This is a genomic window from Jejuibacter sp. L23, assembly GCF_050815825.1.
Lineage (GTDB): Bacteria > Pseudomonadota > Gammaproteobacteria > Enterobacterales > Enterobacteriaceae > Jejubacter > Jejubacter calystegiae.
The window spans coordinates 3,150,426-3,258,320 of record NZ_CP138199.1 but is presented as its reverse complement, the minus strand read 5'-3'; the positions used below and the strand labels follow the sequence as shown (position 1 = coordinate 3,258,320).

Sequence of the window (107,895 nt, the reverse complement as noted above, 5' to 3'; positions counted from 1 at the left end):
AAATGACGGTGGCGGAAAACATCAGCCTGGGGCAACTGCCCCAGCGCGGGGGGCTGGTGAACAACCGGCGTCTGAACGATGAGGCCAGACGCCAGTTAACCCGGCTGGGGATGGATATCGATCCCCGTACCCCGCTGAAATACCTGTCGCTGGGCCAGTGGCAAATGGTGGAAATAGCCCGGGCGCTGGCGCGAGATGCCCGGATTATCGCCTTCGATGAACCCACCAGTTCGCTGTCGGCCAGGGAGATCGAACAGCTGTTCCGGGTTATCCGTGAGCTGCGTGACGAAGGGCGGGTGATTATTTACGTCTCACACCGCATGGAGGAGATCTTCGCCCTGAGCGATGCCATCACGGTGTTTAAGGATGGCCGCTATATACGTACCTTTACCGATATGCAGGAGGTCGATCACGACCGACTGGTACAGGCCATGGTGGGGCGCGAGATTGCCGATATCTACGGCTGGCATCCGCGCGACCACGGCGACGAACGGCTGCGGCTGGAAGGTATCAAGGCACCCGGCGTGCGCGGGCCGGTGAGTCTGTCGGTGCGGGGCGGTGAAATCGTCGGCCTGTTCGGGCTGGTGGGGGCCGGGCGCAGCGAACTGATGAAGGGGCTGTTTGGCGCCACCCGCCTCCAGGAAGGACAAATCTGGATCGATGGCGAGCCGGTTAACCTGCGCGATCCCGGCGCCGCGATTCGCGCTGGCATGATGCTGTGCCCGGAAGACCGCAAGGCCGACGGCATTATCGCGGTGCACTCGGTACAGGAGAATATCAATATCAGCGCCCGTCGGCGTCATATCAACGCGGGCTGCCTTATCGATAACCGCTGGGAAGCGCAGAACGCCCGGCATCATATTCAGTCGCTCAATATTCGCACGCCGGGGGCGCATCAACTGGTGATGAACCTGTCAGGCGGCAACCAGCAGAAAGCGATACTGGGCCGCTGGCTGTCGGAAAGTATGAAGGTGATCCTGCTGGATGAGCCGACCCGCGGCATTGACGTTGGAGCGAAGCATGAGATCTACAACGTCATCTACGCGCTGGCGGAGCAGGGGGTGGCGGTGCTGTTCGCCTCCAGCGATCTGCCGGAAGTGCTGGGGCTGGCCGATCGCATTGTGGTGATGTGCGAAGGGCAGGTTACCGGGGAGTGTTTACATGGTCAGGCCGACGAGCAGCAGGTGCTGGCTCTGGCGATGCCGAAATCTGGCCGCGCCGCGTAAAGGGGGAAATTCGATGTCACTATTAACCACATCTGGCGCTTCCGGGTCGTCATTTTCACCGGGCCGTATCTGGGAACAGTACGGCATGCTGGTGGTCTTTGCGCTGCTGTTTCTGGCCTGCGCTATCTTTGTGCCCAACTTCGCCACCTTCGTGAATATGAAAGGGCTGGGGCTTGCGGTATCTCTTTCCGGGATGGTGGCCTGCGGCATGCTGTTCTGCCTGGCTTCCGGCGATTTCGATCTGTCGGTAGCGTCGGTGATCGCCTGTGCCGGGGTCACGACCGCCGTGGTCATCAATATGACCGAAAGTCTGTGGATTGGGGTGCTGGCCGGGCTGGCACTGGGAGCGGTGAGCGGGTTGATTAATGGCCTGGTGATCGCCTGGCTTAAGATCAACGCGCTTATCGCCACCCTTGCCATGATGCAGATCGTGCGCGGGCTGGCCTATATCATTTCCGACGGTAAAGCGGTGGGCGTTGAGGACGAGCGCTTCTTTACCCTGGGCTATGCCAACTGGCTGGGGCTGCCTGCGCCTATCTGGCTGACCGCAGGCTGTATGGTCATCTTTGGTTTTCTGCTTAACAAGACCACCTTTGGCCGTAATACCCTGGCGATTGGCGGTAATGAAGAGGCGGCGCGGCTTTCCGGAGTACCGGTGGTGCGTACCCGAATCATTATCTTTGTGCTTTCTGGTCTGGTCTCGGCGGCGGCGGGCATTATTCTTGCTTCGCGTATGACCAGCGGCCAGCCGATGACCTCCATTGGCTTCGAGCTGATTGTCATCTCCGCCTGCGTGCTGGGCGGGGTGTCGCTGAAAGGGGGCGTGGGCAAGATCTCCTGGGTGATCGCCGGGGTGCTGATTCTGGGCACCGTGGAAAACGCCATGAACCTGCTGAACATTTCGCCGTTTTCGCAGTACGTGGTGCGCGGTCTGATTCTGCTGCTGGCGGTGATCTTCGACCGCTATAAGCAGAAGCTCAGAAGTCAGGCCTGATCGTTCAATCTGGCGCCAGTGTTACCGTCAACACTGGCGCTAAAAGCTGCTACTATGGGTGAATCTTTCCCCTGCGGGCAGTCACTGAATGACCGGAAAAGCGCCGAAAGCGGCCACCATCAAAGATATCGCCAGGCTGGCTGGCGTCACCAACATTACCGTGTCACGCACCTTTACCGCCCCGGAGAAGGTGCGCCCGGAAACCCGGGAGCGCATTCTGGCGGCGGCGCGTCAGCTCAACTACGTGCCCAACGCTTTTGCCCGCAGCATTAAGTCCAGCCGCAGCCGGATTATCGGTGTGGTCACCGACGATACCTTCAACATGGTCTATGCCCATATCATCAAGGCGTTGTGTCGGCTGGCGGATGCCCGCGGCTATTCGGTGATGATCTTTACCACCAACGGCAACCGCCAGACCGAAGCCCGGGCGCTGAGTACTCTGGTCAGCTACAAGGCGGCGGGGATTGTGCTGTCGGTGGTGGAGGATTCCGAGCGCTACGACACCAGTCATATCGACGTGGTACTCAATTCGGGTACCCCGCTGATTCAGTTGGATCGCCAGTTCGACAGTCGGCTCCCGGCGGTGTTTCTGAACAACAGCCGTGCCGGCGAGCTGGTGGCCGAGGCGGTGAATCGCAAGGGGTATCGCAATATTCTGGTGGTGGGCGGCAATGAGCATTCGCACATTACCCAGCACCGCATTGCCGGGATCCGCAGCGGTCTGGGTCCGGAGGTGAACGTCCGCTACTTCTACAGCGACTACCGCTACGAAAACGCCAAAGCGATGCTGCAATCCTGGTTTTCCACGGTCAACGAGCACTACGACTGCATCGTCGGGCTGAATGGTATGATCACCCTGGCGGCGGTGCACGTGGCGCTGCGCTGGGATTTTCAGGACCTGGGATTTATCTCGATCGACGAAGTGCCCTGCGCCGAGGACTACCGGGTACTGATTCCCCATATCTGGCACGACAATAACCAGTGGGCGAAGCTGGTTTCCGAAAATATGTTTGCCGCTATTGAACGTCAGCCGTTCGAGGCCCGGGTCATGATTAATGGCTTTCTGAAAAACGTCTGAAAAATCAACTTATTGTTCCCTTTCTCTCTTAGCGCGTCACAGCGCGTGTTAATAAATTGTGACGCACTTCAGGGTTTCATGTTTTCGTGCATTCGAGATGTTGACGTTATCATCGGCTGTGCTTAACTTTTGATCGATATACAGACAGGCAGTAATAACAGAGCGGCAGATAGCCATTCAATGTGCTGTTAACGATCTCATTTTAAATGTTGACGTTAACATTTTTGGCGTGCGCCTCTCATAACAACGATAGACCCTACAATACCGGGAGCACCCTATGACTCACATCATGCAACGCATCGGCGCGCTTTGTGCCGCAGCGGCCCTGTTTTGCTTTTCCACTGTAGCCATGGCAAAGCCGCTGACCATCGGCATGTCGTTTCAGGAGATGAACAACGCCTACTTTGTCACCATGAAAGAAGCGCTGGACCAGGCGGCGGGGGAGATTAACGCCCAGGTGATTACCGCCGATGCCCGCCACGATGTCTCCAAACAGATCAACGACATCGAAGATATGCTGCAAAAGAAAATCGACATTTTGCTGATCAACCCCGCAGATTCCGTGGGCGTGGAATCGGCCGTTAATGAAGCGAAGAAGGCTGGAGTGGTGGTGATCGCCATCGACGCTCAGGCTCAGGGGCCCATCGACGCCTTTGTCGGTTCCAAAAACTACGATGCAGGCTTTAAATCCGGGGAATATCTGGCTAAAGCGCTGGGCGGTAAGGGCAAAGTCGCCATTCTCGACGGGATTCCGGTAGTGCCGATTCTTGAGCGGGTAAAAGGTTTTGAAGCGGCGATGAAGAAGTATCCCGATATTGAGATCGTGACCAAACAGAACGGGCGTCAGGAACGCGACACCGCGATGACCGTGACTGAAAACATGCTGCAGGGCAATCCGGATCTCGCCGGTCTGTTCAGCGTCAACGACGTCGGCGCCCTTGGCGCGCTGTCTGCCATCCAGGCTAACGGCGCCAGCATCAAACTGGTGAGCGTGGACGGTCATCCGGAAGCCATCAAGGAGATTATGAAACCCAACTCGCCGTTTATCGCCACGTCGGCGCAGTACCCGCGCGATATGGTGCGGCTGGGTATCGGCGTGGCGCTGGCGAAGCACTGGGGCAGCCAGGTACCGAAAACCGTGCCGCTGGACGTGAAATTAATCACCAAAGATAACGGCAAAGATTTTAGCTGGTAAAGCGGCGGGAGAGTGCTGATGGAACCGTTACTGCAACTGACCGGCATCCATAAATCCTTCCCCGGAGTGCGGGCGCTGGATGATATTCACTTCACCCTGAAAGCAGGGGAGATCCACGCCCTGCTGGGAGAGAACGGCGCCGGGAAATCAACCCTGATGAAGGTGCTGTGCGGCATCTACCAGCCCGACGGCGGCGAGATCCGCATCGATGGCCGGGTCCAGCGCTTTCGCAGCTACCGCGATGCCATCGATGCCGGGGTCGGCATTATCTTTCAGGAGTTTTCGCTGATTCCCGAGCTGAACGCGGTGGAGAATATCTTCCTGAATCGCGAACTGCGCACCCCACTGGGGCTTCTGGACCGGCGGGCGATGCGAACCCGTACCGCCGCCATCTTTAAGAGGTTGGGTATCGCTATCGATCCCGGCGTGCCGGTCGAAAGTCTGAGCGTAGCCCAGCAGCAGTTCGTCGAAATCGCCAAGGCGCTGGCGCTGGAGGCGCGTATTCTGGTGCTGGACGAACCCACCGCCACACTGACCCCCGGCGAGGCGGAACACCTGTTTAGCGTGATGCGCGATCTGCAACTGATGGGAGTGGGAATGGTGTTTATTTCCCACCATCTGGAGGAGATTTTCAGCGTTTGTGACGCGGTCACGGTACTGCGGGACGGCGGTTATATCGGCACGGTGACCACTCCGGAGACTGACAGCGCCCGGCTGGTGGAGATGATGGTCGGGCGGCGCGTGGAGCAGACCTTTCCGCCGAAGGATCATCCGGTAGATACCGCGACCACGCTGCTGGAAGCCTCGCTCCAGCCCGGTCGCGGAGCCCGGCCCATCGAATTTCAGCTACATCCTGGCGAAATTCTCGGCTTTGCCGGTCTGGTGGGCTCCGGGCGCACAGAAACTGTCGAAGCACTCATTGGCGCGCGCCCCTGCTGGCGTAAAACGGTGCGGCTTAACGGCCGGGAGATTCGGCTGCGCAGCCCGGCTGACGCGCTGGCCCAGGGCATAGGTCTGCTGCCGGAAAGCCGTAAAACCGGCGGACTGGTGCTGTCATTCAGCGTGGCGCGCAATATCACCCTGAACAAAAACGCCCGCTGGCTGCGCTGGTTTGTACACGGCGCAGAGGACCGCTCGCAGGTGGCAAAACTGATTGAGCGGGTCGGGGTGCGCACGCCGGATGCCGATACCGAAGTGAATACCCTGAGCGGCGGCAATCAGCAGAAGGTGGTGATCGCCCGCTGGCTGAATCACGACTGTCGGGTGCTGATTTTCGATGAGCCGACCCGCGGAATCGACGTGGGGGCCAAGGCTGAAATCTACCAGCTGATGCGTCAGCTTACCCGCAAGGGGATCGCCATCATCATGATCTCATCGGAACTGCCGGAGGTGATTGGGGTATGCGATCGGGTACTGGTATTTCGCGGCGGTGAAGTCGCCGCAGAGCTGAGCGGGCCGGAGATCGATGCCGGCACCATTATGTTACAGGCTACGGGGAATGCATCATGAGTACGCTTCCACAGTCTCAGGGCGTTCAGGGAACGCGGCCTGCGACGCGCAGTCGGCTGGACCGCTGCCTTCATCATCCGGCATTTCTGCCGTTCATCGGCTTTATTGTGCTGTTTGTGCTGATGATCTTTATTAACGATAACTTTCTGACCGCCAATAACCTGACCAACGTGGCGCGCCAGGTGTCGATCAACGCCATTATCGCCGTGGGGATGACCTGCGCCATTCTGAGCGGCGGTATCGATCTGTCGGTGGGGCCGGTGATGGCGCTTTCCGGCACCGTTGCCGCCGGGCTGATGGTGGCTGGCGTGCCGGTGCCGCTGGCGATGCTGGCCGGTCTGGCGGTGGGCGCCGCTTTTGGCGCCATTAACGGCAGCTGTATCGCCTGGCTGCGGATGCCGCCGATTATCGTCACCCTGGCGACCATGGGCATCGCCCGCGGCCTGGGGCTGATCTACACCGGCGGCTACCCGATTTCTGGTCTGCCGGACGCCTTCTCCTGGCTGGGGCGCGGCACGCTGTTTGGGATCCAGGTACCGATTCTGGTGATGCTGCTGGTCTATCTGCTGGCCTGGTTAGTCCTTAACCATATGCCCTTTGGTCGCCATCTCTATTCGGTGGGCGGTAACGTCGAAGCGGCGCGCCTGAGCGGTATTCGGGTACCGCGAGTGCGGCTGCTGGTTTACGTGATTAGCGGTTTTACTGCGGCGCTGGCCGGACTGGTGCTCAGTTCGCGCCTTATGAGCGGACAACCCAATGCCGGTGAAGGTTTCGAACTGGACGCCATCGCCGCCGTGGTTCTGGGCGGCGCCGCCATCGCCGGGGGCAGGGGAGCGATTATCGGCACCCTGGTCGGGGCGATGATGCTGGGGGTACTCAATAACGGCCTCAATCTGATGGGAGTCTCCCCCTACGTTCAGAATGTGATTAAAGGTGCCATCATCCTTGCCGCTATCTGGATGAGCTCGATGAAGCGACGCTAAATAACCGGGGCGTGCGCGCCCCTACTTTTTATCGATAAATGTTAACGTTAACATTCCCGGAGAGAGCAACCATGCAAAACTTACCCAAAGAGATTAAACGTCTGGTGAATCATGGCCCGAAAGATTATCGCCTGGAGCGGGCGCCGCTGCCGGAGCCGGGTTCCAACGAACTGTTGGTTAAGGTGGGCGCCTGCGGCATCTGCGCGTCCGATGTGCACTGCCACCACGGCGCGCCCATGTACTGGGGCAGCGACAGCCAGCCCGCCTGGGTCAAAACGCCGGTGGTGGTGGGACATGAATTCTATGGCACCGTGGTGGGTTACGGTCCCGGAGCGCTGGAACACTTTAACGTCAAGGTGGGGGAGCGGGTGATCGCCGAGCAGATCGTGCCCTGCAACAAGTGCCGCTTCTGTCAGGATGGCAAATACTGGATGTGCGAAAAGCACGACATCTACGGCTTCCAGCGCGAAGACGCCGATGGCGGTATGGCGGATTATATGATCTTTAAGCCTAACAGCCGGGTGCACCGTATCCCCGACAGCCTGACCCACGAGGAGTGCGCGCTGATCGAACCTTTCGCCTGCGCGGTGCATGCGGTAAACCGCGCCACCATCGAATTTAATGATGTGGTGGTGCTGGCCGGTGCCGGGCCGCTGGGGCTGGGGATGATTCAGGCAACGCGCCTGAAAAACCCTAAACTGTTTATCGTACTGGATACGGTACCGGCACGGCTGGAGCTGGCGCGTAAGCTGGGGGCCGATCTGGTGATTAACCCGCTGGAAGAGGATGCCATCAGTAAAGTGAAACAGCTGACCGACGGCTACGGCTGCGATGTGTATATCGAAGCGACCGGTAACCCGGCAGGGGTAAAGCAGGGGCTGCAGATGATCCGCAAGCTCGGGCGCTATGTGGAATTCAGCGTTTTTGGCGAAGAGACCACGGTGGACTGGTCGATCATCGGGGATCGTAAAGAGCTGGAAGTGCGCGGTTCGCACCTTGGTCCCCACTGCTATGAAACGGTGATCAACTTTTTTGCCCGCAAGCTGTTTACGGCCGAAGGGGTGGTCACCCATACCCTGCCGCTGGAACAGTGGGAGCAGGGATTTGCCATGGCGGCCAGCGGCGAATCCATCAAAGTACTGCTGGTGCCTTAAACGGAGTCAATGATGGAATATGGGGCCGGACGTGACGCCGCGCCCGGCAGCCCTGCGCGACGCAGGGACTGAACCATAGCGAAAAGTTATCAATCCCTGGCCCTTCCCGGCGGGGATTTTCTTTTATTTGAAAGCGTAACGTCAGACACACCGCGCCCTGAGGCTATAATCAATTATGGCGAGCTTTGCCATGCTGTCTATACTTACATGGTTGAATGATAATCAAAGGTAACGCCTGGCTTATCATCCATATCACATAAGGAGGAGACAGAAGGTGACTGACGATTCATCTGTACCGCCCCTCATTCCTGGCCATTTCGGCTTTTTCTTCGATTTAGACGGTACCCTGGCAGAGATTCAGCCGCGCCCGGAGCAGGTCTTTATTCCGGAGCCAGTTCGCCAGCTGTTGGGGCAGTTGGCAGAATTGACACAGGGGGCTGTGGCATTGATTTCAGGGCGCTCCATAGTCGAGCTGGATGAGCTGGCTGCTCCGCTGCGTTTACCGCTGGCGGGCGTGCATGGCGCAGAACGCCGTGATATCCATGGTAAGACCCACCGTTTCGAACTCGCACCCGCACTGGTCGCGAGACTACAGGAAAGCCTGACCCACGGGCTTTCCCCCCTTGAGGATACCTGGCTTGAAAACAAAGGCGCGGCTTTTGCGCTGCACTATCGCCAGGCGCCTCAGCATGCCGCAGCCGTGATGGCGCTGGCTCAGGGGGTAGTGGCTCAGCATCCGGCGCTGGTGCTTCAGCCCGGCAAGTGTGTGGTAGAGATTAAGGCGCAGGCGGTCAATAAAGGCGCGGCTATCGAGGACTTTATGAGCGAATCGCCGTTTAACGGCCGCAGACCGCTGTTTGTTGGCGATGATTTAACCGATGAAAGCGGGTTCGATGTCGTCAACCGGCTGCATGGGATAAGTATTAAAGTCGGGGAGGGAGAAACCCGGGCGCAGCTTCGTCTGTCCGGCGTGGGCGAGGTGCATCGCTGGCTGGCGCAGGTTGTCAGCCAGAACGGGCAGCAAAACGATAATTTCACCATGAGGAGGTCAGGTCATGAGTCGTTTAGTCGTAGTCTCTAACCGTATCGCAACGCCGGATGACAGAAAGTGCAGCGCTGGCGGGCTGGCTGTAGGCATTCTCGGTGCGTTGAAATCATCGGGAGGTCTCTGGTTTGGCTGGAGTGGTGAAACCGGCGATGAAGAAGCGCCGCTACAGCAGGAGACCAGCGGTAATATTACCTGGGCCTCGTTTCATCTGAGCGAGCAGCATTACGAACAGTATTACTGTCAGTTTTCCAATGCAGTACTGTGGCCCGCATTCCACTACCGGCTCGATCTGGTCAAGTTTCAGCGTGAGGCCTGGCAGGGCTACCTGGAGGTTAACGGCATCCTGGCGGAAAAGCTGCGTCCGCTGGTGGAGCCCGACGATACCCTGTGGGTGCATGACTACCATCTGCTGCCTTTCGCCAGCGAACTGCGCCAGCGCGGCGTGGACAATCGCATCGGCTTCTTCTTGCATATACCTTTCCCGACGCCGGAGATCTTTAACGCGCTGCCGCCCCATACCGAACTGCTACAGCGTATGTGTGATTACGATCTGCTGGGCTTTCAGACCGAAGGGGACCGGCTGGCGTTCCTTGAAAGCGTCGCCAGCCAGACCCGGCTGACTCATGTTGGCTCGCATCAGCACAGCGCCTGGGGCCGCTCGTTCCGTACTGCGGTTTATCCCATCGGCATTGAACCGGATGAGATCGCCGAACAGGCGGCGGAGCCGCTGCCGCCCAGGCTGGTGGAGCTTAAGCAGGAGCTGGGTAACATCCGCAATATCTTTTCGGTAGAGCGTCTGGACTACTCCAAAGGGTTGCCGGAACGCTTCCAGGCCTTTGAGGCGCTGCTGGAAAACTACCCGCAGCACCGGGGCAATATCCGCTATACCCAGATAGCGCCCACCTCGCGCGGCGATGTTCAGGCCTATCAGGATATTCGTCACCAACTGGAGACCGAGGCTGGGCGGATTAACGGCAAGTACGGACAACTGGGCTGGACGCCGCTCTATTACCTGAACCAGCACTTTGAACGACGTCTGTTGATGAAGGTGTTCCGCCACGCCGATGTGGGGCTGGTGACGCCGCTGCGCGACGGTATGAACCTGGTGGCTAAGGAGTACGTCGCGGCGCAGGATCCGGAAAACCCCGGGGTGCTGGTGCTCTCTGAGTTTGCCGGTGCCGCTCAGGAGTTAACCTCGGCGCTAATCGTCAATCCTTACGACAGGGACGATGTCGCCAGCGCGATGCACCGGGCGCTGACCATGCCGCTGGCCGAACGCCTGGCGCGCCACGGTGAGATGCTGGAAGTGGTGAAGTCTAATGATATCAACCACTGGCAGCGTAGTTTTGTGCGGGACCTAAAGGCGGTCATTCCCCGTAGTCAGCTACGGATACGGCGACCGGACGCCATCACGGCGATGGCGGGGGTTAAACGCTAGTTCAGCGCGACCAGCAGCACATCCACGCAGCTGGTCGCCACCACCGAACGGGCCGAACAGAGCGCCTTGCCGAAGAGATTCTGATTATGGTTGCCGTAGATAATAAGATCGATATCGCTGTGCTGACACAGATGGCGCAGATATTCGCTGAGTTCGCCGCTGGCGATAAGCGTCTTCGCAATGGGATACCCCGCTCGTTGGCATAATCCATCCAGAAACATCTGGCTCTCTTCGCGCAGCAGTTCCCGCAGGCTACCGAGCATTGGCGCCGCCATCTGATTATAGAGTTCCGGATCCGCCGTGACCGTTAACAGCGTAATCTGCGCCCCCGACGGGCGCGCCAGTTCGACCGCTTTTTCCACCAGTCGATCGCTTTCCGGGGTCGCCGCCACGGCGACCAGAAGATGACGCCAGCTCATAATGCCTCCTGCCTTACGCTTCGCTTCACTCCTTAAAGTCTGGTCTATTTTCGGCGGAATAACAGGGGGAACGGGCTATCTGGCATAAAATGTTCACCGTTATTTAATCCCCAGCCGCTTAGCTAACCGGTGCAGGTTGGCGACATTGACATCGAGCTCTCTGGCTGCGGCTGCCCAGTTGCCGTGGCTGTGCGTCAGGGCCTGGCGCACGGCGCGACGCTGGAAGTCGTCGGTGGCATCGCGCAGCGACAGCCCCAGGGGCGCAGGCTCTGGGATGCTGACAACCGGTGCCAGAGAAGTCGGGGAATGAGACGGGTCGTTAAGCGCGAAATGGCCGGGCTCCAGCACCACCTCGCTGCCGGAGCCGGTGGCTCTGGCCAGTACGATGGCGCGATAAATCGCATGTTCCAGTTCGCGGATATTGCCAGGCCAGCCGTAGTGCAGCAGGCGCTGAAGCGCTCCCTGGCTCAGCACTACCTGGGTCAGACCCAGACGCTGGCGGCTCTGCTCGCAGAAAAAACCAGCCAGCAGGGCGATATCGTCGCCGCGCTCGCGCAGCGCCGGGACCGACACCGGGAATACACTCAGGCGGTGGAACAGATCGGAGCGGAAGTTGCCGTCCAACACCTCCTGCTTAAGGTCGCGATTGGTGGCGGCCAGTACCCGTACATCGACCCGCAGGCTGCGATCGTCTCCCACCCGCTGGATATCGCCGTACTGCAGCACCCGCAGCAGTTTGGCCTGCAATGGTAAAGAAAGCTCGCCGATCTCATCCAGAAACAGCGTGCCCTCGTGGGCCATTTCGAATTTACCGCTGCGATTGCTGATAGCGCCGGTGAAGGCGCCTTTCACGTGGCCGAACAGTTCGCTTTCCGCCACGCTTTCCGGCAGCGCGGCGCAGTTCAGATAGACCAGCGGCTTTTCCGCACGCGTCGAAGCCCGGTGGATGGCGCGGGCCACCAGTTCCTTCCCGGTACCGGTTTCGCCGCTAATCAGTACGTTGAGATCGGAAGGGGCGACAATCTCAATCTCTTTCTTAAGCTGCATCATGCCCGGTGACAGGCCGATCATCTCGCTATCCGGGGCTTTGCTTCCCTGATGGGGCACGGGCAGAACATCGTGGTTTTCCAGCTGTTCAATCAACAGGGCGTTATTCAGGGCGCCGGCTGCCAGTACGGCGATAAGCCGCAGCTCCTCATCGCTAAAGGTGTCGAACTGGGTCGGGTTCATGCCGTCCATGGTCAGGGCGCCGATCAGCGTCTGGCTGGCGAACAGCGGCAACCCCACGCAGGCGTGCACTTTCAGTACCTCCTGGTCCGGGATCAGTCCGTCGTAAGGATCGGGCAGTGTGCTATCCGCCGGGAAGCGCACCACATCCCCGGCGCGGGCGATAGCCTCCAGGCGTGGATGTGCTTCCAGGGCAAAGCGTCTCCCCAATACGTCGGGAGAGAGGCCGTCGATGGCCAGTGGCCGGAACTGTTGCTGCTCGTAGCGCAGCAGGGCGCAGGCGTCGCAGTCCAGTACTTCACGCAGGGTGCTAATCAGCCGCTGGAAGCGGTTTTCCTGACTGATGCCGTTCTGGAGCTCAATAGCGATTTTCGCCAGTAGATTAACGGAGAGGCTCATCGGTTGTCCCTTGTCGTCATTATGACTGTATTGGATGTCAATATGACAATTATAGGTATAGTCACTATGACAATCAAAAAATTGTCTAAAAATAAATTATCTTCATAAATCAATAAATTAAAAAGTTGGCACGGATCCTGATATATGACAGACAACACACTTATTTGTCAGTACATCATTGATCGAGGTTAACAATGGCTATTCACGTTAAGAACAACATCCACTGGGTCGGGCAGCGTGACTGGGAAGTGCGTGATTTTCACGGCACCGAATACAAAACCCTGAAAGGCAGCAGCTACAACAGCTACCTGATCCGCGAAGAAAAAAACGTCCTTATCGACACCGTTGACCACAAATTTAGCCGTGAATTCGTGCAGAACCTGCGCGCGGAAATCGACCTTGAGAAGATCGATTATATCATTATTAACCACGCCGAAGAGGATCACGCGGGTGCGCTCTCTGAGCTGATGGCCGCTATCCCCAATACGCCGATCTACTGTACCGCCAACGGCGTGGACTCCATTACCGGCCATCATCATCACCCGGAGTGGAACTTCAATGTAGTGAAAACCGGCGATACTCTGGATATCGGTAATGGCAAACAGCTAATCTTCGTTGAAACCCCGATGCTGCACTGGCCGGACAGCATGATGACCTACATGACCGGCGATGCAGTGCTGTTCAGCAACGACGCCTTCGGTCAGCACTACTGTGACGAACACCTGTTCAACGACGAAGTAGACCAGGCTGAGCTGTTTGAGCAGTGCCAGCGCTACTACGCCAACATCCTGACGCCGTTCAGCCGTCTGGTGACGCCGAAAATTACTGAAATCCTCGGCTTTAACCTGCCGGTCGATATGATTGCCACCTCTCACGGCGTGGTATGGCGCGATAATCCGACCCAGATCGTTGAGTTGTATCTGAAGTGGGCGGCGGACTACCAGGAAGATCGCATCACCATCTTCTACGACACTATGTCCAACAATACCCGCATGATGGCCGACGCTATCGCACAGGGAATTAACGAAGTGGATCCACGCGTGGCGGTAAAAATCTTCAACGTGGCGCGTCACGACAAAAACGAAATTTTGACCAATGTCTTCCGCTCTAAAGGGGTACTGGCGGGCACCTCGACCATGAACAACGTGATGATGCCGAAAATCGCGGGTCTGGTAGAAGAGATGACCGGTCTTCGTTTCCGTAACAAACGCGCCAGCGCCTTTGGTTCACACGGCTGGAGCGGCGGTGCGGTGGACCGGCTCTCTACCCGTTTGCAGGATGCCGGTTTTGAAATGTCCCTGAGCCTGAAGGCCAAATGGCGCCCGGACGTCGATGCGCTGGCGCTGTGCCGCGAGCACGGCCGGGAAATCGCCCGCCAGTGGGCCTTGTCTCCGCTGCCTCAGACCGCCAGCGTCCCGACGGCGGAAAGCGCCAGCAGCGAGCCGGAGCAGTCGGCAAGTGTCGGTTGCGCCGACCTGGGGCCGCGTATGCAGTGCAGCGTCTGCCAGTGGATCTACGATCCCGAGCAGGGCGAACCGATGCAGGGCGTTGAGCCGGGCACGCCCTGGAGCGAGGTGCCGGATAACTTCCTGTGCCCCGAATGTTCGCTGGGTAAAGATGTTTTCGATGTACTGGCTTCGGAGGCAAAATGAGTCAGGGTATCGTCATTATCGGGTCGGGCTTCGCGGCCCGACAACTGGTCAAAAGTATCCGTAAGCTCGATGCCGGGGTGCCGCTGACCCTGATTGCCGCTGACAGCATCGATGAGTACAACAAGCCCGATCTCAGCCATGTGATGAGTCAGGGGCAGCGGGCGGACGAAATGACCCGTCAGCGCGCAGGAGAATTCGCCGAACAGTTTAACCTGCGGCTGGTGCCGGACACCTGGGTTACGGATATCGATGCCGATAACCGGGTGGTTAAAGGCAACGGTCAGCAGTGGCACTACGACAGCCTGGTGCTGGCCACCGGCTCGTCGGCGCGTCTGCCGCCAGTCGAGGGGCGGGAGCTGTTGCTGACCCTAAACAGCCAGCAGGAGTACCGCGCCTGTGAGTCGCGGCTGATAGATGCCCGTCGGGTCATGATTCTTGGTGGTGGTTTGATTGGCTGTGAACTGGCGATGGATTTCTGCCGCGCCGGTAAGCAGGTGACCGTGGTTGATAACAGCCCCAGCCTGCTGGCTTCGCTACTGCCGCCGGAAGTGAGCGGGCGTCTGCAGCATAAGCTCAGCGCCATGGGGATTGAGATTCTTACCGGTCAGCAACTATTGATGCTTGAGCGCGGCGCAACCGGGCTGGAAGTTCGCCTGGCCAGCGGCAGGGTACTGGAAGTGGATGAAGCTATTTCCGCTATTGGTCTGCATGCCAACAGCGATCTGGCGCGACGCGCCGGTCTGACGGTGAATCAGGGGATTGTGGTGGACGACGGGCTGCGTACCTCCCGGGAGCATATCTATGCGCTGGGTGACTGTGCCGAAATCAATGGCCGCCTGATGCCATTTCTGCAACCAATACTGCTGGGCGCCATGACCCTGGCGAAAAATCTACTCGGTCAGAATGCCAGCCTGAAGCTGCCAGCGATGCTGGTGAAAATCAAAACCCCGGAACTGCCCTTACAGCTGGCGGGGGAAACACGGCGAAACGACCTTAACTGGCAGATTTCTACAGGGCCGGAAGGGCTGATCGCCAAAGGTTTCGACCAGGCCCAGAAGCTGTGTGCTTTTGTGGTCAGTGAAGGGCAGGTACCTCAGGCCTTCGCACTGCTCAGAGAGCTGTAATAACCTTAACCTCTCCCGCGCAGGATGCGCGGTATGCCTTTAGCCGGAGCCTTTCCGGTACGTTAGTCCGTTTGCCCCGCTGGTCGGGGCTTTTTTACATCAGGGCACAGCAGGTTGCGATATGCCTTCCACAACGCGGTTTTAATCCAGGATAGCGATTGACGATTTTATCGCCGCCTGGATAGGATTTCGCAGGCAACGCGTGGCGGTAATGGATTATCAGGGAAGGAGAAAAAAGCATGGTGGTACATCAGGAAATAACGGTGTTTGAGAAGGTGGGATTGCCTGAAGGCTGTACTCAGGAGCAATACCAGTTACTGGTCGATATTGTTTTCAGGGTGGCCAGAGAATATTCGGCCCAGACTGGCGTCGCTGAAATTTGTAGAGCTTATAACCAATGCTATATTGCTGAAGTGTTCAATAAACCTCCTGGTGCAATAACAGAGATGAACTTTTCTCTGGCTGAGGCTGTTTGCGATGAACCTGGATTAGATGGCTGCGAGCTGATAGCCCGCTTCTCTTCGCCAGCAGGCAAGCATCCGGAGGGATGTTATGTCGATAACCAGTTGTGACTTCCTCAATGCCGCTCGGCGGTTTTGTGTGCAGAATGACGAAGCATCATTAAGAAGCGTGATATCCAGGGCGTACTATGCGATGTTTCATGAAGCGATGCAAAGCCTGACCTGCGTTCCTGAATATGCAGGGAACCATCACGGTAACCTTATCGGCTATATGATTACGCCTGCTGAGTGCAAAGGTGAACCTTTCCGGGAACGCGATTTACAAGGGCTGGGGTATAGCCTTAAACAGATGCGCGATGCCAGGAATGTCGCTGATTATCGTATTATGGATGCGACAGTATCACGCGATATGGCTGAACAAGGTATTAGTACCGCGGAGCGTTATTTCACTCAATGGGCGAATTTAAAATCGGCCCGGGCGTGATAGCGCTTTTCACTTCGGCAGGGCTTTTTCTGGTTCGCCCATCCGTTTGCCCCATTACCCGGGGCTTTTTTACGTCTGCAGTATAGCGTGATGTTCCCCCGGTTTTTGTCTGATTTTTCCCGCCATTCCCTGGCCTTTCTCCCATTTCAAAACACTGCTTTTGATAAAAGCAAACCACTGTTTTATAAATCAGTGAAGCCGATGGTGGCACTCTTTGCATTTTTGCCAGCGTGGCTGCGCGGCTGGCAAAAACAGAAAGGTTTGATCGCGGAAATCGCCGGTACTTTAGCAGGGTAAGGGATTCCCTCATGTCGGTTGACGACAAAAAACAGTGAAGGGTGATGGCAATGAAAACAAGAAAGATTGGACTGGTTAACTACCTCGCCTACGGTTCTGGTGACTTCCTCGGTGCCGGAACCACCGCACTCACCGCTGCATGGCTACTCTATTTCTATACCACCTTCTGTGGTTTGTCGCCGATAGAGGCGACCTTTATATTCGCCATGGCGCGCGTGCTGGACGCGGTGGTCAGCCCATTGATGGGCTTTCTGACCGATAACTTTGGCTCCACCTGGTTGGGTAAGCGTTTTGGGCGCCGCAAATTCTTTATTCTGCTCGGTATTCCCTGCGTCTTTAGCTACAGCCTGATGTGGGTCGGGGAGATGAACTACTGGTATTATCTGCTGACCTACCTGGTGTTCGATGTGGTCTACACCATGATCCTGGTGCCCTATGAAACCCTGGTGCCAGAGATGACCGATGACTTCAAACAGAAGACCAAATTTTCCGGTGCCCGTATTGCCCTGGCCCAGCTGTCGGCCATTCTTGCCGCCTTCCTGCCGGGCGTACTGCTGAGTCTGTTTGGCAAGGACAATGCCGTCTCCTTCTTCTATGCAAGCCTGGTTTTCTCTACCATTTGCGCCATTGTCCTGACGCTGGTCTGGTTCTATACCTGGGAACGACCCAGGGAAGAGTGGACAGAGGCGCAGTTGCGCGCCGAGGAAGAGAAAAAAGGGCTGACGCTGCGCCAGACCCTGAAGCGCCTGACTACCGAACTGAGTTCCACGTTACGTATCCGCATTTTTCGCCAGCATCTGGGGATGTATCTCGGTGGTTATATCGCCCAGGACGTGTTTAACGCGGTCTTCACCTACTATGTGGTCTTCGTACTGATGCAGAGCGCCACCGTGGCCTCTAATCTGCTGGGCACCATGGCTATCATGCAGTTTGTGTCGGTTATCGCCATGATCCCACTCTGTATCCGCTTCGGACCGGCTCCCTCGTATCGCATGGTGGTGGTGCTGTTTGGTCTGAGTTCGCTCTCTTATGCGGTGCTGTGGTATGCCGGTATGAGCGATATCTTCTCGCTGCTGGTACTGGTTTCCGCGCTGGCGGGCCTGGGCCGCGGCGGCATCAACTATGTACCCTGGAACACCTATACCTATATCGCCGACGTGGATGAGGTTATCACCGGTCAACGTCGCGAAGGGATCTTCGCCGGCATTATGACCCTGACCCGTAAAGCCTCCCAGGCCGGTGCCGTGATGCTGGTAGGCATTGTGATGCAGCTTTCTGGTTTTGTTTCCGGTCAAAGTACCCAGCCGCCAGCGGTGAGCCATACCATCCTGATGGTTCTGAGTGTGGGCACCATTGCGGTACTGGCGATAGGCTTCCTGATCTCCCTGCGCTTTAAGCTCGACCTGAAAACCCACAGCATCCTGCGTGAAGAGACTGAGAAAATGCGCATCGCGGGCCGTACCACACCGGAAAATGTTACACCGCAAGCGCGCGCTACCGTCGAAATGCTGGCGGGGCTCCCCTACGACGCTCTGTGGGGCAATAACAATATTGGTTACCTGAACCGCAATAAACCTGCGGCACCGAAGCTGAATAACGCAGCGGCGACGCCCATAAATTCGACGTTAAACAGAGGTTAAGTTGATGATTGTTTATCCTGTAAAACACAGTCCGCTGCTGCGCCAGCCGACCCGTTTTATCGCTCGCGACGAGCTGAAAAGCCTGATCCATAAGGTGACGGACAATCTGGTGAATATTCACGACGAAACCGGGGAGTTCCTGCTGCGTCTGGATGATGGTCGGGTGATCGATACCAAAGGCTGGGCCGGTTGGGAGTGGACTCACGGCGTAGGGCTGTACGGCATCTGGCAGTATTATCACCAGACCGGCGATGCCAAAATGCGCGATATCGTGGACCGATGGTTCGCCGACCGCTTCGCTGAGGGAGCCACCACCAAAAACGTCAATACCATGGCGCCGTTTCTGACCCTGGCGTACCGCTATGAAGAGACTGGCGATCAGACGCTGCTTCCCTGGCTGGATAGCTGGGCTGAGTGGGCGATGTCTGAGATGCCGCGCACCGAACACGGCGGTATGCAGCATATTACGCTGGCGGAAGAGAACCACCAGCAGATGTGGGACGACACCCTGATGATGACGGTACTGCCGCTGGTTAAGATCGGCAAGTTGCTCAATCGCCCGGAGTATGTGGAGGAAGCGACCTATCAGTTCCTGATGCACGTTCAGTATCTGATGGACAGGGAAACGGGGCTCTGGTTCCACGGCTGGAGTTTTGAAGGTAACCACAACTTTGCGCGCGCGCGCTGGGCCCGCGGCAACAGCTGGTTGACCATGGTGATCCCGGATTTTCTGGAGCTGGTGGATCTGCCAGAAAATAACGCGGTGCGCCGCTATCTGATTCAGGTGCTGGAAAGCCAGGTGGCGGCGCTGGCGCAGTGTCAGGATAAGAGCGGTCTGTGGCACACGCTGCTGGACGATCCCAACTCCTACCTTGAGGCTTCCGCCACTGCGGGCTTTGCCTACGGCATTCTGAAGGCGGTGCGTAAGCGCTATATCGATAAGGCGTATGCCCCGGTGGCGGAAAAGGCGATTCAGGGTGTGATCGCCAATATTTCGCCGGATGGCGAGCTGCTGCAGGTCTCGTTTGGCACCGGCATGGGCAGCAGTCTCGACTTCTATCGCAATATCCCGCTGACCTCCATGCCCTATGGCCAGGCGATGGCGATCCTCTGTCTGTCGGAGTTTCTGCGAACTTATTTGTAAAAGGGATGATGCGCGGCCCCAAAGAGATTTGGGGTCGCGTAGCAGGAATCAGGAGAGGGCGCCAAAGGCGTGGGGAATCACATCTGCATTTAACCCGATGATGGCTTTGGCCGTCATTTTGCTATCCGGGGTCACCACGGGTGTTGCGGCAATGCGATGCAGCGGGCAGATATCCGACACGCTGTTAAGCCCGCCATCCGCCAGGCAGAGGCCGTTAGTCGAGTATAACGGTGACGAAAAAACATAACCCGCCATGGTCAGGATGACGGCAACGGCGGCCATAACGATAGCGGTGTTTTGTACGTATTTCATCTTGTGTGATTATCCTCAACGGAGAAGTTAACGGAGTAACGTCTTAGCGGGATGCACAATAACGCCGAAGCCGACTGGACAATATCTGACGAGTACGAAAAAGCCCCGGCCATGGTATGACCGGGGCTTACTGTTATCCGCGCGACCTGTTATCAGGCGCCGGCCGGTACCGCGTGGGCGGTATTATTCAGTATCGGTCCCTGATATTTTTCGATCTCCAGTTGGGCCATCTGGCCACAGTTGCCCTGAGCCAGGCTGCTCGATCCGATATCGAAGGTCAGGCAGTTGACGTTGCCGTTCTTACACAGTGACCCCTCCTGGCGCGGATCCGCCGGATCGAACCAGGCCCCCTCGCTGATACGCACCACGCCCGGGCGTACCCGTTCGGTCACCACGGCGCCTACCAGAATCTGACCGCGATCGTTAAAGGCCCGCACCAGTTCGCCATCGCCGATGCCGCGCGCTTTGGCATCCTGCGGGTGGATCCAGACGGCTTCGCGATCCGCCACCGCATATTTTTTACGCAGCGGCGTATTGTCGAGCTGCGAGTGCAGGCGGTTGATTGGGTGCGCGGTGTTAAGCGATAGCGGATACTTGCTCGCTTCCGGCCCCTGATACCATTCATGAGGAGGCAGCCAGCCCGGCAGGCCGGGGCAGTCGGTATAGCCCATTTTGGCGACTGCTTCGGAGTAGATTTCAATCTTACCGGAAGGGGTGCCCAGCGGGTTAAGCAGTGGATTTTCCCGGAAGTCGGCAAAGCGTACCCACTTTTTGTTCTCTTCCGGGACCGGGAAGCGGATGTAGTTGTTCGATGCCCAGAACATGTCGAACGGCGGCAGCGCCACCCGGGCATTACGGGCCTGGGCTTTCATATCGTCGTACATCCCCTTGAGCCACTGCATTTCGTCTTTGCCTTCGGTAAAGGCTTCCTGCACGCCCAGTTTGGCCGCCAGCCCGGCGAAGATATCGAAATCGTTGCGCGACTCATGCTGCGGCGGTACGCACTGGTGCATCGGGAAGACATAGAGCTGCGAATAGTCGCCGCCCATCTCCAGATCGTTACGCTCATAGCTGGTGGTGGCCGGAAGCACGATATCGGCGTACTTCGCGGTCGCGGTCCAGTAAGGTTCGTTCACCACGATGGTTTCCGGGTGCTGCCAGGCTTTGATCAGCGCGTTGGTGTCCTGGTGCTGATGGAAGGTGTTGCCCCCGGCTACATAGACCATCTTCACATCAGGGTAGGTGACTTTAGCGCCGTTAAAGTCGATGGTTTTGCCCGGATTAGCCAGACATTCGGCGATGCGCGCTACCGGAATGGGCGTCGGGCTATTTTTAGGCGCGTCTCCAGCCGAGATCCCGGCGAGTATTCCGCCGCGCGCCGTCGGACTGCCGCCGGAAGAGTAGTGGTAGCTGAAGCCGAAACCGCCGCCGGGCAGGCCAACCTGCCCCAGCATGGCCGCCACGGTCACCAGCAGCCAGTGCGGCTGTTCGCCGTGGTGCTGACGCTGAATGCCCCAGCCGCCCATGATCATGGTGCGGCTCTTTGCCATATCCCGGGCAAGCTGGCGCAAAGCATCGGCTTCCACGCCGCAGATGGCGGCGGCCCAGTCGGCATCTTTCACCACGCCGTCCTGTTCGCCGTTCAGGTAGGCGGCAAACTTATCGAAGCCAACGGTGTAGGTCTTCAGAAAATCGGGGTTGTGCAGCTTTTCGGCCATCAGGGTATGGGCGATCCCCACCAGCATGGCGCTGTCGGTGTAGGGGCGCGGAGCGACCCATTCGGCGTTCAGATAGTCGGTGCTGTCGCTCTTCACCGGATCGATACTGATCACCCGCACGCCTTTTTTCTTCAGCGCTTCAAAGCCCGCTGGCCCCACGTGATCCGGGATGTTCCAGCTGTTCTTAAGCGTAATCATCGGATTACAGCCCCAGAGTACCACCAGCTGGCAGTTTTCCAGCAGATCCGGCCAGGCGGTTTGCTGTTCGTAGACCTCCATGGAGCCTACCACGTGGGACATGATCACCTGAGCGGCGCCAGTGGAGTAGTCCCCCGCGTAGCCCAGAAAGCCACCCGCCAGATTCATCAGGCGCTGCAGCAGAGTACGACTGTTGTGCAGCATCCCGACGCTTTTCCAGCCGTAGGATCCGGCGTGGATCGACTGTGGACCGTGCTCCTGCTGCAGGCGGCGAATTTCGTTGCTGACCAGGGTCAGCGCCTTATCCCAGCTCACCCGCACCCACTCGTCGCAGCCGCGAAGTTCCGGGCGACAGTTCTGGGCGCCGCCTTCAAGCCAGCTTTTACGCACCATCGGGTATTTTACCCGGTTGGGGGCATGGACCTGGTGGGGGGCCATGCTAATCAGCTCGTTAGGGAAGGGATCGTCCTGTACCGGGCGGGTTTCCACCATTTTGCCATCCCGAACGATGGCCTCAAAAGCGCCCCAGTGGGCGCCGGTCAGAATGCCTTTCTGCGCCTGACGCAACGCCACAAACTGCGGCAGCGCCTGGCTGATGGCTTCGGCCAGCGCCGATCGCGGCCACAGGCTACCCAGCAGTGAAACGCCCCCCAGGGCAGCGGCGCCGGTCAGAAAGCGACGACGGGTTATCTGCATAGCTTCAGGTTGAGTTTTCATTATTGAGCCTCCTTGACTTCGCCCTGAGCGGTTGACGGCATATCACTGGCATGTTGCTGAACGTAGCGGGTCAGCACCCGCAGCTGCTCCTGATTCAGGGAGGTACGCGGCGCCATCCCTTTGATCACCCCAATCCACTGGTTGGCGTTAAAGCGATCGAGGGCGGTCAGACCGTGACAGCCGGTGCAGTTAGCGGACATCATGGATGCAGCGTAATCCCAGATCTTCTGCTGGTTATCAATCAGCTGGCTGGCGGGCAGCCAGACCTCAAGTGCGGTGCGATGCCACAACAGATGAGTTTCCGGATCGGTCATTTCGCTCAGGCGTTTCACTTTGGTGCGGGCCTCTTCACCCAGCAGCACGCTCAGAATGCGTTTACCGGCGGCTTCGTAGAATACTTCGTTAACGCCATCCTGCTGCCAGCCGCTCACTTCGGCCAGGATCATCGCATTTTCACGCTTGATCACTTTAATTTTGGTTCCCGGCATCAGGTTCCCGGCATTGTGCTGTTTGCTGTCGGCGCTCAACCAGAAGGGCTGGGTGGCGATGGACCACAGCTCGCGAGCGTTATCCGGCGTTTTGGCAGCGGCGGCGGAAAGTTCGCTGGCGCCGGCGGCGGAAAGCTGGCTCATATCCGGCAGAATATGGGCGACGCCCTTATGGCAGTCGATGCAGGTTTCGCCTTTCTTAATGGCGACCGGATGTTCCTGACGCGCTTCAGGGCGCTGGGCCAGCACGTCCATAGCCTCATAGCTGTGGCACGAACGGCAGGTGGCGGAGTCGTTTTTCTTCAGGGTATCCCACACGCTCTGGGCCATCGCCAGTTTGTGGGATTCGTATTTCTCTGGCGTATCGATCTTGCCGGTCATCTCGCCCCAGACGTCCTTCAGGGCCATCACTTTGGTAGTCAGATAGTCCATCGGTTTGTGAGGCACGTGGCAGTCGGCACATTCGGCACGAATGCCTTTCGGGTTCTGGAAGTGAACGCTGCCCTGATACTCGGCCAGCGGCTGCTGCATTGAGTGGCAGGAGACGCAGAATTCGGTGTCGCTGGTTTTATGCATAACCGTGGCGCCACCGGCCAGCAGGACTGCGCCCAGCACTACGCCGACCAGCACTAACCAGAGCCAGGCCAGGCGCCGCCGGGAGCGGGGGGATGATTTGCTCATAGAAGATCCCTTAAAAGAATAAAAGAAATAACAAGGTAAAATTTCACTTTTTATCAATGGCGATAGTATTACCGCATGAATTATAAGTAATTCCTGAGCTATTAACCCGAAGGGAGTAAAATAATTGCTACTTCGTTGATATCGCGCAAAAGTGGCGGGGGGCAGACAGAACGTTTTGATGCCGTTTACGGGGCGAGGGCGTGGCGTCAGGGAGGTTACAGGCCGCCGAAGCCGTGGGCCCGCAGGCAGGTTTGCCCTTCGGCACTCAGTATGACCTGCAACAGCGCGCGGGCATCCGGATGCCCGCTGAGCAGGCCGCAGCCATAGCGGGCGGTTACAGTCAGCGCCGGGGGCAGCATTCTGACCGCTAAATTCGTGAAGGCAGAGAGTGCCGCGACGTGGCTGGCGTAGCCAGGAAAGAGATCTGCCAGCCCTTCATTCAGCAGATACTCTGCCGCCATACGGCCCGGCGGTAGCGGCTGACAGCGGGCGCCGCCCACCAGTGCCCGGGCGCGTTGAGCCAGCGCAGCGCCCTTGCCGGGGCGCTGCTGCTCTACCCGGTCAAATAGTTGCAGGGCATAATCGCCGCCGGGATCGTCGCCTGGGGTGGACGTGGCTACCCGCCAGCGGGGATCGCACAGCACCTCCAGCAGCGGCGGTTCGGTCAGTTCCGGAGTATTGCGCACCGTGACGCACAGCCGGTTGGTGGCGAAGGGATAGACTTCCCGGACCAGGCCCACATTCTGGAGATAACGAGGGTGATCAAGGTTGGCAGAGGCGAACAGCGCAGGGCGTTCCCCCAGCTCGATGCGGCGACGCAGCAGACCGGCCGGGCCGAACTCGACCTTAACGGCACAGCCAGTCGCACGACGGGCCAGTGGCAGTAGGGCATTAAAGGCGTGGCGCAGGCTACCGGCGGCGTAAATAGTCAGTTCAGTCATGTTCTTTTCGCTGGCGGTGGTAGAGGGGAACCAGGGTACTGTGCCGCTGGCCGTTTATCTCCAGGTTGATCCTTTCTATAGGTAGCTGAAACAGCGCAGACAGGCGCCCGGAGGTTAATACCTCGTCGCAGGCCCCCAGCCGGTGTTGCCCTTCGTGACCCAGCAATAACGTGTTGTCGGCCACCGCGCAGGCGTGCGCCGGTTGATGGGTGGAGAACATCACTGCCATATTGCGTTGCTCCGCCAGCCGACGGATTAGGGTCAGAACCCGATCCTGATGGTGCAGATCCAGTGCGGATGTCGGTTCATCCAGAATAATGATGTCACTGGCGCTGGCCAGAGCCCGGGCGATCAGCACCCGCTGGCGCTGGCCGCCGGAAAGGGTGCCGAAGGTGCGTGCGGCGAGATCCTGGATCTCCAGCGCCGTCATGGCTTCCTCTGCCAGCTGCTGGTCGCGGCGCGACGGCGCGCGGAACAGACTGATATGGCGCGCCCGGCCCATCAGCACAATATCACGAGCCTGGTAGTCGAAGGGGGGAGTGAAGGTCTGGGGCACAAAGCCTGTTTCAGCGTGCCGCTCCACTGTACCCTGCTGTAGCCCCAGGGTACCTAGCAATAGCCGCATCAGGGTACTTTTACCGCAGCCGTTAGGGCCGAGCAGCGCCAGCACTTCGCCGCGTTTCAGTTGCAGATTGAGCGCCTGAAATAGCGGCGCCTGTCCCGGCCAGCGGTAACTTAACCCCCGGGCCAGCAGTAAAGATTCAGCCATGCCAGCCCCTTAGCTGCGCACGGCGCAACAGTATGGCGAACAGCGGGGCGCCGATAAGGGCGGTCAGAATCCCCAGTGGGATTTCACTGGCGCTGAGGGTGCGAGCCAGCGTGTCAATGCCGATCATATAGAGCGCGCCCAGGGTGGCGGAGGCGGGAAGCAGTCTACGGTGGTTCGGACCCACCAGCAGGCGGGCAATATGGGGGATCACCAGTCCGACCCAGCCGATGCTGCCGCTGACCGCCACCTGGGCCGCGACAATCAGCGCGCACAGGGTCAACACCCACCAGCGGGTGGCTTCGACGTTAATCCCCAGGGAGGCGGCGTCTTCCTCGCCCAGCGACAGCAGATTAATGCGCCAGCGCAGGGCCAGCAGCGTCGAGCCTGCCAGCAACAGCGGCACCAGCAGAGTCCATAGCTTCTGGCTGTCCGCCGTGGCAAAGCTGCCCATCAGCCAGAAGATAATGTCGGGCAGCTTCTCTTCGGTATCGGCCAGATACTGCAGCAGGCTGATGCAGGCCGAAAAGAAGCCGCTCAGGATCACCCCCGCCAGCACCAGCGACAGGACATTGCGTCTGGCGATGGTGCTGGTCAGCATAAAGATCAGCAGCAGCGCCAGCATGCCGAACAGAAATGAGGAGAGCAGAAGGCCGACTACCGGCAGGCTAAGCAGAATCGCCAGGGTGCCGCCAAAGGCCGCGCCGGAAGAAACGCCGATAATATGGGGATCGACCAGTGGGTTGCGAAAAACCCCCTGAAGCGCCGCGCCGCATAGCGCCAGGGAGGCCCCCGCGCCCATGGCCAGTAGAATACGTGGCACTCTTACCACCATTATCACCTGACGTTCCGGAACGCTGATAGCCGGGTGGTACCCGGTCAGGGGCTCCAGCAGGATCAGCAGGCAATGTTCAGGCGACACCGGATATCGGCCGATGCCGAGCGAGAGCAGGGCGCACACGGCCAGAATGAGGATGAGCGCGCCCTGTTTCACTCGGCTTCCTGCGACCAGGCGGTACGATAGTAGCGGTGATACCAGGCGTCGACCCGCTGATTGATGTCGATATCCTTAAAGCGCTGAGGGTAGAGCTTGCTCGCCATCCACAGCTCGCCCAGCGCCATTGCTTCCGGCATCGGGTAGCCCCAGGCTTTGGCGTATTCGGGCATCAGCCAGACACGGTGCTGTTTTACCGCATCGATGGACTGCCACTGAGGAGAGTGCAGGATCTGCGCCACGACCTGCGGGTAGCGCTCCTGAACGAAGATGACCTGAGGATTCCAGCGCATTACATCCTCAATGGAGACCTGCCGATAGCCGGTGACCTCCCGGGCGGCCACGTTAACGGCACCGGCGTGTTGAATCATCAGGCCGGTATATTTTCCGGCGCCGTAGGTAGTCAGATTAGGGGTGGCGATATAGACTCGCTGGCGCTCGCTTTGCGGCAGGTCGCGCAGCCGTGTGGCCACCAGCGCGCGCTGGTCAAAAGTGTCGTGAATCAGGCTTTCCGCCCCGGCCTGGCGGTTCATCACTTTACCGATCAGGCGAATCCCTTCTTGCAGCCCCAGGTTGTAGGCGCGTTCTTCATCCTTTAATTGCGGATTTATCTTCCCGGCCTGGGCGGCATCCTCGTGGCGTAACGAGACGGCGACCACCGGAATACCGGCACGCTCAATCTGGCTAATCATGGCGGGCGGCGCGTAGTTGGCGACAAATACCACCTGAGGCCGTAGGGCGAGCAGGCTTTCGATATTGACCGAGGTCAGATCGCCGGGCATTGGCATCTTTGCCAGTTGCGGCGCCAGCCGCAGATAACGGGGGCCGAGTTGTTTCTGCCAGCTGCTGAGCACGCCCACCACCTGGGGCAGGGCGTTAAGCTGCACCAGCAAATTCAGGGTCTGATGTTGCAGCACCACGGCGCGATCGATGCGGTCCGGCAGAGTGACGGTTCGGTTAAGCTGATCGATAACCTGGCGTTGGGCCAGCGCCGGGCCGGAAATAAAAAGCAAAGCCAGCAGCAGGCTGGAGAGTCGTTTGAACATGGGAGATCCGAAAAAAATTCGCTATATATAAAATGATATAACGATGACTGACAAGAAACCATTATTCAGATCAAGGAGGGGGAAGAAAGGAATCAGGGGGCATTGCGCCCCCTGACGGGATTACATGCGTTCGACGGTTTCGATGCCCAGGGTGTCCAGACCCAGTTTCAGCACTCTGGAGGTCAACAGCGCCAGTTTCAGGCGGCTCTGACGCAGGCTGTCGCTTTCGGCGCTGAGAATTGGGCAGTGCTCATAGAAGCCAGAGAACAGGCCTGCTACGTCATAGAGGTATGCGCACATCACGTGCGGCGTGCCGTCGCGGGCCACCACGGCCAGGGTCTCTTCGAACTGCAGCAGACGCGCGGCCAGCGCGGCTTCACGCGGATCGGTGATGCTCACCGGCGTGGCGGCCAGGCTGCTTTCATCCACGTTGCCCTTGCGGAATACCGACAGCACGCGGGTATACGCATACTGCATGTAAGGCGCGGTGTTACCTTCGAAGGCCAGCATATTGTCCCAGTCGAAGATGTAGTCGGTGGTGCGGCTCTTGGAAAGGTCGGCATATTTTACAGCGCCGATACCCACCGCATTGGCCAGTTTTTCCAGCTCGTCCGCTGGCATATCCGGGTTCTTTTCCGCTACCAGGCGACGGGCGCGTTCCAGCGCTTCGTCCAGCAGATCGGAAAGTTTAATGGTGCCGCCGGTACGGGTTTTGAACGGCTTGCCGTCTTTGCCCAGCATCATGCCGAACATATGGTGCTCCAGCGGCACGGATTCCGGCACGTAGCCTGCTTTGCGTACGATGGTCCAGGCCTGCATCAGGTGCTGGTGCTGGCGCGAATCAATATAGTAGAGCACGCGATCGGCGTGCAGCGTCTCGTAGCGGTATTTAGCGCAGGCGATATCGGTAGTGGTGTAGAGATAGCCGCCATCCTTCTTCTGGATGATGACCCCCATCGGTTCGCCTTCTTTATTCTTGTACTCATCCAGGAAGACCACGGTAGCGCCTTCGCTTTCTACCGCCAGCCCTTTGGCTTTCAGATCCGCCACAATGCCGGACAGCATTGGGTTGTAAAGACTTTCGCCCATAACGTCGTCCCGGGTCAGAGTCACGTTCAGACGTTGGTAGGTTTTCTGGTTCTGGGTCATAGTGATATCGACCAGCTTGCGCCACATCTGGCGGCAGTACTCGTCGCCGCCCTGCAGTTTCACTACATAGCTGCGGGCGCGTTCGGCGAAGGCTTCATCTTCGTCGTAGGTTTTTTTGGCTTCGCGATAGAAAGCTTCCAGATCTGCAAGCGCCATATCGGCGTTGGCTTCATTCTGCTTTTTCTCAAGGAAGGCGATCAGCATCCCGAACTGGGTGCCCCAGTCGCCGACGTGGTTGGCGCGAATCACTTTATGGCCCAGGAATTCCAGGGTGCGTACTGAAGCGTCGCCGATGATGGTGGAACGTACGTGGCCCACGTGCATCTCTTTGGCCACGTTCGGGGCGGAATAGTCCACCACGATGGTCTGGGGCTGTTCCACCTGCGCTACGCCTGCGCGCGGGCTGGCAACGGCGCTGTCGATCTGAGTCGCCAGAAAAGCGGGGTCGAGGAAGATATTGATAAAGCCGGGACCGGCGATCTCAACCTTTGCAGCAATACCGGAAAGATCCAGATGATTCACCACCAGCTCAGCTAACTGTCGCGGGGCCATGCCCAGTTTTTTAGCGATCGCCATAACGCCATTGGCCTGATAGTCGCCGAACTGGGCTTTAGCGGATTGACGAACCTGCGGTTCGCACGCTGCGTCCGCGCCTGCGGCAATCAGAGCCTGACTGACTTTATCTGAGAGAAGTGCCTGAATATTCACCGGGTTACCTTAAATTTTAGCGCCGACCGGTCGGGGCGGGGCGGCGCATGAAGCATGGATAAAATAAGGGGGCAAGTATACTGCATTTCGCAGCGGGCGTCAGTACCCGCGCGGCTTGCGGCGCGCTGGTCTGTAGACACGAAAACGGGTAGATTAGCGGCTTTTCTATCACGGGCAGGAGGATCCGGATGAACTGGCAACAGGTTGAAGCATTACAGGATATCGTGGCCGATCTGCCGCGTTTTGAACAGGCGATAATGGCGCTGGCGCAGCGGATGGGGCTCGAACTGGCGCCATTGGATGCCGACCATATCTCACTGCGTTGCCATCAGAATACCACCGCGGAACGCTGGCGGGCAGGGCTTGAGCAGTGCGGAACCCTGTTTAGCGAAAAGCATATTAAAGGGCGGCCCATCTGTCTGTTCCGGCTGGCGGAGCCGCTGTGCGTGGGCCACTGGCGTTTTACGATTATCGAACTGCCCTGGCCCGGCGAGAAGCGCTATCCGCACGAAGGGTGGGAACATATTGAAATTGTGCTGCCGGGCTCTCCCGACACTCTCAACGCCCGGGCGCTGGCTCTGATGTCCGACGACGGCCTCAGCCAGCCGGACATTTCGCTGAAGACCAGCGCGCCAACTGGCGACGGTGAACGCCTGCCGAATCCTACCCTGGCGGTGACCGACGGCCAGGTGACGCTAAAATTCCATCCCTGGCCGTTGGAAACCGTGGTCGCCAGCGAACAGGGCTAGCGTTCTTTCAGTGCCTGGTTGAGTCGGTTAATGGCTTCATCCAGGGTGGCGCGGGTACAGCCGAAGTTGATGCGTACAAACGCAGGATTGCCAAAGTCGGCGCCGGGCGAAAAGCCCAGTCCGGCACGGCGAAAGAAGTTGACCGGGGATTCTTCACCTAACGCACTGGCGTCTACCCAGGCCAGATAGGTGGCTTCCGGCGGCGTCACGCTAAGGCCAGGCAGGGCGTTGATGGCCCGGCAAAGAGCATCGCGATTGGCTCTTAGCACGTTCAGCAATTCCGCGCGCCAGGGTTCACCGTCGCGCCAGGCCGCTTCGGCGGCCGTCAGCGCCAGTACGTCCACCGACGGGACTATGCCTTCCCGGGTGGCGCAGAAGCGGCGCCGCAGTTCGGGGTTGGGGATAATCGCCAGCGAAGCGCCCAGTCCGGCGATGTTGTAGGTCTTGGAAGGCGAAACCAGGGTGATGCTGCGCTGGGCGGCGTCTTCGCCGAGCGTCGCGAAAGGGATATGACGCGCGCCGGGCTCCAGCAGTAATTCGCAGTGGATTTCATCGGAGCAGACAATCATATCGTGGCGTTGCGCGAAGGCCAGGTGCTGTTCCAGCTCTTCCCTGCGCCATACCGTGCCGCCCGGATTCTGGGGATTGCATAGCATCAGCAGTTTTTCGCGCCCGGTGAGCTGGGGTTCCAGCGATGCCAGGTCAAGATAAGGGCGCCCATCGCGCTGGATGACAGGCGCATTAAGCTGTGAACAACCGGCAAGCATGGCCGCCTTGCGAAACGGCGGATAGATGGGGTCCGGCGCCAGGGAGCCGCCCCCAGCGAAACTGCGCACGCACAGATTCAGCCCACTGACGATGCCGGGCAGAAACACCAGCCACTCTTTTTCCACCCGCCAGCCGTAGCTGCGCCAGAAATGGTCGATGGCAGTATCCGCAAGGGCGTGGGGCCAGTCGCCGTAGCCAAAGACGCCATGGGCCACACGGCGCTGTAGCGCTTCGGTGATGCAGGGCGGGGAGCGAAAGTCAGTATCTGCGACCCACATGGGAAGGATGTTCTGGTCGTATTTATTCCACTTCAGGCTGTCGCTGTGACGCCGGTCGATCACTTCGTCGAAATTGAATGTCATGATAAATTTCCGTGCCCTGAACATGAAGCTTCAGACTAGCGTAACAGAAGGAATCATTGAATGGCTGTGCTTGAGATATGTTGCTACGGAATGGACTGCGCCGTGACCGCCGAACAGGCGGGGGCCGACCGCATTGAGCTGTGCGCGGCGCCGGCAGAGGGGGGGCTGACGCCCTCTGCCGGAACCCTGCTTGGGGTGCGCCAGCGGGTTTCCATTCCGGTGCATCCGATAATCCGGCCGCGGGGTGGCGATTTCTGCTACAGCGCCGGGGAGTTCAGTACCATGCTGGACGATATCGCATATCTGCGGGAGCTGGGCTACCCGGGGCTGGTTGTCGGCATATTGAATGAGGATGGCGAAGTGGACCGGCCGCGAATGGAAAAGGTGATGGCGCAGGCTCGGGGTATGGCGGTCACCTTTCACCGCGCTTTTGATATGTGCCGCGACCCCTGGATCGCGCAGGATCAACTGCGTGATTTGGGGGTGGCGCGGATTCTGACTTCGGGACAGAAGCAGAGCGCATTAGAAGGACTTTCATTAATCAGGGAACTAAAAGACCGATCCGGTGCTCCAATCATTATGGCCGGTTCCGGCGTGCGTCTGAGCAACCTCCCGCACTTTGTATCCGCGGGGATTGAAGAGGTGCATAGTTCGGCAGGTTGTCGGGGGGCTTCCCCGATGCGTTATCGCAAAGAGGGCGTTTCGATGTCTTCCGATGCAACGGCCGATGAGTACAGTCGCTACTGCGTGGATGCCGATGCGGTGGCGGCAATGAAAGCAGCGCTTTGCGCGGTGGAGTAGCACGCCGCCCATAGCGCACAACCGGTTTTTACCGCGCATCATGTCGCCCAATGTGATGTTTGCATGTACCACGCCCCGGCCTTTTCCCGGGGCTTTTTTTCTTTATGGGGTCAGGTTTCGCTTGTCTGCCGCCACAGGGTAACCATAGTCTGTTTTGTAACCTTCGTCACATTCTGGCCTGTCTGCAGTGCGCAGCCTGATGGGAGGATGCTGGGTTGACGATGTTGCCCGGCACTATACCGTTCGCAAAAGGGGATATTCTGGCCACAGGGAGTTATTGCTATCGGAATGTTAACGCCTGCTATTTAATTACTCACTGATACCGGCGTTACGCCAGTCTATAGAAATGGTAAACCCGTTATTACGTTGTTCAAGGATAATCTCGTATCCGGCTGCTTCGAACTCTTTTTGTAATGTCGAAATATGTTCGGGATAAGCACCTCTGCCCAACAAAGGGTATTCTGCAACATCAAAGAATTGCGAAAAGGTTCCCTGCTTGTGGGTTTGGGGGTTGCGCAAAGTATTGGTCAGTACGCCTCTGACCAGAATGGCCTCGTTGTGGGCCTGTTTCTCAACGCTTGCTTTGTTTCTCAGCCAGGACTGTTGTAAAAATTTAGCCTTGGGTATATTCATTCTGCCCCGGTTGCCGGTAATCAGTCAGTGGCAGGATGTTATATTTTTCGTGCTGAACAGGTCAACCAGAAAAAGAGGTGATATTTGGCGCTAATTCTCCCGGCTTGTTCATTGCATGAGGTTTTTCTTATATTTATTTTTTGGCTGGGGGATATTTCAGACAGACGCCACGCAATATTGCGTGACGCCAGGATGAACACCAGGTTAGACCGCGACAGGCTGTTGGGTGTTGAACGTTTTTTGACCCAGCCGATGCGCATCCTGCAGCATCACATTGGTGTCCGGGTATTCGGGCGACAGCAGCAGAGATGAGCTCATCACCGGGGCACCGCAGTAGTTAAAGATCCCTTCTTCTATCTGCACTTTCATGGCCTCCTGGTAGCGGTGTTTTTCCCAGGTTTTCATATTGGCGGCGCCAATCGCCACAAGGTGAACCGGCAGGTGCCTGAGTTTTTTAATCAACCGGCCATCTGCTGTCTCCTCATAAGCCCATCCGGCGGAAAAAACGCGATCGATCCAACCTTTCATCAGCGCAGGCATCGACCACCAGTAAACCGGAAAGACCAGGACCAGGGCGTCTGCGCTGTCAATTCTGGTCTGCTCCGCCCGTACGTCCTCCGGCAGTGCGCCAGCGGCGTTAAATGCGGCAAAATCTTCCCGGGTGAATTCAGGGCGAAAGCCTTCCTGAGCCAGATTGGCGATCTCCGCTCGGTGGGGGCCGGATTCGGTGATGCCCCGGGCTACCCCGGCTGCTATGCTGTGGGTCAATGAGTCCGGATGCGGGTGTGCGGTAACAATCAGTGCGTGCATTTTAAGCCTCCTGGAGAGAGGGAAGTTGTCGGGATGGAGCTAACTTACCATTAGTAACTTACTTTTAGTATATAAGGGCGTCAAGCACTGGTATGAATAAAAAAAAGCGTCTGACCCGGGAGGCCCGCTTCCAGCAACTGATGGAAGAGGCGTGGCGTCTGATTCGGGAAGAGGGGACGGAGGCATTAACTCTGGGAAGGCTGGCGGAGCGGGCAGGCGTAACCAAACCGGTGGTCTACGACCATTTCGGTTCGCGTACCGGTCTGCTGGCGGAATTATATAAGGCCTTTGATGAGCGTCAGACCGCGCTGATGGATAAGGCGATCGCTGAATGCGAACAGGCGCTGGAGCCCATCAGCCGGGCGATTGCCGACTGTTATATCGATTGCGTCGATACCCAGGGGCGCGAAATCCCTGATGTGATCGCGGCACTAGCCGGTTCGCCGGAGCTGGAGCAGCTACGCCGCCAGTATGTCAGGATTTTTATCGATAAATGCCGGCGCCTGCTGGCGCCCTTTATCGGCAGTGGAACCCTGCCCGATGCCGCCATGTGGGCGCTGGTCGGCGTCGCCGATGCAGTGTCATATGCGGCCACAGGAGAAGAGATAACGGCCGCTGACGCCAAAGCCGAGCTGGCCACCCTGATACGGTCCCAGGTTGAACGATTTCGGAAATAGCCCGCTCAGGGCGCCAGGGTGGAGGCGATAAATGCCCCGATTAAACCGTGATGGGCAAAGATTCGCTGTTCCAGCGCGGCCTGGCCGGGCGTGACGGCGCGGGCGGCGGAGCAGCGGGTTTCCTGGCTCAGCCAGTGAAGAATATCGCCGTTATCGGGCAGCGGCGCCAGGCCGTTGCGGCAGGTATCCCCTTCCGGGCTGGGCCCGTCGCAGGGTTCGAAGGTCTGGATCAGTTCATCGCGCAGGGCCAGGGCCGGCGTCCGTTCAGGGTCAGAGACGCACAGCCAGGCAACCCGGGCCTGGGGGTCTTCAGTACACCAGAGCACCCCATCCCGGGCCGCCTGGGTCAACAAGCGGGCATGAGCGTGCAGGATCTCCCCTTCGGCTGTAGGGGCGTCGCCGCTGAATCCGCTGGCCGGATCGAAACCGTGGCGATTGGACTTCACCCCGGTACGCAAGCCGTAAAGATTCACCAGTGGCATAAAAGAGAGTCGGACCTTGTCCAGCAGTAGCGGCGAGTTGTGTTGCAGAAAGTTAAGAATGGCCCAACTACCTGCGGGGGCATCGCCGTGCAGCCCGGCCATAATCAGCAGATGCGGCAGGTGGCTGTCGGCGGCGATGGATTGCCAGAGGACGATCATGCCGTCTCCCACGCTGCCGAGCTCTCGCTCTTCCATGCCCCAGCGCTGATATTGCACCGCCAGCAGGCTTTCCAACCGGTCGATATCGTTGCTATAGCCATGAATGGCCGCCAGTGGCCAGCGGTAACAGATGCTTTCCATCTTCCCCCCCAATTCCAGATCACGCCTGAATGCAAGCGTAGCCTGGAATGGGGAACGGGGTTGAGCGAATCAGGGCTTACGGGCGATAAGCAGGGCACGCATCGGCGCCGGATAGCCTTCGCGGGTTCTGGTGGAGTCCTGAGGATCGAGGAAATCGGCCAGCGATTCAGTACGCATCCAGTCGGTTGCGCGCTGCTCTTCGGTGGTGGTGATGCTTTGATCGGCGATGCGCACATCCACAAATCCGCATTTTTCCAGCCACAGTTTGACCGCCCGCGCTGACGGAATAAACCAGACGTTACGCATGGCGGCATAGCGTTCGCCGGGCACCAGTACCTGATTTTCGTCGCCTTCCACCACCAGGGTTTCCAGCACCAGTTCGCCTTCGCTGACCAGCTGATTTTTCAACTGCCACAGATGGTCGAGGGGAGAACGACGGTGGTAGAGCACGCCCATGGAGAATACGGTATCGAAGGCGTTGAGGGTCGGCATCTGCTCAATGCCCAGAGGCAGCAGGTGAGCGCGTTGGTCGTTACCCAGCAGTTTACGCACCGCTTCGAACTGACACAGAAACAGTTGGGTGGGATCGATGCCCACCGCCAGGTGCGCCCCGGCGCCGATCATACGCCACAGGTGGTAGCCGCTACCGCAGCCCACGTCGAGCACGGTACGGCCGCTGAGATCGCTCAGGTGGGGCAAAACCCGCTGCCACTTCCAGTCGGAACGCCATTCGGTATCGATATCGACGCCGTACAGCGAGAAGGGACCTTTACGCCAGGGCATCAGGTTGCGCAGCAGGCGCTCAATGCCCAACTTCTGGCCGTCGCTAAGCGGCTGTGCGCTTCGGGCGGTGACGCTGTGCAGCAGATCCAGACGATCGGGGCGCAGGGCGGGAAGCCCGTCCACCGCTTTCAGCCACTGGCTGAACTGGCCATGCAGCGATTCGCGCTGCCAGGCACCGATTTGGGCGGGCAAAGTTTCCAGCCATGGGGCCAGCGGGCCGCTGGCTATCTGGCTGTAAAAGGGGCCGAAGTCGATCACGCGGCCTCCTGGGATTTTAGCGCCACCAGCGAGCCGAAGTTAAAGCACTGGAACCAGAGTTCGGCGTGTTCGAAGCCAGCGCGCTTCAGGCGGGCTTTGTGCGCCTCTACCGAATCGGTCAGCATTACATTTTCCAGCATGCTGCGCTTCTGGCTGATCTCCAGCTCGCTGTAGCCGTTGGCGCGCTTAAAATCGTGGTGCATGTTGAACAGCAGTTCGCCGACGCTGGCGTCTTCAAAACTGAACTTTTCCGACAGCACCAGCGCGCCGCCAGGGCGCAGTCCGCGCCAGATTTTAGCCAGCAGGCTCTCCCTGTCTTCCGGGTTGAGAAACTGCAGGGTAAAGTTGAGTACCACCAGCGAGGCATTTGAGATGTCGATAGCGCGGATGTCCGCTTCCCTGACCTCCACCGGCGTGCTGGCGCGGAAGGCATCGATATGGCGGCGACAGCGTTCCACCATGGCTGGAGAGTTATCCACGGCGATGATTTCACAGCCGTCGTGCTGGATATTGCGGCGTATCGACAGGGTGGCAGCGCCCAGCGAACAGCCCAGGTCGTAGACGCGGGTGCCGGGCTGAACGAAACGCTCCGCCAGCATGCCAATCATCGAAATAATATTGGAATAACCGGGAACGGAACGCTGAATCATATCGGGGAATACTTCAGCGACGCGTTCATCAAAAGTCCAGTCCCCGAGCTTGTCGATGGGGGCGGAAAACAGCGTATCGCGGTCAGGCATAGTTTAAATCCGGGAAAAACAAAGGCGTATTGTGCGTTAACGCACGCTGAAAACCAACTCCCACGGCATATACCAGAGGTTGGCGGCCACCATCAGCAGCAGGGCGCACCAGGTGGCGCCCATACCGGAACGACGCCAGCGCACCAGGCGGTGGTGAAAACCATAATAGTGCATCAGACGTCCGGCTATGGTCATCAGACCGCAGATATGGATCATCCAGACCTCGGCGCCGTTCATCTCCATAAACAGCAGCAGTAGCAGGGCAACAGGAATGTACTCCACTGCGTTGCCGTGAATGCGGATGGCGCTTTGTAATTCGGTAAATCCGCCGTCGCCGTAGGAGACATGGTACAGGCCACGCAGTCGCACGACGTCGAAGGAAAATTTAATTAGCAGCAATGCACCCAGCACGGCATAGAGCGCGCATACCATAAAAACTCCCTGAAAGGCTTAATCGATGGCGCCGGCTATCATACCGACCGAGAGCTGAGGCCGCCAGCATCAGAATAGCGATTCCTGTTGCGGGATGGCCGGGGCTTCGCCAATGGCCGGAAAACGCTGGCGTAGCAAGGGCCACAACCGGTGCGCCAGTTCCGGCGCCAGGGCGATATCCGGCGTATGCAGAAACAGGAATGGCGTACTCTCCTGCTGCCAGTGGGCCAGCTTATCCAACCAGGGCTGAAACAGTTGCTGGTTTTGCTCCAGATTGTCGCCGCCGATAAAGCGCACCAGCGGTTTGTCAGCGGTTCTCAGGGCATGGACCGGCACCCGCGGCTTTTTACGCTGGGCTTCACGCACCGCTTCGCTGTGGGGCATGGCGGCGTGTACCGGACGACTGTCGAGGATCGCCCGATTAACGCCACGCTGGTGAAGCCCGCGATTCAACGCCTGCTCCTGTGAACCTTTGGCGAAAAATTGCGGATGACGCACCTCCACCCCATAACTGAAACCCTGCGGCAGGGCATCCAGAAATTGCCACAGGGTCTCCAGATTATCCGGGCCAAAAACGGCGGGAAGCTGGAGCCAGTACTGGCCGATACGCGCTTCCAGCGGCGCCATGCGGTTGAAAAATTCACTGACCAGGGCGTCGCACTGACGTAGCCCCGCCTGGTGTGAAATGGTGGCCGGAAATTTAAAACAGAAGCGGAAATCATCGCCGGTCATCGCCCGCCAGCGCGCCACAATCTCCGCCCCGGGCAGGGCGTAGAGCGTGGTGTTACCCTCCACGCAGTTAAAGTGGCGGGCATAATCCTCAAGATTTTGGATGCCAAGCCGCACCCATTTAGGGTGCGACCACTGGGGCAGACCGATGTAGATCATAAGCTATGACTACAGCGCCGCCAGGATATCCGCAGTGCGGCGTACCCGGCCGATACGCGGGAAGATATGGCTAAAGCTGCCTTCATGCTGTTCCTGGCTTGCCGCGCTGCAGGCGTCTTCGACCAGAATCAGATTAAAGCCCAGCTCCCAGGCATTGCGGGCGGTGGATTCCACGCCAATATTGGTGGATATGCCGCACAGTACAATGGTATCGATACCGCGCCGACGCAACTGCAGTTCGAGGTCGGTGCCGTAGAAGGCGCCCCACTGGCGCTTGGTCACCTCAATATCGCCGTCGGCCTTGCCGAGAGCCGGGGCATAGTCCCACCAGTTATCCGGTAACGGCCCGGCGCCTGCGGGCATATCGACCGGCTGCTTCAGTGCTTCGGCTCCGTCCGCTGACCAGCCGACGCGGACCAGCACCACCGGTGCTCCCTTGGCGCGGAAGGCCTGGGCCATGCGCCCGGCGCGACTGACCACCTCATCGGCACTCCATGGGCCCCCGGCGAAAGGCAGGATCCCCTGCTGAAGATCGATGACGACCAGGGCGGTCGTTTGCGGATTGAATTCGGACATAGTCACTCCGGTTAACTGATTGATAGCGTTGCTTACCATAGCGATAACCCGGGCTCTGGTCTTATACTAATTTTGTTAATTTTTGTGAGAATGACGGGGCGGGCGCACAGCAAACGCTCGCCCGGACGGTATCGGGCTTATCTCGGCGCGCAATATCCAGTATAATAGCCGCCTTTTTCATTCAGTTGTGACAGTCGACAAGCGCCGCACCGTGATGTCTGCCCGGCAGGCAATCAGCCCCTGCGGCGAAGTTAAAGGAAATCTCATGCGTACAGAATATTGTGGACAGCTGCGGTTGTCCCATGTGGGGCAGCAGGTAACGCTCTGTGGTTGGGTTAACCGCCGTCGCGATCTCGGTAGTCTGATTTTTATTGACATGCGCGACCGTGAAGGCATCGTACAGGTCTTCTTCGATCCGGATCGCGATGAAGCGTTCAAGCTGGCTTCCGAACTGCGTAATGAGTTCTGCATCCAGATTACCGGCACCGTACGTGCCCGCGACGAGAAAAACCTCAATCGCGATATGGCGACCGGCGAAGTCGAAGTGTTTGCGACCGAACTGACCATTATCAACCGCTCCGAGCCGCTGCCGCTGGACTCTAATCAGGCCAACACGGAAGAGGCGCGTCTGAAGTATCGCTACCTCGATCTGCGCCGTCCGGAGATGGCCCAGCGCCTGAAGACCCGCGCTCGTATAACCAGCTTCGTGCGTCGCTTTATGGACGATAACGGCTTCCTGGATATCGAAACCCCGATGCTGACCAAGGCCACGCCGGAAGGGGCCCGTGACTACCTGGTACCGAGCCGCGTGCATAAAGGTAAATTTTATGCGCTGCCGCAGTCCCCTCAGCTGTTCAAGCAGTTGCTGATGATGTCCGGCTTCGATCGCTACTACCAGATCGTTAAGTGCTTCCGTGATGAAGACCTGCGCGCCGATCGTCAGCCGGAATTTACCCAGATCGATGTCGAAACCTCTTTCCTGACCGCGCCTCAGGTGCGTGAGCTGATGGAAAAGATGATCCGCCAGCTGTGGCTGGAGGTGAAAGGCGTGGATCTGGGCCAGTTCCCGATCATGACCTTTGCCGAAGCGGATCGCCGCTACGGATCCGATAAGCCCGATCTGCGTAACCCGATGGAGCTGGTGGACGTGGCCGATCTGATGACTTCGGTTGAATTTAAAGTTTTCTCAGGCCCGGCCAACGATCCGAAAGGGCGCGTTGCTGCGCTGCGGGTGCCAGGCGGGGCGCAGCTCAGCCGTAAGCAGATTGATGAATACGCGAAATTCGTTGAGATCTACGGCGCCAAAGGGCTGGCCTGGATGAAAGTCAACGAACGCAGCCAGGGCCTGGAAGGGGTGACCAGCCCGGTAGCCAAGTTCCTGAGTGCAGAGATCGTTGAAGCGATTCTTGAGCGCACCGGCGCTCGTGATGGCGACATCATCTTCTTCGGTGCCGATAAGTCTCGCGTTGTGGCCGACGCCATGGGCGCACTGCGTCTGAAGACCGGTAAAGATCTGAAACTGACCGACGAAAACGCCTGGGCGCCGCTGTGGGTTATCGACTTCCCGATGTTCGAAGAAGATGGGGAAGGCGGTCTGGCGGCGATGCACCATCCGTTCACCTCACCGCGCGACGTGACGCCGGAACAGCTGGAAGCTCAGCCGGAAGGGACCATCGCTAACGCTTACGACATGGTAATCAACGGCTATGAAGTGGGCGGCGGCTCTGTGCGTATTCACAGCGGCGCCATGCAGCAGACGGTATTCCGCATTCTGGGTATTGACGAAACCGAGCAGCGCGCCAAGTTCGGCTTCCTGCTGGACGCCCTGAAATTCGGTACGCCGCCGCACGCCGGTCTGGCCTTCGGCCTCGATCGCCTGGTGATGCTGCTGACCGGCACCGATAATATTCGTGATGTCATCGCCTTTCCGAAAACGACTGCGGCGGCCTGTCTGATGACCGAAGCGCCGAGCTTCGCTAATCCGGCGTCGCTGGAAGAGTTGGGCATTCTGGTTGCGAAAAAGGCAGAGAGCGACTGAGATGACCTGGAAGCGTCCCGTATCGGTACTGGTAGTGATTTACGCGCAGGACACCGGGCGGGTGCTGATGTTGCAGCGTCGCGATAATCCCGCCTTCTGGCAGTCGGTGACCGGCAGCCTGGAGGCGGATGAGAGCGCGCGGCAGGCCGCGCTGCGTGAAGTCCAGGAAGAAGTCGCCATCGATATCGAAGGCGAGCGCCTGAACCTGGTCGACCATCAGCGCCGGGTGGAATTTGAAATTTTTGAGTATTTACGTCATCGCTATGCGCCGGGAACCCTGCGTAACACCGAGTCCTGGTTTTCGCTGGCGCTGCCCCATGAACGGGACGTGGTTATCAGCGAACACCTGGACTATCAATGGGTGGACGCCAGAGAAGCCGCGGCACTGACCCGCTCCTGGAGTAACCGGCAGGCGATTGAAGAGTTTGTGATTAATTGCGCCTGAACAGGCGAATCTGGAGATAGATATGGCAGGTCATAGTAAATGGGCCAACACGAAGCATCGTAAAGCGGCGCAGGATGCCAAGCGCGGCAAGATTTTCACTAAAATTATTCGCGAGCTGGTCACTGCGGCACGTCTGGGCGGCGGCGATCCGGCTTCTAACCCGCGTCTGCGTGCGGCCATTGATAAAGCGCTCTCCAACAACATGACGCGCGACACCCTGAATCGCGCCATCCAGCGCGGCGTGGGCGGCGATGACGACGCTAACATGGAAACCATCATCTATGAAGGCTACGGCCCCGGCGGTACCGCCGTGATGGTCGAGTGTCTGAGCGACAACCGTAACCGCACCGTTTCCGAAGTGCGTCACGCCTTCAGTAAGAGCGGCGGCAACCTGGGCACCGATGGCTCCGTGGCCTATCTGTTCAGCAAGAAAGGGGTGATTTCGTTTGACGCCGAAGCGGCCATGGACGAAGACACCGTGATGGAAGCGGCTCTGGAAGCCGGTGCGGAAGACGTGGTGAGCTATGACGATGGCGCCATCGACGTGTACACCGCCTGGGAAGAGCTGGGTGCCGTTCGTGACGCGCTGGAAGCCGCTGGCCTGAAGCCGTCTGCTGCCGAAGTGTCGATGATTCCGTCCACCAAAGCGGATATGGATGCCGAAACCGCGCCCAAACTGTTGCGTCTGATCGATATGCTGGAAGATTGCGACGACGTTCAGGAGGTTTACCACAACGGTGAAATCTCCGACGAAGTTGCGGCAACGCTGTAATGTTTAGGGCTGCCGCCAGGCAGCCCGAACTTCTTATGCTTTAACCAGAGAGGCGTGATGGCCATCATTCTCGGCATCGATCCGGGGTCGCGCATCACCGGCTATGGCGTGATTCGCCAGACCGGCCGTCAGCTCAGCTATCTGGGCAGCGGTTGTATCCGCACCCGGGTGGAGGATCTGCCCTCGCGTCTGAAGCTGATCTATGCGGGCGTCAGCGAGCTGATTACCCAGTTTCAGCCCGATTTCTTCGCCATTGAGCAGGTCTTTATGGCGAAAAATGCTGACTCGGCCCTTAAGCTGGGTCAGGCGCGCGGCGTGGCTATTGTGGCGGCGGTGAATCAGGATCTGCCGGTGTTCGAATATGCGGCCCGTCAGGTTAAGCAGACCGTGGTGGGTAACGGCGGCGCGGAAAAGAGTCAGGTTCAGCACATGGTGCGTAATCTGCTGCGGCTGCCGGCTAATCCTCAGGCGGATGCCGCGGATGCGCTGGCGATTGCCATTACTCACTGCCATATGAGCCAGAACGTGCAGCAGATCGGCAATTCGCGCCTGACCCTGGCGCGGGGCAGGCTGCGTTAGCGCATGCAAGCACAGATAAGGCTGGATACCTATCCAGCCTTTTTTATATGATAGACCCCACTGTAACGGCCCTTAACGCAGGAGCGAAATGTGATAGGTAGACTCAGAGGCATTGTCCTGGAGAAACAGCCACCGCTGGTATTACTGGAAGCGGGCGGCGTGGGTTATGAAGTGCATATGCCGATGACCTGCTTCTATGAACTGCCGGAGGCGGGCAAAGAAGCGGTGGTGTTTACCCACTTTGTGGTGCGTGAAGACGCCCAGTTGCTGTTCGGTTTTAATAATAAGCAGGAGCGCACGCTGTTTCGGGAACTGATTAAGGTGAACGGCGTGGGGCCCAAGCTGGCGCTGGCGATCCTTTCCGGTATGTCGGCCCAGCAGTTCGTCAATGCGGTGGAGCGTGAAGAGCCCGCTTCGCTGGTGAAACTGCCGGGTATCGGCAAAAAGACCGCCGAACGTCTGGTGGTCGAGATGAAGGACCGCTTCAAGGGACTGCATGGCGATCTCTTTACGCCAGCGGCCGATCTGGAACTGACGGCGCCTGCGGGACCGGTAACGGACGACTATGAGGCGGAAGCCGTTGCCGCGCTGGTGGCACTGGGCTATAAGCCTCAGGAAGCGAGCCGGATGGTGAGCAAAGTAGCCGCCAGCGGCACCGATACTGAAACGCTAATTCGCGAAGCGCTACGCGCGGCGCTGTGAGGTAGAGGATGATTGAAGCAGACCGCCTGGTATCGCCGGGCCCATTGCCGGTGGAAGAGGTTGCCGCCGATCGGGCGATTCGCCCGAAAATGCTGGCCGAATATGTGGGGCAACCCCAGGTCAGTTCCCAGATGGAGATCTTCATCCAGGCGGCGAAGCTCCGCGGCGACGCGCTCGATCATCTGCTGATTTTTGGGCCGCCGGGACTGGGTAAAACGACGCTTGCGAATATCGTCGCCAACGAGATGGGCGTGAATCTGCGCACCACCTCTGGCCCGGTGCTGGAAAAGGCCGGTGACCTGGCGGCGATGCTGACCAATCTTGAGCCCCATGATGTGCTGTTTATCGACGAGATCCACCGCTTGTCGCCGGTGGTTGAGGAAGTGCTCTATCCGGCGATGGAGGATTACCAGCTCGATATTATGATCGGCGAAGGCCCTGCGGCACGCTCAATCAAAATCGATTTGCCGCCCTTTACTCTGGTGGGGGCCACCACTCGTGCAGGGTCACTGACGTCGCCGCTGCGCGATCGCTTCGGCATTGTGCAGCGTCTGGAATTCTACCAGGTGGCGGATCTGCAAAACATTGTGGCGCGCAGCGCCGAATGCCTGGGGCTGGAGCTGAGCGAAGAAGGGGCGCTGGAGGTGGCCAGACGCTCGCGCGGTACGCCGCGAATTGCCAACCGGCTGCTGCGCCGGGTGCGTGATTTCGCCGAGGTGCGCCATAACGGCACCATTAATGGTGAGGTGGCCAATCAGGCGCTGGATATGCTGAACGTTGATGCCGAAGGGTTCGACTACATGGATCGCAAGCTGCTGCTGGCGCTGCTGGATAAGTTTCTTGGCGGGCCGGTGGGGCTGGATAACCTGGCGGCGGCCATTGGTGAAGAGCGGGAAACCATTGAAGATGTGCTGGAGCCATTCCTGATTCAGCAGGGTTTTTTACAGCGTACGCCGCGTGGCCGTATGGCCACACCCCGCGCCTGGAATCACTTCGGCATTGCGCCGCCATCCTCAGATTAACCCCCTCCCGGCTCGGGAGAGGGGGACAGGGATTCAGACGGGCTGGCGGCGCAGCATGCTGAGAATAAACAGCGCCGCCGCAGCCAGCACCACTGACGGCCCCGCTGGCGTGTCATAGCTGGCGGAGAAGGCCATTCCCATGGTGACTGCCAGCATACCGACGCCGACCGCCACCCCCGCCATTTGCTCCGGCGTGCGAGCAAAGCGGCGTGCCGTGGCGGCGGGGATAATCAGCAGTGAGGTGATGATCAGCGCGCCGACAAACTTCATCGCCACTCCGATGGTCAGCGCGGTGACCAGCATCAACAGCAGTTTCACGCGCTGCAGCTTCACGCCATCCACAAAAGCCAGCTCCTGGCTGATGGTCATCGATAGCAGATTGCGCCACTGCCAGCACAGCACCGCGACCACCACCGCCACGCCAATGGCGATGGCGACCAGATCCTGAGGTGTTACCGCCAGCAGATCCCCAAACAGATAGGCCATCAGATCCACCCGCACGTTGGACATCAGGCTGACCACCACCAGGCCAAGCGACAGCGCACTGTGAGCCATAATGCCGAGTAGCGTGTCCACCGCCAGTTGGGGACGCTTTTCAAGCCACACCAGCCCCAGGGCCAGCAGAAGCGTTACGGCAATCACCGCATAAAACGGATTCACATTGAGCAGCAGCCCAAAGGCCACCCCTAACAGTGAGGCGTGGGCGAGGGTATCCCCGAAGTAAGACATTCGGCGCCATACTACAAAGGATCCGAGCGGACCGGCGGCACAGGCCAGCAGAATCCCGGCCAGCCAGCCGGGCAATAACAGTTCTATCATGAGCGATCGTTGCCTTTGCGCAGGATAATGTGCCCACGGAGGTCGTGGCGATGGTTGTGATGGTGGCGGTAGATGCCAATCTGCTCGGCGCCGCGCGGCCCGAACATCGAGATAAACTCCGGATGGGTTGATACCACCTCTGGCGTGCCGGAACAGCAGATATGGTGATTCAGGCACAGTACCTCGTCGGTTTTGGCCATCACCAGATGCAGGTCGTGAGAGACCATAAGTACGCCGCAATCCAGCTCGTGGCGAATCTGGTCAATCAGATCGTAGAGTGCCAGTTGGCCGTTGACATCCACCCCCTGGGTGGGTTCATCCAGCACCAGTAACTGGGGCTCATTGAGCAGGGCGCGGGCCAGCAGAACGCGTTGGGTTTCGCCGCCGGAGAGCTTTTGCATCGGCGCATCTGCCAGGTGGGCGGCGTTGACGCGCATCAGTGCAGGCAGGATATCGCGTTTTTTCACGCCGGGACGCAGCCGCATAAAACGCCCGACGGTCAGGGGGAGGGTAGCGTCCAGGTGTAATTTTTGCGGGACATAGCCAATACGCAGCGTCGGGCTGCGCTTGATAGTACCCTCATCTGCTGCTATCAGGCCGAGTACGATACGCACCAGAGTCGATTTCCCAGCGCCGTTTGGGCCAAGCAGCGTCAAAATGCGCCCGGGGCGCAGATCGAGTGAAATCCCCGCCAGCACCTGACGGGCGCCGAAGGAGACGGAGACGTTTTCCAGTGAAACAAGATTAGTCATGACAATTCAGCTATTGCAGAAGTTCGCGAATGTTATAATATCACATCTCCTGCGCTATCAAAGATGAGAATTCGTATTATGTTACATAAAAAGACGCTTCTTTGCGCCAGCGGCGCGCTGGCGCTGTGGTTCGGTGCGGTCAACGTGGCGAAAGCCGATGTCGTGACCTCCATAAAACCCCTCGGGTTTATCGCTTCAGCTATTGCTGATGGCGTCACCGATACCCAGGTTCTACTGCCTGATGGCGCCTCCGAACACGATTACGCACTGCGGCCATCCGATGTAAAACGTATACAAGACGCGGACTTAGTGGTATGGGTCGGCCCGGAAATGGAAGCCTTTATGCAGAAGCCTGTGGCGCGTAGGACGGAACAAAATCGCCTGGCACTCTCTCAGCTTTCTGAAGTGAAACCGTTACTCATGAAGGGCGAGCACGACCACGATCATGACCATGGCAGTGATGACCACCACGCGGAAAAACGTGACGGAGATCACCATCATGGTGAGAACAATCTGCATATCTGGTTATCCCCAGAGATAGCGCGGCTTTCAGCGGTTGCAATCCATAAAAAATTAGTGGAACTTATGCCGGAAAAACGCGACAAACTTGATGCCAACCTGCAGCGTTTTGAGGCAAATTTAGCCCGGACAGATAAGCAGGTAGCAAACGAGCTGTCACCAGTTAAAGGTAAGGGATATTACGTTTTTCATGATGCCTGGGGCTACTTCGAAAAACATTATGGGTTAACGCCGCTTGGGCATTTTACCGTCAATCCTGAAATCCAACCTGGTGCGCAGCGTTTACATCAAATCAGAACACAGTTGGTTGAGCACAAGGCGGAATGCGTCTTTGCTGAGCCACAATTCAGGCCGGCGGTCATAGAAGCCGTTGCCAGAGGAACGCGGGTGCGCATGGGTACGCTTGATCCTCTCGGCACTGCCGTACAACTCGGTAAGGAGAGCTATATGCAGTTTCTTACCGGGCTTGCGGGTCAGTACACCGCCTGCCTGAAAGGGGATTAACGAGGAAGTGAATACGTGCAACAGATAGCCCGCGCTGTCGCCCTGGCATTTAACAATCTACCGCGACCTCACCGCGTGATGCTGGGGTCGCTGACAGTCGTCACATTAGCGGTCGCCGTATGGCGACCCTATGTTTACCACCAGGAGTCCTCCTCGCCGATAGTCAGAAGCATCGAGCTGGGTAAGGATGACATCCGTTCTCTGCTTCCGGAAGCCAGTGAACCTATCGATACCGCTACGCCACAAGAGGAAGAAGCGATTCCTCAGGATGAGCTGGACGATAAGGTTGCCTCCGATCAGGGACTCCATGAATATGTTGTCTCCACCGGTGATACCCTCAGCAGCATTCTGAACCAGTACGGCATCGATATGGGCGAGATTAGTCGCCTGGCCCAGGTGGATCGGGATCTGCGTGGTCTGAAAATTGGTCAACAGCTCTCCTGGACTCTGACCGCCGACGGTAATCTCCAGAGTCTGACCTGGGAAGTCTCGCGGCGCGAAACCCGAACCTATGAGCGCAGCGGCAATGGTTTCAAAATGTCGCGCGAAACCCAGAAAGGGGATTGGGTCAATAACGTGATGAAGGGTACCGTGGGCGGTAGTTTCGTCTCCAGCGCCCGCTCCGCCGGTCTTACCAGCAGTGAGATCAATGCGGTTATCAAATCGATGCAGTGGCAGATTGACTTCCGTAAACTCAAGAAAGGTGATGAGTTTGCCGTGCTGATGTCTCGTGAAATGTTCGACGGCAAGCGCGAGCAGAGCCAACTGGTGGGCGTACGCCTGCGCAGCGGCGGCAAGGATTACTACAGCATTCGCGCTGAGGACGGTAAATTCTATGATCGTAACGGCTCCGGGCTGGCAAAGGGCTTCCTGCGCTTCCCGACCACGCGTCAGTTCCGCGTCTCCTCAAACTTTAATCCGCGTCGTGTGAATCCGGTTACCGGGCGGATCGCGCCGCACCGCGGGGTGGATTTCGCCATGCCGCAGGGTACGCCGGTAATGGCCGTTGGCGACGGTGAAGTGGTGGTAGCCAAGCGCAGCGGCGCGGCTGGCTATTATGCCGCTCTGCGTCATGGTCGCTCTTACACCACCCGCTATATGCATCTTAAGAAACTGCTGGTGAAGCCGGGCCAGAAGGTGAAGCGTGGCGATCGTATCGCTCTGTCCGGGAATACCGGGCGCTCTACCGGGCCGCACCTGCACTACGAAGTGTGGATCAACAACCAGGCCGTTAACCCGCTTACGGCGAAACTGCCGCGTACCGAAGGGCTGGTGGGTAAAGATCGCAGCACCTTTATGGCGCAGGTCAAAGAGGTCACGCCGCAGTTGCGCTTCGACTGATTTATCCTGTTTATCCGAAAGCCGGTCTTCATGACCGGCTTTTTATTTTGTCTGTTGGCCATCCGCCGCTAAAATAGCGGGCAACGATGATGATTAGTCGAATCGGCCACGGCCGGGAAGCGAATGGAAAAAGAACAAAAAGCAGAAAAGAGATCGAACATTGAGTTTATTCCTCAGTTCCAGAAGGCGTTTTTGCATCCGCGCTACTGGGGCTCGTGGCTGGGCGTGGTGGCTTTTGCGGGACTGGCCTGGACGCCGCCGCGTCTGCGCGATCCGCTGCTGGGGAATATTGGCCGTATTGCCGGACGCTTTGCGAAAAGCGCCCGGCGCCGGGCGCGCATCAATCTGCTTTACTGTTTTCCGGAGCTACCGGAAGAGCAACGGGAAGCCATGATCGACGGCATGTTTACGACCGCGCCTCAGGCGATGGCCATGATGGCGGAGCTGGGGTTACGGGATCCACAAAAGATTCTGGCTCGTGTCGACTGGCATGGTAAAGAGATTATTGATGAGCTGCAGGCCAATAACGAGAAGGTGATTTTTCTGGTCCCTCACGGCTGGGCGGTGGATATACCGGCGATGCTGATGGCGGCAAGCGGCCAGTTGATGGCGGCGATGTTCCATAACCAGGGCAATCAGCTGTTCGATTATCTGTGGAACCGGATACGCCGCCGTTTTGGTGGCCGTATGCACGCCCGTAACGATGGCATCAAGCCTTTTATCAGCTCGGTGCGTCAGGGGTACTGGGGCTACTATCTTCCGGACCAGGATCACGGCCGTGAACACAGCGAATTCGTGGATTTCTTCGCGACCTATAAGGCGACGCTGCCGGCGATTGGCCGCCTGATGAAAGTGTGTCGGGCACGGGTTGTGCCGCTGTTTCCGGTTTATAACGGCGACACTCATCGGCTGGATATCTATATCCGTCCGCCGATGGACGATCTGCGCGAGGCGGACGATCACACCATCGCCCGGCGTATGAATGAAGAGGTGGAGATCTTTGTGGGGCCTCATCCCGAGCAGTACACCTGGATTCTGAAGCTGTTGAAGACCCGTAAGGAAGGGGAGATTCAGCCCTATAAGCGCAAGGATCTGTGGCCGAAGGACAGGAAGAAGCCCTGATCATTTAGTCATAAAAAAGGTTCATCGCATATTAGCGTGAAACTGGAGTTACAGGTGGTCAGGCCATTTTGTGGATGAATATGCCAGGCAGGAGAAGGTTCCGTTCACCTTAAGGTTATTTTTTCATATGTCAGTTCGGGAGCCGGTGAACGTGTCAGGGGGACTTCAAACGCCAGTCCCCCTGACGACCCCCGGCTCCCGGCAATGGAAATCGCCGCTGACGCGGTCCCCTGCGCTAATTCCCGTCCGCCGGACGGGTCGGGCGTGACGGCACGTCCCTGTGCCGCACGCCCTTAGCCAGACATCCCTGTCTGGATGACCCTGGCGGCCGTGAACGCTCCGGCGATTTCCAGGCCGGAGCGTGTCACCGCCTTTAATCTTCAGCCTGAATTAATCAGAAAAGCACAGTCGCAGGTATGATTTGAAAAAACAGACTGAAGCGATGAGGGTGTTATGTCCCGGCTTAAAAAACGCCGAAGCGTTCACGACGGGTCAGGGGGGCCGACAGGGATGTCGGCCCAGGGCGTGGCCGGCAGGGACGCCGGCTCACGCCCGTCCCGGTAAAACCCGTCGGGAATTAGCGCAGGGGACCCGCAGGGCGTTCTTTACCGCCGGGGAGCCCGGGTTGCCAGGGCGGCGGCGATTGAGCCCCCTGGCCCGTTCACCGGCTGTGAAGCAACAGAGAAGCAGTGACTCAACGTGAACGGAACAGCCCACCACATCATCATATTCTGCCGGTTTTCAGCTTTCGCGTTCGAACACTTCACGATAATCCGCGATGAACCATAAAAAAGCCCACAGCGTCGTCTGTGGGCTTTTTCATTTCCGAAGGCCGATTATTCGACGGTCAGAATACGCACGGTATTGGTGGTGCCTACGGTGCCCATCACGTCACCCTGGGTGACGATAACCCGATCGCCAGGGACCAGATAGCCCTTATCGCGTAGCAGGTTCACCGCATCGTGGGCGGCGGCTACGCCGTCGGTATGGGTGTCGCAGTGTACCGGCGTTACGCCGCGGTACAGGGAGGTCAGATCCAGGGTGCGCTCATGGCGCGACATCGCGAAGATTGGCAGGCCAGAGCTGATGCGCGAGGTCATGCGTGCAGTGCGGCCGGATTCGGTCATGGCGATGATCGCGGTCACACCGGTGGTGTGGTTAGCCGCGTACATGGCCGACATAGCGATAGCCTCTTCCACATTTTCGAACTGCACGTCCAGGCGGTGTTTGGATACATTGACGCTGGGGATTTTTTCGGCGCCAATACAGACCCGGGCCATGGCTGCGACCGTCTCTGCCGGGTATTGACCCGCAGCGGTCTCTGCCGAGAGCATGACAGCGTCGGTGCCGTCCAGCACGGCGTTCGCCACGTCCATGACCTCGGCGCGAGTTGGCATCGGGTTGGTGATCATCGACTCCATCATCTGGGTCGCGGTAATGACGGCACGATTCAGCCGACGGGCACGGCGAATCAGGGTTTTTTGGATGCCGACCAGCTCCGGATCGCCGATCTCCACGCCAAGATCGCCGCGCGCGACCATCACAGCGTCGGAGGCGCGAATAATATCGTCCATTGCCTCTTCGCTGGCTACGGCCTCCGCACGTTCGACCTTAGCGACAATGTGGGCGTCGCAGCCAGCATCACGCGCCAGACGGCGGGCATAGTTCAGATCCTCGCCGCAGCGCGGAAAGGAGACCGCCAGATAATCCACCCCAATTTTCGCTGCGGTCAGGATATCGGCTTTGTCTTTTTCGGTCAGCGCTTCGGCCGACAGGCCGCCGCCCAGCTTGTTGATGCCTTTGTTATTGGAGAGCGGTCCACCGACGGTGACTTCGGTAAACACTTTCATCCCCTGAACTTCCAGCACCTTCAGCTGCACGCGACCGTCGTCGAGCAGCAGGATATCGCCAGGCACCACATCCGCGGGCAGCCCTTTATAGTCGATGCCGACTTTTTCCCGATCGCCTTCGCCTTTGCCCAGGCCGGCATCGAGCAGAAATTTGTCACCGATGTTGAGGAAGACTTTGCCCTCTTTAAAGGTGGAAACACGGATTTTCGGCCCCTGGAGATCGCCCAGGATGGCGACATGACGTCCCAGCCGCGCCGCGATTTCGCGGACCTTATTGGCGCGCAGCAGGTGATCTTCCGCGCTGCCGTGTGAAAAGTTCATGCGCACCACATTGGCGCCAGCGGCGATAACCTTCTCCAGGTTATTGTCGCGGTCAGTGGCCGGGCCTAAGGTGGTTACGATTTTGGTTCTGCGTAGCCGTCTGGACATGTATTACTCCGTTGACTGAAACAACTCGGTGTTGCTTGAATAGAATTCGGTTGTTCGGACTTTCTACTCTTAACCTAACCGAACAGCCTGCTAAGTTACATCTTTGTTATAAAAAATTAACAAATTACTCTGTGTTATCCGGCAGAAACAGTCCCTTATCAAAGCGCGATTCGCGCAGGGCTTCCTTGACCCGCTTCAAGTTCTCTCTGAATTTCGCGCCGCGGCGCAGGGTAAAGCCGGTGGCCAGCGCATCGAGCAGCGTGAGCTGCGCCAGACGAGATACCATGGGGATATAGATATCGGTATCTTCCGGTACCTCCAGCAGTAGGCTAAGACCGGCTTCCTCTGCCAGCGGCGAGTCGGGGCTGGTAATGGCTATCACCATCATATCGTTGTCGCGCGCCAGACTGGCCAGTTCGACCATCTGCCGGGTCCGACCGGTGTGGGAGATCAACACCAGTACGTCGCCACTGCCGCCGTTGATGCAGTTCATACGCTGCACCACGATATCGTCGGAATAGAAAACCGGCACATTGAAGCGCAGGAACTTGTTCATGGCATCGTGAGCCACGACGGCGGAGGCGCCAAGCCCGAAGAAGGTGATGCGTCGCGCCTGGCTTAGCCAGTCTACGGCGCGGTTGATGGTCTGCATATCCAGAGTCTGGCGCACCTGATCCAGACTGGCCATTGCTGACTCAAAAATTTTATTGGTGTAGGACTCGACGCTATCATTTTCATCTACGCTGCGGCTGACCCAGGGAGTACCGCTGGCCAGGCTCTGGGCCAGATGGAGTTTGAAATCGGGGAAGCCCCGGGTTTCCATACGGCGGCAGAAGCGGTTGACGGTGGGTTCGCTCACCCCGGCGCAGGCGGCAAGCGCCGCGATACTCGAATGGATGGCGCGCTGCGGCGCCTGTAAAATGGCGTCGGCGACTTTGCGTTCGGACTTACTCAGCTTGTCCCGCTGAATCCGGATAGTTTCCAGCATATTCATAATGAATGAGGCACTCACAGCTCGTTGCGATGCCACTTCGGGCGTCATCGTCAGTTACTCCGCCCAGAATACCCTTTTCGGGGGCATCTGCGGGTATCGAAAAGACCAAAGCTGTTGTTTTTTTTCATTACTTGATCGTAGTCGGGTTTTGGTCCTCTGCTGGCAACAGGCCGGATAGCGCTTTACGATAGCGACAGCTGGCGATTTCTATGGCAAATGGCACTGGGTGTATTCGCCTCACTAACAAAATGAAGTACAGTGCATTGTAATAAAATTACAAGCGGTCTGGCATAAGCCGGGCCAGCCGAAACGAGGAGAAAGACATGGCGGTAACGCAAACAGCCCAGGCATGCGACCTGGTCATTTTCGGCGCAAAAGGCGATCTTGCGCGCCGTAAACTGCTGCCTTCCCTGTATCAGTTGGAAAAGGCGGGCCAGATTCATCCCGATACGCGTATTCTGGGGGTGGGGCGCGCGGACTGGGATAAAGAGTTCTATACCGGCGTGGTTCGTGAAGCGCTCGAAACCTTTATGAAAGAGCCGATTGATGAGGCGCTGTGGCAGACCCTGAGCGGTCGCCTGGACTTCTGTAATCTGGATGTCAACGACCAGAAAGGTTTCACCCGACTGGGGAAAATGCTCGATCAGAAGAATCGGGTCACCATTAACTATTTCGCCATGCCGCCCAGCACTTTCGGCGCCATCTGTCAGGGGCTGGGCGCCGCGAAGCTGAACGCCAAACCGGCTCGCGTGGTGATGGAAAAGCCGCTCGGCACTTCACTGGCGACTTCCCGTGAAATTAATGACCAGGTGGGTGAGTTCTTCGAAGAGTGTCAGGTGTACCGCATCGACCACTATCTGGGTAAAGAGACGGTGCTCAACCTGCTGGCGCTGCGTTTCGCCAACTCCCTGTTCGTCAATAACTGGGATAATCGCACCATCGATCACGTGGAGATTACCGTAGCCGAAGAGGTGGGCATCGAAGGTCGCTGGGGCTACTTTGATCAGGCGGGCCAGATGCGCGATATGGTGCAGAACCACCTGCTGCAGATTCTGTGCATGATCGCCATGTCGCCGCCCGCCGATCTGACCGCCGACCATATCCGTAACGAGAAGGTGAAGGTTCTGCAGTCCCTGCGTCGCATCGATCGCACCAACGTTCGCGATAAAACGGTACGCGGCCAGTACACCTCGGGCTTTGCTCAGGGTAAAAAAGTGCCGGGGTATCTGGACGAAGAGGGGGCGAATAAGAGCAGCAATACCGAAACCTTCGTCGCCATTCGGGTAGATATTGATAACTGGCGCTGGTCCGGCGTGCCGTTCTATCTGCGTACCGGTAAGCGTCTGCCGACCAAGTGTTCGGAAGTGGTGGTCTACTTCAAGAACCCGGCCCTGAACCTGTTTAAGGAGTCCTGGCAGGAACTGCCTCAGAATAAGCTGACCATTCGCCTGCAACCGGATGAAGGGGTGGATATCCAGGTTCTGAATAAGGTGCCGGGGCTGGATCATAAGCACAATCTTCAGACCACCAAGCTGGATCTGAGCTATTCCGAAACCTTCAACCAGACCCATCTGGCGGATGCCTATGAAAGGCTGCTGCTGGAGACCATGCGCGGCATTCAGGCGCTGTTCGTACGTCGCGATGAAGTGGAAGAGGCATGGAAATGGGTGGATTCCATTACCGAAGCCTGGGCGGCGGACAACGATGCGCCCAAACCGTATCAGGCGGGCACATGGGGGCCAGTGGCCTCGGTGGCGATGATCACCCGCGATGGCCGCTCCTGGAATGAGTTCGAGTCCTGATTATCACGATCGTGTCATAGGGTTATTTTACCGGTAACATGATCTGACTCAGCAGAGTTGAAAATTTTTTTGTTTTAAAGCCCCGTCCGGATTCACCGACGGGGCTTTTTTCATTACACTAGCTGAAGCGATTTTGCCACTGGTGGTGCGGGAGAGAAGAGATAAGTAAGCGTCACCACTGTTTCTTATACTCCGTACCAGCCGCCTGACGGCGACACAGATAATGAGGACCCTTTATGAACCCGACAATGTTACGCGTAACAAATCGCATCATCGAGCGTTCGCGCCCGACCCGGGAAGCCTACCTGGCCCGCATTGAACAAGCGAAGAGCAACACCGTCCGTCGCTCCCAGCTAGCCTGCGGTAACCTGGCACATGGTTTCGCGGCTTGCCAGCCGGGGGATAAAGCTTCTCTGAAAAGCATGCTGCACAACGATATCGCCATTATCACCGCCTACAACGACATGCTGTCCGCACATCAGCCCTATGAGAACTACCCGAATAAAATTCGTCAGGCGCTGCATGAAGTGGGTGCGGTAGGGCAGGTGGCCGGTGGCGTTCCGGCAATGTGCGATGGCGTGACTCAGGGGCAGGACGGCATGGAGCTGTCGCTGCTGAGCCGTGAAGTGATCGCCATGTCCGCGGCCGTTGGGCTGTCCCACAATATGTTCGATGGCGCGCTGTTCCTGGGAGTCTGCGATAAAATCGTCCCCGGTCTGACCATGGCCGCGCTCTCCTTCGGTCATCTGCCGTCGGTATTCATCCCCTCCGGCCCTATGGCCAGTGGTTTGCCAAATAAAGAGAAGGTCCGTATCCGTCAGCTGTATGCCGAAGGTAAAGCAGATCGTGCAGCGCTGCTGGATGCCGAGGCCGCCTCCTATCACGCGCCTGGCACCTGTACCTTCTACGGCACCGCCAACACCAACCAGATGGTGGTGGAGTTTATGGGGATGCAACTGCCGGGCTCTTCCTTTATTCAGCCGGACGCGCCGCTGCGCGACGCGCTGACCGCAGCGGCGGCTCAGCAGGTGACGCGTATGACCGGCAACGGCAACGACTGGATGCCGCTGGGTAAAATGATTGATGAAAAGGTGGTGGTCAACGGCATGGTGGCTTTGCTGGCGACCGGCGGATCCACCAATCACACCATGCACCTGGTGGCCATGGCGCGCGCCGCCGGCATAATCATTAACTGGGACGATTTCTCTGAGCTTTCCGATGTGGTTCCGCTGCTGGCACGTCTTTACCCTAACGGCCCGGCGGATATCAACCACTTCCAGGCTGCGGGCGGGGTACCGGTACTGATGCGCGAACTGCTGAAAGGCGGTCTGCTGCATGAAGATGTCAACACCGTGGCAGGTCGCGGTCTGAACCACTACACCATGGAGCCGTGGCTGAATAACGGTAAGCTGGACTGGCGTGAAGGGGCTGAAAACTCGTTGGATCCGGAGGTTATCGCCACCTTTGATCAACCCTTCTCCCATCACGGCGGTACCAAAGTGCTGAGCGGTAACCTGGGCCGTGCCGTAATGAAGACCTCTGCGGTACCGCTGGATAATCAGGTGATTGAAGCTCCGGCGGTGATTTTCGAGAGTCAGCACGATGTGGTACCGGCTTTCGAAGCTGGCAAACTGGATCGCGACTGCGTGGTGGTGGTGCGTCATCAGGGGCCGAAAGCGAACGGAATGCCAGAATTACATAAACTCATGCCGCCACTTGGTGTATTATTGGACCGCGGTTTCAAAATTGCGCTGGTGACCGACGGACGCCTGTCTGGCGCCTCGGGTAAGGTTCCTTCCGCTATCCATGTCACGCCGGAAGCATACGACGGCGGGCTGCTGGCGAAGGTCCGCGAAGGCGACATGATTCGGGTCAACGGCCAGACCGGCGAGCTGATGCTGCTGGTGGATGATAGCGAACTGGCTGAGCGCACCCCTGAACATCCGGATCTTAGCGCCATGCGCGTTGGTACCGGGCGCGAACTGTTTGGCGCGCTGCGTGAAAAACTGTCCGGCGCAGAGCAGGGAGCCACCTGTATTACCTTTTAAATCCCGCGCATTGCGGGGAAGACAGATTAACCTTCACGGGAGAGATTTTCTGATGAATAACTGGAAAACGAGTGCGGAACAGATCCTGAAGAGCGGTCCGGTAGTACCGGTCATCGTTGTCAAAAAACTGGAGCATGCGGTACCGATGGCCAAAGCGCTGGTCGCCGGTGGCGTTCGCGTTCTGGAAGTGACTCTGCGTACCGAGTGTGCGATGGAAGCGATCCGTCTGATTGCGAAGGAAGTTCCGGAAGCCATCGTGGGGGCGGGCACCGTTATCAACCCGCAGCAGCTGGCCGAAGTGACCGAGGCGGGTGCGCAGTTCGCCATCAGCCCGGGTCTGACCGAGCCGCTGCTGAAAGCGGCGACCGAAGGGTCCATCCCGCTGATCCCGGGCATTAGCACCGTTTCCGAACTGATGCTGGGCATGGACTACGGTCTGCGTGAGTTTAAATTCTTTCCGGCCGAAGCGAACGGCGGCGTGAAGGCGCTGCAGGCTATCGCAGGTCCGTTCTCCCAGGTGCGTTTCTGCCCGACTGGCGGTATCTCTCCGGCTAACTATCGCGACTACCTGGCGCTGCCGAGCGTGCTGTGCATCGGCGGTTCGTGGCTGGTACCGGGCGATGCCCTGGAGTCTGGCGACTACGCACGCATCACCCAGATTGCGCGTGAAGCTGTGGAAGGCGCGAAGCAGTAATCTTCCGGCCCTCTCCGTTCGGAGAGGGCCGCTTAATTTATTCCCCCTGAACCACTACCGCGTCCGCGGCCGCTCTGGCCCGACTGACGGCATCTTCCGTGGATTCTCCGGTCGTCAGTACCACGCCAAGACGGCGGGTTCCCGCGATTTCCGGTTTGCCGAACAGGCGTAGCTGTAACCCGGCGCCACAGGCGTTTTCCACGCCGTTGAAACGCAGATCCTGGCTGGTTAGCTCCGGTAAAATAACCGCAGAGGCCGCCGGTCCGTATTGACGAATCGCGCCTATTGGCAGGCCGAGGAATGCGCGCACGTGCAGCGCGAATTCTGACAGATCCTGAGAGAGCAGGGTGACCATGCCGGTATCGTGGGGACGCGGCGAGACTTCGCTGAATATGACCTCATCGCCGCAGACGAACAGCTCCACGCCAAACAGGCCGTGGCCGCCCAGGGCGGTAACCACCTTGCCCGCCACGTCACGGGCCTGCGCCAGCGCCCGGTCGCTCATCCGCTGGGGCTGCCAGGATTCGCGGTAGTCGCCGTCCTGCTGACGATGGCCGATGGGGTCGCAAAAGTGCAGGCCATCTACGGCGCTGATGGTCAGCAGGGTAATCTCGAAGTCGAAGTTAACCACCCCTTCAACGATAACCCGACCTTTACCCGCGCGGCCGCCCTGTTGGGCGTAGTGCCAGGCCTGTTCAATCTGTCCGGCGCTGCGGATCAGGCTTTGTCCCTTACCGGATGAGCTCATCACCGGCTTAATGATGCAGGGCAGGCCGATCTCTTCAACCGCCTGACGGAAACCTGCCAGGTCGTCGGCGAAGCGGTAGCTGGAGGTTGGGAGCGCCAGCGTTTCGGCCGCCAGACGGCGAATACCTTCCCGGTTCATTGTGAGCTGCGTGGCGCGGGCGCAGGGCACCACATGCGTGCCTGCGCTTTCCAGCGCTATCAGCGCGTCGGTGGCGATGGCTTCGATCTCCGGCACAATGTAGTCCGGGCGCTCTTTGGCCACCAGGGCCTTAATTTGCTCTGCATCCAGCATATTCACGACGTGGCTGCGGTGTGCTACGTGCATGGCGGGGGCGTCGGCATAGCGATCGACGGCGATGACCTCCAACCCGAGACGCTGGCACTCAATGGCCACCTCTTTTCCCAGCTCTCCGGCGCCCAGCAGCATCACGCGCGTGGCGGAAGGGCGCAGTGCGGTTCCCAGTACAGACATAGTGATTTCCCCGGTCAAAAAATACAACAACAGCTACGAAAACGTTTGCGTCGGCGACGTAGTTTAGCCAAAACGCCGGGTCTGGTATACTGATTAAAAATCCAGTATACCCGGAGTAAAACCGATGGCGGTTGAAACTAAATATGTTGTTGTACGCAAAGGTGAGGAAAAGATGTCTTTTGCCAGCAAAAAGGAGGCAGACTCCTGGGATAAAATGTTAGATCTGGCGGAGTCGTTCGAAGAGTGGCTGGAAGAGGGACCAGTGGAGCTGGACGAATCTCAGCGCGAGGCATTAGGTCTGTGGCTGGCGGAGCATAAAGAGACGCTCTCCACCCTGATTAAGACCGGCAAGCGGCCCCAGCCAAAGGCTGTGACAACACCAGAGCAGGAAGAGAAGGCGGCGCCCAAAGCGCGCGCGAAGCACAAAGCGGCCTGAGCCTTTAACCACAAAGAGGGAAAAACCACGTTTTTCCCTCTTTGTCATCAACCTGACGGCCCTTTAGGGCCATTTTGCTTTTTTTGCGTTTCCCGACACTTCCTGACACTGAGTCACTTACCCTGCAAAGTGCATGAATAGATCATTACAGGGGTATTTGCATGGCTAACTGGTTAAATCAACTGCAGTCAATGCTGGGCCAGAGTGGGCAGCAGGGAAGTGCAGGCAAGCAGGAGCAGGGATTAAGTAAGTTACTGGTACCGGGCGCGCTGGGCGGTCTGGCGGGGCTGCTGGTGGCCAGCAAATCGTCGCGCAAGCTATTGACCAAATACGGCGGCAGCGCGTTACTGGTTGGTGGTGGCGCCGTGGCTGGCAGCGTGCTGTGGAACAAGTACAAGCAACGTATGAGCGAAACCCAGCAGCCGCAGCAGCAGGCGCAGCCGGTACAGCCTGCGCTGGCGAATCAGGCATCGCCGCTGGATGAGCGCGCGGAACGTCTGGTACTGGCGCTGGTCTTTGCCGCTAAAAGTGACGGACATATCGATGATCAAGAGCGTCAGGTCATTGAGCAGCAGCTTCAGGAGGCGGGCATTGAACAGGAAGGGCGCGCTCTGGTGCAGCGCGCCATTGAACAGCCTTTGGATCCTCAACGTCTGGCTCAGGGGGTTCGCAATGAAGAAGAGGCGCTGGAACTCTATTTTCTGAGCTGTGCTGCCATCGACATCGACCACTTTATGGAGCGCAGTTACCTCAATGCGCTGGGTGATGCGCTACAGATCCCCCAGGACGTGCGCGACGGCATCGAGCAGGATATCCAGGCTCAGAAGCGCCAGCTTCCTGAATAATCTTTCCCTCCCCGCCAAAGGCCAAATCCTTCCAGCTGCTGAAGGATAATCGGTATAACTTGCAAGAAGGGCAGATAATGCACACCCTTACAGGTGTGCATTATCCGGAAACAAGAAGAATAACCATGCCCCCAAAAGCAAAAAGAGTGCCGCACGCCATCACCGTTCATGGCGACACCCGTATTGATCACTACTACTGGCTACGCGACGACGACAGGAGCGCTCCCGAGGTGCTTGGCTATTTACGCCAGGAGAATGAGTATGGCCGCCGGATTATGGCTTCCCAGCGCGCGCTTCAGGACCGATTGCTCAAAGAGATGGTCGGGCGAGTGCCGGAGCATGACGCTTCGGCGCCCTGGGTGAAGAACGGCTACCGTTATCGCTATATTTACCAACAGGGGAATGAGTATGCCTGCTGGCAGCGCCAGCCGGTGGAATCCGGGGAGCAGGAACCCTGGCAGATCCTGCTGGATGCCAATGAACGCGCCGCCCACAGCGAGTTTTACACCCTGGGGGGCATGAATGTGGCCCCAGATAATCAGGTGATGGCGATAGCGGAGGATTATCTGTCGCGTCGCCAGTACAGCCTGCGGCTGCGTAATTTGCAGAGCGGTAACTGGTACCCGGAAGTGCTGGACAATGCCTCGCCGGACTTTGTCTGGGCCAATGATTCGCGCACCCTCTACTATGTCCGCAAACATCCGAAGACCCTGCATCCCTGGCAGGTGTGGCGCCACACTGTCGGCAGTCCGTCCCGGGATGATGAGCTGATCTTCGAAGAGCCGAACGAAGCCTTCTACGTCGGCGTACATAAGAGTTCATCGCAAAAATACGTGCTGATTGATCTCAGCAGCGCCACCACCAGCGAGGTATGGCTGCTGGACGCTAATGCTGAATGTCCCCGTCCTGAATGTTTCCTGGCGCGGCGCCGTCACCATGAATACACCCTGGATCACTACCAGGATGAATTCTGGGTGCGATCGAACCGGGCCGGGAAAAATTTTGGCCTGTGGCGTGCCGCAACGGGGGATGAGTCCGGCTGGCAGACCGTGATTCCGGCCCGGGATGTGGTCATGCTGGAAGGCTTTACCCTGTTTCGCGACTGGCTGGTGGTGGAAGAACGTCAGCGCGGTCTGACCAGCCTGCGCCGTATCCACCGCCAGAGCGGTGAGGAGACAGGCATTGCCTTTGACGATCCGGCCTATGTGACCTGGATAGCCCTGAATCCGGAGCCAGAGACGGCCTGGCTGCGCTATGGCTACTCCTCGATGACCACGCCGGATACCCTGTTTGAACTGAATATGGATAGCGGCGAGCGGCGGATACTTAAGCAGACGCCGGTGCCCGGTTTCGATGCCGACGACTACCGCAGCGAGCATCTGTGGATAGCGGCCCGTGATGGAACGGAGGTTCCGGTATCCCTGGTTTATCACCGGCGCCATTTCCGGCGTGGCCATAATCCGCTGCTGGTTTACGGCTATGGCGCATACGGCAGCAGTATTGATGCAGATTTCAGCACCAGTCGCCTGAGTCTGCTGGAGCGCGGTTTCGTATGCGCCATTGCTCACGTGCGCGGCGGCGGGGAGCTGGGCCAGCAGTGGTATGACGACGGAAAACTGCTGAATAAGATGAACAGCTTTACCGACTATCTGGATGTGTGCGATGCCCTGCTGGCGAAGGGCTATGGCGATCCGCAGAAGCTCTTCGCCATGGGGGGCAGCGCTGGCGGGCTGCTGATGGGGGCGGTGATTAATATGCGTCCTGAACTGTTTCTCGGCGTGGTGGCGCAGGTGCCCTTTGTGGATGTGCTGACCACCATGCTCGACACGTCGATCCCATTAACCACCGGTGAATTTGAAGAGTGGGGCAATCCGCAGGAGGCGGACTATTACCGCTATATCAAGGCCTACAGTCCCTACGACAACCTGGCGCCCCAGCCTTACCCCCATATGCTGGTGACGACAGGGCTGCACGATTCTCAGGTTCAGTACTGGGAGCCGGCCAAATGGGTGGCGAAACTACGGGAAATGAAGCGTGACGACACCTTGCTGCTGCTGTGTACCGATATGGATTCCGGGCACGGCGGCAAATCGGGACGCTATAAATCCTGGGAAGGGGTGGCCCTGGAGTATGCCTTTATGATCGCCCTGGCTCAGGAGACCCTACCGGGGCGGATGCTGTAATATCAGGCTTCATCAAGCCAGTGGCGCAGGGTCAGGCGCAGGGCCGGAGACATCTGTTTAAGATTGCCCGCCATCCAGCGCAGATAGCCGGGATCGCGCTCGGCGATATCAGCAAAAGGCTGGCCGCGATATTTACCGAACGGCAGGCTTTCCAGCAGCGTGGGGCGGCCAGTGATGGTGACCATCTGCTCCGGCGTCCAACTGCTCTCTTCCATAATACGCAGCAGCAGGGCCGCGGTGATATAGCAGTCATACAGGGCGCGGTGATGATGGAGATCGGGGGGTGTTTCCACGTGCAGCTTCAGGGATTTGTACAGACCCATATTGCTATAACGGATACCGGGCCACAGGTGGCGGGCAAGGCGCATGGTACAAATCCATTCGCCGGACATTTCCGGCAATACCCGCTGATCGAAGCTGGCATTGTGGGCGACATACCAGGGGCTGCCCTGATAGCGGGGAATTACCTCTTCAATCCAGGGCTGGTCGGCGACCATCGCTTCGGTAATGTGGTGAATGGCCATCGCCTGGGGGCTGATGGGTCTCTCGGGGCGTACCAGATTGCTCATGGGGTTGACCATTTTTCCGTCGATGATATCGATGGAGGCCACCTCGACCACGCCGCCGTGCAGGTCGCAGGTTTCTGTATCAATAACGCGTAGCATCAGTCTCTCCGCCAGCTGAATAGCGTTAGCGTACAGGAACCACTTCCCCCTGCCAACCCTGAGGCGCGCGTCGGCCTATCACCAGCAGCTCCTGCTGCTCTGCGCGCACGACCAACTGTCCGCGTTCATCCCAGAAGGCGCTGCGACCCGGGCTATATCCGCCATTAAGCGGCTCGATTTTATTCGCCATCAGCACTGCCATGCCGTATTTATGAGCCCAGCGCTGAAGGTACATGACATCGTGCTGCCAGCTAGCTTCGGAGACAAAACCGCCAGTGGCATAGAGGCTGGCTCCCAGCCCGGCGGCGCTACGCGGCAGCGCCTCTTCATGGCTGGGGGTATCCACCGCGAGCGCGAAACTGTATTCACCGCTGCCGATGACCGGCATTTCAGGGCAGGGGGTAAACCAGTCCCCGGCCCCGGTATGGGGTTTACGGCAGGAAACCTGCCCGCCGTCGGGCATAAAACCCAGGGCGCCGGCGGGGAAGCCCTGAGCATCCCGATGCGGCAGACCCACAACGACAGTCATCCGATGGCGCATTGCCGCCTGCTGTAACGGCTGTAACAGAGGAGAATCAGCCGCCAGCCCCGCGCCGTCATCGATCTGCTCATTGGCACAGACCAGCGAGTTTTCCGGGAAGATCAGTAGATCGACGAACTCGCGTGCGGCATGTTCGATAAAATTAAGGTGGTGGCGAATGTTCTCTTCTACACCGCCGGGTCGGGCGGCATATTGTGCGGCGGCAACACTCCACGGGGGCATTGTCTTTTCCTTTCTCCGTTGCTAACCCGTCGTCCTGACGGGTCGCTCATCCTTTGATATTAGATGTCATATTATACGAGAAAAATCTTAGCAAAGGCTCTGTAAGGAAATGTCACCGGAGTGAAATTATTTTGATTTCGGCTCATAAGGCAGTCGGGAAAGGTTAACCGACGCCAGTCTGTGGGCGATTAGTCTTTCCCTAAACCACTCACGCAGTGGTTCCGGCTGTTCTCTTTCCACGGCTTCGGCGATAACCGGCATATTGTAGCGCTCTTTAAACGCGACCCCTGCCGCAGCCAGATCGACGTTAACTTTGTCCATCTCCTCCTGAGGGAGCTGTGCAAGATTGTTGTTCATCGCGGTCTCCATTTTTGGGAATCCAGAAGGTACTGCCTGGCGCACACAATGACAAGTCTTTCCGCGTATGGGGCACCAGACGCGCTGGATTTGACGAGGCTCGACAGTTATTCTTTGGGCCAGATCCATAAACAAAAGGAATGACCGGAATGGCCCTGTCCCGTAAACGACTCGCCTCTCTGTTTCTGGCTGCCTCTTTGACGCCTTCCCTGGCACTGGCTCACGCCCATCTTCAACAGCAACAACCCGCCGCTGACAGCGTGGCGACGGCGCAAACTAACACCCTGACGCTGACCTTTTCCGAAGGGGTGGAGCCGGCTTTTAGCGGCGTCACCCTGACAGGGCCCCAACAGCAGAAGGTCGCCACTGGTCCCGCCAGTCTGGCGTCCGGAAACGATCGCCAACTGATTGTACCGATCAAGGCTGAACTGTCCCCTGGCAACTATCAGGTGGACTGGCACGTGGTGTCGGTCGATAGCCACAAAACTAAGGGTAGCTATCAGTTTAGTGTGAAGTAAGATGCTGCATCTGGTTGCGGTTGCGATGCGCTTTAGTCACGATCTGGCACTGATGCTGCTGGTGGGATCGGCCATCTGTAGCGTACTGCTCAGCTCCGGCCGTTTTGCCTCTGTGGTGACCCGCCGTCTGGCGCGTTTGTGGAGTGCTGCCGCACTCTTGAATCTCCTGAGCGCGCTGTTGCTGTTTGCGCTGCAGGGGGGATTGATGGGGCAGGGGTGGAGCGATGTGCTAAACCCGGATATCTGGCGCATGCTGCCGGGCACCCGCTTTGGCGCAGTATGGCTGTGGCAGATGGTACTGGCGTTGATCATTGTTGCAGTAACCTTGCTGAGGCCGCCGCGCCGCTCGCCGTTGCTGCTCTGTCTGGCGGCTTTACAGCTGGCGTTACTGGCCGGTACCGGGCATGCGGCGATGCATGACGGTGTCGCCGGGGCGCTGCATCGTACTAACCATGCCGTTCATCTGCTGGCCGCCGCCTGGTGGGTCGGTGGACTGGTACCGCTTCTGGTCTGTATGCGGATGGCGACAAAGCCGCGCTGGCGCAAGTCGGCGATTGCGGCCATGATGCGCTTTTCGCGCTATGGCCACCTGGCGGTGGCGCTGGTCATTGCCACCGGCGCCATCAACAGCCTGGCGATACTGGGCTGGCACTGGTCGTGGCAGGGCGACTACGTTCGGCTGCTATTGCTTAAAATGGGGTTGGCAAGCGTCATGGTGGCGATCGCGCTGGTTAATCGTTACCTGCTGGTGCCGCGTTTTGCGCAAAGCGCGGGCGTGGCGCAGCAGCGTTTTATTATACTGACCCGGGTGGAAATGGCGCTGGCGCTGGCTGTGCTGCTGTGCGTGAGCCTGTTTGCCACCCTGGAACCTTTTTAACTGAATGGTACTTGAGTGCTGATGAAAAAAATCGCAATAACCCTGCTGCTGCTCGCCGCCTCCGGCGCGGCGTTGGCCGCACCTAAGGTGATCACCGTAAGCCGTTTTGAAATAGGGAAAGATAAGTGGGCGTTTAACCGTGAAGAGGTGATGCTGAGCTGTCGCACTGGTAATGCCCTGTTTGTGATCAATCCCAGTACCCTGATGCAGTATCCGTTAAACGATGTGGCGAAAGCGCGGGTCGCAGACGGGAAAAGCACCGGCCAGCCCCTGGAAACCATTATGATTGACGACCCGGCGCATCCGGGGCAGAAGATGAGTCTGGCGCCCTTTATCGAGCGGGCGCAAAAACTGTGTAATTAACTGACCTGGCATAAAAAAACCGCCATTACCGGTATCGGTATGGCGGTTTTTTACTGAGACGAGTAGTCGCAGCGCCGGTTTTTTTCGTCCAGAAAAGGGGGCCGGACTGGAAAACCTGCGACTCTCATCTATTCTTTAAAGGGCAAGGCGACTTAGCCTGCATTAATGCCAACTTTTAGCGCACGGCTCTCTCCCAAGAGCCATTTCCCTGGACCGAATATAGGAATCGTATTCGGTCTTTTTTTATCTGTATGTTTTTAAACGTGTTTTTATCGTCTCTCACGAAAGGACACGAAAATCTCCCGAAATCTTCATATCCTGTCTAAACCATATCATACTCAGCACCCCTGGAGTCCAGGTATTTTTGCGTCATTGTTAAATTCTTGTGACCAAGAAGTTTCCTTGCAAATTCTTCCCCACGCTCCCTTTCATACAACCTACTGGCGAGACTCCTGATTTCGTGGAAAGATGGCGGGTTGGGGCCAAATCGCAATCCTGACATGTCCCTCATATCAGAAAAAGCCTGGGTCAGTCCATCTGGCGTTAGTGGCCCTGGCTTTCTTCCTCCGCGACGCACCGCTGAGTAAATCATATAGTCCGATGGGTTGTTAGTACGACATTGGTCTATGACATCCTGCAATACCAGCCCTGCGGAGTCTAGTGTTAAATCAAGGGGAATCGCGAGTTTGTGGCCAGTCTTCTCCTGCTCTACAAACAGACGCCCATCTTTTATGTGGCTGAATTGAAATTTGGCTACATCTTCTCGCCTCTGCCCTGTTACCAGCGCCAGATTGAAAGCGTTGGCGGCCCAGGATGAGTTTCTGATGGCTGCATCCCTGATGATTATGAATGGCTCAAGAAGAAGTCTCTCCCTCTTAACCTCTGGCGTCGGAGTTCTTGTCGGCTCTACAGGATTTCTTTCAAGATGGCCTTCCACCATCGCCTCCCTGAATATGTCCATCAGAACAGATCTGAGACCGGCAGCCATGCTTTTCTTCCCGCATGAGACGTATGACTCCAGAAATTCAGCGATGTCCTTTGTCGATATTGCGGACAGAGGAAACCGGCCAAATTCATCATCTATGGTTTGTAGTTGATTGTTCCTGACCTTCATCGTGTTGGGCTTCAATTCACGGCGCTCCAGAATGACCCTGTACCGCTTGAGCCATTCAGTCACTGTGAATGTGGGGACATCTTTGATGCGGTCGAGCAGTGTGGAGGGGATGTAGTTCTGCTCTATATAGTTGTTGGCTTCAATAGCTTGGGCGATTGCATCCTTGCGTGAGATGCGCCCCAGTGATATCTCTTGCTCGGTCATCGGATTGCGCCATGAGTAGATTTTGTTGCGTTTACGATAGGTCAGGTTACGGGGTAAGTTAGCGTCGTAACGGGCTGGCCTGTTCGCCATGTTTTAATCTCTCCAGTAGCGTGCCTTTGCTCGGCAGTTTCACATGTTTTGGCTTGAGGTTCTTCTTGCTAGGGTCCACATACACCGCATCATGCTGAACCTTATACTCCCTGCCATGCAGTTCCGGGGCGGGGTAGATACGTCCCTCCCTGGTCCATCGCTGCAACGTTCTCAGTGAGGGTGGAGTTTCATAGTGCGCGTCAGCCCATTGCAATAACGTAAGCAACTTTGCCATTTGTCTCTCCTGTGTATTTTCCACATTTGCTATGCAAATCAACGCAAAATAAAAAGGCCGCCGATTGGCGACCTTGTGAGTAGGTGGTTTGTTTTCTACTTAACAGGCTCTGATTTTCGCCTGATTTCTATCATCCTGATGTAAAATTCGTACAGCTCCTTTTCTTGCCTGTCTCTCATTTCCTTCGGCAACAATTCCCGATTACTCTGCCATTCTTTAATCACGGAGTCGCATTCTTTGTATGCGTCATCGACGATTTTACGAGCATCAATATCAGACTTGATGTACGGGATAGTGTGATTGTTGAGGCAACGAGAAACGGGATCCCCATAGCCAGAATCGTCAGCAAAAGCTGCGGTAGAAATTGCGAGTAGTGCCAGCGCTAACAGCCTCATTTTTTGGCGTTATCCTCTGCCATTTTCAGATAGCGAGGGTCTGACGCATTCGGCAGCTTAACGCTCTGCTCTCGATAGTGGCGTAGTCGTTCCATGAAATACTCCTGATACTGTTCTGGCTGCTCCCTCATGACCTGCTCAGCGATAATCGGCATATTGAGGCGCTCTTTGTAAGCAACGCCTGACGCTGCGAGGTCAACATTAACCTTATCCTGCTCTTCGACACTACGTGCCGCGATGTTCCACTTAGACATGACTAAACCCTCCAGTTGCGGAGAGTATAAATCGTTGTGGGATAGGGGAGGGATTATTTGATCAAATGATCAACTGATTATTTCACCTTCGGAGCCGCTTTTATCATCGCTTCATAGATATCGCTCATCACACCACCTCGCCATTATTAGCCACCTGATTGCGATTAGAGCGGCATATCAGAGCCCAACAATTCATATCGCAAATCAGAGCCACGCGCATTTCCGCAGTAAAGCGGAAGCCCAGCTTATTTGATTTTCCAACTGACCTGCGACGTGTCCGCATTATCTTGCGAACGTGGGCCGCCTGTACTTCATCGCGCCGTTGTTTAGAAGCGTAAACACCTTTCGCAGGCATCTTCCGGGTCTGTTTTTGATACGCATTAAACAAATCATGTACATCAGATGATTTAGCCATATCACACCACCTCGCACTCTATTCCAGCAGATTTGCATGCCAATATGAATGCATCCCGGCATCTGACTATGGCCCAATTACGAATACCCGCGTTTATAGCTACCTGTGCATCAGAGCCGTCGTCAGGCTCCAGAGGCGCCAACTCAACCCGCACCCGGCGTGATTCCAGTTCTGCTATGCGACTCTCAAGCGCATTAATGACAAACAGGGCGTCAGTGCTGTTAATGACATTATTTCTCTCTGCGATATTTTTAATTAACTGTATTTTTTGTTTCACGCTTAATTCACTCATCGCCAGTCCCCTCAATATAAATCCCAGTCGCCATTCCACGCATCAGCAGGAGACAATCCACGATCAAATTCATCTCGCCATTTGCTCGGGTCGCCAGCGTTATCGAATCCCTTATTCCGTGCGATTTCGTTGAGTTGCTGCCACCAGGAACTAAAATCAGTGTTATTCGCCATTGCTGCGGGCCTCCTTCATTTCCCCTGTTGCGATGTAATAATCAATGTCACTCTCTTTCATTGTCGGCTGTGGCCATCCTGCATCCCTCCAGATATCGCCAGGCACGCGAGTTTTAATGATTCCGTTGTGTAAAATCCATTGGCGGTCATTATTTATTGAGCCGTAAATTACGCCCGGCATCATGCCGCCCCCTTGCCGCTGCGCAGTTGCTCTGCACAATGCAGGAGGGCGTCGGTAGCCTCAAATACGCTGACAATGTCACTATCGCTCATCCCTGCGAGCCGGGCGCGTTTAACGAATTCTTGGTACAGTTCGTTGCGTGCCGTATCGCGCATATCTGCAATCACTGCGTCGGTGGCGGGGGTTTTTACGTTAACTATTCTCCCCATCACTTCCTGAGCTCTCCGGTCGCAATTGAAAAACACTTCATCTTCCATGAATGTGATATTCGCTATCTCTGATTTAAGTCTCGCGCTCTCCGCCGCCAGCGCTTCAACTTTTGCATTCAGGTTCTGCACTGTTGCTTCATATGCTGTAAGCGCTTGCATATGCTCTTCTTTAAGCTTCTCAATCTCGCTCATAAACCCTCCGTTAATTTCCTGCTGATATTGCGATTAATATTTGAATAATGTCCGGTTTGCTTCTGTCGAGCTTTTTAGCCAGGCTGGCTAATGTTGTTCTCGGGTTGCGCTTAATAAGGAATTCGACTTCATACGGCTCCCACGCCTGCTTATGCGTTTCCTTTTTCTATTCGGTTTCTTCTGCAATGCGATGGGCTTTGAGTGGGTTTTTAGTGAAAGTTTTATCAGGGAGCATCCATCCGCCATACGCTGAGTAATAACGAATGACGGTGCTCCCACATCTGATATTGTCTGTGGGAGAGTGCATGATTTATTTCCATTGTTCGCCGAAAGAAAAACCAATTTCACTGAGCGCCTCATCCATTTTCTCTATGAATTCTGGAATCAGTTCGTTGAAGTCAGCCATGTATTTTTCATCACGCTCAACCACAACATGATGGATTCCCTCCCGTTTCATGCGAGGGTCGTAATTAGCAAAGAACCAACTATCCTTTCCGGTAACCCACATGCTGTACTGAACCTGAGCCATGTACGCTGATTTTATTGCCTCAAATCCACCAAGGCGGAATTTCATAAAGTCGCGAGAGGTGAAAGGGCACTTCAACTCCAGACCGTATCCATTGCTGCACAAGCCGTCAGGAGAGCAGGAAGTTCTCATGCCATCGTCTCGGAAAAGTATTGGCGATTCGACCACGTTAACGCCGGTAGTGAATTCGAAAAGAACTCTGGCGTCGTCTTCAAATTGTTTCCCCCAGGCCAATGCCTTTGCATTAACTTCAGGCGAAACCCCAGTGCAAACCTCAGCAAGCAGAGTATGAAAGTATGACATTTTCATATCTGTCCATTTCTTTCCTGAGCGAGGTTTTGATATAACATTGTGAACATCAGATGCGGTGATAACACCGAGTCTCAGCTTATGCCACGCTTCATTACCTTGCTCAATATTTGTAACGTCAATGCCAGTGCGTTCCATTATTATTTCAGGTGTCATGCTGCCGCCTTTTGCTTCAGGAAGCCGAGAGCCTTAGCAGCTTCAATCTGGCTAAGTTCTGATGCACCTCTAATTTCTCTGCGGAATATTTTTGAACACAGGGGTAAGAGGTCTTCATTCCACGTCTTGTTCATGGAAATAAGAACATCGTTAATTTCTTTTATTATTTCCTCTCCTGCCGGAGTGACATCCCTCTCTGTCTGTCGTTCATTTGAAAAGTTAATACCTTCCTCACCCTCGGTGTTAACGTGGTCGATTGCGGCATCCAGGCGTTCACGGCGAGGCCAGTATTTGGCCGCCTGTTTAACGACAGTCTTGAGAATCATTTGCTCTTCGTCGGTTACCCAGGGGCATGACTTACCTTTGCTTTTGTATGCCTTCCAGGCCTCAGAGCGGTCACGAATTGCGCAGATATCATCAATTCGCATGGTGTGAGTTAAGTAATCGCCATCGTCTGTCTTTATGACTACATATGCACCGACGATGTCACCTCGCTGCTCTGCCGTGTCGAAGTCGTTGTATATGTGTACTGGTGGCTTATCCAGCCCCTCACGGTGGAAGCTGTCGTTCTTTCTGACAATAGATGACTGGCACCACTTTATTGCCCCTGATTGCTGAGCAATATGCATCAGCCCCATGTAGCTAATATCAAGACAGATAGCGCCTTTCCTTGGGACCAGGTAAGCTAACTTCTGCGCTGGGTTCAGAGTAACGCCTATCGCGGCCACATTCATAACCGCGCTTCTGGTACTCACTTGATTGTCAACCGCAACCTTTGCCAGATAATCATTATTAGCAAAAATCTGCATGGCAAACTCAGCTTCCCGCTTGAATGTTACGCCAGGCTCAGTACAGATTTGCTCAAACTCAGATTTCAGTGGGTTTATTAGATTATGAACATGATTTACCAACTGATGATTCATGCCGCCTCCTGATGTCTGCGTTTAAATATTTCCATCACGTACTCATTGGTCACTCTGAATGTCAGTAAGTCCCATAACATTTCCGCCGCCCGTTCCTGATATTCGATATCGTGGTCTTCCATAAACGAAACCGCGTCCTCTGTGTTTGAATCAGGCTTTATATTTCTGAGTAGGGCGGTGATTGGGTTTGATGATTTGGTTAGTGCCTCAACTTCGGCATAAATTCGTTCTCTGTCGTCTTCGGTGAGCATTGCTTTAATGCGCTTCAACTCTTCGATGTCTCGGATGCTTAATCTCATGACTGCCCTTCCTGTGTCAGAAACTCAACAAGTTTTTGCAGCAGACTTTTCCAGCGCGGCGGCGGTACAAATGACGCACTTGACACGCGGAATGACGGGTGATGCTGCATGAATTTAATGTAATTAACTGAGCCACCCGGCACGGTGGCCCCTGCATTAACAAACTGCATGGGTGTACTCCTTATTTATTGTGTGCATATCGCAGCTAACGTTATTAGCTCTGATATGCGCGCATAAAAAAGCCCCGGACACGGGGCAATAACTTCAAGGGATAACGAGCTATGCTCACATAGCGCACTGGTTAATGCGCTATATGTGCTTACTCGTCAGTTATTTCTTTGTATCCCCAATCCATTCTTTCCCAGGCGACATCCTTCATTAATTCATCCCGTTCGCGTTCGTTCATATTTTCCCATTCTTCCGATGAAACACCCAGGAAATCCAAGTCAACTTCATCTTCGTATCTGGATTCAATATTCGCACCAGAATCCAGCCAAACTTTAAACTTTCTTCCCATTACTCACCTCCCAGCGCTTTAGATATTGCCGCTCGTGCTTTGTCGTAGCCACATGTACACTCATATCCATTGTGACCGCATGATTTATTCATTCCGCTATGTTCAGCCACGATTAATTGCAATGCCTCAAGAAGCTCAGGGGCCGCAGAGATTAGCCTGGCATCCGCTTCTTCGTAAACAGTGTCGGCAATACATTCTCCTTCGCTCCCGAAATTAATCTCTATATTAGTCAGTAATGAATTATTCCAGTGTGGTCCTGACTTTCTGTATGACCAAGGACCGGGCGTCCCTTTAAATTCCATAATCCCCTCCAGTAAAAAACGAATTATTCGGCGGTCTCAAATTCGCCTGACTCATTTAACTGATACCAGACATCAGGCTCGATTCCATTTTCGCCAACCTTGCTTGCGCAGATGTGAATTAACTCTCCATCTTCATCGCGATAGCAGAGTACGATTGCGCCGTTTTTAGATGCGCGAGCCTTCCCTTTAATTCCGAGCGATGCGGCTACAGATTGCGATCCAGATACTTCCGCTGCTGACCGGTAGCCAGTGTTCGTTGCTGCTGAACAGTCGCCAGTGTTCGTTGCTGCTGAACAGTCGCCAGTGTTCGTTGCTGCTGAATAGTCGCCAGTGTTCGTTGCTGCTGAACAGTCGCCAGTGTTCGTTGCTGCTGAACAGTCGCCAGTGTTCGTTGCTGCTGAATAGTCGCCAGTGTTCGTTGCTGCTGAACAGTCGCCAGTGTTCGTTGCTGCTGAACAGTCGCCAGTGTTCGTTGCTGCTGAACAGTCGCCAGTGTTCGTTGCTGCTGAACAGTCGCCAGTGTTCGTTGCTGCTGAACAGTCGCCAGTGTTCGTTGCTGCTGAATAGTCGCCAGTGTTCGTTGCTGCTGAACAGTCGCCAGTGTTCGTTGCTGCTGACCGGTGGCCGGTCATGTTCTGCTGTTCCAGAGATCTGTCAATTTTACTCCAAATCCAGTCAATTCCCCGCTGAATGAATTCGGGTAGGGTTAGCTCTGTTTTAATAGTGATGCTGGCGCTGGCGATTTTTGTATCACCATTTTCTTTACGGTCAGTGACGCCAAACGAAATAGTTTCTGCGTAGCGGCTTTCTGCTGGAGGGTAATAACTAAACACATCGAATGGGCATTCACATGCATGAAATCCAGAGCCGCATGCTTCAACTTTTCCTTCGTGATTATATGATTTTCCGATTTCGAACTGAAAATCACGGCAGGTTAAATCTTTGTTGAGTCCCTTATAGGTCACAATTTTGTTGCTCATTTTATTTTTCCTTGAATTTGGCAATAAAAACCCGCCGTAGCGGGTCATAGTTCGTTAAACGTTTCAAATCAGCGGCTTCTCGCCAAGCTTCATCTTCTGTCTGCCAACCGCACTGATGCTTATCAGTTATTCACGCCCCATAATCTGAACCACCAACGAAGAAATATAACTACTGGTGGCGTCGCTATGAGAATGGCAACACCGGTAAGAGTGCCGATAACCCACCCCTGAATTGCGGCTGGGAATTTGCTAAAGAATTTCTTCATTTAAATATCTCCGGTTGCGCCTGTCTTTTCACCACTTCAGGCTCGGTGGTTCCTTGCTTTCCACAGCCAAAGGAAAGGGATAGACTGATGTTTCCACAGTCAAAATAAGGATTTTTTATGTCAGCTAACGTCTTTACTGGCGGAAGGACTACTGAGTCCGTAGCCTATGATTTGGCACTTTCCCTTGCAGCAAAAGACCCGAGCATCACCACTCCTGAAGCAATGATTCGTCGTATCTCAGATTTGTTGCCGCTATGCAGGGAAGTGGCTGAGAAGAAGCACAGGCAGGAGTCCCCGCCCGCCATGGGGGTTCTTTCCTAGTCTGCGAATTTCAGTGATGCAAGAGCGGACTCTAGCGCCGCTCTTTGCAGCTTTACCAGGTTAACAATATCTTTAGCATCGATCTCGCTTTGAAAAACTTGCTCGGTAGCTGCCAATGCAGCATCTGCTGCCATAATGGTTCGGCTTCGGCTCTTGATGGACCTCGCATCTCCAGAAACAGCGATTGTTTTAAGTTCTCTCATTGGTTATCTCCTTCACTTAATTATATGCGTTGCGTCTTTACGTACTGTCCGGTGTCCTGCGCGATAGATGGCTACCTCTGGCAGCATGCAGGAACCTGCCTCAGCGGCTTCCTGCTCGCGTTTCTCACGCAGAGATGGTAGCGACATGGCTTTAACCGTTCTCTCGCTACAGCCAGTGGAGAGGCGGGTAAAGGCGCGGTTGATTTTGCGTGCATAATCTTTGCGTTCAGACGCCTCACGATTGAATGACGCCATGCGCTTGGCTCTGTATCGCTGTCTGGAATTCATAGTTACCTCCGGTAAGTGCTTTGGTGGTGTGGTCGGTGGGAGACCCATTTCGACCCGATTCGGCCTACTTCAATTCGGCAATAGTCCCTCGGGCCTCGCCGCTTTACGTGCGACATATTCCCGTCCATGAACCCTTCACCACACCCCAAAGCACTTTCGCTTTGGCCCTCCCGTCTTCGGGAAGGAATCATCTTGTTAAAGAGCAATGCCAATCTGTTCCGTTTGGCTACCAGCGTCCTGCTGATGGGATGTATATTGAACCAATAGTTCGATATATGCAAGAACCATTAGTACGAAATTTTAATCCAATGATCGTACTTGTAGTTTAATTTATGTTTTATAAGGGAATTTATTTTTGTAAACGCCTGTCTTGGGTGGTGTGGTGTTGCCCGGGTAGGGAGGGGATCGGAGTGGTGCCCGGGTGGCGGTCAAATCGAAGGTTTAATGTGTATTGATGTTTAATATCAGTTGGTTATGGTGGCGGGTGGGGGGGGTGCCTATGTGGGGATCGGGGATAAATGGCAAAAAAAACCCGGCGTGGACCGGGCGGATAATAAAAAAACATCAGATTGAGGTGGCGGGCTTGGTGCATCCACCGGCAGCAGTCCTGGACTACTGGACCCGCCGCAGGTAAATACTACATTCACCAAACATTATTTCAACCATTGGTTAACCATGGTTATCGGGTAGGGCAAAAGAAAACCCGGCGCGGTGGCCGGGTTATTGTTTGTTCTGCTGCTTGGATTCTAAGATAGCCTGTATTTTCATTAGGCTGGATGATGTTTCTTTGTAGTTTGAGTCTATCTTGTCTTCCAATCTATCAATTCTGGTTGTTATTTCAACCTTGCTGTTTTGGATGTTCCCGGCCAGCTCCCGCCTTGAGTCATTGACTCTATCGTTTATTGAGTTTGATATCGTCCATGTTGCAACGATACCTGCACCAATGATTGTGACAATTGATGCACAGATGCCAACCCAGAACTCCAGTCTTGTTATGGTTTTTCCACTCATGTCGTCTCTCCCGGGAATGGAGTTATCATAACCGTTGTGAGGTGCATTATCCAGTTGAAGGATAAATCCTCTCGTTGATGGTGAAAACGACGAATTGGAGTGATGCCTTTTTAGGTTAATCTGATGATTTTGTCTGAGGACATCTGTCGCTGGCGAAAATGAATCAGTTTCCCGGTGATTCATCATCTTCTCCTTGTCTGCTGGAATCTGATTCTTTTTCTTCACTATTACTTATGTTTTTCAAAACTTTTGCATAGGAGAAAAAATTCATATACCCACAGTTTTGACACTCCATTATGAGTACGTCCAAAACAGAACCGCCAAGAAGATTACCCTTCTCCTTACCATCTTTTGATGAATAGGTGGCGAATGGGATGGTTGGTTGCATCCTTCTGTTATTACTCTGATCTTCCAACTCTTTCGGGGTGTATAGCGTCCATTTCTCTTCTTCGCACATTGGGCAAATATGCTCACCTTTTAGCCCATTAAGGTATTCTGCGAATTCATCAAACGATATTAACTTTGGCTCTTTTTTGCTCATTTCTAGCCCTTAAGGAGGCGACCCTCAATTTTATGTTGATGCAGAAAAGTCACACGCAGCAACACGATAGAGTTTACATCAAACGTGGCTACGATAGAAACCTGACAAATGATCAGTGATTAATGGCATCAAATACCCCATCACTCAAACGTCTCATCATTCCCCTTGCACCGCGTACCCACCTACTACAAACCACGCCATAAACGCCACAGCAACAATGAACACTATCACCGGGAAAACTATACCTATCCTCATGCGCACTCCGTGTTAACCAAACGTCTCATCAGGCCCTCAGATACTCGCGAGCTTCATCATCGTCCATGAACAGAGTCTTCTTGAAGATTCCAGCTACGAACTCTATCTTCTTGATATCAGCGTGACGGTACGTTACCGGCCGGTGGTCCTGGTTAATGCTCACGAACTGATATTCCCCGTCTCTGTCATACCCGAGAACCTTAATCATGTTGTGATCGTCTTTAGTTCTGACGAAGACCTCATCGCCAGGTAGCACGGTAGCGGCAGGCTCGATAAGCACATAGTCACCAGACTTAATGCGCGGCCACATGCTATCTCCGGACGTGTGAATGGCATATGCATTCGGATCACGGCTGTAGGCCCTCAACCAGCCTTCATTGCGCTCAGTCATGTCTATAGCGCCATCAACCCCCAGGCTGGCGTCGCCACGAACAGGGACGATGCCGGATCTAATCTTTCCTGCATATTCGACAGGATTTTCTTTAGTCGATTGGATATGTCCATGCTGCAACCACACGACATCAACCTTAAGCAGCCTTGCTAAGGCATTCATCTTTTCCTGTCTGGGGAGGGATTCGGCATTAAACCACTTACTAACGCCTTTTGAGGACAAGCCAAGAGCCCTGGCTATAGCCATTCCTCTTCCGTGTTCATCGTATCCAGCATCCTTACAGGCCTGCGCTAGCCGCTGGGCGAATTCTTGACGCATTTTTTCATTTTGTACCATAGGTTCGATAGTAAACCACTTGCAAAAACTTTCAGTTCCATCATAATGCGTACTGAAAGTACGAAAAGGAGTTATCCCTATGCTCAGTATCGAAGAGCCAATTAAAGGGGTCGGGATTTCCGAAGTTGCCAAAGCCTGCGGAGTAAGCGAGCGAGCCGTTTATAAATGGCTAAAAAATGGCTTCTTACCAAAGACTGAGTTCTTCGGAAAGACAGAGTACGCCAAAACCATTGAGGGAATCTCCCGAGGTAAATATTTGGCAGAAGACCTACTGGATGTGAGTCGCAAGAAACTCTTATCCGCCTAAGCAATATCGCTCTTTAACAACCAGCTCCGCCAAACCGAAGACGGGTGGCAAACCTAAACGCATACACCCGTATGCGTCACATAACCACATATTCAACACGGAAAATATTACGAAATGGAAAACGCAAGCTACAGCAAACCAACTGCGCGTGAAGTAGATCGCGCTGAAACCGACCTGCTAATCATGCTCTCGCAGCTCACCGGGCGGAAGTTTGCCGACCTTGCCGGGTGGCATGAATCGAAGGTCAGCCGGATGAACTGGCGGGATATCGCAACGGTATTCTGCATCGCCAGGATGGCGGTAGAGGTCAGTCCATTGGGACGGGCTATTCAGGATGCCTATCAGGCTATCGGAAAGAAAAAATCCCCGGTGTGCAAGACCGAGGATTTAGACCAGATATCGATGGATTTTTAAAGCAACTCACAGAGGTAATTATGCCCTTAAATGACGATCTTGTAAAAGAATGCGGGTATGAATTTATAAAGGAAGAAGTAAGAAGGCTGGAATCAAAATACTCCATGCCAATAGATATTAGCGGGCCAGTTAAAGAAAGCATCAATACAAAAGGTTGGGTGTACATATTGTCCAACCCATGCATGCCTGGGCTGTTGAAAGTTGGCATGACAACCACCTCGCCAGAAATGAGAGCCAAAGAGATATCTTCTGCAACCGGCGTTCCGGATAAATTTCTCGTAGAGGCATCTTACTTTTCTGATGACCCTCGCGGCGACGAGGCCCGCATACATGCAGCGCTGAACGATTACCGGATTAATAGCGGGAGAGAGTTTTTTCGCTGCTCATTGGATGTTGTCGATGAGATATGTCGCTCATTTTGCCTTTGCGAATCCAAGTCAACACTGGAAGAAGTTGCAGATAACTACTCCATTATCTGCGCAGCAAAACCAATACAAATGAACCTTCACGAATGGTTTGAGGAGCTCTGCGTAACATCTGTTGGGTGCAAGACAAACGCACTAAGGCTCATTTTTGAGCTCGGATGTGAGCGTCTTGATGAAATCTCCAGGGATGGCATTTCGATAATTATCGAAGACGGCGGCCCAAGAGGAATCCTGACCGAATCTCACCAGAGCAACCTTGCCTACCTTGAAGAGCTTCACGAAAAAGCAATGCAAACGGGCATTTATGGCCCAAGACTGCCGGGAGGATTTTAATGGCTCGCTCAAGAAACATAAAACCTGGCTTTTTCACTAATGATGAATTAGCCGAGTGTTCTCCATATGCCCGCCTTCTTTTTGCCGGGTTGTGGACTATTGCTGACAAAGAAGGGCGATTGGATGATCGCCCAAAAAAGGTTAAAGCGCTTGTCCTACCGTTCGACAACGTTGACTGCGATGAACTCCTTCAGCAGTTATATCAGCGTAAATTCATCAACCGTTACCAGGTTAATGGAGATGGATTTATCCAGATCTCAAACTGGAAGAAGCACCAGAATCCTCACTGCAAAGAAGCTGCAAGTGAGATACCAGAACCAGTAGAGAACAATGACAGCACCGGACAAGAACAGTGCAAGGACGATAAAGAGGAAGATAAGAAGGATGCAAAATCACCTCAAGTCATTGAAAACAATGAGACACCAGAAAAGCACCATGCAAGTACAGTGCAAGAACCAGTAGAGAACAATTTAAATCCTGCTGATTCCCTTAACCTGATTCCTGATTCCCTTAACCTGATTCCCTCTGTTAACACCCAAGCCGCTGACGCGACTTGTACCGATGAGTCAGGGGCAACAATTCATCAGATGGCTAGCCGATATGCCTTCGAAGGGAATGTGGTGAGACTAAACCAAAAGGACTTCGACTCCTGGAAAGCTCTGTTTTCAAATATCGATCTCGTTGCTGAGCTTACCCGACTGGACATGGAGTTCACCCGCGAGAAACCTAAAAGCTGGTTCAACACTGCCAGCGCCAAGCTGAACTACCAGAATAAAAACGCATACCGAGCCCCTGCAAAGCGGGCCGTTAACGAGAGCTTTGCCACTAAAGACTACGGCCAGACTGAAATGCCATCCTGGGCGACGGAGTGACCATGGACATCAACGAGAAAATTTCCAACGTGGAGAGAAAACTCTCCGAACTGAGCAAGCCGCCTGCGGATATCCCGCACAGCACAGTTGAAATCGTAGCTGCTCACTGTGAGTCGCACGGTGAGTACGAGCAGCGAGTTAGGACGATTACCGGGATGATCAAGATTCCTCCAAACCATACGGAATGCCCTGGCTGCCTGAGAGAGCAACTGGACGAACTACACAGAGAGCGGGAGCAGATTGACGCTGAAGCACGACGCCGAACTATCGAGCGCCTGAAGTTGGATTTGCGCGTTCCTGAGCGATTCGCTGATTGCACTCTGGATAACTACGTTCCTGGTTGTGATGACGCGAAAAAGGCACTCAGGGTATGTCAGGCATACGCCTCAAAGTGGCCTGATCGCCTCAAGCGCGGCGGCGGACTTGTTATGTGCGGCAAGCCTGGCACTGGCAAGAATCACCTGGCGCTGGCTATTGCACAACACGTCATCGAGAAGCACCAGAGCACGGCGGCATTCACTACTGCCCTGAAAATTGCCCGTGAGTACAAGGCGACATGGTCGAAAAGCGCGACTCGCTCCGAAGACGATGTTATACGCCAGTTCACCCGCCCAGACCTGCTGATTATCGATGAAGTCGGTGTACAGTTCGGTAGCGAAGCTGAGAAGCTAATCATGTTCGAAATCATCAACACCCGGTACGAACGCATGCGCCCCACGATTCTGATTAGCAACCAGAGCAAAGAGGAACTATCCGCATTCATCGGTGAACGGGTGATAGACCGCATGAACGACGGAGGCGGATGCACGCTGGCATTCACCTGGGACAGCTACAGGGGGAACAGGGCATGACACCGGAAATGAGAAATGCCCTGCGTTGCTGCGCAAGGGAAGCTCTGAACGAGGCAAAGAAGGCTTTTGCCGAAAATCCCGGCGTCAACAAAGACAAGCTGAGCCGCCCGATTCTGCTCAAGCACTACGAGCGCATCAAACCCCTGGGTATATCGTTTGTCTGGCTACTGTACACCATAGGCGTACTGAATGGCGTTCTGGAGGATCGCTCGTGAACAACTACGAAACAATCATCAAATTCATCACCGAGAATCCCGGCAGCGGCCTTGCTGAATTGCAGAGGCATACCAGTATCAGTAAGCCGTCGTTGACCTCGACACTGTGCAAACTGGCAGAGCGCGGATATCTCTGGCGCACAAGAACAGGCGGGCGGTTTATCTATTTCGAGAGCCGATCCGTGGCGATTAAGCGCGGGATGGCTACCGGAACAGTTCTGAATAATCCGATGAAATTCGGATGCGCCAACGAACTAACCATGATGTTTAACCGCTGTCTGGCGGCAGCAAGGAGTGCTGTATGACCACATATCTGATATTCAGCGGAGCAATAGCCAATATCATTCTGGCAGCTATTGCAATCCTTCTGGTGTGGGTGTGGTTCATCTGGCCCGCAGTCGAGGCTATTAGCATGACCCGGTTTTCTATGGCTGTCAGCAAAAAATGCCGCCTCAAAACATCGGCAAAGACTCTGCTTCATGCGTTCCTCTGCTATTACGAACCATTTGGCCGGAGCTTTGACTCACTGGGTAACAGATACGGCAAATGGGAAGGTGTCGGGCGCTGGAAATTGTTTGATGAATGTGAAGACGAATAACAGGCTCGCAAAAGCGAGCCTTTTTAATGGAGGGGAATATGTCAACACACAGAGAACTATTTGAGGCAGACGTTGCTGAAAGCCGCGCAAGATTTAAAAAATATTACAGGTCATCTTCACTGCCAATGCGCGAGAAATTCAAGCATCGCCCGAAAGACAGAAAATACCGCAGAGATCGTGTTCTGCATGAGATTATCACTCGGGGTATGAAATACAGGATTAGCCAGATTATTGACACGGTTAATGGAGGGGAAAGTGGAAAAGATGCTGTGCAACACCGTCACCATGAATCTGTTAGTGCTGGCGGTCAGGGTTATCAGGAACAAGTCGAACAAACACTTACCGCCGTAGGCATCAAGGTGGAGGCTAAGTGATGGCAATCATAACCTTAGATCGTGTTCGACGCGTGCGTCACCTGCTGGAGACATACGGCATGCCGCTGCTTTACTGCCCGGAATGTGGTGAATACCTGGAGGGTGGTAGCGGAGAGCTTCAGGACTGCCATTGCGGATGGAAGCAGCCAACTTACGAGGATAGCGACATTCCCTCTGGAGCTAATCGCTAATTTCCCTCACGCAATGACGCTATCGCCGAGTCACGATGAAATAGAAGAGTTGGCGCGTGGCATATCAACAGTTATATCAGGAGGAGAAGTGGAAAAGATTCGCGGAGCTTTTGAGGAGTGGTTTGAGGAATGCACAGGCTGGGAGCCAGTAGAATATCCAAACCATAAAATAGTAGCTATGTGTTGGCTGGCATGGAAGGCGAGCAGGGAGGCTATAGAGATAGTTCTGCCTGAGCCTCACGCCCACTTAATCTGGATTCAGGCTGGACATGCACCCGATGATTATTGGGATGATGTAGCGATATCCCGTAGCGAAAAAGACCGCTGCTGTGATGGTTCTGAACGTTACCCAGTATATGCCGGTTGGGAAATCGAAGAGACTCTTCGCACAGCTGGACTCAAGGTAAGGAGTTAGCGATATGGCGCAACGAACAATCACACTATCCCGCCGTCAGTATCGTCTGATATGCGACGCCCTGGTTAACGCCGTCAACATGAAACAGCAGTTGTTGGCAATCGTCGATGACGGAACCGAGCATTCTAAAAACGCATCACATAACGCTTTAACCATGCTGCAAGTTATTGAGAAGCAGCTATGGGAAGGAACCGGCTTAAGGGAGAAATAACATGAGATTCTCGTTTGAAGTCAGAAGTCCGCTAGTACAGCAAAACGCCATTCGCACCATTCAGCAACTCCCCCTCAACACCGAAAAGCCCTACGTCGTCGAAATCAAAGAGCGCACCCGCAGCAGCCAGCAGAATCGCAGGCTTTGGGCAACTTTGCGCGATGTGGCTGAACAGGTTGAGTGGTACGGGCAGAAATTATCACCGGATGACTGGAAGGCGATATTCACGGCGGCGCTAAAGGGGCAGCGCTCGGCGCCAGGTATTTACGGTGGGTTTGTTGTTCTCGGCCAGTCAACGTCAAAGATGCGCGTAGGTGAGTTCAGCGACCTGCTGGAGCTGATCAACGCATTCGGTGCTGAGCATGGCGTGTCGTGGAGTAACGACGCACAGGAGGCGCTGGAGTGGGCTAAACGAACTGGGAGAAAGGCGTCATGACCATCAAATCAAATACGCCACCTCATGATAAAGATTGCTGGCAAACGCCGCTGTGGTTGTTCGACGCACTGGATATTGAGTTTGGATTTTGGCTCGACTCGGCAGCCAGTGACAAAAATGCGCTATGCGCGCACTGGCTAACTGAGGCCGACGACGCGCTTAACTCTGAATGGTTAAGTTACGGCGCAATCTGGAATAACCCGCCATATTCCAATATCAGGCCGTGGGTGGAGAAAGCTGCTGAGCAGTGTGTAAGGCAGCATCAGCCGGTAGTGATGCTGGTTCCCGAGGATATGTCTGTTGGCTGGTTCAGTAAAGCCCTGGAAACTGTTGATGAAGTTCGAGTCATTACTGATGGAAGGATTAATTTTATCGAATCGTCTACAGGGATGGAGAAAAAAGGGAATAGCAAAGGCTCCATGCTTCTGATATGGCGACCGTTCATCAGTCCGCGTCGAGTGATAACTACCGTATCTAAAGTGGCGCTAATGTTGATGGGGCAGAAAATCAGGAGGGCGGCATGAAGCGGCGGCGAAGCCCAACCCAGATAGCCATAGACAACACGATATTCCGACCCACCAAACTCTCCCGCAATAAACCCAAACCAATTCCAACCGCCAGCGAAGTCCAGACGTTCGATTACGTCTACGGCCTGCTGCGTGCGAAATGGGACAGGATGAGAACCAGGAGGCATAGATGCTAACCAGTGACCAAACGGAACAGCAGCAGAGCGAGCGCAAAATAACTCATCGCTGCACTGAATGCGGCATACCGCTGGCACCTGATGAGTGCTATGTGTGCGACAGTTGCGCGATTTTTCTGTACGCCGACCCTAACTCGATGATGTACGAGGGGGATGACGATGATTCGGTCTAAAAGAGATTATCCAATCGGTTGGTATTATGGAAGGTGCCAAAAATGTTCCTATTGGTTTATGGGGCCCAAGCTCGTAAGGTTCTGTGCATTATGTTCCCGGAGGGTGGAGAATGGCAAATCTTCGCAAAGCAGCCAGGGGTAGGGAGTGTCAGATTCGAATACCCGGCGTTTGCAACGGAAATCCTGAAACATCTGTACTGACTCACTACCGGATGTCTGGAACCTGTGGTGTTGGATGCAAGCCGGACGACACTCAGGGCGCTATCGGGTGTAACTGCTGTCACGATGCTGTAGATGGCCGGATAAAGACGCCGTTCACTCATGATGAATTGAGGCTGATGCATGCTGAGGGTGTGCTTAGGACGCAGGCCATCTGGATTAAGGAGGGGCTGATAAAGGCATGAGTGAATACCAGTTTGCTCTACCGTACCCGCCGTCTGTTAATAACTACTGGAGACGGAAAGGACCGCAATATTTCATCAGCAAAAAAGGGCAAGAATACAGAAAAATAGTGCAGCAAATAATTTTTGACCAAGACCTTGACATATACACCAACTCCCGCCTCCGAATAAAAATCATCGCAAACGCTCCAGATAACAGACGCCGAGATATCGACAACATTTTAAAAAGCCTCCTGGATTCTCTCATCCACGCCGGGTTTGCGGAGGATGACGAGCAATTTGATGACATTCGCGTAATTCGTGGCGAAAAAGTGCCTGGTGGCAGGGTTGGAATAAAAATCACTGAACTGGAGGCGGCATGAGGCAATTCACAACCATACCCGAATTACTCATCTCTACACGCGGGAGCATGAAGGCAGTAGCAGAGAGATTAGGGTGTGACCGGGCAACCGTCAGAAAATATGCGCGAGACAGAGAAGCCCAAAGTCACGCCGTGGTGAATGGAAAACTGATGGCGGTATTCGGCAAGCGTGGTAAGCATCGACATGAATCGGAGGCGGTATGACAGTCACGAGGCACGTAAAAGATTTACTTGAAGGATGGGGAAACTGGAGCTTCTGTCGTCTTGGGACGGAATACAAGGGAATGTCTTACATGTCTCAGGCGTCAGGCCGAAAGGATGGCCCGTCATTGAGCGATGACGAGGGTCTTATTGTCGATGCCGCAGTCTCCAGCCTGAAAAGGTACGACATCGACGGATATAACATCATTTTTCTTCACTATCAGCAGCACATATCCTGCCGGGCCATCGCCCGGCATATGAACCGCAGGCCGGACTATGTGACCGCGTATCTTGGCAGGGCAGAGGCATATATTGCCGGATGCCTGAGAACGTTACTGGAGGCCGCTTGACGCTGAATGATATTCGGGGCTATATTCCCTGTGCAGCCGCAAAATCGGTTGTCGGGAATCTCACCCCGGATATCTAACAGGCGACACCAGACGCGCCAGCGTCTTTTTTATTGTCGCAACCTGCGCATACCTGAATTATGGTGGCTCGGGTGGGGCCAACTTCGGTTGGGCCGGTACCTGTTAGGCCGGTAGTGAGATCCCCATTCGGGCCACCGCCAAAATCTCACTTGCGTGGTGGCTTCTGATTAAGCTAACAGGAGCTATATCATGACAAACCAACTCATCCCCGTATTCAACGGCACCATTTCCAACGAATCCGCTTTGCTCGTCAATGCTCGTGATCTGCATGAATTCCTTGGTGTCGGAAAACGCTTCGCATCGTGGATAACAGAACGCATAGCTGAGTATGGATTCGTTAAAAATCAGGACTTTATTATTATTTCCCAAATTCGGGAAAAAATAGGGAGAGGCAGGCCAGCAAGGGATTACCATCTTACTCTCGACACCGCAAAAGAACTGGCGATGGTTGAGCGCAATGAAAAGGGTCGCCAGATCCGCCGCTACTTCATTGAGTGCGAGAAACAGCTGATGAAAGCGAGGCAGCCAAAACCTCAGTCTGAGGTTATATCCTCTGACCACATGGCGAAATTAAAGAACCTTGTCTGGTGCGCGGCTCATAACATGCACTTCAAAGAAGCCTGGACGCAGGGCATCTGGTATTCGCTCAGGGCAGCAGCTGGACGACCGTCACCACAATCATTCACCGTTGATGATTTACCTGTAATGGCTGAGGAACTCCGCCGCATATTAAAAATCACAGCCGCCGTTCATTCTGCTAATTATGATTTCGAGAAAGAAGTTATTCGTATCGTTTTGCGCAGGCGTGGTGATATTGAACCTGTTCTGGGAATGATGGAGTCCCGACTTGAAGAACTAAAACAGAATGAAGCGGCCGGAAGATTAACGGTGGATAAAATTTATGGTCAGCGCCTGAATAGTTTAAGTGTAAGTGGTTGACTGTCCGGATGTCCGTACAGTAATATTATGTATAAGCGTTATTGCGTTCGCGATTTCGCTACTGGTTCCGCTAGCGCGTGATAATGGGATGGGATAGCGACCTGTCCCGCCAGATTAAATTTCAAGCCACTGATTCTCCGGTGGCTTTTTTATTTCAGCATCACAGAAAAGAGCATTGAAGTGTCCAGTCAGACGCTGGCGATTAGCAAGGGCGGTGCCGCCTGTCAGTGCTCTTCTCTGTGGTGATGCACCAATTATTCAGGCTCGCTTCGTGCGGGCCTTTTTCGTATTTGGCCGCAGACATAACCCTTTAGATAAACCTTTCCCCCTGTGTCTGACGGCCTTCCTACACACACAACAGAAGACAATCCTCATGCCTTCAAATGACCCTGGGTTCTGGGCCAGCCTTCTTGCATGGCTGTACACCCACAAAAACGAATCCGGGTATGCCGTGTTAGCCGCTGTAATGGCGATTCTCCGTTCGACGTATGTAGGGCGAGACTCATGGCCCCGGAGAATCGTAGACGGCTGCATGTGTGGCATGTTCGCCTTCTTTCTTAAACCAACTTGCCAGGCGCTGGCGTCAATCATCGGATTTTCGTTCAACAACGACTTTGCCTGGGTGGTTGCAATTGTTATCGGATATCTCGGAGTCGATTTTATAGGCACGAAACTCCGCAATCAGATAGATAAACGCTTAGGTGGTACCGATGCTAACGGCTAATCAATTTCAACAGGCAGCCGGTATCGGCGATTATCTGCGTGACGTGTGGTATCCGCACATCGTGGCCGCAATGAACAAATTCGGTATTAACACACCGCTACGACAGGCCCACTTTATCGCGCAGATCGGGCATGAGTCTGGCGGATTCTCCCGCATACAGGAAAACCTGAATTACTCTACCGGTGCTCTGTGCTCTCTGTTTAGCCGACGAATCAGCAAAGCCGACGCGGACAGGTTGGGCCGTCAGCCTGGGGAAAAGGTGGTGCCAAAAGTCCGTCAGCAGGAGATTGCCAACATTATCTACGCCAACCGGAACGGTAACGGCGATAAGGCGTCTGGTGACGGGTATCGCTATCGCGGGAGAGGCCTGATTCAGGTGACCGGGAGAGCTAACTACGCGGCTCTGGTTAATCAACTGGGTGTCGATATTGTCGCTGACCCTGACCGGCTTACCAGTTATCCGCTCGCCGCTGAATCTGCGGCGGCATGGTGGAGCAATCACGGACTTAACAAACTAGCCGACTCTGATGATGTTGACCGCATCACCAGAATCATTAACGGCGGAACTAATGGACTGGCAGACAGGAAATCCCGCCTCTCAAAGGCTAAGGGGATTCTATGTTCAACGTAATCAGTTTTATCCGTAACTACTCACACATATTCATCATCGGGCTGTTCTGCGTTGCTCTGTGGGGGCTGAATGCACGAAACAGTCAACTCACCGCGACTAACGAACGGCTTGAGAAACTCACTAACAGCAAAGACGAACAGATAAACAGTCTGCGCGCAAAGAATGACGACCTGGCATCCAGTGTTACCGAGTTAACCAACGCAGTGAAGCAGCAGAACGAGGTGATGAAGGATGTTACCGAGCAGCGCTCAGAGGCCACACAGCAGAACAGGAAACTACAGGATGAAATCAGGCGCTATCTCTCTACAGACAAATGCTCTGTGGCTCCTGTTAACCATGACGCTGTTAACCGGCTGCGCAAGGCAGCTGAGTCCGCAAGTGGAGTATCAGCAGGTGAAAGTGGCAAAGCTTCCAATACCCGCTGAACTGACAAGCCCGATCATCCCGCCGCAAATCAGTGACGGGATGACATACGGGGATAGCGTTGCTCTTAATGCTGAATTGCTCGGGTTGTTGGGTCAGTGCAATATCGACCGTGCAGCAATTAGGAAAATCGAGCAACCCAGCAAATAGAAGGGTTGCAAGACTACATCAGCACTCAGTGCCTCAAATAACAAGCCTCGGTTAGCCGGGGCTTTTTTACATCCGAATTTCACCGCGCACTCACCGCGCATTCCAACCCCGAGACCATTCACAAAAGCGACCTCTGAGAACGCCATCGTAGCATGGTGCGCTCGGGTATGGCCGTTCTGGTGAGCAGAGGTCTCTTTTTTGAAGGTAATCACCATGCAATATCCAACTGTAATTGTTAATGGCGTATCTGTTCGAGTAGATGAAGAAGGGCGCTACAACCTGAATGATTTGCACGCAGCAGCGGTATTGAAAGGCGAGGCTACAGAGGCGCAGCGACCAAGTAAATTCATGCGTAGCTCTCAAATTGGGCGATTTGCCGAATCATTAACCAAAGCCCAAAAAAGGGCTTCGGTAAAAATAATTAAGGGTGGCATTGAATCAGGCATTTGGGGGCTTGAGCTAATCGCCATCCGCTATGCAGCCTGGCTGAACCCTGACTTTGAAATTCGGGTATATGAGACATTCCGCGAGGCCGTGCTAAATGGCATTTCCAGCATGACCATGCTTAATCGACTCGACTTGCTGATCACGAATGAAAAGCAGGAAGTAAGCGAGTGTGCTCGCAAGATGAATCGATGGGGGGTCGGTGGCCGGAAGAACATGCTTGAAACCACCCGACAGAACCTAATTGACCAGATGGACCCCGACATGGTCGCAATCATGCAGGGAGCAGCGTAATGAAATATGAGTTTAGCGGTCTGAGTACCGGACAGGTGGTGTTAGTCGCATCACTGGTATTTATTGCATTCGTTTTCGCATATCTGGGGATTGTCACTCTGGCATTAATGGCGTGGAACGCAATCGCAGGCGCTGCCGGTTGGAGCGCTTCCATCCCCGTGACGCCAACCACTGTTATCTGTGGGGCGTTTATCTGCTGGTTTGCGAAGTCAGTTTTCTCGCGAAAAGGGAAGGAATAAACGATGAACGAACAGGCAAACAAAGTGCTCGCGGAACTGCTACAGAAGGCGAGCAGTGGCATTGATGCGGCAGTGTCATTCAGCCAGGCGCAGATACCAGACGTTATTCACCAACTACTGCTGTGGAATTTTGTTCAGAGTCTAATTATGACAATCATAGCCCTCGCCTCGATTCCCCTGGCGGTCTGGATAATCAGAAGCCAATGCAAAAAGGTTGAAATAGGGATAATTGGTGGTGAGGGGTGGTCGTGGGAAAAAGGAAATCCAAAATACGCGTCCACTCTGGTTTGGAGTCATAACGGTGAACTCAACCCGCTTGTTCTCCCATTTGGTGCGGTGCTATTGGCATGGCTCTCATCCGTACTTGCCGTGCTGGCGAATCCGGCGTGGCTGAAAATCTGGCTGGCCCCGAAGCTATACCTGATTGAGTACGCCGCAAGCCTGATGAAATGAACATAGCCGCCTACGGGCGGCCATTCCTCAGTCTCCTCCCGAGGAGATTCAGGAATGAACAAAGAGTAAGGAACAACTATGGCAAAACCAGACTGGGAGGCCATCGAGTCGGCTTACCGGGCTGGCTCGCTGTCCATTCGTGCAATAGCCGAAAAGTATGGAGTAAGCGACACTGCGATAAGGAAGCGAGCAACGCAAAATGGTTGGCTAAGAGACCTGACAGAAAAGGTCAAGGAAGCGACCAGATTGAAATTGGTTCGCAGCGAGGTTCGCAATGACGGTTCGCGCGAACATGTGCGAACTGACGATGAGATTATCGATGAAGCATCCGAAGCTGCTGCTGATGTAGTTCTTGGTCACCGGGTGGATCTAACCCGATGGCGGCGCATAGCTAACCGACTTGGCGACTTCCTGGAAAGTGTCGATTTTACCGAAGATAACCACGCTTCTCTTTCCCGCTCTCTCGTTGCTGGCGTAGATGCTCAGGTGAAGATAATCAAAGCCGAGCGCGAAGCCTACAACATCGACTCTGAGAAGAAGAGTGACGAGACAGAATCCTTGTCTTCAATGATGGATGAATTAGCTAAGGGGTGAGCATGAAGGCGGAACATCTCGCGCTGCTTCGTGACAAGCTCTGGCGGCTAAATCATCTCTACTGGATAACCAACAAAGAAGGAAAGCCGACCCGCTTCAGGATGACACCTGAGCAACTCGAATACTTCGAGGGGATGCATACCAGGAATATCATTCTGAAAGCCCGGCAACTTGGGTTTACCACCGAGGTTTGCATTATCCAGTTGGATGCGGCGTTGTTTGAGGCTGCGAAATGCGCTCTGATTGCTCACACCCTCAATGACGCCAAGCGGTTATTCAGGGAGAAGATTAAGTACGCCTATGACCGGCTCCCCAATGAGATAAAGGCGGCAAACCCGGCAAGCAACGATGCGGCAGGTGAGCTTGTTTTTAAGAAAGGCGGTTCTCTCTATATCAGTACATCCTTTCGTGGTGGCACGTTGCGATATTTGCATGTTTCCGAATTTGGGAAGATATGTGCCAAGTTCCCTGATAAAGCGCGTGAGATTGTCACCGGCGCATTTGAAGCGGTGTCTACCGATTGCTTTACTACGATTGAGAGCACCGCAGAGGGAAGGGCGGGGTACTTTTTTGATTACTGCCAGTCGGCAGAAAAAGCCCAACTACAGGGTAAGCAACTATCCAACCTGGACTGGAAGTTTTTCTTCTTTTCATGGTGGAAGAATCCGCAGTATGCAATCGACCCCGTGGAATCAATACCGCAGCGCCTGAGCGATTATTTCGCTGAGATTGAGACAAAACACGGCGTTAAACTAAATGACCGCCAGAAAGCCTGGTATCTCGCTAAAGAGAAGACGCTCGGCGATGACATGAAGCGGGAATACCCATCCATCCCCGCAGAGGCATTTCAGCAATCAGTCGAAGGCGCTTACTACGCCAAGCAGTTCCGGTGGCTGTATCAGAATAAGCGCATTGGGGACATCCCTGATAATTCTCATCTTCCAGTTCACACGTTCTGGGATATTGGTGTTGGCGACTCAACAGCTATCTGGTTCGTAAGGGAAGTTGGTGAAGAATTCCACGTAATAGACTACTACGAAAACAGCGGTGAAGGCCTGCGCCACTACATGAAGGTGCTGAAAGACCGTGGCTATGAATACGGTGAGCACTGGGGGCCGCATGACATCGACAACCGCGAATTTGGTAGCGATGCGAAATCACGCCGCGAACTTGCCCGGGAAGGGTATGAAATCGACGGGAAAATATACTCCCTGGTATTTAGTGTGGTGCCAAAATCAGGCGTTGACGAGGGAATTGAATTGGTTCGCGAAATCCTTCCCGCTTGCGTGTTTGACGATGTTAAGTGCGCAGATGGGATTAATGCGCTGGAGAACTATCGCAAAGAATGGGATGACAAAAGGGGGTGCTGGAAGGATAGACCACTGCATGACTGGACATCCCATGGCGCCGATGCGTTTCGCTATTTCTCTGTAACTAGAAAACGAACTAAACCGGCTTTCTCTATCTCTCTGGATACCACTTTCTGATGGCAAATTACGATATTACATTTGTTCGCCCTGAGCAGAAGGCGGCGTGTGAGGTCTGGAAGAAGATCCGCGACGTCTGCAAGGGGGCGGAGGCAATAAAATCGGCGGGGCATGAGTATCTGCCTAAACTGGCCCCCTCGGATAAATCAGCGCGAAACCGGAAACGTAACGATGACTACCTCACGCGCGCTGTTTTCTACGCGATAACCAGCAATACCAAAATCGGCATGCTCGGACTGGCGTTCCGGAAAGATCCCACGCTGACGGCACCGGAAAAGCTGGAATATGCGCAGAGCAATGCCGATGGTGCAGGAACCAGTATCTATCAGCAGGCACAGCAGGTGCTGGATAACGTGCTGGAGGTGGCCCGCGAGGGGCTTTACGTCGATTACGCCGATGGTGCTAACCAGGCGATCATCCTCCGATACCAGGCTGAAAACATCATCAACTGGCGCACCGACCGTATTAATGGCCGGGATCAGTTGGTGCTGGTGGTTCTGCGTGAGTGTATTGAAGAGCCGGACGGATACGGATTCAAGAATGTTATTCAGTACCGAGAACTGGCGCTGGAAGAGGGGCGGTTCGTTTGCCGGGTCTGGCGGCGCAGCGGGGAAACCGGTAGTGGTGGTTACGAAATAAGTAGCGAATACTGGCCGAAACCGAAAAGCGAAACATCCTGGGACGAAATCCCGTTCACGTTCGTCGGCGCCCAGAATAACGACCCGACGATTGACGAATCACCGCTGGCAGCGCTGACTGAGATTAATCTCGGGCATTACCGGAACAGCGCGGATTATGAGGATAGCGTGTGGTTCTGTGGGCAGGTACAGCCGTACATTTCCGGGATTGATTCCATGTGGCGCGACTGGTTGGAAAAGAACGGCGTTAAAGTTGGCTCCCGTGAGCCATTGCTTCTGCCGAAAGAGGGCTCGTTTGCTTATGCCCAGGCCGCACCGAATATGCTCGCTAAAGAGGCGATGGACAGTAAACGCGACTATATGGTGCAGCTCGGCGCCCGGCTGATTGAGCAGAATTCGGCGGCCAAAACGGCCACACAGGCCAGCGGCGAACAGACATCATCGACCTCTGTCCTGGGGATCTGTGTATCGAACGTTACCGAGGCATACGGGCGCGCGCTGGCGTGGTGCGCCCGGTATCTGGGGATGAAAGGCGAGGAACCAACCTTCGTTATCAGCCAGGAATTCATCGCGAAAGTGGCCGAATCCGGCATGGTAACGGCCATCGTTTCGGCGTGGCAATCCGGCGCTATTCGTGATTCGGACATGGTGCGCGCGCTCCAGCGCCTGGACATCATCGATCCGGGCGACAGCATCGAGGACGTGATCGACACAATTCGCAATCAGGAGCCGACGCTGATCGGCAGTGGTGGCGGAAATGGCGACGATTAATGAAAACCTGCGGGATGAGGCTATCGCCCATTCCATCTGGGTAGCTCGCTACAGTACCGGCGTTGCAAACCGCATGGTGAAAACGCTGAACGAAACCGATGCTGACCTGACCGGCCGCCTGCTGGATGCCCTAGACCGACTACCGGCCGACAGTTTCACGGTCAAACGCCTGGAGAGCCTGCTGGGTAGCGTTCGGGAACTGAACCGGCAGGCGGTATCTGCGTTGCAGAGCGCGCTGCAGGGCGAACTGCGGGAGTTTGCAGAGCATGAGGCAGGCTATCAGCTAAGTCTGTTCGATTCGCTATTGCCTGGCCCGGTAGCCTCCCGCTATCCGTTGCAGGGCATTACGGCTGATATGGTTTATGCAACGGCGATGTCCCAGCCATTCCAGGGGCGCCTGTTGAGTGAGTGGGCCAGCAACCTCGAATCGGATCGCCTGACGCGCATTATCAACGCTGTACGCCGCGGATATCTGGCCGGAGATACGACTGAAACGATAGCGCGCAACGTGCGCGGTCACGCGAACCAGCACTACCGTGATGGTGCAATTCAGATGAGCAGGGCGAACGCCGCCAGTATTGCCAAAACGGCGGTAAACCATATCGCAGCAACGGCGCGTAGCAGCTTCGCTAACGCTAACAGCGACATCGCGAAGGGGAAGCAATGGCAATCCACTCTGGACAACAAAACCAGCCGCGACTGCATCATTCGTGACCGGCTGCGGTACACCCTGGACGGCAAGCCGATCGGCCACAAGGTTCCCTATTTGCAGGGACCTGGCCGGATTCATTTCTGCTGCCGTTCTACCGAAACGTTGATTCTGAAGTCCTGGCGCGAACTGGGTCTCGATATCGACGAAATGGATGAGGGCACCCGCGCAAGTATGGATGGTCAGGTCGCAGCAGAGACGAACTACCGGGACTGGCTGGAACGTCAGCCGTACCGGCGGCAGGTAGAGGTGCTGGGCGAGAAACGCGCCCGACTGATGCGTGACGGAGGCATGAGCCCGGATGAGTTCTATACCGACCGTGGCGAATGGCTAACGCTTGAGCAGTTGCGCCAGCGCGATGCGCGAGCATTTGAGGAGGCAGGAATTTGAGCCGTGAAAGATTGATGCCAGCGCGAAAATTGGTTTTAAAACGGTTTCGCGGGGGGATAGCGCTATTTGATAAAGAGAGCGGACAGCTTTTGTCCAATCAGTCTGAACTGAGGATTGATAGCCACCCTGGAGAAGTAGGAAAGTTGGTTGTCACCTTCGTTCTTGCGTCCGACGGGATCACGCTTTCCGACGAGGTGATTCTCCCCACAGGTTAACGTGCAAATTTTTATCTAAAACACAGGTCGCCCAGGGCGGCCTTTTTTATTGGGCTAAGCCCGCAACTTTCCCAAGGGGAATACCATGCTTTTTCGAAATATGTTCATTAAATATTACTCTGCGGCAGGCTCTGAAGGCGGCGACGGTGGTGGCGCTGGCGGCGGCGAAGGCACGCCGGAAATTACCCCTGAAATTGAGAAAATTATCAATGAGCGGGTGAATAGTGCCGTTACCGGCTTGAAGACCAAAAATAACGAATTGCTGGGGAAGCTCAAGGAGTCCAGTGAGTCGCTGAAACAGTTTGAAGGCATCGACCCCGAAGCCGTTCGCGGCATTTTGCAGCGCTTTTCCGATGACGAAGAGGCAAAGCTTATCGCTGCCGGGAAAATCGATGAGGTGCTGAACAAACGCACCGAGCGCCTGCGCGCCGATGTCGATAAGCAAATCAAAACTGCCAATGAACGCGCTGAAAAAGCTGAGGCGTTCTCCAACAAATTTCGGGATCGCGTTCTGGCCGATGCCATCCGTTCTGCCGCAGCGAAAGCTGGCGCGCTGGCGGAGGCATCCGACGACCTGATCCTGCGTGCCAAGGGCACTTTCCAGCTCAACGAGGACGGCGAGGCCGTAGCTGTTGATACAAATGGTGATGTTCTGTTCGGCAAAGATGGCAAGTCACCACTCACCCCCGAAGAGTGGGCCGAGTCTCTCAAGGAGACGGCTCCCCACCTGTTCCCCCGCGCTGAAGGTACTGGCGCCGGAGGTCACAAACCGGGGGCTGGTGGTAATGCCCTCAAGCGCTCAGAAATGTCCGCCGCAGACAAAGCAGCCTATGTCCGCAAACACGGACAGCAGGCATTCCTACGACTTCCCAAATAAGGATTTTTTAGATGGATACTACCGTCAATTCTGACCTGATTATTTACGACGACCTGGCGCAGACTGCGTTCCTGGAACGTCGCCAGGACAATCTGGATGTTTTTAACCAGGCCTCTAACGGGGCGATTATTCTGGACAATGAACTGATCGAAGGCGATTTCCGCAAACGCGCTTTCTATCAGGTCGGTGGCTCCATTGAGTCCCGCGACGTCAACTCCACCGATCCTGTTACTGGTAAGAAGATTGGCGCCGGTGAATCGGTCAGTGTTAAGGCCCCCTGGAAATATGGGCCGTATATGACTACTGAGGAGGCGTTTAAGCGTCGAGGTCGTTCTGTAGACGAATTCTCCGAAGTGGTTGGTGTCGATGTGGCTGACGCCACGTTGGAAGGTTACATCAAATACGCGCTCCAGGGGGCAGTCGCGGCCATCGGCGCTAATGCTGATATGGTTGTCACAGCCGATATTGCCACTGATGGCAAGAAAACCCTGACTCGTGGACTGCGGAAATATGGCGACAAATTCAACCGAGTTGCACTGTTCGTCATGCATTCCACCACGTATTTCGACATCGTCGATCAGGCTATCGACAACAAAATCTACGAAGAGGCAGGGGTGGTAGTGTACGGCGGCCAACCGGGAACCCTGGGTAAACCGGTTCTGGTTACTGACACCATGGATGCAGATGCCATCCTCGGCCTGGTAGCCGGTGGCGTGTCTGTAACTGAATCTCAGGCTCCGGGATTCCGTTCATACGACATCAACGACCAGGAAAACCTCGCGATTGGTTATCGTGCTGAGGGCACGGTCAACGTTGAACTGCTGGGCTATAGCTGGGACACCACGGCAGGCGGTAGCAACCCGGATCTGACTAAGATCGGCACCGGCGCGAACTGGAAGAAACACTTCACCAGCAACAAGTCCACCGCTGGCGTTCTGATCAAGCTTGGCGGCGGCAGCTAATCATCACAAAGGGGCTTCGGCCCCTTTTTTATGCGCATCGCACGCGCACATTCTACTCAGAACCTTTCAGGATGACCCTTGAGGAACCGGCTGGCGTCGGAGCCTTCTGAGGGCCGGATCTCCTGTGCGACAAGGTTCATCACTAAAAGGTAATTCCGATGAGCGGACTTGTTAGAAATGCAGGGAAAACCTGTTCCGTTAATTCATGTGAACGGCCAGCGCATTGCAAAGGCATGTGCCAGATGCATTATCTGCGACTCTATAAAACCGGATCCCACGAAGCAAAATCACCACTCGATAGATTGAGAAGCAAGTATATGGTTGATGAGTCAACCGGATGCTGGAACTGGCTTGCATACATAAATCCAGACGGCTATGGAATGTTCAAACATAAAGGGATGATGACCCTGGCTCACAAAGCCAGTTATGAACTACTGGTCAAGGATGTTCCTGATGGTTTTGAAATTGATCACACCTGCCATAACCGAAAGTGTGTCAACCCAAAACATCTAAGAGTGGTAACACATACAGTAAATGTTTGGAACCGAGTAAAGCCAGTTAGCTCCACTGGAGTGATGGGTGTATCTCTCAGGGAAAGCGGAAAGTTCAGGGCAAGACTGACAAGAAATGGCGATATCATTTTCCAAAAGGAATTTGAAACATTATCAGAAGCAACGGCTGCGGTTGAAAAAGCACGTTGCGAATTTGAGGGGAAATAATGGACGTCATTGTTGATGGGGTTCCTTATGTCCGCGCCGATAGCGTTTCTCACAATAAAATCGGGATCGCGATAACTACGCATAACAGGCCGCAGGTACTCGCAAATTCACTTGAGCAACATCGTAAACATTTACCTACCGGCGCTGTGGTATTCGTCATCGATGACGGGTCCAACCCTCCAGCAAAAGTGCCGGATTGGTGCAAGTTAATCCGGCACGATAAGTCACTTGGGATTGTCGCATCGAAAAATGCCAGCCTTGAATGCCTTATGGACTCAGGATGCGAACATTTATTTTTGTGGGATGACGATGCGTATGCCATCGCCGACAACTGGCATCTTCCTTACATCGAATCGCCCGAGCCTCACCTTGCGTATCAGTTTCTCGACCTGGCTGGCCCACGCAAACTGAGGGATATCGCCGTTTTGTATCAGGATGAACAGCACATCGCATACACCGGACAGCGCGGGGTGATGCTGTACTACCACCGCAGCGCTATCGAGCGGGTCGGCGGTTTCGATCTGATATATGGGCGCGGCATGTACGAACATGGCGACCTGGCGATGCGCATCCACAACGCGGGTCTGACGACGTGGGCGTTTGCTGATGTAGTTGGCTCTGAAAAGCTGATTCACTCACTTGATGAACATGAAGCGGTTAATCGGAGCGTTTCCCGCGATGACCGGGAGGAACTTGTCAAACGGAATGCAGGCATCCATAACTCCCGCCGTGATAGTGGCTATACCGGCTATGCAGAGTACCGGCGCCAGCGCGATGTAGTGATTACATCGCTGCTGACCAGTCAGCCGGACCCGCAGCGCGGAACGAAGATGGAGCCTGATCCCTCGCTACTGGAAAAATGGGCCAAATCCATCCGTGGCGCTGATAGGGTGGTGCTGGCTGATGAACTGAAGCAGGCGACGCATGGCGCTGAGGTAGTTACGGTTCCCGACGTTGAAATGAGCGTCTATTTTCAGCGTTGGTTGCACATCTATCGCTATCTGAGAGAGCACCCTGAATATCGGTTTGTGTGGTGCACTGACGGTACTGATGTCGAAATGCTGCGTGAGCCGTGGCAGGACATGCAGCCCGGTGTTATCTACGTTGGCTCAGAGGCAAAAACCTACGCTGACGAGTGGATGAGGAAGAGCCACCACGGCACTGCTTACAGTGAATTCATGGAGGCGAACCGGCATAGCACTCTGCTGAACGCCGGGTTGTTAGGCGGTTCACGCGCTGATGTGATGGAGTTTGCGCACCGGGTTATCAGGCTTTATTTCAGTATCGAAAGCAACAGGTTCTGGGGAAAGGAGGCGGCGCCAGCGACACCGTTCGACATGTGCGCCTTCGGCATTGTGGCCCACTCGTTCGGTGATCGTGTCGTGCATGGGCCGGTAGTGAATACGGTATTCAAAACCAGCGGATTTGGTAAGGAGTGTGCGTGGTGGATGCACAAATAGTCATTGTTGGGCACCACGCCCGGCGCAGCCAGGCCGTGGCGCTGGCCTCTTATCTTGACTCTCATCTGCTGGTGGATGAAGGGAACCACGGCGCAAACTGGAATCACCGCCGGGCGCTGGAGTGGGCCGCGCAGCAGAATCGCCGGGTGATAGTGATGGAGGACGATGCCATTCCTGTGCGCTCGTTCTCGGAGCTTGCTGGCGATGTGCTGGAGCGCTTTCCTGGCTCTCTCGTCAGTTTCTATCTTGGTACCAGCAGGCCGCCGCAGTGGCAATCCACCATTGCAGAAAAGCTGTCGTCTGGCTCAGATACTATAACTCTGCCAACCCTGATTCACGGCGTTTGCTATAGCGTCCCACCAGGCGAGATTGCGAGCATTCTGGAGCGTTGGCCGCACCATCTCGCTGCTGATTTTGCTATCGGTCGGGCGTGGGGGCGGGAGGTGGTTTATCTGTCGCAATCGCTGGTTGAACACGCCGACGGCCCCAGTGTTGAGCGCCATCCTGATGGAAAAAACCGGACTGAGGCCCGGCGGGCGTGGGCGCTGGCCGACGTTCTGGAGGAACTATGATTAATACCGACCCCACAAGTCCGGGATTCAATAGCTACGCCAGCGAGGCCGATCTTGCAGCGTTCGCTGATTTGCGTGGCATAGAACTGCCGGATAAAACAGCCCCGTTGCTGATTAAGGCGATGGACTATCTCGAAGGGCTTAACTGGGCAGGACGCCGGGTCAATCCCGCGCAGCCTCTGGCATGGCCTCGCAGAGATGTCTACATCGAAGACCATGAGTTGCCGCACGACAAAATTCCCCGGCAGGTTATCACTGCGCAATGCATGCTTGCGGTCGAGGCCATCGATGGCGAACTGCTGGGCAGCGTGCGCGAGGCTGCGGTTAAAACTGAGCGGGTAGAGGGCGCCATTACCATGACCTACGCCGTGGCTGAGGGCGAGACGTTTACCCCGTCCTATCCTGCCGTTACAGCCCTGCTGGATGGTCTGGCGATTGCCCGGGGATTTGCGATCAACACATTCGCGGAGCGTGCGTAATGGCTATCAACTACCAGCGCATGCGCGACCGCTCCACCAGGATGATAACCGCCAATGGCGTAGAGTTTCAGGCTGTGCGCCCCGGCTCTCTGGAAGTCATCGGCGGCGTGGAGCATGAGCGCCCCGAAACGCCGTACACGGCCACTGGCGTGCGCACAGACTATCAACCGGGTGAAATAGATGGCACGGTCATCAAATCAGGCGATGTGCGGATCGTGTTTACCGCAGAGCAGGAAATTAGCGTTGGTGACCTGGTGGAAATCGACGGTAAGCGGCATCGCGTCGTTGCGCCGAACCCCGTAAAACCGGCCAGGCTGGTGATTTGCTACCGGGCGCAGTTGAGGGCGTAGCACATGGGCGAGAATACAGCGTTCGTGGAGTCAATCACGGCATTCGTGAACCAGGCTAAATCGAACCAGGAGCAGGTGGTGCGTGCCACCAGCATAAAAATCCTGAACCAACTGATTATGATGTCCCCCGTTGGTAACCCTGAGCTATGGCAGGTGAATAAGACGGCGGCGGCCTATAACGTTGCGGTAGCCGAACACAATGAAGGGTTGCGAACTGATCCCGCTAACCTGACCAAAACCGGGCGCCTGAAGAAAAAATCCAGGGTCAACGACAGCATGGATATTAAGGCGCCGCCCGGGTATACCGGCGGCAGATTCCGTGGCAACTGGCAGGTGTCGTTCGATGCCCCAACAGAGGGGGAAACCGGAGTCATCGACAAGCAGGGGCATCTGACCCGCGCAGCCGGTGAGTACCAGCTATCTCTGTTTAAGGTGGGGATGCAGGCGATCTATTTCTGCAATAACGTGCCGTATGCCTACCCGCTGGAAATGGGGCATTCAACCCAGGCGCCAGCGGGAATGGTGCGTATCACCGCCGCCGAGTTTCAGCGGTTTTTTGACGAATCGGCCAGGGAGTTAAAAACGTGATTCCTGATATTTCTGCGGCGCTGGCGGCTCGACTGGGGAGGTGGGCCGATTCGGAGGGGATCCCGGTCGCCTGGGATAATGTCGTCTTTGATCCACCATCGGGCGCACCTTACCTTGCCGTGCATGACATGCCCGCTACGCCGCGAACGCTGGATTTATCGCTAAAGTGCCGGATGTTTCCCGGCGTATATCAGATTAATGTCGTTGTTCCGGCTGGCTCTGGCAGATCCTCTGCTGGCGCGCTGGCCCGCCAGGTTGCCGCGCTCTTTCCTGAAGGTCAGGAACTGGCAGGAGACGGATTTACATGCTGGATAAGTGGTCCCCCTGCCATTTTTGCTGGCATAACCACCGATACCACCTATACCGTGCCCGTCAGCCTGAATTATCGGGCCGACATCGTCAGCTAAACACCAAACCCCACAAACCTCATAACCAACCGGCCGCGAGCCGGTTTTTTTCGTACAGGAGAAAGGCCATGGGCTTTGCCTTACCCAATGGATCGCACGTTTATCTTGCGTCCGAATACGCTGATGCGGTGCCATTTACCGACATCACCAACGCCGAAAACGCCGTGATTACTGTCGCCAGTGCTACCGGCCTGCAGGAAGATGACATTGTTCATATCACCTCTGGCTGGTCCGGAATCAGTGACGTGGTGGCTAAAATCACAGCGGTCGATGGTACGTCCGTCACGCTCGGCAATATTGACACGACCAACGTCAATAAATATCCGGCGGGCAGCGGCGCCGGTTCCATTCGGGTTGTCAGCGAGTGGACCGAGTTACCTCAAATTACCGAGGTTGCTAACGCTGGCGGTGACCAGAACACCACCCAGATCCAGTTTCTGAGTGACGATCGCCAGCGCAATCTGAACACGTTCAAGGCGGCCAGTTCACAAACGTACACCATCGCGCATGATTCCTCGCTCCCTGTTTACCCACTACTGGACAGACTGGACGAAAACGGGGACACCGTGGCCGCGTATATGTACATCCCGAAAGCGAAGGAAAACCGCTACTGGTCCGCCACCGTGTCGTTTAACAAAATCCCGGCAACCGCCGTAAACGAGGTGGAAACGGTGACCGTAGCGCTCCAGCTCCAGTCCCCGGCCATGACGTTCTACAAAATTGCTGATGACGGTAGCACTCCTGGCAGCTAATTGATAACCACCATCGCCCCGAAAGGGGCTTTTTTAGGGACGCATAATGAGCACCAAATTTACGCTACAGCCGAAACCCACGTTTAAAGCAAATGTAAAAATCCCGCGCGCTGGCGCCGAGGATGGCGAACTGACGATCACTTTCAGGCATAAGCCGCTCAAAGAACTGTCCGCGATTGAAAAACTCGACGGAAAAACCGCCGTGGATTTCATGATGGAAATTATCGACGGCTGGGCGCTGCCTGATGAATTCAATGCCGAAAACCTGGAAATCCTGCTGGAAAACTACCCGTCCGCATTAAGAACTATCCCTGAAACCTATTATCGCGAACTGACGGGGAACCGCGAAAAAAACTGATAGCGGTTGCCTCGCAGTTCTATACGCCTGAGACGTCAGCCGAGGAAATGGCGGCGTTTGGTCTGACCGCCGACGATTACGAAGAAGTGATTGTCGAAGTCTGGCCGGATATCTGGCCAGCATTCCTCGTGTTCCAGTCTGCCAGCACGCAGTGGCGTACGGGAATGGCCGGGGTAACCGGGATGGATTACAACGTCCTGCCCTGGTTGATGCGGATTCATGACGTACAGGACGAGGCAACCGCGCTATCGGATATCAGGATCATGGAACGAACCGCGCTAAAAATAATGCATAAGGAGAAAGGGCATGGCTGACATCGCTACCATTTCCCTGCGGGTAAATACAGGTGAGCTTGAGCGTGGTAGTAAAGAACTCGACCGGTTCCAGGAAACAGCGACCCGCGCTGCCGGTAAAGCTGACGACTTGAACTATACGTTCAAAACAGGCATCGACCGGCAGAAGAAGAATGCCGAAAGCCTGCGCCAGCAGAAGCAGGAACTCCAGAATCTCTTGAACAAAATCAGCCCGGTTAACAAAGCTCTCGACGAACTCGATACCATCCAGCAGAGCCTGGCGAAATTTCGCGGAAAGGGACTGGTAGGCGATGAGGATTTCGCGCGCTATAACGGCGTTCTGGACACCACCCGGGCCAAACTGGCACAAGTGATGGAGGCGGAAACGGCGGAGGGGCGCGAGCGACTCGAACAAGCCCGCTCAGCCCAGCGCGCAGCGGCGGCAGGCAGGACGTTTATCGACTCGCTACAGGAACAGGCCAATGCGATCGGCAAGACTCGCAGCGAACTGCTGGAACTGAAAGCGGCGCAACTGGGAGTGTCGCAGCAGGCAGCTCCGATGATTGCGAAACTGCGGGAGCAGGAGAACGCATGGAAAACCGGGGCCATTAGTGCCGGTCAGTACCGGAACGCTATGCGCTATCTGCCGATGCAGATAACCGACATCGTCACATCGCTGGCCTCGGGTATGCCTGTTTACATGGTGGCTATTCAGCAGGGCGGCCAGCTTCGTGATTCGTTCGGCGGCATCGGTAACACGCTGAAGGCGGTTTCCTCGCTGATTACGCCAGCACGTCTGGCTATCGGCGGACTGGCTGGTGCTGTGCTGGTGGCTGCGAAGGCCGGGATCGACTATTTCAACACGTTCGATGAGATAAACCACGCGATCATACGTACTGGTAATATCGCCGGGGTGACGGCGGGGCAGGTCATGGCCGCCGCTCATGATATTGCTGGTGCTACCGGCGCTACGGTGGGAACAGTGCAGGATCTAATGACGCAACTGGTTAGCACTGGAGCGCTGACGCAGCAGCAGCTTGAAAAAGCGGCCAGTTCGACCGCGATGGCCGTACAGACAGGTGTTGTGTCAGCGCAGGAAATCGTAAAAGCTTACGCCGATATCGATAAAGACCCGGTAAAAGCGCTGCAAAACCTGAGCGCCCAATATAACTTCCTCACGGTTGACCAGCTTAAGCACATTGACCAACTGGTGAAACAGAAAGACCAGACCGCCGCTGTAACCCAGGCGATAAATATATTCGGAAACGCCATGGAAGAGAGGGGAAAGCAGGCAAAGGATGCTTTAACCCCTTTTGGTCGGCTTTGGATGGATGTTAAGCGATGGGCTTCTGATGCGATGGAGAGCATCGGGAAGTGGGTGGCTGAACTGGCTGCCAACACCATGAAAGAGTTCAACGCCATTTACTACAGCGTGGCGATTGTCTTTCAGAAGTTGAACCAGATTATTTCGCAATCCGTCGCCAGCGCGATTGATCTTATCCCTGATTGGGCGAAAACAGACACTCTGAAGGGCTGGCAGAGCTATAACGAGCAGATGGCCGGTGCCTACGGTAATAGCGTTTCTCAGCTCAAGAAAGACTGGGACGCTGCCGATAAGAGCGCGGAAAAATACCTCGGTACAGCGAAGAAGGTGCAGCAGAGTACCACCCAGAAAGACCGGGCCGAAGTGGCTGCTTATGGCAAAAAAACACCGAAGGAAAAAGGCATCGGCGCTTCGTCCGGCGACCGGGCTACAGATACCGCCCAGGCCGAACTGCTGGCGCTTCAGGCTCAACTCCGCACACTCCAGCAACACCAGGGGCTGAATGACAAAATAAGCCAGCAGCGCAAGGAACTATGGACCACCGAAGCCAAGTTTCAGGTACTGGAAGATGCCGCGAGCACTCGCAAGCTGTCGAAACAGGAAAAATCCCTGCTTGCGAGCAAAGAGCAGGTTCTGCAACTGGCGCGGCAAAAGGCTATTCTTGGCGACCAGATTACGGCGCAGGAGCAACTGAATAAGCGCATGGACACGGCGCAAAAGTACGTCACTCAAATGGCCGAGAAGCAGCAGGCTCTCGGTGTCGGCTCGGTCATGAGTGACCGCCTGGCACAGCGGGAACTGGCAAAGGCGCAGCTCGCTTCTGGCTGGCAGAATGCCGGTGGTTCCCTGAGCGATGTCGGTTATCAGAAGGAATTAAAGGCCGCCAGTGATTACTATGCGGCGGAAGATGCATTGCGTAGTGACTGGCTGGCCGGGGCCAAAAAAGGCTGGGCAGAGTTCGAAGATAGCGCCACCAACGTCTATTCGCAGGTCCAGGGTATTTCCGCCCAGGCCTTCAGCGGAATGGCGTCCACACTGACCGACTTCTTTACCACCGGAAAGGCTGATTTCAAGGATTTCCTTACCACCTTCCTGAAGGGGATCGCCCAGATGCTGACGCAACTGGCGCTGGTCAACAGCATGAAATCGGCATTTGGCGGGACCGCAGTCGGTAGTTTCTTTGGCATTCAGGCCTGGTCTGGCGGCTATATACCTGAGTTTGCAGTAGGCGGATACACCGGAAATGGTGGGAAGTACCAGCCTAAGGGCGTCGTTCACGGCGGGGAGTTTGTTTTCACCAAAGAGGCAACGGCGGCGATTGGTGTGGAGAATCTCTACGCCATGATGCGCGGCGCCCAGGGGTATGCCGATGGCGGCTATGTCGGAGGTCGGGCGCTCATGTACGGATTGCAGGGGGGAACTGGCGGCGGCGGGGTAAACGTTAATGTTGGTGATGTGGTGATCCAGAACAATCAGCAGCAACAAACATCATCCCAGGGGGATACGACAGCGGCAAACAGACAGTTGCGCTCTGCCATCATTCAGACGGTTACCACCGAAGCAGGGCGGCAGGGAACGCCCCTATGGAAGCTGATTAACAGTAAGGCTCGATAACCCGCTGCGGCGGGTTTCTTTTTATCAGGAGTCAGGATGGCTATCGATACATTTACCTGGCCTACGCAAATTCAGGGTGGTATGCAGGGCGAACTGTCATACACGGCCAGAACGGCAGCATTTGGCGATGGGTACGAACAGATTGCCGGTGACGGCATTCACCCCGAAACGCAGTCCTGGCCGATTACTATGATCGGCCGCCGGGCGGAAATGCTGAAGGTGCTGACGTTCATGCGCGGCCACTTCATTCGCTCCTTCATCTGGACATCACCGATCGGGGAGGTCGGCCTCTACCGGGTGGTGACCGACTCAGTGAAGGCAACGCCACTGTCGAGCAACGTATTAACTATCAACGCGACATTTAAACAGGCATATGCACCATGATAACCGCAGATTTTCAGAGCCTCGAGCCCGGCAACAAGATCCGGCTGTTCGAAGTGGACGGTAGTTCGTTTGGGCTGGATGATGTTTTGCGCTTCCATGCCTGCAACATCCCTCATACGCCGGAGGAAATCGCGGCGGCCGGTGGCGACGAGTCAAAACTACCGGCTAAATCGATCTGGTGGCAGGGGAACGAATACGGCGCATGGCCGTGTCAGATAGAGGGGATGGAGACATCGACCGACGGCAGCGCCGCGCAACCTACGTTATCCGTTGCCAACCTTGACGGTTCGATCACTGCGCTGTGTCTGGCCTACGACGACCTGCTGCAGGCGAAAGTGACAATTCACGATACTTTCTCCCATTACCTGGACGCGCGTAATTTTCCCGATGGTAATGACTCATCCGATCCCACCCAGGAGGTTAAGCGGGTTTTCTATATCGACAGTAAAAATAGCGAAACAAACGAGGTAGTCGCGTTCACACTTTCCAGCCCGATGGACCTACAGGGCCTCATGATACCGACGCGCCAGCTTCATTCGCTATGCACCTGGTGCATTCGCGGTCAGTACCGCAGCGGAGACGGCTGTGATTATGCCGGTACCCGGTATTTCGACAAGCACAATAACCCGGTTGATGATCCATCGCTCGACGAGTGCAATGGCACGCTGAGCGCCTGCAAACTCCGGTACGGAGAGAGCAATGAACTTTCGTTCGGCGGCTTCCCAGGAACGAGCTTAATCCGGAGTTGATGATATGCGTGATAAAACCATAGCGGATATCATGACCCACGCCGCCGCCGAGCATCCGCGCGAGGCATGTGGCTTGGTGGCGCAAAAAGGGCGCGTAGAGCGCTATTTCCCGTGCCGTAATCTTGCCTCTGACCCTACGGAACAATTCCACCTGGCGCCGGAGGATTACGCCTCTGTAGAGGACTGGGGGACGATTACTGGCATAGTGCACAGTCACCCGGATGCCACCACTCAGCCCAGTCAGTTGGATATGGCTCAGTGTGATGCAACGGAGCTACCCTGGCACATTGTCAGTTGGCCGGAGGGTGACATTCGTACTATTCAGCCACGCGGCGAACTTCCGCTTATCGGCCGCCCGTTCGTACTGGGCCACACTGATTGCTGGGGGCTGATTATGAGCTACTTCCGGCAGGAGCATGGGATAGAACTGCGGGATTACCGCGTCGATTACCCGTGGTGGGAGTCCGGCGCCGAAAATCTCTACCTCGATAACTGGTATGAATGCGGCTTCCGGGAGTTTTCCGGACAGCCGCGCCCGGGTGACATGGTCATCATGCAGGTATCGGCACCGGTCGCTAACCATGCCGGCATCCTGTTGGAAGGGAATATGCTGTTACACCACCTGTACGGGCATTTAAGCCAACGCACGCCGTATGGTGGGTACTGGCGGGAGCGAACCGTAAAAGCGGTGCGGCATAAAGAACTTTTCTCTGCCTGATTCAGACGGGAACGTTTTCTCACCCACAAAACCAAAGGCCCAGATCGTTGCAAGCGATGCTGGGCCTTTTGCTTTCCACCGTTACCGTTGCTAACGAGGAACATGTGATAGATTTTAGCAAACTGATGCGGGAGTTGCGACTAATGATTAAGCAATTACCAAACTGGAAATTTATCCTGCTCTGGCTTGTGGCGATTACCGCCGCACTTGGGTATTTCATCGGGCAGGTGCGATGGTGGTAGCCCGCGCTGTAACCACCCTCGGTGATTGCAGGTTGCCACTATGTATCGTAGACTTCTTGCAGGGCAACAGTCCTCTGGAGGGGTCATGAGCAGAATTTTTACAGCAAACTTTGATGGAGTCGATGTTAGATTTGTTAACATTGGCGATGATGTCTTTGTTTCACAAGGTGACTTCGTTCAGGCGGTGAGGAAATGCATGACTGATGACATGAAGCATCTTGCTGATATGATTGTGTCAGGCGGGGTGAAAATCATGGGGGATGGGCTGGATAGTCGCCAAGCGGGAGGATGTAGAGAAACAGCTTGCCGGAGCGCTGCTGGCGTTCTGATAACGAGTATTCACCACCTACCGAACCCGCTTAACTGCGGGTTTTGTTGTTTTCCCCGTATTTGATAGGATTACTCTGAATACCATCAATGGGGATATGGAAGTGAAAAAAGTCATAATTGTTCTTATTCTTCTGGCTGCCGGTTTGGGTATTACCTATCTTAAAGATAGCGCACCACATTCTGATGTAGCGGAATCAGGCGAAGAAAAAGATACAAAGGTTAAAGATCGGTATGCAATTACCTATTGCTGGGAACAATACGAGAGAAAATCTCTGACCGATGAAGAAAAACGGTTTATCGCCGGTTCCTGCGAAAAAATGGAAGCTAAATTTGAAGACAAATACGGTACAAAACCCTGAGAAAGAACGATTTCCTTTTCATAATTAGCTTACAACCCGCTTCGGCGGGTTTTTTTATGGAGAAAGTATGGCTGCATTAACCTATGAACCAATGCGCACGATACGTCTTTATGGCGTACTCGGTACCACGTTTGGGCGCGAGCACCGGCTCGCCGTAGCGTCGCCACGCGAAGCTATCCGCGCGCTGTGCGTCATCATTCCGGGGTTTGAGCGCTTCCTTAATACCAGCAAACAGCGCGGGCTGACATATGCAGTATTCAGCGGCCGCCGGAATTTGGTACAGGACGAGCTGGAAATGGATAAGGGCGATCAGGACATCCGGATCGCGCCGGTCGTTATTGGGAGTAAGCGTGGCGGCCTGCTGCAAACGATTCTTGGTTCTGTGCTGGTCGCTGTTGGTGTGGCTATAGGGTATTTCTCAGCTGGTACGCTTTCGACCGTTGGCTATGGCATTGCCCAGTTCGGTGCCGCGATGGCGATCGGCGGTGTTGTCCAGATGCTTTCCCCGCAGACTACCGGACTTGCCAGTAAACAGGATCCGGATAACCGGGCTTCGTATGCATTCGGCAGCGTGACCAATACAGCGGCACAGGGGTATCCGGTAGGGTGTTTGTATGGTCGGCGACGAATAGGCGGGGCTATTATTTCGGCGGGTATTTATGTCGAAGATGAGCAGTAAGTTAACTAACCAATTGCCGAAAGGCGGGAGCTTATTATGACTTTAGAACAACGAATTGAAGCACTGGAGCGGGAAGTGTCTGAGTTAAAGCAGCAGGCACGGGAATCAAACGAACTGGTTACGGTAGTGCAGCATGCGACGCAGGCTGCCGCACATGACCTTCAGCAAATAGTGGCCCAGCAGC

139 protein-coding genes and 1 pseudogene (2 of these 140 running past the window's edge) are annotated in these 107,895 nt (G+C 55.5%); 90 read left to right on the top strand and 50 right to left on the bottom strand.

The window, feature by feature from the left end:
* From araG to otsA, 9 genes are all read left to right on the top strand, one after another.
* Positions 1-1,226 carry the 3' portion of an L-arabinose ABC transporter ATP-binding protein AraG gene (gene araG, locus SCU88_RS15525; RefSeq protein WP_138099279.1) on the top strand. 286 nt of this gene lie to the left of the window's left edge, so the window shows 1,226 of its 1,512 coding nt (coding positions 287-1,512); the start codon falls outside the window, past its left edge; the stop codon is at positions 1,224-1,226.
* 13 nt (positions 1,227-1,239) lie between these two features.
* Positions 1,240-2,220, top strand: coding sequence for an L-arabinose ABC transporter permease AraH (araH, locus tag SCU88_RS15520; RefSeq protein WP_138098040.1), 981 nt, complete (start codon positions 1,240-1,242; stop codon positions 2,218-2,220).
* 88 nt (positions 2,221-2,308) lie between these two features.
* On the top strand, positions 2,309-3,298 hold the full coding sequence (locus SCU88_RS15515; RefSeq protein WP_138098039.1) for a LacI family DNA-binding transcriptional regulator: 990 nt from the start codon (positions 2,309-2,311) through the stop codon (positions 3,296-3,298).
* Between the two features lie 277 nt (positions 3,299-3,575).
* Entirely contained in the window at positions 3,576-4,493 is a 918-nt protein-coding gene (locus SCU88_RS15510) for a substrate-binding domain-containing protein (protein WP_175341650.1), read from the top strand.
* An 18-nt stretch (positions 4,494-4,511) separates the two neighbouring features.
* The gene (locus tag SCU88_RS15505; protein ID WP_175341649.1) at positions 4,512-6,002 is read left to right on the top strand and encodes an ATP-binding cassette domain-containing protein; all 1,491 of its coding nucleotides are present in this window, start codon (positions 4,512-4,514) and stop codon (positions 6,000-6,002) included.
* Positions 5,999-6,985, top strand: coding sequence for an ABC transporter permease (locus SCU88_RS15500; protein WP_175341648.1), 987 nt, complete (start codon positions 5,999-6,001; stop codon positions 6,983-6,985). Before SCU88_RS15505 ends, SCU88_RS15500 begins: the two co-directional genes overlap by 4 nt.
* A 71-nt stretch (positions 6,986-7,056) precedes the next feature.
* Entirely contained in the window at positions 7,057-8,139 is a 1,083-nt protein-coding gene (locus tag SCU88_RS15495; protein WP_138098035.1) for an alcohol dehydrogenase catalytic domain-containing protein, read from the top strand.
* A 274-nt stretch (positions 8,140-8,413) separates the two neighbouring features.
* Positions 8,414-9,220: a trehalose-phosphatase gene (gene otsB / locus SCU88_RS15490; protein ID WP_175341647.1), complete on the top strand. Its 807-nt coding sequence runs from the start codon at positions 8,414-8,416 to the stop codon at positions 9,218-9,220.
* Positions 9,195-10,625, top strand: coding sequence for an alpha,alpha-trehalose-phosphate synthase (otsA, locus tag SCU88_RS15485; protein WP_138098033.1), 1,431 nt, complete (start codon positions 9,195-9,197; stop codon positions 10,623-10,625). The genes otsB and otsA overlap by 26 nt, the downstream gene beginning before the upstream one ends.
* Here the strand turns inward: otsA and uspC are convergent.
* Both uspC and norR read right to left on the bottom strand, forming a co-directional pair.
* Positions 10,622-11,044 (bottom strand): universal stress protein UspC, encoded by a 423-nt coding sequence (uspC, locus tag SCU88_RS15480; protein ID WP_138098032.1) that lies wholly within the window; start codon positions 11,042-11,044, stop codon positions 10,622-10,624. The genes otsA and uspC overlap by 4 nt on opposite strands.
* 99 nt (positions 11,045-11,143) lie before the next feature.
* A complete protein-coding gene (gene norR, locus SCU88_RS15475) occupies positions 11,144-12,670 on the bottom strand; it encodes a nitric oxide reductase transcriptional regulator NorR (protein WP_175341646.1) in 1,527 nt (508 codons plus the stop codon).
* A 194-nt stretch (positions 12,671-12,864) separates the two neighbouring features.
* On the opposite strand from norR, the gene norV reads away from it, so the two are divergent.
* The 7 genes from norV (at position 12,865) to SCU88_RS15440 (ending at position 19,472) form a co-directional block, all read left to right on the top strand.
* Positions 12,865-14,322: an anaerobic nitric oxide reductase flavorubredoxin gene (gene norV / locus SCU88_RS15470; RefSeq protein WP_138098030.1), complete on the top strand. Its 1,458-nt coding sequence runs from the start codon at positions 12,865-12,867 to the stop codon at positions 14,320-14,322.
* Positions 14,319-15,446: an NADH:flavorubredoxin reductase NorW gene (gene norW / locus SCU88_RS15465; protein WP_138098029.1), complete on the top strand. Its 1,128-nt coding sequence runs from the start codon at positions 14,319-14,321 to the stop codon at positions 15,444-15,446. The genes norV and norW overlap by 4 nt, the downstream gene beginning before the upstream one ends.
* A 239-nt stretch (positions 15,447-15,685) precedes the next feature.
* Positions 15,686-16,018 (top strand): hypothetical protein, encoded by a 333-nt coding sequence (locus tag SCU88_RS15460; protein ID WP_175341645.1) that lies wholly within the window; start codon positions 15,686-15,688, stop codon positions 16,016-16,018.
* A complete protein-coding gene (locus SCU88_RS15455; protein ID WP_175341644.1) occupies positions 15,999-16,391 on the top strand; it encodes a hypothetical protein in 393 nt (130 codons plus the stop codon). Before SCU88_RS15460 ends, SCU88_RS15455 begins: the two co-directional genes overlap by 20 nt.
* Positions 16,392-16,478: 87 nt before the next feature.
* Complete coding sequence (locus SCU88_RS15450) at positions 16,479-16,688, top strand: hypothetical protein (RefSeq protein WP_175341604.1); 210 nt, start codon at positions 16,479-16,481, stop codon at positions 16,686-16,688.
* Positions 16,689-16,738: 50 nt separating this feature from the next.
* On the top strand, positions 16,739-18,328 hold the full coding sequence (locus SCU88_RS15445) for an MFS transporter (RefSeq protein WP_138098025.1): 1,590 nt from the start codon (positions 16,739-16,741) through the stop codon (positions 18,326-18,328).
* 4 nt (positions 18,329-18,332) lie between these two features.
* Entirely contained in the window at positions 18,333-19,472 is a 1,140-nt protein-coding gene (locus SCU88_RS15440; protein WP_175341643.1) for a glycoside hydrolase family 88 protein, read from the top strand.
* Positions 19,473-19,520: 48 nt separating this feature from the next.
* On the opposite strand, the gene SCU88_RS15435 is transcribed toward SCU88_RS15440, so the two are convergent.
* From SCU88_RS15435 to argS, 8 genes are all read right to left on the bottom strand, one after another.
* Entirely contained in the window at positions 19,521-19,784 is a 264-nt protein-coding gene (locus SCU88_RS15435; protein ID WP_138098023.1) for a hypothetical protein, read from the bottom strand.
* 152 nt (positions 19,785-19,936) lie between these two features.
* Positions 19,937-22,417 (bottom strand): trimethylamine-N-oxide reductase TorA, encoded by a 2,481-nt coding sequence (torA, locus tag SCU88_RS15430; RefSeq protein WP_431810019.1) that lies wholly within the window; start codon positions 22,415-22,417, stop codon positions 19,937-19,939.
* Positions 22,417-23,586 (bottom strand): NapC/NirT family cytochrome c, encoded by a 1,170-nt coding sequence (locus SCU88_RS15425; protein ID WP_175341642.1) that lies wholly within the window; start codon positions 23,584-23,586, stop codon positions 22,417-22,419. The genes torA and SCU88_RS15425 overlap by 1 nt, the downstream gene beginning before the upstream one ends.
* Before the next feature lie 215 nt (positions 23,587-23,801).
* Positions 23,802-24,527 (bottom strand): substrate-binding domain-containing protein, encoded by a 726-nt coding sequence (locus tag SCU88_RS15420; RefSeq protein ID WP_175341641.1) that lies wholly within the window; start codon positions 24,525-24,527, stop codon positions 23,802-23,804.
* Entirely contained in the window at positions 24,520-25,296 is a 777-nt protein-coding gene (locus tag SCU88_RS15415; RefSeq protein ID WP_138098020.1) for an ABC transporter ATP-binding protein, read from the bottom strand. Before SCU88_RS15415 ends, SCU88_RS15420 begins: the two co-directional genes overlap by 8 nt.
* Positions 25,289-26,287: an iron chelate uptake ABC transporter family permease subunit gene (locus tag SCU88_RS15410; protein ID WP_175341640.1), complete on the bottom strand. Its 999-nt coding sequence runs from the start codon at positions 26,285-26,287 to the stop codon at positions 25,289-25,291. Before SCU88_RS15410 ends, SCU88_RS15415 begins: the two co-directional genes overlap by 8 nt.
* The gene (locus SCU88_RS15405) at positions 26,284-27,333 is read right to left on the bottom strand and encodes an ABC transporter substrate-binding protein (RefSeq protein WP_175341639.1); all 1,050 of its coding nucleotides are present in this window, start codon (positions 27,331-27,333) and stop codon (positions 26,284-26,286) included. The genes SCU88_RS15410 and SCU88_RS15405 overlap by 4 nt, the downstream gene beginning before the upstream one ends.
* Before the next feature lie 120 nt (positions 27,334-27,453).
* Complete coding sequence (gene argS / locus SCU88_RS15400) at positions 27,454-29,190, bottom strand: arginine--tRNA ligase (protein WP_175341638.1); 1,737 nt, start codon at positions 29,188-29,190, stop codon at positions 27,454-27,456.
* Positions 29,191-29,378: 188 nt separating this feature from the next.
* Here argS and SCU88_RS15395 point away from each other — a divergent pair, with 188 nt between their 5' ends.
* Positions 29,379-29,939: a VOC family protein gene (locus SCU88_RS15395; protein ID WP_175341637.1), complete on the top strand. Its 561-nt coding sequence runs from the start codon at positions 29,379-29,381 to the stop codon at positions 29,937-29,939.
* On the opposite strand, the gene SCU88_RS15390 is transcribed toward SCU88_RS15395, so the two are convergent.
* Positions 29,936-31,069, bottom strand: a complete 1,134-nt coding sequence (locus SCU88_RS15390; protein ID WP_175341636.1) for a PatB family C-S lyase — start codon at positions 31,067-31,069, stop codon at positions 29,936-29,938. The genes SCU88_RS15395 and SCU88_RS15390 overlap by 4 nt on opposite strands.
* 60 nt (positions 31,070-31,129) lie before the next feature.
* On the opposite strand from SCU88_RS15390, the gene cutC reads away from it, so the two are divergent.
* A complete protein-coding gene (gene cutC, locus SCU88_RS15385) occupies positions 31,130-31,870 on the top strand; it encodes a copper homeostasis protein CutC (RefSeq protein WP_175341635.1) in 741 nt (246 codons plus the stop codon).
* Positions 31,871-32,179: 309 nt separating this feature from the next.
* On the opposite strand, the gene SCU88_RS15380 is transcribed toward cutC, so the two are convergent.
* Positions 32,180-32,503: a hypothetical protein gene (locus SCU88_RS15380; RefSeq protein WP_138098013.1), complete on the bottom strand. Its 324-nt coding sequence runs from the start codon at positions 32,501-32,503 to the stop codon at positions 32,180-32,182.
* A gap of 204 nt (positions 32,504-32,707) precedes the next feature.
* Positions 32,708-33,313 (bottom strand): NAD(P)H-dependent oxidoreductase, encoded by a 606-nt coding sequence (locus tag SCU88_RS15375; RefSeq protein ID WP_138098012.1) that lies wholly within the window; start codon positions 33,311-33,313, stop codon positions 32,708-32,710.
* Positions 33,314-33,405: 92 nt separating this feature from the next.
* On the opposite strand from SCU88_RS15375, the gene SCU88_RS15370 reads away from it, so the two are divergent.
* Positions 33,406-33,990, top strand: coding sequence for a TetR/AcrR family transcriptional regulator (locus SCU88_RS15370; RefSeq protein ID WP_138098011.1), 585 nt, complete (start codon positions 33,406-33,408; stop codon positions 33,988-33,990).
* A 5-nt stretch (positions 33,991-33,995) separates the two neighbouring features.
* On the opposite strand, the gene SCU88_RS15365 is transcribed toward SCU88_RS15370, so the two are convergent.
* The 6 genes from SCU88_RS15365 to SCU88_RS15340 all read right to left on the bottom strand — a co-directional run bounded on the left by SCU88_RS15365 (position 33,996) and on the right by SCU88_RS15340 (position 38,449).
* A complete protein-coding gene (locus tag SCU88_RS15365) occupies positions 33,996-34,772 on the bottom strand; it encodes a hypothetical protein (protein ID WP_175341634.1) in 777 nt (258 codons plus the stop codon).
* Positions 34,773-34,841: 69 nt separating this feature from the next.
* Positions 34,842-35,813 carry a tRNA 5-methoxyuridine(34)/uridine 5-oxyacetic acid(34) synthase CmoB gene (gene cmoB, locus SCU88_RS15360; protein ID WP_138098009.1) on the bottom strand — a complete coding sequence of 324 codons (972 nt, stop codon included), beginning with the start codon at positions 35,811-35,813 and terminating at the stop codon, positions 34,842-34,844.
* On the bottom strand, positions 35,810-36,553 hold the full coding sequence (gene cmoA, locus SCU88_RS15355; protein WP_138098008.1) for a carboxy-S-adenosyl-L-methionine synthase CmoA: 744 nt from the start codon (positions 36,551-36,553) through the stop codon (positions 35,810-35,812). Before cmoA ends, cmoB begins: the two co-directional genes overlap by 4 nt.
* Before the next feature lie 36 nt (positions 36,554-36,589).
* On the bottom strand, positions 36,590-36,985 hold the full coding sequence (locus tag SCU88_RS15350; protein ID WP_175341633.1) for an MAPEG family protein: 396 nt from the start codon (positions 36,983-36,985) through the stop codon (positions 36,590-36,592).
* Positions 36,986-37,054: 69 nt separating this feature from the next.
* Positions 37,055-37,873: a DUF72 domain-containing protein gene (locus SCU88_RS15345; protein ID WP_175341632.1), complete on the bottom strand. Its 819-nt coding sequence runs from the start codon at positions 37,871-37,873 to the stop codon at positions 37,055-37,057.
* Between the two features lie 9 nt (positions 37,874-37,882).
* Positions 37,883-38,449: a hydrolase gene (locus tag SCU88_RS15340; RefSeq protein WP_138098005.1), complete on the bottom strand. Its 567-nt coding sequence runs from the start codon at positions 38,447-38,449 to the stop codon at positions 37,883-37,885.
* Between the two features lie 265 nt (positions 38,450-38,714).
* Here SCU88_RS15340 and aspS point away from each other — a divergent pair, with 265 nt between their 5' ends.
* From aspS to ruvB, 6 genes are all read left to right on the top strand, one after another.
* Positions 38,715-40,487: an aspartate--tRNA ligase gene (gene aspS, locus SCU88_RS15335; protein WP_138098004.1), complete on the top strand. Its 1,773-nt coding sequence runs from the start codon at positions 38,715-38,717 to the stop codon at positions 40,485-40,487.
* A gap of 1 nt (position 40,488) precedes the next feature.
* Complete coding sequence (nudB, locus tag SCU88_RS15330) at positions 40,489-40,932, top strand: dihydroneopterin triphosphate diphosphatase (RefSeq protein ID WP_175341631.1); 444 nt, start codon at positions 40,489-40,491, stop codon at positions 40,930-40,932.
* A gap of 22 nt (positions 40,933-40,954) precedes the next feature.
* Complete coding sequence (locus SCU88_RS15325; RefSeq protein WP_138098002.1) at positions 40,955-41,704, top strand: YebC/PmpR family DNA-binding transcriptional regulator; 750 nt, start codon at positions 40,955-40,957, stop codon at positions 41,702-41,704.
* Positions 41,705-41,761: 57 nt separating this feature from the next.
* Entirely contained in the window at positions 41,762-42,283 is a 522-nt protein-coding gene (gene ruvC / locus SCU88_RS15320) for a crossover junction endodeoxyribonuclease RuvC (RefSeq protein WP_138098001.1), read from the top strand.
* 90 nt (positions 42,284-42,373) lie between these two features.
* A complete protein-coding gene (ruvA, locus tag SCU88_RS15315; protein WP_138098000.1) occupies positions 42,374-42,985 on the top strand; it encodes a Holliday junction branch migration protein RuvA in 612 nt (203 codons plus the stop codon).
* An 8-nt stretch (positions 42,986-42,993) separates the two neighbouring features.
* Positions 42,994-44,007, top strand: a complete 1,014-nt coding sequence (gene ruvB / locus SCU88_RS15310) for a Holliday junction branch migration DNA helicase RuvB (protein ID WP_138097999.1) — start codon at positions 42,994-42,996, stop codon at positions 44,005-44,007.
* A 33-nt stretch (positions 44,008-44,040) separates the two neighbouring features.
* On the opposite strand, the gene znuB is transcribed toward ruvB, so the two are convergent.
* Both znuB and znuC read right to left on the bottom strand, forming a co-directional pair.
* Entirely contained in the window at positions 44,041-44,826 is a 786-nt protein-coding gene (znuB, locus tag SCU88_RS15305; RefSeq protein ID WP_138097998.1) for a zinc ABC transporter permease subunit ZnuB, read from the bottom strand.
* Complete coding sequence (gene znuC / locus SCU88_RS15300) at positions 44,823-45,578, bottom strand: zinc ABC transporter ATP-binding protein ZnuC (protein WP_138097997.1); 756 nt, start codon at positions 45,576-45,578, stop codon at positions 44,823-44,825. The genes znuB and znuC overlap by 4 nt, the downstream gene beginning before the upstream one ends.
* A 78-nt stretch (positions 45,579-45,656) precedes the next feature.
* On the opposite strand from znuC, the gene znuA reads away from it, so the two are divergent.
* The 3 genes from znuA (at position 45,657) to lpxM (ending at position 49,064) form a co-directional block, all read left to right on the top strand.
* A complete protein-coding gene (gene znuA / locus SCU88_RS15295) occupies positions 45,657-46,601 on the top strand; it encodes a zinc ABC transporter substrate-binding protein ZnuA (RefSeq protein ID WP_175341630.1) in 945 nt (314 codons plus the stop codon).
* 15 nt (positions 46,602-46,616) lie between these two features.
* Complete coding sequence (gene mepM / locus SCU88_RS15290) at positions 46,617-47,942, top strand: murein DD-endopeptidase MepM (RefSeq protein WP_175341629.1); 1,326 nt, start codon at positions 46,617-46,619, stop codon at positions 47,940-47,942.
* Between the two features lie 123 nt (positions 47,943-48,065).
* Positions 48,066-49,064: a lauroyl-Kdo(2)-lipid IV(A) myristoyltransferase gene (gene lpxM, locus SCU88_RS15285; protein ID WP_138097989.1), complete on the top strand. Its 999-nt coding sequence runs from the start codon at positions 48,066-48,068 to the stop codon at positions 49,062-49,064.
* A gap of 836 nt (positions 49,065-49,900) precedes the next feature.
* Here lpxM and pyk read toward each other — a convergent pair.
* Positions 49,901-51,343, bottom strand: a complete 1,443-nt coding sequence (gene pyk / locus SCU88_RS15280) for a pyruvate kinase (RefSeq protein ID WP_138097988.1) — start codon at positions 51,341-51,343, stop codon at positions 49,901-49,903.
* 124 nt (positions 51,344-51,467) lie between these two features.
* On the bottom strand, positions 51,468-52,337 hold the full coding sequence (locus SCU88_RS15275; RefSeq protein WP_175341703.1) for a transcriptional regulator HexR: 870 nt from the start codon (positions 52,335-52,337) through the stop codon (positions 51,468-51,470).
* A gap of 323 nt (positions 52,338-52,660) precedes the next feature.
* On the opposite strand from SCU88_RS15275, the gene zwf reads away from it, so the two are divergent.
* The 3 genes from zwf to SCU88_RS15260 all read left to right on the top strand — a co-directional run bounded on the left by zwf (position 52,661) and on the right by SCU88_RS15260 (position 56,881).
* Positions 52,661-54,139: a glucose-6-phosphate dehydrogenase gene (zwf, locus tag SCU88_RS15270; protein WP_175341628.1), complete on the top strand. Its 1,479-nt coding sequence runs from the start codon at positions 52,661-52,663 to the stop codon at positions 54,137-54,139.
* 236 nt (positions 54,140-54,375) lie between these two features.
* Positions 54,376-56,187: a phosphogluconate dehydratase gene (gene edd / locus SCU88_RS15265; protein ID WP_175341627.1), complete on the top strand. Its 1,812-nt coding sequence runs from the start codon at positions 54,376-54,378 to the stop codon at positions 56,185-56,187.
* Between the two features lie 52 nt (positions 56,188-56,239).
* Complete coding sequence (locus SCU88_RS15260; RefSeq protein WP_138097985.1) at positions 56,240-56,881, top strand: bifunctional 4-hydroxy-2-oxoglutarate aldolase/2-dehydro-3-deoxy-phosphogluconate aldolase; 642 nt, start codon at positions 56,240-56,242, stop codon at positions 56,879-56,881.
* 37 nt (positions 56,882-56,918) lie between these two features.
* On the opposite strand, the gene purT is transcribed toward SCU88_RS15260, so the two are convergent.
* Positions 56,919-58,100: a formate-dependent phosphoribosylglycinamide formyltransferase gene (purT, locus tag SCU88_RS15255; RefSeq protein WP_175341626.1), complete on the bottom strand. Its 1,182-nt coding sequence runs from the start codon at positions 58,098-58,100 to the stop codon at positions 56,919-56,921.
* A gap of 124 nt (positions 58,101-58,224) precedes the next feature.
* Here purT and SCU88_RS15250 point away from each other — a divergent pair, with 124 nt between their 5' ends.
* The 3 genes from SCU88_RS15250 (at position 58,225) to SCU88_RS15240 (ending at position 61,564) form a co-directional block, all read left to right on the top strand.
* A complete protein-coding gene (locus tag SCU88_RS15250) occupies positions 58,225-58,536 on the top strand; it encodes a YebG family protein (protein WP_175341625.1) in 312 nt (103 codons plus the stop codon).
* Between the two features lie 161 nt (positions 58,537-58,697).
* A complete protein-coding gene (locus SCU88_RS15245; protein WP_175341624.1) occupies positions 58,698-59,381 on the top strand; it encodes a DUF533 domain-containing protein in 684 nt (227 codons plus the stop codon).
* 125 nt (positions 59,382-59,506) lie between these two features.
* Positions 59,507-61,564, top strand: a complete 2,058-nt coding sequence (locus SCU88_RS15240) for a prolyl oligopeptidase family serine peptidase (RefSeq protein ID WP_175341623.1) — start codon at positions 59,507-59,509, stop codon at positions 61,562-61,564.
* A gap of 2 nt (positions 61,565-61,566) precedes the next feature.
* Here SCU88_RS15240 and exoX read toward each other — a convergent pair whose 3' ends face one another.
* The 3 genes from exoX to SCU88_RS15225 all read right to left on the bottom strand — a co-directional run bounded on the left by exoX (position 61,567) and on the right by SCU88_RS15225 (position 63,349).
* A complete protein-coding gene (gene exoX, locus SCU88_RS15235; RefSeq protein ID WP_175341622.1) occupies positions 61,567-62,229 on the bottom strand; it encodes an exodeoxyribonuclease X in 663 nt (220 codons plus the stop codon).
* 25 nt (positions 62,230-62,254) lie between these two features.
* On the bottom strand, positions 62,255-62,992 hold the full coding sequence (locus SCU88_RS15230; RefSeq protein WP_138097979.1) for a carbon-nitrogen hydrolase family protein: 738 nt from the start codon (positions 62,990-62,992) through the stop codon (positions 62,255-62,257).
* Between the two features lie 126 nt (positions 62,993-63,118).
* Complete coding sequence (locus SCU88_RS15225) at positions 63,119-63,349, bottom strand: DNA polymerase III subunit theta (protein WP_138097978.1); 231 nt, start codon at positions 63,347-63,349, stop codon at positions 63,119-63,121.
* 149 nt (positions 63,350-63,498) lie between these two features.
* Here SCU88_RS15225 and yobA point away from each other — a divergent pair, with 149 nt between their 5' ends.
* The 3 genes from yobA to SCU88_RS15210 are packed head-to-tail and all read left to right on the top strand — an operon-like array spanning position 63,499 to position 65,107.
* Positions 63,499-63,867 (top strand): CopC domain-containing protein YobA, encoded by a 369-nt coding sequence (gene yobA, locus SCU88_RS15220; protein WP_138097977.1) that lies wholly within the window; start codon positions 63,499-63,501, stop codon positions 63,865-63,867.
* Position 63,868: 1 nt separating this feature from the next.
* Positions 63,869-64,744 (top strand): copper homeostasis membrane protein CopD, encoded by an 876-nt coding sequence (gene copD, locus SCU88_RS15215; protein WP_175341621.1) that lies wholly within the window; start codon positions 63,869-63,871, stop codon positions 64,742-64,744.
* 21 nt (positions 64,745-64,765) lie between these two features.
* Positions 64,766-65,107: a YebY family protein gene (locus tag SCU88_RS15210; protein WP_138097975.1), complete on the top strand. Its 342-nt coding sequence runs from the start codon at positions 64,766-64,768 to the stop codon at positions 65,105-65,107.
* A 322-nt stretch (positions 65,108-65,429) separates the two neighbouring features.
* On the opposite strand, the gene SCU88_RS15205 is transcribed toward SCU88_RS15210, so the two are convergent.
* The 17 genes from SCU88_RS15205 to SCU88_RS15125 all read right to left on the bottom strand — a co-directional run bounded on the left by SCU88_RS15205 (position 65,430) and on the right by SCU88_RS15125 (position 72,873).
* Positions 65,430-66,515 (bottom strand): tyrosine-type recombinase/integrase, encoded by a 1,086-nt coding sequence (locus tag SCU88_RS15205; protein ID WP_175341620.1) that lies wholly within the window; start codon positions 66,513-66,515, stop codon positions 65,430-65,432.
* Entirely contained in the window at positions 66,484-66,750 is a 267-nt protein-coding gene (locus tag SCU88_RS15200; RefSeq protein ID WP_175341619.1) for an excisionase, read from the bottom strand. Before SCU88_RS15200 ends, SCU88_RS15205 begins: the two co-directional genes overlap by 32 nt.
* Before the next feature lie 95 nt (positions 66,751-66,845).
* The gene (locus SCU88_RS15195; protein ID WP_175341618.1) at positions 66,846-67,145 is read right to left on the bottom strand and encodes a hypothetical protein; all 300 of its coding nucleotides are present in this window, start codon (positions 67,143-67,145) and stop codon (positions 66,846-66,848) included.
* Positions 67,142-67,399, bottom strand: coding sequence for a DNA polymerase III subunit theta (locus SCU88_RS15190; RefSeq protein ID WP_175341617.1), 258 nt, complete (start codon positions 67,397-67,399; stop codon positions 67,142-67,144). Before SCU88_RS15190 ends, SCU88_RS15195 begins: the two co-directional genes overlap by 4 nt.
* Positions 67,400-67,526: 127 nt before the next feature.
* Positions 67,527-67,814 carry a hypothetical protein gene (locus tag SCU88_RS15185; RefSeq protein WP_175341616.1) on the bottom strand — a complete coding sequence of 96 codons (288 nt, stop codon included), beginning with the start codon at positions 67,812-67,814 and terminating at the stop codon, positions 67,527-67,529.
* Between the two features lies 1 nt (position 67,815).
* Complete coding sequence (locus SCU88_RS15180) at positions 67,816-68,106, bottom strand: hypothetical protein (RefSeq protein WP_175341615.1); 291 nt, start codon at positions 68,104-68,106, stop codon at positions 67,816-67,818.
* 11 nt (positions 68,107-68,117) lie between these two features.
* Complete coding sequence (locus SCU88_RS15175; RefSeq protein WP_175341614.1) at positions 68,118-68,279, bottom strand: hypothetical protein; 162 nt, start codon at positions 68,277-68,279, stop codon at positions 68,118-68,120.
* Positions 68,269-68,463, bottom strand: a complete 195-nt coding sequence (locus tag SCU88_RS15170; protein ID WP_175341613.1) for a hypothetical protein — start codon at positions 68,461-68,463, stop codon at positions 68,269-68,271. Before SCU88_RS15170 ends, SCU88_RS15175 begins: the two co-directional genes overlap by 11 nt.
* Complete coding sequence (locus tag SCU88_RS15165; RefSeq protein WP_175341612.1) at positions 68,460-68,861, bottom strand: hypothetical protein; 402 nt, start codon at positions 68,859-68,861, stop codon at positions 68,460-68,462. Before SCU88_RS15165 ends, SCU88_RS15170 begins: the two co-directional genes overlap by 4 nt.
* Positions 68,862-69,027: 166 nt before the next feature.
* A complete protein-coding gene (locus SCU88_RS15160; RefSeq protein WP_175341611.1) occupies positions 69,028-69,168 on the bottom strand; it encodes a DUF1317 family protein in 141 nt (46 codons plus the stop codon).
* A gap of 3 nt (positions 69,169-69,171) precedes the next feature.
* Positions 69,172-69,852 carry a YqaJ viral recombinase family protein gene (locus SCU88_RS15155; protein ID WP_175341610.1) on the bottom strand — a complete coding sequence of 227 codons (681 nt, stop codon included), beginning with the start codon at positions 69,850-69,852 and terminating at the stop codon, positions 69,172-69,174.
* The gene (locus tag SCU88_RS15150; RefSeq protein WP_175341609.1) at positions 69,849-70,775 is read right to left on the bottom strand and encodes a recombinase RecT; all 927 of its coding nucleotides are present in this window, start codon (positions 70,773-70,775) and stop codon (positions 69,849-69,851) included. The genes SCU88_RS15155 and SCU88_RS15150 overlap by 4 nt, the downstream gene beginning before the upstream one ends.
* Complete coding sequence (locus SCU88_RS15145; RefSeq protein ID WP_175341608.1) at positions 70,772-71,074, bottom strand: hypothetical protein; 303 nt, start codon at positions 71,072-71,074, stop codon at positions 70,772-70,774. Before SCU88_RS15145 ends, SCU88_RS15150 begins: the two co-directional genes overlap by 4 nt.
* The gene (locus SCU88_RS15140) at positions 71,071-71,244 is read right to left on the bottom strand and encodes a hypothetical protein (RefSeq protein WP_175341607.1); all 174 of its coding nucleotides are present in this window, start codon (positions 71,242-71,244) and stop codon (positions 71,071-71,073) included. Before SCU88_RS15140 ends, SCU88_RS15145 begins: the two co-directional genes overlap by 4 nt.
* Positions 71,245-71,393: 149 nt before the next feature.
* Positions 71,394-71,591 (bottom strand): DUF7167 family protein, encoded by a 198-nt coding sequence (locus tag SCU88_RS15135; protein WP_138097960.1) that lies wholly within the window; start codon positions 71,589-71,591, stop codon positions 71,394-71,396.
* Positions 71,591-71,893 (bottom strand): hypothetical protein, encoded by a 303-nt coding sequence (locus tag SCU88_RS15130; protein ID WP_175341606.1) that lies wholly within the window; start codon positions 71,891-71,893, stop codon positions 71,591-71,593. Before SCU88_RS15130 ends, SCU88_RS15135 begins: the two co-directional genes overlap by 1 nt.
* A gap of 23 nt (positions 71,894-71,916) precedes the next feature.
* Entirely contained in the window at positions 71,917-72,873 is a 957-nt protein-coding gene (locus SCU88_RS15125) for a DUF7666 domain-containing protein (RefSeq protein WP_431810018.1), read from the bottom strand.
* Positions 72,874-73,256: 383 nt separating this feature from the next.
* Between SCU88_RS15125 and SCU88_RS15120 the strand changes: the two genes are divergently transcribed.
* A complete protein-coding gene (locus SCU88_RS15120; RefSeq protein ID WP_175341826.1) occupies positions 73,257-73,460 on the top strand; it encodes a hypothetical protein in 204 nt (67 codons plus the stop codon).
* On the opposite strand, the gene SCU88_RS15115 is transcribed toward SCU88_RS15120, so the two are convergent.
* The 6 genes from SCU88_RS15115 to SCU88_RS15090 form a co-directional block, all read right to left on the bottom strand.
* Positions 73,457-73,663, bottom strand: coding sequence for a hypothetical protein (locus SCU88_RS15115; RefSeq protein WP_175341825.1), 207 nt, complete (start codon positions 73,661-73,663; stop codon positions 73,457-73,459). The two genes, SCU88_RS15120 and SCU88_RS15115, sit on opposite strands and share 4 nt — an antisense overlap.
* A gap of 12 nt (positions 73,664-73,675) precedes the next feature.
* Positions 73,676-73,951 carry a hypothetical protein gene (locus SCU88_RS15110; protein WP_431810017.1) on the bottom strand — a complete coding sequence of 92 codons (276 nt, stop codon included), beginning with the start codon at positions 73,949-73,951 and terminating at the stop codon, positions 73,676-73,678.
* A gap of 720 nt (positions 73,952-74,671) precedes the next feature.
* On the bottom strand, positions 74,672-74,962 hold the full coding sequence (locus SCU88_RS15105) for a hypothetical protein (RefSeq protein WP_175341823.1): 291 nt from the start codon (positions 74,960-74,962) through the stop codon (positions 74,672-74,674).
* A 163-nt stretch (positions 74,963-75,125) separates the two neighbouring features.
* Positions 75,126-75,503, bottom strand: a complete 378-nt coding sequence (locus SCU88_RS15100) for a hypothetical protein (RefSeq protein ID WP_175341822.1) — start codon at positions 75,501-75,503, stop codon at positions 75,126-75,128.
* A 156-nt stretch (positions 75,504-75,659) separates the two neighbouring features.
* Entirely contained in the window at positions 75,660-75,758 is a 99-nt protein-coding gene (locus tag SCU88_RS15095) for a YoaK family small membrane protein (RefSeq protein ID WP_175341821.1), read from the bottom strand.
* 28 nt (positions 75,759-75,786) lie between these two features.
* The gene (locus SCU88_RS15090; RefSeq protein ID WP_175341820.1) at positions 75,787-76,485 is read right to left on the bottom strand and encodes a S24 family peptidase; all 699 of its coding nucleotides are present in this window, start codon (positions 76,483-76,485) and stop codon (positions 75,787-75,789) included.
* Between the two features lie 79 nt (positions 76,486-76,564).
* On the opposite strand from SCU88_RS15090, the gene SCU88_RS15085 reads away from it, so the two are divergent.
* The 52 genes and pseudogenes from SCU88_RS15085 to SCU88_RS14830 all read left to right on the top strand — a co-directional run.
* Positions 76,565-76,792, top strand: coding sequence for a helix-turn-helix domain-containing protein (locus tag SCU88_RS15085; RefSeq protein ID WP_175341819.1), 228 nt, complete (start codon positions 76,565-76,567; stop codon positions 76,790-76,792).
* A 114-nt stretch (positions 76,793-76,906) separates the two neighbouring features.
* Positions 76,907-77,206, top strand: coding sequence for a CII family transcriptional regulator (locus tag SCU88_RS15080; RefSeq protein ID WP_175341818.1), 300 nt, complete (start codon positions 76,907-76,909; stop codon positions 77,204-77,206).
* Positions 77,164-77,964, top strand: a complete 801-nt coding sequence (locus SCU88_RS15075; RefSeq protein ID WP_431810016.1) for a GIY-YIG nuclease family protein — start codon at positions 77,164-77,166, stop codon at positions 77,962-77,964. The genes SCU88_RS15080 and SCU88_RS15075 overlap by 43 nt, the downstream gene beginning before the upstream one ends.
* The gene (locus SCU88_RS15070; RefSeq protein WP_175341817.1) at positions 77,964-78,836 is read left to right on the top strand and encodes a hypothetical protein; all 873 of its coding nucleotides are present in this window, start codon (positions 77,964-77,966) and stop codon (positions 78,834-78,836) included. Before SCU88_RS15075 ends, SCU88_RS15070 begins: the two co-directional genes overlap by 1 nt.
* 2 nt (positions 78,837-78,838) lie before the next feature.
* Entirely contained in the window at positions 78,839-79,687 is an 849-nt protein-coding gene (locus tag SCU88_RS15065) for an ATP-binding protein (protein ID WP_175341816.1), read from the top strand.
* Complete coding sequence (locus SCU88_RS15060) at positions 79,684-79,902, top strand: hypothetical protein (RefSeq protein WP_175341815.1); 219 nt, start codon at positions 79,684-79,686, stop codon at positions 79,900-79,902. The genes SCU88_RS15065 and SCU88_RS15060 overlap by 4 nt, the downstream gene beginning before the upstream one ends.
* Entirely contained in the window at positions 79,899-80,207 is a 309-nt protein-coding gene (locus SCU88_RS15055) for a hypothetical protein (protein WP_175341814.1), read from the top strand. Before SCU88_RS15060 ends, SCU88_RS15055 begins: the two co-directional genes overlap by 4 nt.
* Complete coding sequence (locus tag SCU88_RS15050) at positions 80,204-80,500, top strand: hypothetical protein (protein ID WP_175341813.1); 297 nt, start codon at positions 80,204-80,206, stop codon at positions 80,498-80,500. Before SCU88_RS15055 ends, SCU88_RS15050 begins: the two co-directional genes overlap by 4 nt.
* Positions 80,501-80,538: 38 nt before the next feature.
* Positions 80,539-80,874: a DUF7301 family protein gene (locus SCU88_RS15045; protein ID WP_175341812.1), complete on the top strand. Its 336-nt coding sequence runs from the start codon at positions 80,539-80,541 to the stop codon at positions 80,872-80,874.
* An 87-nt stretch (positions 80,875-80,961) separates the two neighbouring features.
* Positions 80,962-81,480, top strand: coding sequence for a hypothetical protein (locus tag SCU88_RS15040; RefSeq protein WP_175341811.1), 519 nt, complete (start codon positions 80,962-80,964; stop codon positions 81,478-81,480).
* Between the two features lie 4 nt (positions 81,481-81,484).
* On the top strand, positions 81,485-81,691 hold the full coding sequence (locus SCU88_RS15035) for a hypothetical protein (protein ID WP_175341810.1): 207 nt from the start codon (positions 81,485-81,487) through the stop codon (positions 81,689-81,691).
* Position 81,692: 1 nt separating this feature from the next.
* The gene (locus SCU88_RS15030; RefSeq protein WP_175341809.1) at positions 81,693-82,127 is read left to right on the top strand and encodes a recombination protein NinB; all 435 of its coding nucleotides are present in this window, start codon (positions 81,693-81,695) and stop codon (positions 82,125-82,127) included.
* Entirely contained in the window at positions 82,124-82,651 is a 528-nt protein-coding gene (locus tag SCU88_RS15025; protein ID WP_175341808.1) for a phage N-6-adenine-methyltransferase, read from the top strand. Before SCU88_RS15030 ends, SCU88_RS15025 begins: the two co-directional genes overlap by 4 nt.
* Complete coding sequence (locus SCU88_RS15020; protein ID WP_175341807.1) at positions 82,648-82,830, top strand: NinE family protein; 183 nt, start codon at positions 82,648-82,650, stop codon at positions 82,828-82,830. Before SCU88_RS15025 ends, SCU88_RS15020 begins: the two co-directional genes overlap by 4 nt.
* The gene (locus SCU88_RS15015) at positions 82,824-83,003 is read left to right on the top strand and encodes a protein NinF (RefSeq protein ID WP_175341806.1); all 180 of its coding nucleotides are present in this window, start codon (positions 82,824-82,826) and stop codon (positions 83,001-83,003) included. Before SCU88_RS15020 ends, SCU88_RS15015 begins: the two co-directional genes overlap by 7 nt.
* Positions 83,004-83,113: 110 nt before the next feature.
* Positions 83,114-83,407, top strand: coding sequence for a nuclease domain-containing protein (locus SCU88_RS15010; protein ID WP_175341805.1), 294 nt, complete (start codon positions 83,114-83,116; stop codon positions 83,405-83,407).
* Complete coding sequence (locus SCU88_RS15005; protein ID WP_175341804.1) at positions 83,404-83,766, top strand: RusA family crossover junction endodeoxyribonuclease; 363 nt, start codon at positions 83,404-83,406, stop codon at positions 83,764-83,766. Before SCU88_RS15010 ends, SCU88_RS15005 begins: the two co-directional genes overlap by 4 nt.
* Positions 83,763-83,969, top strand: a complete 207-nt coding sequence (locus SCU88_RS15000; RefSeq protein ID WP_175341803.1) for a protein ninH — start codon at positions 83,763-83,765, stop codon at positions 83,967-83,969. The genes SCU88_RS15005 and SCU88_RS15000 overlap by 4 nt, the downstream gene beginning before the upstream one ends.
* A complete protein-coding gene (locus tag SCU88_RS14995) occupies positions 83,966-84,316 on the top strand; it encodes an antiterminator Q family protein (protein ID WP_175341802.1) in 351 nt (116 codons plus the stop codon). Before SCU88_RS15000 ends, SCU88_RS14995 begins: the two co-directional genes overlap by 4 nt.
* 267 nt (positions 84,317-84,583) lie before the next feature.
* Positions 84,584-84,937: pseudogene (locus SCU88_RS14990) on the top strand (antA/AntB antirepressor family protein); the annotation flags it as partial.
* A 769-nt stretch (positions 84,938-85,706) separates the two neighbouring features.
* Positions 85,707-86,057: a phage holin, lambda family gene (locus tag SCU88_RS14985; protein WP_175341801.1), complete on the top strand. Its 351-nt coding sequence runs from the start codon at positions 85,707-85,709 to the stop codon at positions 86,055-86,057.
* Positions 86,044-86,688 carry a glycoside hydrolase family 19 protein gene (locus SCU88_RS14980; protein WP_175341800.1) on the top strand — a complete coding sequence of 215 codons (645 nt, stop codon included), beginning with the start codon at positions 86,044-86,046 and terminating at the stop codon, positions 86,686-86,688. Before SCU88_RS14985 ends, SCU88_RS14980 begins: the two co-directional genes overlap by 14 nt.
* Positions 86,676-87,113: an Rz lytic protein gene (locus tag SCU88_RS14975; protein WP_175341799.1), complete on the top strand. Its 438-nt coding sequence runs from the start codon at positions 86,676-86,678 to the stop codon at positions 87,111-87,113. The genes SCU88_RS14980 and SCU88_RS14975 overlap by 13 nt, the downstream gene beginning before the upstream one ends.
* Complete coding sequence (gene lysC / locus SCU88_RS14970) at positions 87,025-87,261, top strand: Rz1-like lysis system protein LysC (RefSeq protein WP_431810015.1); 237 nt, start codon at positions 87,025-87,027, stop codon at positions 87,259-87,261. Before SCU88_RS14975 ends, lysC begins: the two co-directional genes overlap by 89 nt.
* Positions 87,262-87,474: 213 nt before the next feature.
* On the top strand, positions 87,475-87,999 hold the full coding sequence (locus SCU88_RS14965) for a KilA-N domain-containing protein (protein ID WP_175341798.1): 525 nt from the start codon (positions 87,475-87,477) through the stop codon (positions 87,997-87,999).
* Positions 87,999-88,238 carry a hypothetical protein gene (locus tag SCU88_RS14960; protein ID WP_175341797.1) on the top strand — a complete coding sequence of 80 codons (240 nt, stop codon included), beginning with the start codon at positions 87,999-88,001 and terminating at the stop codon, positions 88,236-88,238. Before SCU88_RS14965 ends, SCU88_RS14960 begins: the two co-directional genes overlap by 1 nt.
* A 3-nt stretch (positions 88,239-88,241) precedes the next feature.
* Positions 88,242-88,691, top strand: a complete 450-nt coding sequence (locus SCU88_RS14955; RefSeq protein ID WP_175341796.1) for a hypothetical protein — start codon at positions 88,242-88,244, stop codon at positions 88,689-88,691.
* 78 nt (positions 88,692-88,769) lie between these two features.
* Positions 88,770-89,285, top strand: a complete 516-nt coding sequence (locus SCU88_RS14950; protein ID WP_175341795.1) for a hypothetical protein — start codon at positions 88,770-88,772, stop codon at positions 89,283-89,285.
* A gap of 2 nt (positions 89,286-89,287) precedes the next feature.
* Complete coding sequence (locus SCU88_RS14945) at positions 89,288-90,772, top strand: terminase (protein ID WP_175341794.1); 1,485 nt, start codon at positions 89,288-89,290, stop codon at positions 90,770-90,772.
* The gene (locus SCU88_RS14940) at positions 90,772-92,181 is read left to right on the top strand and encodes a DUF4055 domain-containing protein (protein WP_175341793.1); all 1,410 of its coding nucleotides are present in this window, start codon (positions 90,772-90,774) and stop codon (positions 92,179-92,181) included. Before SCU88_RS14945 ends, SCU88_RS14940 begins: the two co-directional genes overlap by 1 nt.
* Complete coding sequence (locus SCU88_RS14935; protein WP_175341792.1) at positions 92,168-93,280, top strand: phage minor head protein; 1,113 nt, start codon at positions 92,168-92,170, stop codon at positions 93,278-93,280. Before SCU88_RS14940 ends, SCU88_RS14935 begins: the two co-directional genes overlap by 14 nt.
* Before the next feature lie 300 nt (positions 93,281-93,580).
* A complete protein-coding gene (locus tag SCU88_RS14930) occupies positions 93,581-94,372 on the top strand; it encodes a hypothetical protein (protein WP_175341791.1) in 792 nt (263 codons plus the stop codon).
* Positions 94,373-94,383: 11 nt separating this feature from the next.
* Positions 94,384-95,334 (top strand): major capsid protein, encoded by a 951-nt coding sequence (locus SCU88_RS14925; protein WP_175341790.1) that lies wholly within the window; start codon positions 94,384-94,386, stop codon positions 95,332-95,334.
* A gap of 158 nt (positions 95,335-95,492) precedes the next feature.
* Positions 95,493-96,053, top strand: coding sequence for an HNH endonuclease signature motif containing protein (locus tag SCU88_RS14920; protein ID WP_175341789.1), 561 nt, complete (start codon positions 95,493-95,495; stop codon positions 96,051-96,053).
* On the top strand, positions 96,053-97,513 hold the full coding sequence (locus SCU88_RS14915; RefSeq protein ID WP_175341788.1) for a glycosyltransferase family 2 protein: 1,461 nt from the start codon (positions 96,053-96,055) through the stop codon (positions 97,511-97,513). The genes SCU88_RS14920 and SCU88_RS14915 overlap by 1 nt, the downstream gene beginning before the upstream one ends.
* Complete coding sequence (locus SCU88_RS14910) at positions 97,495-98,085, top strand: hypothetical protein (RefSeq protein ID WP_175341787.1); 591 nt, start codon at positions 97,495-97,497, stop codon at positions 98,083-98,085. The genes SCU88_RS14915 and SCU88_RS14910 overlap by 19 nt, the downstream gene beginning before the upstream one ends.
* Positions 98,082-98,564 (top strand): DnaT-like ssDNA-binding protein, encoded by a 483-nt coding sequence (locus tag SCU88_RS14905; protein ID WP_175341786.1) that lies wholly within the window; start codon positions 98,082-98,084, stop codon positions 98,562-98,564. Before SCU88_RS14910 ends, SCU88_RS14905 begins: the two co-directional genes overlap by 4 nt.
* Positions 98,564-98,914, top strand: a complete 351-nt coding sequence (locus tag SCU88_RS14900; protein WP_175341785.1) for a hypothetical protein — start codon at positions 98,564-98,566, stop codon at positions 98,912-98,914. The genes SCU88_RS14905 and SCU88_RS14900 overlap by 1 nt, the downstream gene beginning before the upstream one ends.
* A 3-nt stretch (positions 98,915-98,917) precedes the next feature.
* Positions 98,918-99,502: a hypothetical protein gene (locus tag SCU88_RS14895; protein ID WP_175341784.1), complete on the top strand. Its 585-nt coding sequence runs from the start codon at positions 98,918-98,920 to the stop codon at positions 99,500-99,502.
* Entirely contained in the window at positions 99,499-99,909 is a 411-nt protein-coding gene (locus SCU88_RS14890; RefSeq protein WP_175341783.1) for a phage tail terminator-like protein, read from the top strand. The genes SCU88_RS14895 and SCU88_RS14890 overlap by 4 nt, the downstream gene beginning before the upstream one ends.
* A 68-nt stretch (positions 99,910-99,977) precedes the next feature.
* On the top strand, positions 99,978-100,661 hold the full coding sequence (locus tag SCU88_RS14885) for a phage tail protein (RefSeq protein ID WP_175341782.1): 684 nt from the start codon (positions 99,978-99,980) through the stop codon (positions 100,659-100,661).
* A gap of 46 nt (positions 100,662-100,707) precedes the next feature.
* The gene (locus tag SCU88_RS14880) at positions 100,708-101,019 is read left to right on the top strand and encodes a phage tail assembly chaperone (protein WP_175341781.1); all 312 of its coding nucleotides are present in this window, start codon (positions 100,708-100,710) and stop codon (positions 101,017-101,019) included.
* 47 nt (positions 101,020-101,066) lie between these two features.
* On the top strand, positions 101,067-101,333 hold the full coding sequence (locus SCU88_RS14875; protein WP_175341780.1) for a DUF1799 domain-containing protein: 267 nt from the start codon (positions 101,067-101,069) through the stop codon (positions 101,331-101,333).
* Positions 101,326-104,250, top strand: a complete 2,925-nt coding sequence (locus SCU88_RS14870) for a phage tail tape measure protein (protein ID WP_175341779.1) — start codon at positions 101,326-101,328, stop codon at positions 104,248-104,250. The genes SCU88_RS14875 and SCU88_RS14870 overlap by 8 nt, the downstream gene beginning before the upstream one ends.
* Before the next feature lie 36 nt (positions 104,251-104,286).
* Entirely contained in the window at positions 104,287-104,634 is a 348-nt protein-coding gene (locus SCU88_RS14865) for a phage tail protein (protein WP_175341778.1), read from the top strand.
* Positions 104,631-105,383 (top strand): phage minor tail protein L, encoded by a 753-nt coding sequence (locus tag SCU88_RS14860; RefSeq protein ID WP_175341777.1) that lies wholly within the window; start codon positions 104,631-104,633, stop codon positions 105,381-105,383. Before SCU88_RS14865 ends, SCU88_RS14860 begins: the two co-directional genes overlap by 4 nt.
* A gap of 4 nt (positions 105,384-105,387) precedes the next feature.
* Complete coding sequence (locus SCU88_RS14855) at positions 105,388-106,101, top strand: NlpC/P60 family protein (protein ID WP_175341776.1); 714 nt, start codon at positions 105,388-105,390, stop codon at positions 106,099-106,101.
* Positions 106,102-106,148: 47 nt separating this feature from the next.
* On the top strand, positions 106,149-106,343 hold the full coding sequence (locus SCU88_RS14850; RefSeq protein ID WP_175341707.1) for a hypothetical protein: 195 nt from the start codon (positions 106,149-106,151) through the stop codon (positions 106,341-106,343).
* Positions 106,344-106,428: 85 nt separating this feature from the next.
* Positions 106,429-106,737 carry a hypothetical protein gene (locus SCU88_RS14845; RefSeq protein WP_175341775.1) on the top strand — a complete coding sequence of 103 codons (309 nt, stop codon included), beginning with the start codon at positions 106,429-106,431 and terminating at the stop codon, positions 106,735-106,737.
* Between the two features lie 31 nt (positions 106,738-106,768).
* On the top strand, positions 106,769-107,032 hold the full coding sequence (locus tag SCU88_RS14840; RefSeq protein WP_175341774.1) for a hypothetical protein: 264 nt from the start codon (positions 106,769-106,771) through the stop codon (positions 107,030-107,032).
* 67 nt (positions 107,033-107,099) lie between these two features.
* A complete protein-coding gene (locus SCU88_RS14835) occupies positions 107,100-107,711 on the top strand; it encodes a tail assembly protein (RefSeq protein WP_175341773.1) in 612 nt (203 codons plus the stop codon).
* 36 nt (positions 107,712-107,747) lie between these two features.
* Positions 107,748-107,895: the 5' portion of a hypothetical protein gene (locus SCU88_RS14830; RefSeq protein ID WP_175341772.1), read on the top strand. It continues 56 nt past the right edge of the window; 148 of the gene's 204 nt are visible here — the first part of the coding sequence; the start codon lies at positions 107,748-107,750; its stop codon lies beyond the right edge, outside the window.

Coding starts and splice junctions, on each gene's coding strand:
- ruvB (WP_138097999.1), top strand. CDS start 42,994: ATGATTGAAGCAGACCGCCTGGTATCGCCGGGCCCATTGCCGGTGGAA.
- SCU88_RS14955 (WP_175341796.1), top strand. CDS start 88,242: ATGAACGAACAGGCAAACAAAGTGCTCGCGGAACTGCTACAGAAGGCG.
- SCU88_RS15035 (WP_175341810.1), top strand. CDS start 81,485: ATGGCGCAACGAACAATCACACTATCCCGCCGTCAGTATCGTCTGATA.
- SCU88_RS14845 (WP_175341775.1), top strand. CDS start 106,429: ATGAGCAGAATTTTTACAGCAAACTTTGATGGAGTCGATGTTAGATTT.
- SCU88_RS14950 (WP_175341795.1), top strand. CDS start 88,770: ATGGCAAAACCAGACTGGGAGGCCATCGAGTCGGCTTACCGGGCTGGC.
- ruvC (WP_138098001.1), top strand. CDS start 41,762: ATGGCCATCATTCTCGGCATCGATCCGGGGTCGCGCATCACCGGCTAT.
- SCU88_RS15095 (WP_175341821.1), bottom strand. CDS start 75,758: ATGAGGATAGGTATAGTTTTCCCGGTGATAGTGTTCATTGTTGCTGTG.
- SCU88_RS14975 (WP_175341799.1), top strand. CDS start 86,676: ATGTTCAACGTAATCAGTTTTATCCGTAACTACTCACACATATTCATC.
- lpxM (WP_138097989.1), top strand. CDS start 48,066: ATGGAAAAAGAACAAAAAGCAGAAAAGAGATCGAACATTGAGTTTATT.
- SCU88_RS15175 (WP_175341614.1), bottom strand. CDS start 68,279: ATGGCGAATAACACTGATTTTAGTTCCTGGTGGCAGCAACTCAACGAA.
- SCU88_RS15020 (WP_175341807.1), top strand. CDS start 82,648: ATGAAGCGGCGGCGAAGCCCAACCCAGATAGCCATAGACAACACGATA.
- SCU88_RS15135 (WP_138097960.1), bottom strand. CDS start 71,591: ATGGGAAGAAAGTTTAAAGTTTGGCTGGATTCTGGTGCGAATATTGAA.
- SCU88_RS15275 (WP_175341703.1), bottom strand. CDS start 52,337: ATGAATATGCTGGAAACTATCCGGATTCAGCGGGACAAGCTGAGTAAG.
- SCU88_RS15515 (WP_138098039.1), top strand. CDS start 2,309: ATGACCGGAAAAGCGCCGAAAGCGGCCACCATCAAAGATATCGCCAGG.
- SCU88_RS15325 (WP_138098002.1), top strand. CDS start 40,955: ATGGCAGGTCATAGTAAATGGGCCAACACGAAGCATCGTAAAGCGGCG.
- znuA (WP_175341630.1), top strand. CDS start 45,657: ATGTTACATAAAAAGACGCTTCTTTGCGCCAGCGGCGCGCTGGCGCTG.
- SCU88_RS15195 (WP_175341618.1), bottom strand. CDS start 67,145: ATGAGGCTGTTAGCGCTGGCACTACTCGCAATTTCTACCGCAGCTTTT.
- znuC (WP_138097997.1), bottom strand. CDS start 45,578: ATGACTAATCTTGTTTCACTGGAAAACGTCTCCGTCTCCTTCGGCGCC.
- norR (WP_175341646.1), bottom strand. CDS start 12,670: ATGAGCCTCTCCGTTAATCTACTGGCGAAAATCGCTATTGAGCTCCAG.
- SCU88_RS15065 (WP_175341816.1), top strand. CDS start 78,839: ATGGACATCAACGAGAAAATTTCCAACGTGGAGAGAAAACTCTCCGAA.
- SCU88_RS14895 (WP_175341784.1), top strand. CDS start 98,918: ATGGGCGAGAATACAGCGTTCGTGGAGTCAATCACGGCATTCGTGAAC.
- znuB (WP_138097998.1), bottom strand. CDS start 44,826: ATGATAGAACTGTTATTGCCCGGCTGGCTGGCCGGGATTCTGCTGGCC.
- SCU88_RS14835 (WP_175341773.1), top strand. CDS start 107,100: ATGGCTGCATTAACCTATGAACCAATGCGCACGATACGTCTTTATGGC.
- SCU88_RS15200 (WP_175341619.1), bottom strand. CDS start 66,750: ATGGCAAAGTTGCTTACGTTATTGCAATGGGCTGACGCGCACTATGAA.
- SCU88_RS14945 (WP_175341794.1), top strand. CDS start 89,288: ATGAAGGCGGAACATCTCGCGCTGCTTCGTGACAAGCTCTGGCGGCTA.
- SCU88_RS14870 (WP_175341779.1), top strand. CDS start 101,326: ATGGCTGACATCGCTACCATTTCCCTGCGGGTAAATACAGGTGAGCTT.
- SCU88_RS15100 (WP_175341822.1), bottom strand. CDS start 75,503: ATGAGCAAAAAAGAGCCAAAGTTAATATCGTTTGATGAATTCGCAGAA.
- SCU88_RS15240 (WP_175341623.1), top strand. CDS start 59,507: ATGCCCCCAAAAGCAAAAAGAGTGCCGCACGCCATCACCGTTCATGGC.
- SCU88_RS15050 (WP_175341813.1), top strand. CDS start 80,204: ATGACCACATATCTGATATTCAGCGGAGCAATAGCCAATATCATTCTG.
- SCU88_RS15225 (WP_138097978.1), bottom strand. CDS start 63,349: ATGAACAACAATCTTGCACAGCTCCCTCAGGAGGAGATGGACAAAGTT.
- SCU88_RS15375 (WP_138098012.1), bottom strand. CDS start 33,313: ATGCACGCACTGATTGTTACCGCACACCCGCATCCGGACTCATTGACC.
- SCU88_RS15505 (WP_175341649.1), top strand. CDS start 4,512: ATGGAACCGTTACTGCAACTGACCGGCATCCATAAATCCTTCCCCGGA.
- cmoA (WP_138098008.1), bottom strand. CDS start 36,553: ATGCCTGACCGCGATACGCTGTTTTCCGCCCCCATCGACAAGCTCGGG.
- lysC (WP_431810015.1), top strand. CDS start 87,025: ATGACGCTGTTAACCGGCTGCGCAAGGCAGCTGAGTCCGCAAGTGGAG.
- SCU88_RS15120 (WP_175341826.1), top strand. CDS start 73,257: ATGTCAGCTAACGTCTTTACTGGCGGAAGGACTACTGAGTCCGTAGCC.
- SCU88_RS15230 (WP_138097979.1), bottom strand. CDS start 62,992: ATGCCCCCGTGGAGTGTTGCCGCCGCACAATATGCCGCCCGACCCGGC.
- SCU88_RS15455 (WP_175341644.1), top strand. CDS start 15,999: ATGTCGATAACCAGTTGTGACTTCCTCAATGCCGCTCGGCGGTTTTGT.
- SCU88_RS15390 (WP_175341636.1), bottom strand. CDS start 31,069: ATGACATTCAATTTCGACGAAGTGATCGACCGGCGTCACAGCGACAGC.
- SCU88_RS15070 (WP_175341817.1), top strand. CDS start 77,964: ATGGCTCGCTCAAGAAACATAAAACCTGGCTTTTTCACTAATGATGAA.
- SCU88_RS15015 (WP_175341806.1), top strand. CDS start 82,824: ATGCTAACCAGTGACCAAACGGAACAGCAGCAGAGCGAGCGCAAAATA.
- SCU88_RS15125 (WP_431810018.1), bottom strand. CDS start 72,873: ATGAGCAACAAAATTGTGACCTATAAGGGACTCAACAAAGATTTAACC.
- SCU88_RS15260 (WP_138097985.1), top strand. CDS start 56,240: ATGAATAACTGGAAAACGAGTGCGGAACAGATCCTGAAGAGCGGTCCG.
- SCU88_RS15350 (WP_175341633.1), bottom strand. CDS start 36,985: ATGGTATGCGCGCTCTATGCCGTGCTGGGTGCATTGCTGCTAATTAAA.
- SCU88_RS15110 (WP_431810017.1), bottom strand. CDS start 73,951: ATGAATTCCAGACAGCGATACAGAGCCAAGCGCATGGCGTCATTCAAT.
- SCU88_RS15210 (WP_138097975.1), top strand. CDS start 64,766: ATGAAAAAAATCGCAATAACCCTGCTGCTGCTCGCCGCCTCCGGCGCG.
- SCU88_RS15085 (WP_175341819.1), top strand. CDS start 76,565: ATGCTCAGTATCGAAGAGCCAATTAAAGGGGTCGGGATTTCCGAAGTT.
- araH (WP_138098040.1), top strand. CDS start 1,240: ATGTCACTATTAACCACATCTGGCGCTTCCGGGTCGTCATTTTCACCG.
- SCU88_RS14980 (WP_175341800.1), top strand. CDS start 86,044: ATGCTAACGGCTAATCAATTTCAACAGGCAGCCGGTATCGGCGATTAT.
- SCU88_RS14875 (WP_175341780.1), top strand. CDS start 101,067: ATGGCGGCGTTTGGTCTGACCGCCGACGATTACGAAGAAGTGATTGTC.
- SCU88_RS15045 (WP_175341812.1), top strand. CDS start 80,539: ATGTCAACACACAGAGAACTATTTGAGGCAGACGTTGCTGAAAGCCGC.
- SCU88_RS15160 (WP_175341611.1), bottom strand. CDS start 69,168: ATGCACTCTCCCACAGACAATATCAGATGTGGGAGCACCGTCATTCGT.
- SCU88_RS15420 (WP_175341641.1), bottom strand. CDS start 24,527: ATGACTGAACTGACTATTTACGCCGCCGGTAGCCTGCGCCACGCCTTT.
- SCU88_RS15370 (WP_138098011.1), top strand. CDS start 33,406: ATGAATAAAAAAAAGCGTCTGACCCGGGAGGCCCGCTTCCAGCAACTG.
- SCU88_RS15155 (WP_175341610.1), bottom strand. CDS start 69,852: ATGACACCTGAAATAATAATGGAACGCACTGGCATTGACGTTACAAAT.
- SCU88_RS15010 (WP_175341805.1), top strand. CDS start 83,114: ATGGCAAATCTTCGCAAAGCAGCCAGGGGTAGGGAGTGTCAGATTCGA.
- SCU88_RS15130 (WP_175341606.1), bottom strand. CDS start 71,893: ATGGAATTTAAAGGGACGCCCGGTCCTTGGTCATACAGAAAGTCAGGA.
- SCU88_RS14880 (WP_175341781.1), top strand. CDS start 100,708: ATGAGCACCAAATTTACGCTACAGCCGAAACCCACGTTTAAAGCAAAT.
- SCU88_RS14865 (WP_175341778.1), top strand. CDS start 104,287: ATGGCTATCGATACATTTACCTGGCCTACGCAAATTCAGGGTGGTATG.
- SCU88_RS15115 (WP_175341825.1), bottom strand. CDS start 73,663: ATGAGAGAACTTAAAACAATCGCTGTTTCTGGAGATGCGAGGTCCATC.
- SCU88_RS15395 (WP_175341637.1), top strand. CDS start 29,379: ATGAACTGGCAACAGGTTGAAGCATTACAGGATATCGTGGCCGATCTG.
- SCU88_RS15005 (WP_175341804.1), top strand. CDS start 83,404: ATGAGTGAATACCAGTTTGCTCTACCGTACCCGCCGTCTGTTAATAAC.
- SCU88_RS15090 (WP_175341820.1), bottom strand. CDS start 76,485: ATGGTACAAAATGAAAAAATGCGTCAAGAATTCGCCCAGCGGCTAGCG.
- SCU88_RS14960 (WP_175341797.1), top strand. CDS start 87,999: ATGAAATATGAGTTTAGCGGTCTGAGTACCGGACAGGTGGTGTTAGTC.
- SCU88_RS14885 (WP_175341782.1), top strand. CDS start 99,978: ATGGGCTTTGCCTTACCCAATGGATCGCACGTTTATCTTGCGTCCGAA.
- SCU88_RS14920 (WP_175341789.1), top strand. CDS start 95,493: ATGAGCGGACTTGTTAGAAATGCAGGGAAAACCTGTTCCGTTAATTCA.
- SCU88_RS14995 (WP_175341802.1), top strand. CDS start 83,966: ATGACAGTCACGAGGCACGTAAAAGATTTACTTGAAGGATGGGGAAAC.
- SCU88_RS15060 (WP_175341815.1), top strand. CDS start 79,684: ATGACACCGGAAATGAGAAATGCCCTGCGTTGCTGCGCAAGGGAAGCT.
- SCU88_RS15500 (WP_175341648.1), top strand. CDS start 5,999: ATGAGTACGCTTCCACAGTCTCAGGGCGTTCAGGGAACGCGGCCTGCG.
- SCU88_RS14915 (WP_175341788.1), top strand. CDS start 96,053: ATGGACGTCATTGTTGATGGGGTTCCTTATGTCCGCGCCGATAGCGTT.
- SCU88_RS15435 (WP_138098023.1), bottom strand. CDS start 19,784: ATGAAATACGTACAAAACACCGCTATCGTTATGGCCGCCGTTGCCGTC.
- norV (WP_138098030.1), top strand. CDS start 12,865: ATGGCTATTCACGTTAAGAACAACATCCACTGGGTCGGGCAGCGTGAC.
- pyk (WP_138097988.1), bottom strand. CDS start 51,343: ATGTCCAGACGGCTACGCAGAACCAAAATCGTAACCACCTTAGGCCCG.
- SCU88_RS14860 (WP_175341777.1), top strand. CDS start 104,631: ATGATAACCGCAGATTTTCAGAGCCTCGAGCCCGGCAACAAGATCCGG.
- SCU88_RS15205 (WP_175341620.1), bottom strand. CDS start 66,515: ATGGCGAACAGGCCAGCCCGTTACGACGCTAACTTACCCCGTAACCTG.
- SCU88_RS15250 (WP_175341625.1), top strand. CDS start 58,225: ATGGCGGTTGAAACTAAATATGTTGTTGTACGCAAAGGTGAGGAAAAG.
- SCU88_RS14840 (WP_175341774.1), top strand. CDS start 106,769: ATGGAAGTGAAAAAAGTCATAATTGTTCTTATTCTTCTGGCTGCCGGT.
- SCU88_RS14940 (WP_175341793.1), top strand. CDS start 90,772: ATGGCAAATTACGATATTACATTTGTTCGCCCTGAGCAGAAGGCGGCG.
- yobA (WP_138097977.1), top strand. CDS start 63,499: ATGGCCCTGTCCCGTAAACGACTCGCCTCTCTGTTTCTGGCTGCCTCT.
- zwf (WP_175341628.1), top strand. CDS start 52,661: ATGGCGGTAACGCAAACAGCCCAGGCATGCGACCTGGTCATTTTCGGC.
- SCU88_RS15345 (WP_175341632.1), bottom strand. CDS start 37,873: ATGATCTACATCGGTCTGCCCCAGTGGTCGCACCCTAAATGGGTGCGG.
- SCU88_RS15105 (WP_175341823.1), bottom strand. CDS start 74,962: ATGAGTGGAAAAACCATAACAAGACTGGAGTTCTGGGTTGGCATCTGT.
- SCU88_RS15510 (WP_175341650.1), top strand. CDS start 3,576: ATGACTCACATCATGCAACGCATCGGCGCGCTTTGTGCCGCAGCGGCC.
- SCU88_RS15185 (WP_175341616.1), bottom strand. CDS start 67,814: ATGGCTAAATCATCTGATGTACATGATTTGTTTAATGCGTATCAAAAA.
- SCU88_RS15080 (WP_175341818.1), top strand. CDS start 76,907: ATGGAAAACGCAAGCTACAGCAAACCAACTGCGCGTGAAGTAGATCGC.
- otsA (WP_138098033.1), top strand. CDS start 9,195: ATGAGTCGTTTAGTCGTAGTCTCTAACCGTATCGCAACGCCGGATGAC.
- SCU88_RS15140 (WP_175341607.1), bottom strand. CDS start 71,244: ATGCAGTTTGTTAATGCAGGGGCCACCGTGCCGGGTGGCTCAGTTAAT.
- SCU88_RS15460 (WP_175341645.1), top strand. CDS start 15,686: ATGGTGGTACATCAGGAAATAACGGTGTTTGAGAAGGTGGGATTGCCT.
- SCU88_RS14925 (WP_175341790.1), top strand. CDS start 94,384: ATGGATACTACCGTCAATTCTGACCTGATTATTTACGACGACCTGGCG.
- nudB (WP_175341631.1), top strand. CDS start 40,489: ATGACCTGGAAGCGTCCCGTATCGGTACTGGTAGTGATTTACGCGCAG.
- SCU88_RS15415 (WP_138098020.1), bottom strand. CDS start 25,296: ATGGCTGAATCTTTACTGCTGGCCCGGGGGTTAAGTTACCGCTGGCCG.
- torA (WP_431810019.1), bottom strand. CDS start 22,417: ATGAAAACTCAACCTGAAGCTATGCAGATAACCCGTCGTCGCTTTCTG.
- SCU88_RS15000 (WP_175341803.1), top strand. CDS start 83,763: ATGAGGCAATTCACAACCATACCCGAATTACTCATCTCTACACGCGGG.
- SCU88_RS15030 (WP_175341809.1), top strand. CDS start 81,693: ATGAGATTCTCGTTTGAAGTCAGAAGTCCGCTAGTACAGCAAAACGCC.
- exoX (WP_175341622.1), bottom strand. CDS start 62,229: ATGCTACGCGTTATTGATACAGAAACCTGCGACCTGCACGGCGGCGTG.
- aspS (WP_138098004.1), top strand. CDS start 38,715: ATGCGTACAGAATATTGTGGACAGCTGCGGTTGTCCCATGTGGGGCAG.
- norW (WP_138098029.1), top strand. CDS start 14,319: ATGAGTCAGGGTATCGTCATTATCGGGTCGGGCTTCGCGGCCCGACAA.
- SCU88_RS15245 (WP_175341624.1), top strand. CDS start 58,698: ATGGCTAACTGGTTAAATCAACTGCAGTCAATGCTGGGCCAGAGTGGG.
- SCU88_RS15365 (WP_175341634.1), bottom strand. CDS start 34,772: ATGGAAAGCATCTGTTACCGCTGGCCACTGGCGGCCATTCATGGCTAT.
- SCU88_RS15165 (WP_175341612.1), bottom strand. CDS start 68,861: ATGAGCGAGATTGAGAAGCTTAAAGAAGAGCATATGCAAGCGCTTACA.
- SCU88_RS15150 (WP_175341609.1), bottom strand. CDS start 70,775: ATGAATCATCAGTTGGTAAATCATGTTCATAATCTAATAAACCCACTG.
- SCU88_RS15025 (WP_175341808.1), top strand. CDS start 82,124: ATGACCATCAAATCAAATACGCCACCTCATGATAAAGATTGCTGGCAA.
- SCU88_RS15180 (WP_175341615.1), bottom strand. CDS start 68,106: ATGAGTGAATTAAGCGTGAAACAAAAAATACAGTTAATTAAAAATATC.
- SCU88_RS15440 (WP_175341643.1), top strand. CDS start 18,333: ATGATTGTTTATCCTGTAAAACACAGTCCGCTGCTGCGCCAGCCGACC.
- SCU88_RS14855 (WP_175341776.1), top strand. CDS start 105,388: ATGCGTGATAAAACCATAGCGGATATCATGACCCACGCCGCCGCCGAG.
- SCU88_RS15145 (WP_175341608.1), bottom strand. CDS start 71,074: ATGAGATTAAGCATCCGAGACATCGAAGAGTTGAAGCGCATTAAAGCA.
- copD (WP_175341621.1), top strand. CDS start 63,869: ATGCTGCATCTGGTTGCGGTTGCGATGCGCTTTAGTCACGATCTGGCA.
- SCU88_RS14900 (WP_175341785.1), top strand. CDS start 98,564: ATGGCTATCAACTACCAGCGCATGCGCGACCGCTCCACCAGGATGATA.
- SCU88_RS15380 (WP_138098013.1), bottom strand. CDS start 32,503: ATGAATATACCCAAGGCTAAATTTTTACAACAGTCCTGGCTGAGAAAC.
- SCU88_RS15495 (WP_138098035.1), top strand. CDS start 7,057: ATGCAAAACTTACCCAAAGAGATTAAACGTCTGGTGAATCATGGCCCG.
- uspC (WP_138098032.1), bottom strand. CDS start 11,044: ATGAGCTGGCGTCATCTTCTGGTCGCCGTGGCGGCGACCCCGGAAAGC.
- SCU88_RS15170 (WP_175341613.1), bottom strand. CDS start 68,463: ATGATGCCGGGCGTAATTTACGGCTCAATAAATAATGACCGCCAATGG.
- SCU88_RS14935 (WP_175341792.1), top strand. CDS start 92,168: ATGGCGACGATTAATGAAAACCTGCGGGATGAGGCTATCGCCCATTCC.
- SCU88_RS14905 (WP_175341786.1), top strand. CDS start 98,082: ATGATTAATACCGACCCCACAAGTCCGGGATTCAATAGCTACGCCAGC.
- SCU88_RS14985 (WP_175341801.1), top strand. CDS start 85,707: ATGCCTTCAAATGACCCTGGGTTCTGGGCCAGCCTTCTTGCATGGCTG.
- SCU88_RS15405 (WP_175341639.1), bottom strand. CDS start 27,333: ATGTTCAAACGACTCTCCAGCCTGCTGCTGGCTTTGCTTTTTATTTCC.
- edd (WP_175341627.1), top strand. CDS start 54,376: ATGAACCCGACAATGTTACGCGTAACAAATCGCATCATCGAGCGTTCG.
- SCU88_RS14930 (WP_175341791.1), top strand. CDS start 93,581: ATGCTTTTTCGAAATATGTTCATTAAATATTACTCTGCGGCAGGCTCT.
- SCU88_RS15340 (WP_138098005.1), bottom strand. CDS start 38,449: ATGTCCGAATTCAATCCGCAAACGACCGCCCTGGTCGTCATCGATCTT.
- SCU88_RS15445 (WP_138098025.1), top strand. CDS start 16,739: ATGAAAACAAGAAAGATTGGACTGGTTAACTACCTCGCCTACGGTTCT.
- SCU88_RS15190 (WP_175341617.1), bottom strand. CDS start 67,399: ATGTCTAAGTGGAACATCGCGGCACGTAGTGTCGAAGAGCAGGATAAG.
- SCU88_RS15425 (WP_175341642.1), bottom strand. CDS start 23,586: ATGAGCAAATCATCCCCCCGCTCCCGGCGGCGCCTGGCCTGGCTCTGG.
- SCU88_RS14965 (WP_175341798.1), top strand. CDS start 87,475: ATGCAATATCCAACTGTAATTGTTAATGGCGTATCTGTTCGAGTAGAT.
- purT (WP_175341626.1), bottom strand. CDS start 58,100: ATGTCTGTACTGGGAACCGCACTGCGCCCTTCCGCCACGCGCGTGATG.
- cutC (WP_175341635.1), top strand. CDS start 31,130: ATGGCTGTGCTTGAGATATGTTGCTACGGAATGGACTGCGCCGTGACC.